The sequence below is a fragment of the Candidatus Methylomirabilota bacterium genome, from assembly GCA_035709005.1.
In the GTDB taxonomy this organism is placed as follows: domain Bacteria; phylum Methylomirabilota; class Methylomirabilia; order Rokubacteriales; family CSP1-6; genus 40CM-4-69-5.
Map to the genome: position 1 here is coordinate 1 of DASTFB010000104.1, position 90689 is coordinate 90689.

Sequence of the window (90689 nt, forward strand, 5' to 3'; positions counted from 1 at the left end):
CGCCCTCGCGTTCGTGGAAGTGCTCGCGCGAGAAATCCAACGGGGGCTGTCGGTTCGAGGCGTGCCCACCTCGGAGGGGACGGCGCGACGCGCGCGCGAGCTGGGGATCCCGCTCGTCGAACTCGGCGAGGCCGAGCTGGACGTCACGATGGACGGCGCCGACGAGGTGGACCCCGACCTCAACCTGCTGAAAGGAGCCGGCGGCGCGCTCGCGCGCGAGCGGATCGTCGCCGCCGCCTCACGCCGTCAGATCATTCTGGTCGGCGCGGACAAGCTGGTGCCCGCTCTTGGCACGAGGGCCCGGTTGCCGGTCGAGGTCATCCCGTTCGCCGCCGCGCCGTCCCGCCGGCGCCTCCGGGAGCTGGGCTACAAGCCCGAGCTCCGGCGCCGTGGCGCGGCGCCGTTCGTCACCGACAATGGCAACGTCATCCTCGACTGCGAGACCGGGCCGCTGACCGACCCGGCGGCGGTGGAGCGAGCCATCCGTGCCATTCCCGGTGTCGTCGATACGGGTCTCTTCCTCGGCACTGCCGAGACCGTCCTCGTTGCGGATGGCGACACCGTGCGGGTGCTGTCGCGAAAAGGCAAATCGTGATCGCCCAGCGCCCGTGCTACGGCACTGAGGATTCCGGCGGATGGACGATGCGCGGCGTGACCAGGATCAGCAGCTCCCGGCGTGAGGTCCGCTCCTCCCTGGTCCGGAACAGCCGGCCCAAGATCGGCACGTCCTTGAGGAGTGGAACCCCGCGCTCCGCGACGTCTCTCAGCTCCCGCACCAGACCGCCCAGCACGAGGGTCTGAGTATCGCGGAGCACGACCGAGCTCTCGAGCTCCCGCTTGATGATCTGGCGCGAGCCGGTGGACGGCTCCCGCTCACCGAGCTCGTTGACTTCCTGGCGGACGTCTAGCGCGATCGCCCCGTCTTGGCCGATCCTCGGCTGCACGCTGAGCACGACGCCGGCATCCCGGTACTCCACGACCTGAGTGACGATACCCAACAGCGCGTCGGCGGGCAGCCCCGGGGACGGCGAGGCCGTGACGACCGGGATCGAGTCCGAGACCTTCAGCACGGCCCGCTTGCCTTCGGCGGCCAGGATCTGGGGTCTCGCGGTCACCCGGGCGACCTTCGTGACCGCCAACGTGCGGAGCAGGATGAGCGCCGCATCGGTCTCGGCGACCAGGCCGGTCAGCCCCTCGCTCGCCAGGGCGAGGGGCGGGAGCCCCAGAGCCGCCTCGACCGGCGGCACGGGACCGGTGAGGGCAACCGCCGTGAGCGAGCCGATCACGGCCGCCCAGTCGATGCCCAGCCGCTGCTCGTCGATCAGATCGACTTCGGCCGCGATCACCTCGATCTGCACCTGCCGCGGTCGCCGATCGAGCTGCCGCAGCGTCGCCTCGATGGCGGTGCGGACGTTGGGCGAGGTCACGACGAAGAGTGTGTTGGTCGCAGCGTCGGGCACGAACCGCGCGTGCGGGTCGACCTCCACGTACGACGCCCGGAGTGTGGCGGCGAGCTCGACCGCGTCGGCGTGCTCGGCCCGGTAGACCAGGAGCCGCCGTCTCGGGCCGAGGTCGGCATCGAGTTGCGCGACGAGCCGGCGGATGGCCTCCAGCTCGTCCGGTCGCGCGTGCACGATCAGCGCATTCGCCCGTCGTTCCCCGACGATCAGGGGAGGGCCATCAGCCCGGCCCTCGGGACCGCGGGGCGCGGGCGGCGCCGCCGGGAGACCGGCAGCCGCGCCAACCCCCTTGGCGAAGATTCGATTGAGCGTCGCAGCGAGGCTCGGGGCATCGGCGAAGCGAAGGGGAAACACCTCGAGCCCCTCGAGCGCGCGCTCGACGTCGAGGATGCGGACGACCGCGAGCAGGCGAGCCACGTTCGAGGCCGCGTCCGTCAGGAGCAGACTGTTGGTCTCGCTGTGCGTGCCGATGTGACCTCGCGTCGACATCAGTGGCCTGAGCTGGGAGGCCAGGTCGGTCGCCGCCGTGAACCGGAGAGGGACGATGTGCGTCACGACCTCGTCCCCGCGGATGCCCGGTCGGGGCGTCGGGCCACGACCGGTCGTAACGGCGCGCTCCCGGGCCCCCTCGCCGCGGATGATCTTGTGGATCGGCCCCGCCCGGACAGCGGTGAACCCGTGGGTCTCCAGCGCCGCGAGCAGGAGACTGACGACCTGGTCCTCGGGGATCGGAACCTGCGTGACCACCGTCACCCGGCCGCTCACGTCCGGCGCCAGGACGTAGTTGATGCCGGCGGCCTCGGCGATGGCCCGCACGACGGACTCGATGGGTGTGTCGAGGAAGCGGAGCGTCACGCGGCGCCCCGGTGCCGAGGGGCGGGCCTCGGCACCGGGCGCCGGCCGCAGCGGATCCCCCGAGGCCGATTGCGCCAGGGTCACCCGTGGGCTGATCCAGGCCGGCAGGAGAAGCCCAAGGAGCAGGACGAAGATGATCGCGGCCCCCGACCTCCCTTCTCCGTTGTGGGAGCTTCGCCACCAGCCTGGTCGAGCCCCTCTGATGACCGACCGGCGCCGGTGTCCCCGGTGAACTGATCTGTTGAACTCATCATAGACGAGGATCACGTCCGGCCCTAGGGATCGTCTGCCGGGGCTAGCCGCCGCGGGCGAACTCCGGGTAGAGCGTCAGGCCGCGCTCTAGCCTTGGACGGGACCCTGGCCGCGCTCCCGGATCAGCTCCTCGAAGAACTCACGAAGCGCCGGGACGTTCGTGAACAGGGCATCGAAGGCCTCCCGGTCCAACGTCAGCACGTCGAGCGGGGTGGCGCTGTGCACGGTGGCATTTCGGGGAGCATGGCTGATGAGGGCCATTTCGCCGAACCACTGGCCGGGGCCGAGCCTGGCCAGGATCTCCGGCTTTCCCCCGGGGCTCTCGCGGGTCACCTCTACTTCGCCCTTCGCGATGGCATAGACCAGGTCGCCGATGTCCCCTTGCCTGAAGACGACCTGCCCCGGCTCGAAGTGCTGCCGGCTGATCGTGGCGGGGCGGTCCGTCTTCATCTGCACGATGTCGGGCGAGAGCAGGAGGTCGACAAACCACCCCATCGCCACCCGCACCTTCCTGTCGGTCCCGGGCAGCTTCAGGAGGTAAGCGAGGCGAGCCAGGAGCCACGCCGAGAATCCGGAGAGCTTGACCCCACGGATGTTGGCCACGGCGTTGCGCCCGCCGAGGCTGCACATCGCGCCCAGGGTGACAAAGGCGAAGCGACGCTTCTGACCTCCCCCGATTGCCGCGGCGATGTTGTCGGCCACACACTTGCCCTGTCGCAACGCGTGCTGGGCCGTCGGGGGATAGGGCCTGCCGGTGGCTGGATCGAGGATCGTCGCGTTGTCGCCGACCGCCCAGACACCCGGATAGCCTCGAACCTCGAGGAACTCGTCGACGACGATTCGCCCCCTCTCGTTGGTGCAGGGAAGCGTCGCCACCAGGGGGTTCGGCGCGGCCGGCACGGTGCTGACCAGCGTCCTGGTCGGGAGGTGCTCACCCGTGTCGAGCACGGCGCTGTCCACCGTGGCTCCCGCCAGCCCCACCTTGAGACGGATCTCGACGCCGCGCCGCGTGAGGATCTTGAGGGCGAAGTCGGCGAGATCCTGGGGCAGCTCCGGGAGGATGCGGGCCCCGAGCTCCAGGATGATCACCCGGATCTCGTCGGGCCGCAGATTTCGATAACTCCTGGCGGCCTTTCGGACGAGCTCGTTGAGCTCGGCCGCCACCTCCACGCCGGAGTATCCGGCGCCGCCCACCACGAAGGTGAGCAGCCGACGCCGCACCGCCGGGTCATCCTCGACCGCGGCCTCCTCCAGGGCGTGGAGGACGTGATTGCGCAGCACGAGGGCGTCGCCCAGGTACTTGAACGGCAGGGCGTGCTCCTGAAGACCGGGCATCCCGGCCAGACGCGTGATGTTGCCGAGCGCCAGGACCAGGTGGTCGTATTCGAGCACCGCGGCCTTGTGGTCCACGCCTGGCGAGATGACCACCCGGCGCGAGCGCAGGTCAATCTCCTCGACCTCGCGGGTATAGAGCTTGACCCGGGGGCAGAGCCGGCGGATCGGGATGATGGGATCGAGCACGCCGATCGTGCCCGAGATCACCTCGGGCAGCATCGGCTGGTACACGAGGTAGTTGTTGCGGTTGACGAGGGTGATCTCGACCTTCGCGTCGCGCGCCAGGAGTTTCTCGAGGGTCATCGCCGTGTATACGCCCCCGAAACCCCCGCCGAGAATGAGGATGCGGATCGGGTTCCCCGCCATTGATCGTTCTCCGCGGTCCAGAGCGATGCTGCGCGCGTAATCTAGGCGCCCCGCCCGGGGCTGTCAATCGGAAATCCGGCACCTGCTGGTGCTACATGAAAATGTCATGGGGTAACTGCTCTGTGAAAGTGTCGGCCTGCCATGGAGACCTTCACGATGAGCAGGAAGGAGCGGGTCCGGCCGGGTGTTATCAAGGCTACTGTGGCTGCCACGTCGAACTCCGCGACAACCTCCCAGGCGACTTCGTCCTCAAGCCACGCCGCGCGCCGAGCGGGGACCGGCGCCCCCGGCCTCCCCGCCCGGCCCCATCCGCCGCTCGCCCCCTCTCGACGCCCCCCACGCTGCGGACCCATACCGGCCGGCAGCCGCTGCCGACTCACCCCTGGATGCGGGCCTGGGACCCGATCATGCGCGCCAAGCACCGCCGCGAGCTTCGTCGGCGGGCCGCCAGCGACAGCGGAAATCCGGCACCTGCTGAGGAACAAGTGGTCAGAGTCTTGGGGCGTGCTAGAACGCGGCGACGGTCAGCTGCAGATGGACGCCGTGATCCTGGAGCTCGGAGCCCTGCCTGTCGCGTTCGAGAAGCCGATAGCCCCAGTAGACCTCGAACTGGGGTCTCAGCCGAAACGGTCCCGGGCCGGGCGTCGTGACCGCCCACCGCAGCCCCATACCGATGCTGGCCAACCGGATGTCGTCGTCGCCGTTGGCCGACTTCACATTCGTGGCGTCGGCGAAGTCGACGAACGGGGCGATCTCGATGTAATCGGCCCAGCGGCGCTGGCTGATCAGTGGCACCCGCGACTCGAGTGACGCGATCACCGTGCTGTCTCGCAAGGCCGTAACCTCTCGGTACCCGCGTACGCTGTAGCGGCCTCCCACGGCGGCCTGCTCGAGCGCCAACAGAGCATCGTCGGCCCGCTGAATGTCGGCGCGGAAGATGAGCTGGCTATCCCAGAACGGCAGTCGCTGCACCCACTGAAACTGCCCCAACCACGCGAAGTAACGCCCGTCGGGGCCCTGCGAGCTGTTGTGAATCGTGGCACCGAGCGCGTCCACGCCCAAGGAGAACCGGGACCGCGCGGCCAGGACGAACTTCCGGGTGCGGTAGAGCCAGTCCGCGCTGATCCGCAGCGCCGTGACGATCATCTCGCCGTCCTCGGCGCCTGGAAAGAGCGAAAAACGTTCCCCCAGGACGAAGGTGGTGTTGGAGAGTCGCTCGCCCGTCAGCTCGAGGCCGAATTCTTGCCGGATCGTTCGATACACCGGATGCCTGAGCGTGAAACCGAAGATCTCGGATTCGCTCGTGATATCCAGGTCCTGGAAGGTCTCCGTCACGATCACGAAGTCGTTCTTTCGATACTGAAATCCGAACGTCGTATCACGGGCCGTCAGCGGAATCGAATATCGGAAATCGAGTTGGGGATTGACGCCTTCCGTCCGCCCGTACCCCAGGCTCAGAACATCGCCGTGGCCGGTGAGGTTCTGGTGCTGGAGGGTGATCGAACCGCCTATCTCTCCCACCGCCGGGTTGTGATAATTGTTGACATCGAGCAGTAGCCGGTAGGGCCGGACTTCCTCGACCCGCAGCGCCAGCACGCTCTCCCCCAGGCGCAACCCCGGTTTCAGCTCCGAGTCGATGCGTTTGATCCGGGGATCCTGCTGGAGAAGCTGCAGCTGATGCCGAAGCTCGTTCACGTTCAGGGGCGTTCGGGCTCCGGGCTCGACGCGACGGCGGAGATGCGACTCGCGAAACCAACGGTTGTCCGTCACTTCGATCCGACTCAGCTCGCCCTCGATGATCTGTATGGTCACCACGCCGTCGCTGACGGTCTGGTCCGGAAGGATGGCCCCCGAATTCACGTAGCCCCGATCGACGTAGAGTCGGGTGAGCGCGAGCCGCGCCTCTTCGAAATCCTCGACCGCCAGCTCTCGACCTTCGTATGGCGCCACGACCTTCGACAGATCCTCGGCGGTGAAGACCGTGCTGCCGACGACGCGGATCTCTCGGACGAACAGGCGGTCGCGAGACAACTCCTCTGGTTGCGATGGCGCGGGGGGCAGCGGCGGCAACGGCGGCGTTAGTGGAGGCTCCGGCCAAGCCGGGTCGCTCGGCAGGGGCTCCTGGATCAGCGTCGGCGGGCTACCGGAGCGCTGGGTGGGATCGAGCCCCGGAGGGGCCTGAGCGTGGGCCACCGACCCGACAAGGGCCACGGCGAGCGTGACCAGAGCCACTGCACCGCTCGCCGCGCCGCCACAGCCTACTTCGAGCACCCCAGGCGTGGCGTCTGGCGAACACGGCTGGGCGCCGGCTGGCTGTCCTCCTCGGCGACGGGACCAGAGACGAGGCCCGGGTCGAGCGGACTCGGCAAGAGCCCGCCGGGCTCGGCGGGTATTCCGTCCCGCCCGCCGAGCACGAAGGTGCTGAACCGGCGTTCGCTCGCCCGCACCGCGCAGTGCTCGGCGAGGAGGGCCGTACCGGTGCCGAACTCCTTGGGCAACGGGGCCACCTGGGTCTCCGCCGGGCTCACTGCCGTCTGGATCGTGACCGTTCCGGGGAAGCCCAGCGCCGAAGACGCGCTGATGACGCTTTCCGAGGTGAGGAACACGTCGGCCACGATCAGCACGTTTCCGCCCGGCCCGCCGAACGCGTCGGCCCGAACCTCGCTGCCATTGAGCACGACGGCTTGAGGATCGATCGTGATGTTCCCGCCGCGGCCCTGCCCGGTACCCACACTGGTCGTGACCTGGCTGTCGAGCAAGTGCACGAGTGAGCTGACCTGAAACGTGATGCTGCCGCCGTCGGAGCTGAGGGCTTCGGTGGTCACCCGGCTCCCGCGGCTGGCAAACTGGTCACCGACGACCAGGATATTCCCGGCCGTGCCCGTCGCGGCACTCCTCGCCGTGATCGCGGCGTCGCCGGAGAGATCAACGCGTGCGGCGTCGATCTCGATGTCTCCTCCGGCGCCGCTCCCCCGGGTGGCGGTCGAAATTGTGCCACCGTCGGTGAGTGTCAGTTTCGGCGTCGAGATGCTGATGCGGCCGGCGCTGCCGGTCACCGGCCCGAAGACATCGACCGTATCGCTGAACAGACCGGACTGGACCCCGCCAGCGTCCGACCCGGAGATCGTGACCGACTCGCTCGCTGTGATCGTCAGCCTCCCGCTCGAACCGGCGCCGGCGGTCCGGCTGATGATGCGCGAGCCCCCAGCCACGGTCAGCTGTCCGACGTTCAGCTCGATGTCACCCGCCTGCCCGCTCTCGACTGTGATGCCCGAAATCCCGCCGCCATCCGTGACTACCAGAGTCGGTGCCGACACCGTCACGTGACCGGCAGCGCCGCTGCCGCTCGCCTCACTCGCGATCGCGCTCCCGATACCTTCGGTTGTTTCGCCAGAGATCGTCACGGACTCCGAGGCTCTCACCGTGACGGTCCCACCGGGCCCGGCGCCAAGCGTGTTGCTGGCAATTCGACCGCCACCGAGCAGCGTGAGCCTCCCGACTTCCAGCTCGATCGTCCCTGCCCGACCGCTACCGAGCGTGGAAGTGCCGATTTCCGCGCCATCATTCACCGTCACGACTGGCGCGGAAATGTTGATCTGGCCCGCGTCGCCGGTACCGTCCAGCCGTGTCTCGCTGAGAATGGCGCTCGCGAACGGGCCGCGTCCCGAGACCGTCACGGACTCGGTCGCGCTCACGGTCACGGCGCCGCCTGAGCCGGCGCCGAAGGACTGGCTCTCGATGCGCGCGCCACTGTCCGCCGTGAGGCGCCCCACCTGGATCTCGATGTCGCCCGCCCGCCCGTCACCGAGGCTCGTCGCCGAGATGAGACCGTCGGCAGCGATGCTCAGGACCGGGGTCCTCACCGTGATCGTGCCGGCGTCCCCCGTGTCGCCCGCCCCGCTGAAGAGGCCGGCGAAGAGGCCGGCGGGACTGCGCCCCGAGATCGCAACGGCCTCCGTTGCGTTCACCGTGAGGCTCCCGCCCTGTCCGGCTCCGAAGGTGGTGGTCTCGAGCCGACCTCCGTCCAGTGTAAGATGGCCGACCTGCACCTCGATCTCGCCGGCGCGGCCCGTTCCAGCAGCCGCCGTCGCGATCTGACCACCCGCGGTCAGATTCACGGTCGGAGCCGAGACAGTGATCCGTCCCGCGTCCCCACGTTCAACCGCGAAGCTCGAGATCTGACTCTGAAGGCCGTCGCTCCGGCTCCCCGAGATTGCGACGGACTCGCTCGCCGTCACCCTGATGTCGCCCGCCGACCCGGGTTGTTCCCCCGTGTTGCTGCTGATCGATGTCCCCCCGGTGACCGTGAGCCGTGCCGCTTGTAACTCGATGTCGGCCGCACGACCGGTGAACGCACCTAGACCCGTTGCGATCTGGGAGCTGTTCGAGGCGGTGACGTCGTCTCTGACCCGGATGTCGATGCCGGGTGATGGACCATTGGCGCTGCCGAACGCAGCGACGAAGCCGGAGTCGACGACGAGCCTTCCGCCGCGGATGACGACGGTGCCGGTGGAAGCTCCGCTGGCGTCGAGAAAGGCGCGGTCAGACAGCTCGATCGCGCCGAGCCTTGCGAACGAGTCGAGCGCAACCTCGGCGCCTGGACTTGCGATATCCAGAGGGACGTTCCCGGCCGAGCCGACACTCACGACGTTGAGTCGGCCGCCGGAGGCCTGCACAAAGGCCACGTTCTGCCCGTCTGCACGCGGGCGACCCTCGATCTTGACGTCGCCGCCGACGACGGACAGCGTCTGGCCTTCGCTCACCCGCAGTTCGCTGCCGGAGATCGTGATGGACGCCGGGTTCGGCCCAAGGAATCCAAACGCCGCGGGCGGTGCCGTGGTCAAGACGCTCGCGGCGTTGGGGTTGGCGACGAAGGCGCCGCCGTCCGCGAGCCGGAGCACATCCGCGGTGCTGACGTGAAACGCCCCGCTCACGTCGAGCGACGCGTTCGGCCCGAACAGGACACCGCTCGGGTTGAGCAAAAAGAGGTTGGCGCCGCTGATCTCGGACCGCAACTGGCCGTCGATCGTGGAGCGCTCGCCACCCGTCACGCGGGCCAGGATATTGGCGATCGTGGAGGGGCCCGAAAATGCCGCAGTCTCGCCGGTGCCGACGTTGAAGCGCCCGAAGCTGTGGAACAGGTTGGGGCCCCGGATTTGGCCCAGGTCGGGCGTGATCTGGTAATTCGGCCCCGTCAGGGGGCCCACGGGGCCCAGGCTGCCGTCGAGGGTGATCTGCGCGAGGCTCGGAGCGGGCCACAGCGCCACGCACCCAAGGAGGACCGCCACCAGACAGCGAAGCCTCCGAGCCACCAGAGCAGGCATGCGGGAGCGGAGTATAGGTGAGGATCCCCCAGCCAACAAGTGGGGAACCGACTGGTCAGCGTGCTGGCGAGGTCAGTAGCGGCGTGATAGGTTACACCGCCGTGAGGGCGCTGGTCATCACGCTGCTGGCTTTCACCCTGATCGCCCTGACCGCCGCCTGGGGCCAAGCAACTCCTCCGGCGCGGGCGCTCAGGGGGGACGACATGGCGGCCTCCATCGACCGCGCCACGCGCGCGCAGGAGCGGGGCGCATTCGATGTGGCGGCCGAGAGGTGGCTCGAAGTGGCCGGGCGTTACGACCGCGAGCAGAACACCGGGGGCCACATCCACGCGCTCGCGCAGCTCGCGCACGCCTACCAGTCGCTGGGCCACTACGTCAAGGCGCGGGACAGTCTCGAGCGGGCCCTCACGCTCGCTCGGCCGTCCTCGGATCAGCGCCAGATCGCCTCGATCCTGCGCCAGCTCGGGAGCGCGACAATGGCGATGGGGCTTCTGGAGCGCGCTGGTGACGCGCTCACCGAGGCCCAGGCCCTGGCGCAGGCAGCCGGCGATCCCGCCCTGGAGGCCAGCGTTCTAAATGACCTCGGGAATCTTCTGTCGCGTCGAAAACAGTACGCGGAAGCGCTGCAGCGCTACGAGGCCAGTGGCGGGCTCGCTCAGCGGGCGCGTCGCCCCTCGCTCGCCGCCCGCGCCCTGACCAACGCGGCCGCCGCCGCCCGTCAGGCGGGACGACTCCAGACCGCACGGGCGCGCCTCGACGCCGCTGATCTCGAGGTCCGCGGCGTCCCCGATTCGTACGACAAGGCTTACGAACTGGTGAGTATCGGCCTCGGGTATCTGGACCTTCGCCGATCACCGGCGGATCGCGACCTGACGTTACGGGCGGCCCGGCTGTTCCGGAACGCGATCGACGTGAGCAATCGGATCGGCGCGCCCCGGCTGGGAGCCTACGCCTGGGGTTCGCTCGGGAAGCTCTACGAGGACGACCGCCGGTACGAGGAGTCGCTGCAGGCCACGCGGCAAGCCGCCCTGGCCGCCCAGCAGGTGAACGCGCCCGAGTCACTCTACCGCTGGCAGTGGCAGACGGGACGACTCTTCGCCCGGCTGGGCCGCCAGGACGCCGCGATCTCCGCGTACCGCCGCGCGGTCTCGACACTCCAGTCGATCCGGAGCGAGATCACCGTCAGTCACGGGAACGACGGGGCCTCCTTCCGCGACTCGGTCGGCGCGCTCTACTTCGAGCTGGTCGATCTCCTCCTCCAGCGCTCGGCCACGGCCGCGGCGGGGGACCAGCAGGCCTATCTCATCGAGGCGCGTGATCGGGTCGAATCACTCAAGGTGGCCGAGCTGCGCGATTACTTCGGGGATGACTGCGTGGAGGCCGCGATTTCGAAAGTCACGCGCCTCGACGTGGTCTCCCCCACGGCCGCGGTCCTCTACCCCATCCCGCTGCCCGATCGTCTCGAGCTCCTGCTCCATCTCCCGTCCGGCCTCATGCGCGTCTCCGTTCCCGTGACGAACACGGCGCTCACCGAGGAGACCCGGCAGTTCCGGCGGAGGCTGGAGAAGCGGACGACACGCGAGTACCTGCCGCACGCCCGGCAACTCTACGACTGGCTCATCCGACCGCTGGAGACGGAGCTCGGCCGCTTCGCCATCGATACCCTGATCGTGGTGCCGGACGGTCCGCTCCGGACGATCCCGATGGCCGCGCTCCACGACGGCCGCAGCTTTCTCATCAGTCGATTCGCGCTGGCCACCACCCCCGGCCTCACGTTGACGGATCCGCGACCGCTCAAACGGGACAACCCGAGAGTGCTGGTGGCCGGGCTGACCCAGAGCGCGCAAGGCTTCCCGCCGCTGCCCAACGTCGGGACGGAGATCGAGGCCCTCCGCCAGCTCTACCGGGCCACGGCGCTCCTGAACGAGGAGTTCCGGCTGGGGCCCTTCGAGAAGCAGCTCCGGGAGGAGCCGGTCTCGATCGTCCACATCGCCTCCCATGCTCAGTTCACTGGCGACGTCCGGGCCACGTTCCTGCTGGCCTTCGACGACAAGCTGACGCTCGATCGGCTCGACCAGTTCATCGGGCTCTTCCGCTTCCGTGACGAGCCGCTCGAGCTCCTGACCTTGAGCGCATGTGAGACGGCGGCCGGCGACGACCGGGCGGCGCTCGGGTTGGCCGGCATCGCCGTCAAGGCCGGCGCGCGAAGCGCCCTGGCCACGCTCTGGCACATCAACGACGAGGCCTCGTCGGCGTTGGTCGCCGAGTTCTATCGCCAGCTTCAGACGCCGGCCACCTCGCGGGCGGCGGCCCTGCAGCGCGCCCAGCTCAAGCTCCTCGACGATCCGCAATACCGGCACCCGAGCTACTGGTCCCCCTTCCTCTTGATCAGCAACTGGCTGTAAGCGATGCGGGCCGCGCGCCGGATCCGGGACGCGCTCCGATCGCCGATCGCGATCGCGCTTCTGATCAGCAGCCTCGTCGTGCTGGGAATCATCGCGCTGCGGACCGGCGGCGCCCTCGAATCACTCGAGCTGACAGCCTACGACTGGTACTTGCGCGCGCAGCCGGCGACGTCGATGGACCGTCGGATCGTGCTCGTCACCATCACCGAAGAGGACATCCAACGCCTCGGGCACTGGCCGCTGACCGACGCGACAGTGGCCGACGCCCTCACGCGGCTCCTCGCCTACCGTCCCCGGGCGATCGGCCTGGACCTTTACCGCGACCTGCCGGTGCCGCCCGGCCGCTCAGACCTCGACGCCGTGCTGAAGGCCGATCGCCGTGTCGTGGTCGTGACCAAGATCGGCGAGGGCACATCAGACGGCATCCCGCCGCCGTCCGCGCTGGCCAACAGCGATCAGGTCGGCTTCAGCGACGTGGTCGTGGATCGCGGAGGCATCGTCCGCCGCGGTTTGCTGTTCCTCGATCGTCGCGACACCATCGCCTACTCGTTCGCCCTGCGTCTCGCGCTGCTCTACCTGCAGGCCGAGAACATCGGCCCGCAATCTGACTCGCGCAACCCCGAACATCTTCGCCTCGGGCGCACGACGATCCGCCCGCTCGAGGCCCACGAAGGACCCTACGCGCGCGCCGACACCGGTGGGTATCAGTTCTTGCTCGATTTCCATGGCCTGCAAAGGGGATTCCCCAGCTTCTCGTTCCGACATCTTCTGGAGGATCGGATCGAGCCGGCCGCCTTGCGTGACGCGATCGTCATCCTCGGAGTCGCAGCCGAAGGCAGCAAGGACTTCTTTTATACGCCCTACAGCCGCGGCCGCGATGCCGATCAGCAGATTTCCGGCATTGCCCTACACGGTCACATCGCGAGCCAGCTCTTGCGCATGGCCCTCGAAGGGGCTTCGCCGCTCCGCGCCGTCGAGGCCGGGCACGCCGCGTTGTGGATCGCGCTCTGGAGCCTGCTGGGTGGAGTGGCCGGTCTGGCCTCCCGCTCGGCCTGGCGCTTTGCCCTGATCGCCGGCGGTGGGCTGTTGGCGCTCGGCGGCCTCGTGTATGTCGGCTTCCGGTTGGGATGGTGGGTTCCTTTGATTCCACCGGCGCTGGGCTGGTTCGGCGCGGCGACCCTGGTGACCGCGTACACCTCGTATTGGGAAAAGGCGCAGCGAGCCCAGCTCATGGGGCTGTTCTCGCGGCACCTGTCGCCGGAGATCGCCGACGCGGTCTGGAGGCAGCGTCATGAATTTCTCGACGGGGGGCGCCCTCGTCCCCAGCGCCTGACCGCCACCGTGCTGTTCACCGATCTCGTCGGCTACACGTCTCTGTCGGAGGACCGCTCTCCCCAGAGCCTCGTCGAATGGCTCAACGTCTACATGGAGGCGATGGCCCAGCCCGTGATCGAGAACGATGGCTTGATCAACCAGTACATCGGTGACTCCATCATGGCCCTCTTCGGCGCTCCGTTTCCCCGAGCGACGGCCGCCGAGGTCAGCCGGGACGCGGTCAACGCGGTCGAGTGCGCGCTCGGCATGGAACGGAACCTTCAGGCGCTCAACCGACGCTGGCAAAGTGAGGGGCTGCCGACGGCCGCGATGCGGATCGGGATTTTCACCGGGCCCGTGGTCGGAGGCAGCGTCGGGAGTGCCCAGCGGCTCGCGTACACCGTGATCGGCGATACGGTCAACACAGCCTCGCGGCTCGAAAGCTACGCCAAGGATCTCTTCTTCGACGATCCGCTCGGCCACCCCTGCCGAATCTTGATCGGGGCGACCACCGCCAGCCACCTGGGCGAGCGGTTCGAGCTGGAGGCGGTCGGGGAGGTCGAGCTGAAGGGCAAGCAGCGGAAGGTCGCGATCTATCGCGTCGTCGGACACCGGCGAATCCAAGAATGAGACCGACGGTGGCCTCATAACGCGACCATGACTCCGGCTCCGGCGAGCTGCAGGGCCATGAGAGAGAGGCCGAGAATCGCACGACGCTCCACCAGGCGGTTGGCGAGCGCCGCTGACTAAGACACGGAGGACAGGAGGAGCACCGTGAAGACAACCGCAGTCCTCACATTGTCGGTCTGGGTCGTAGCCGGACCGCTCGATCTCGGCCTCGTTGGCATTCCCGCCCCGGTCACGCCGCTCTCCGCGCAGCCGACGACGGCCAGTCAGCCCGTGTACAAGCCCCCACGTCGCGGCGCGCCGGGCGGACGAGTCGGCGGCGCCACGCGGGGGCACGGTGCCGGCACCACCACGGTGGCCGTCCTCGTGCCCGACCACACGGGCTTGACGGTTCAGGAACAACCGACGCTGTACTGGTTCCTCTCTACGCCTACCACGCTACCCATCGAAGTCACCCTCATCGAGGCCAATGCGGTCAGGCCGATGCTCGAGACCCGGCTGCCTGCGCCGGAGCGGCCCGGAGTGCAACGCATCAGCCTGGCCGATCACGGCGTGCGGCTCGTGCCCGGCTCCACCTACAAGTGGTACGTCGCCCTGGTGGTGGACCCGAACTATCGCTCGAAGGATATCCTGGCCGGGGGTCTCATCGAGCGCGTGGAGCAGAGCGCCGTCCGGCTGGAGGCGATGCCGGGCGACCCGCTCACCGCCCCCCGCATCTTTGCCGATGCGGGGGTGTGGTACGACGCCATCGCGTCGATCTCAGCCTTGATCGAACACAGCCCCGGCGATCCCCTGCTGCGATCCCAAAGGGCGGCGCTGCTCGAGCAGGTGGGGCTACGTGAGATTGCCGAGTTTGACCGCAGGCCGGGTAGGCAACAGGGTGTTCGGTAGAAGGCCAGTCGAGCACTCACTCAGCACATCCAGGCGGCCACCGACTGGCTGAGACGCGTCGTTCGTGAGCGGAGGTTTGCCCTCCTAATCCAACCAATCCCTCTCCTTGAGCTTGCGGGGCAGGTACTTCTTGGTGAGGTACTGGAAGTCCTTGTTGGCCAGGGCGTCCAGCTCGTACTTGAGCCCGCTGGACAGCATCCGCTTGATCTCCTCCTGCCAGCTCTTCTTCTGGAACCACGTGTAGCTGAGCAGCTCGCGCGCCCGGGCGATGTCCTTGTCGTTCAGCTTGATGCCCACGTTGCGCGGCAGCCCGTACGATTCGGGATCCGCGCTCGACAGCCCGATGAACTTGGCCTTGGGGATGGCCATGCGCTGGCTCTCGAAGGCCAGGTTGATGGAGCCCTGCTTGACCACCGAGTAGATGTAGTAGCCCCAGGGGTCGTTGTCCACGAGGACGTAGACCGGCAGCCGGTACTCCTCGTGCAGCCGGCGGGCCAGCCGTCGGACACCGCGCGGCGGCTGGCCGTTGCCGGTCAGGAGCACGCAGTTGTACCGGCGCCAGAACTTGTCCTCGGAGAGCCGGTTCCACTGGGTGCCCTTCTCGACCAGGAGGACGAACTCCGCGGTGCATCGCCGGATCTGCAGATACTCCGGCTCGACGATGGAGGGCACGGAATAGCCGCCCTTGCCCAGGCGCGCGCAGTCCACGCGGTCGCCGTCGTCGACCAGCACCAGCGGCCCCACGACGGAGCCGGCGTTCTCGGCCCGCACGTGAAGCTCCTCGCGCAGAGCGGCCAGCGTCACCTCCAGGTCCTCGATGAGGGGATCGGACTCGTCCTGGGTGTCGAGGGTGTTCTCGTGCGAATCCTTGATGGTGTGCTTGGTCCGGTAGTAGATCTCGCGGAGCGACGTGGTGAGGTTGGATCGCTGCAGCTCGGAGAGGGCGTCGGCCACGAGGACCGTCTGCATGAACTTCTTGGCCATTCCCACGTTGAAGAACGACCGGGCCTGCTTGCGCTTGCCCAGCTCGATCAGGCCCTTGCGCTCGTTGAAGGTGACGTTGGACAGCGAGCGGACCGGGATCGCCAGGGTGGGATCCTTGCGCCGTTCCGCCGCGCTGATCACCACGTCGGCCACGCCGACCAGCTTCTTCTCGACCGCGGTCATCCGCCGAGGCTTGGTGGCCATGGGCTCGCTCTCAGGCCTTCCCGGGCCGGCCGTCGCCGTTGAGCGCCGGCACCTCGCCCTCGACGCCCTCGGGCGTGACGATGATCGAATGCGGCAGCCCGGTCGGCCCGCTGCCGTTCTTGCCCAGCAGCTCGTCCGTCGCCGTGCCCCCCGTCCGCTTCAGGGCGATCTGCTTCAGCTGCTCCTTCAGCTTCGCCGTGGGCAACCGACCGCCCTTGAGGCGGTTGCAGGACTCGACGACCTCTTCGATGTAGAGCTCGAAGATGTTGCGCCGACGGAACTCGCTGTCCGCCCGCTGACGGCGCCGGACGAAGGCGCCGAGCCGCCGGCCGCACTCGCGGAGGGCCAGCGTGATCTCCTTGCGGATCTCGTCGTAGTCGGCGATCGCTTCCTTGGATTCGCTGGTGAAGGGCACCCATACCGAGGCCATGTGGACGAAGATCACCATGGGGCCGGCGGGCAGCGCCCCGCGAGACTGGGGCACTCCGTAGTTACGCCAGGTCGTGTCGAGCACGGCCTTGTAGATCACGCAGGCCGACTGCTGATAGAGCAGCGGCACCCGGTTGGCGTACCGGATGACCCGGGCCAGCTCGGTGCCGTCCTGTTGGGCCTCCCCTTCGGCGAGCGGCACGGCCGGCTTGTCCTCCCCCCTGCCGTTCGCCGAGGGCCCCCGCCCGTACGCCAGACCCGCCTCGATCACGAAGGGGTTGCCGCGATACACGGCCGGCGGCCGACTCACCGCCGTGTAGAAGTCTCCCTTGATCTGCTGATACAGGCCGGACAGGATCGCCTTCTCGCCGATCGGCGACAGGCAGTTGGTCGGGGGGGCCATGATCCTGGTGGACTGGATCGTCTTGTAGAGGGCCTCGGCGGCCTCGCCGTGGATGTCCCGGGGCCGCGCGCGGGGGGACAGGCCCGCCGCCTTGCAGATCTCGGCGGCCAGGGCCGGCGACACCCGGCTGAAGTCACCGGCCAGGAACCCGGCCAGCGAGTGGCTGGTGGTGTCCTGCAGCAGCTTGAGCAGCATCCCGAGCTCGATGCCGTAGGGATGCGGCTTGATCTCGCGTGGCGAGGGTGGCAGCTCGGCGTAGGTGCGGGGATGCTCTCGGGTCTCGTCCTCCGGCGTCAGGTAGGTCAGCTTGACGTGGGGATTGGCGATGATCGTCTGCTCGATGTACTCGTCGACGGAGGCGCGGCCCTTCTGGTACCGGCCCTCGACCTCCATGGTCACCCGGGTGCCCCGGGGGCACTCCCAGTCGATCTGCTTCTTCTCCAAGATCAGCGGCTCGTTCTTCTTGGTATCGATCTGGACCTCGAAGTAGTGCGCCGGGGCCTTGGGGCCGGTGCGGGAGATGATCTGCACCGGCTTGCCGGTGGTGAGCTGGCCGTACATGCCGGCGGCCGAGATCCCGATGCCCTGCTGGCCTCGGCTCATGCGCAGGCGGTGGAACTTGGAGCCGTAGAGGAGCTTCGCGAAGATCCGGGGAATCTGCTGGCGGACGATGCCGGGGCCGTTGTCGCTGACGGTGATCCGGAAGCGGCTGGCCTGGCTCGCCGGGGGCGGCGGCCCCCCGTTGGCGACGGCCTCCACCTTGACGACGACATCGGGGAGGATTCCGCCCTCCTCGCAGGCGTCCAGCGCGTTGTCGACAGCTTCCTTGACGCAGGTGAGCAGGGCCTTGCGCGGATTGTCGAACCCCAGCAGATGGCGGTTCTTGGTGAAGAACTCGGAGACGGAGATCTCCCGCTGCCGGGCTCCCATCTCCACGGCCGAGACCGCGGGCGTGGGCTTGGGCTGCGGGGCGGGCTTCGCGGGCTTCCGGGGCTTCCGCTTCGGCATATACCCTCAATACCACGAGGGCTTGACTCCGGCGCTAAGGAACAGGTACACAGGAATCGTCCCTGCGCTGTTGGTGATGCCGGTAACGTTTCGACCTCATTTTGCCAAACGGGCGCTGTGATCGAGGGCCGGTGCGCAAGCCCTGAGGTCAAGGGAAGCCTGAAGGCCTTCTAACGGGGCCCACCTGGTCTAGCCAGGTCCGAAACACCTCGGCACACGGCAGAGGCGGGGATTACGTTCCTGCGCGCCCGGTCGCCCGGTCCAGGAGGCTCTGGATCGCGTCCAGTCGGGCCCCCGCGTCGGCCGTCTCGCGGGAGCGCTCCTCCCGAGCCCGGAACAGCTCATCCGTGATCTCCAGGGCCGCCAGCAGCAGCGACTTGATGTGGTCCGGCACACCCGCGCGCCGGACCGCCTCCACCCGCTGCTCGAGGTGGCGGGCCAGCGTGCGCACGTATTCGGTATTCGCCTCCGTGCGCACCACCAGGGTCTGACCGAGGAGCGTGAGCTCGACCCGCTTGACCTCGCTCATCGTGACCTCCGCGTCCTCACAGGTCCAGCTTGTTGATGTCGGACAGGATGGCGTCGATCTGGGCCACGGTCTGCTTGCGCTCGGCCGCCACCCGGGCCAACTCGCGGCGCAGCCCCTCGTTCTCCTCCCGCAAGCGGTCCAGGGTCGCGACCGCCCGCCGCACGGCGTCCTCCAGCTGACCCAGGCGGTCGAGGAGCGTGTCGGCCATCAGGCGCCCCGCCACGTGATCTTGAACTGCTCGGCCACCCGCTGGGCCACCGCCTCCTGGATCCGATTGGCCTCCTCGTCGGTGAGAGTACGGTCCTCCGCCTGCAGCGTGAGGCGCCAGGCCAGGTTGCGCCGGCCTTCCTCGAAGGTGAACACGTCGAAGAGCGTCAGTTGCCGGAGCAGCGGACCGGCCTCGGCGCGGATCACGGCCTCGATCTCGGCGGCGGTGACGGTGCGCAGGGCGCCGACCAGGAAGGCCACGTCGCGCTGCACCGCCGGATAGCGCGGCAGGGCCTGGTAGCGGATCTCCGGCGGCGTGAGCCGCAGGATCTCGTCCAGCGGCAGCAGCGCGGCGAACACCGGGATGCCGATGTCGAACAGGGCTCGCACATCGGCCGCGACCTCGCCGAACTCGGCGACGGTCACGCCGTCGGCCACGAGCACGCCCCGGCGGTCCGGCTCGAACCCCTTGACCCCGGCGGCCAGATGCGCCCGCGAGGCCGGCGCGGGCACCCGCAGCGCCTCCAGCACGTGCTCGGCCAGCCCCTTGGCGTCGTAGATGTCGACCGGCTCGACACGTCCCTCGCCCGCCGGCCGGACCCACCATGCCGGCGGCTCCCGGGCGCCGGCCAGGGCGATGGCCAGCCAGCGGGACTCGCGGGGCAGTCCGGGGGCCGGCTCGAAGATCTTGCCGATCTCGAAGACGCGCACATTGGGCTGCTGTCGGCGCAGGTTGGTCGCCACCACACCCAGGACCCCCTCCAGCGGGTTGTAGCGCAGGAGCGAGGCGTCCCGGCTGAGCGGGTTGAGCAGCGCGAGCGGGCGCGGCGCCGCCGGCGTGCGCAAGACCTCGTCGTAAGCGGGGTCGCTGAAAGTATAGGTCACCGCCTCGTGGAGGCCCGCCCCCACCAGCGCCCGCCGCACCGTTTCGGCCTGGCGCAGGCTCATCGGGAGCTGGACCGGCCGCAAGGGCACGGGGACCAGCGCCGAGGGGATCTTGTCGTAGCCCCACACGCGGATGACTTCCTCCACGAGGTCGTCCTCGATGCTGAGGTCGCGGCGGAAGCTGGGCACCTCGACCTCGAGGGCGTCGGCCTGCGCGCGCACGCCCAGCCCCAGCCCCGTGAAGATGCGCGCGGCCTCGGCCTGCGGGGGCGCCACGCCGAGCACCCGGCCGAGCCGCGCCATGCGCAGGGTGATCCGCGGCCGGGCCTGGGGCCGCGGATACGCGTCGACCATGCCGCGGGCCACCGTGCCGCCGGCCACCTCGGCGATGAGCTGAGCGGCCCGATCGCTGGCGTCGACGAGGGCCTCGATATCGGCCCCGCGCTCGAAGCGGTAGGCGGCGTCGGTGAGGAGGCCCAGCGCTCGGGACGTCCGTCTGATCGAGGCCGCCGCGAAGCAGGCGCTCTCCAGCAGCACGCGGGTCGTGGCCGGCGTGACTTCGGTCTCGGCGCCACCCATCACCCCGGCGATGCCGATGGCACGCTCGGGATCGGCGATCACCAGCATGGCGCCGTTCAGCGTGCGGGTCTGGCCGTCGAGCGTGGTGAAGCGCTCGCCGTCACGGGCGCGGCGGACGACGATCGTCCCCTCCGTCACGGTGGCGTGATCGAACGCGTGAAGCGGGTGGCCGAGCTCCCACATGACGTAGTTGGTGACGTCGACGACATTGCTGATGGGCCGCAGCCCCGCCGCCCGGAGGCGGGCGGCCAGCCACGCCGGAGACGGCCCTACCCGGACCCCGCTGATCACGCGGGCCGTGAACCGCGGACAGAGGTCGGGGGCCTCGATGCGGACCCGCGCCAGGCTCTCCACCGCGTCGTCGGACTCCTTGACGACGACCGCGGGCGCCCGGAACGGCGCCCCGGTCAGCGCGGCCAGCTCGCGGGCGATGCCCACCACCGACAGGCAGTCGGGACGGTTGGGCGTGACCTCGACTTCCAGCACCCGGTCGTCCAGTCCGAGGTGGGCGACCAGGTCGGCGCCGAGCGGGGCGTCGGCGCCGACCAGCAGGACGCCGGCCTCGTGCTCCGCGCCCAGACCCAGCTCGCGTTCCGAGCACAGCATGCCCTGGGACTCGACGCCGCGGATCTTCGTGGCGGTGATGCGACGTCCCCCGGGCAGCGTGGCGCCCGGCGCCGCGAAGGCGGCCCGGACACCCGGCCCCGCGTTGGGCGCCCCGCACACCACGCTGAAGCGCTCGTGCCCGGTGCTGACGCGGCAGAGGACCAGCCGGTGCCCCTGGCTCTCGCCCAGCTCGCGCTCGATGGCCTCGATCTCGGCCACGACGACGCCGGCCAGATCGGGAGGGGCCAGCGGCGTGATCCCGGCGATCTCCACGCCGGCGTTCACGAGGCGGTCGGCCGCCTGCTCGGCCGTGAGGTCGAGGTCGACGAATTCGCGGACCCAGCGGTACGGAATCTTCATGCGAACTGCCGCAGCATCCGCACGTCGTCCTCGAAGAAGAGCCGGATGTCGTCCACTCCGTACTTCAGCATGGCGATGCGCTCGATGCCCATGCCGAAGGCCCAACCCGTGACCTCCTCCGGATCGTAGCCCACGTTGCGCAGCACCTGCGGGTGAACCATGCCCGAGCCGAGGATCTCCAGCCAGCCCGATTGCTTGCACACCCGGCAGCCGCTGCCCCCGCAGCGGAAGCACAGGACGTCGACCTCGGCCGAGGGCTCCGTGAACGGGAAGAACGACGGCCGGAAGCGGATCTTCGAGCGCGGCCCGAACATCTCGCGGGCGAAGAGCTCCAGCGTGCCCTTGAGGTCGGCCATGGACACGTTCCGATCGACGGCCAGCCCTTCGACCTGATGGAACATCGGGGAGTGGGTGATGTCGGCGTCGCGCCGGTACACGCGTCCCGGGCAGATGATGCGGACGGGTGGCCGCTGGGTCTGCATGATGCGGATCTGCACCGGGGAGGTGTGGGTCCGCAGCAGGGTGTCCTCGGACAAGTAGAAGGTGTCCTGCATGTCCCGGGCCGGATGGTCCCGGGGGATGTTGAGGGCCTCGAAGTTGTGGTAGTCGTCTTCGACCTCGGGGCCCTCGGCGACCGCGAAACCGAGGCCGAGAAAGATGGCGACGCTCTCGTCCTGGACCCTGGTCAGGGGATGGCGCGCGCCCAGGGGCGGCCGGCGGCCGGGCAGCGTGAGGTCCAGACGCTGGCGCGCGCGCTCCTGGCGGCGCTCGGCCTCCCGCGTCTCGCCCAGCCGCAGCTCGAGCAGCGCTTCCAGCTCGCGCTTGGCCTCGTTGGCGGCGGCGCCCACCAGCGGGCGCTCGCGAGCCGGCAGCGTGCCCAGCGAGCGCAACAGCAGCGTGAGCCGGCCCTGCCGGCCCAGGTAGCGCACGCGCAGCTGCTCGAGGTCCGCCGAGGCGCTGGCCCGCGCGATGGCCGCGCGCGCTTCCTCGGCGAGGGGATCGACGCGAGGGTGCCCCATTCAGGCACGCGTCTTCACTGTGTCGGCCAGCTTGGCGAAGGCGGCAGGATCCTTGACCGCCAGCTCGGCCAGCACCTTGCGGTCGAGGCCGATGCCGGCCTTCTTGAGGCCGGCCATGAAGCGTGAGTACGACACCCCGAGCGTCCGGCAGGCGGCGTTGATCCGCACGATCCACAGTCCTCGCGCCGCGCGCTTCTTCTGCCGGCGGTCCCGGTAGGCGAAGGCGCCCGCCCGGAGCACCGTCTCGGCCGCCGTCCGGTACAGCCGACGGCGGCCCCCCACATACCCCTTGGCCTGCTTGAGGACCTTCTTGCGCCGCTGGCGCGTCTTGCTTCCACCCTTTGCCCGTGGCATCCCTGCTCCTTTGCGTCGGGCCTGGCCGGCCCGACGATCGGCGACGGTCGGCTACAGATACGGCACGAGCACCCGCATCCGGCGCTCGTCGGCCGGGCTGATCGGCCGTACCTTCCGCAGCCGGCGCCGCCGGTGCGGAGACTTGGCCTCCAGCAAGTGGCTCTTCCACCCCTTGTGGCGCATGAGCTTGCCGGTGCCGGACTTCTTCAGGCGCTTGGCCGCGCCCCGCTTCGTCTTCATCTTGGGCATGCGCGCTCCCTCACGTTCCTCAGTGCTGAGCCCGGGGGGACAGCATGATGTGCAGCATCCGCCCCTCCATCCGCGGATTGTTCTCCACGGAGGCGATGTCCTGCACGGCCTCCACCATCTTCTGCAGCATCTTCCAGCCCAGCTCGGTGTGAGCCATCTCCCGGCCCTTGAAGCGGACCGTCACCTTCGCCTTGTGCCCCTCCTCCAGGAAGCGCCGGACGTGGCGCACCTTGAACTCAAAGTCGTGCTTCTCCGTCTTGGGCCCCATCTTCACTTCTTTGATCTGAATCGTCGTCTGCTTCTTGCGCGCTTCCTTCAGGCGACGGGACTGCGTGTACTTGTATTTTCCGAAGTCCATGATGCGGCAGACCGGCGGCTGCGCATCCGGCGCCACCTCCACGAGGTCCAGCTCCCGCTGGCGGGCGACCTCCAGCGCCTGTTGAATCGGCATGATGCCCAGCTGCTCGCCTTCGGCGCTGACCACCCGAACTTCGCGGACGCGGATGCCCTCGTTGATGCGGATCTCTTTGGTTTGGCTGATGGCGTCGCTCCTGATTACGAGGTCGTGAAGACCGCGCGCGCGAGGCGCGCGTGGCCGCGCCGCCGCCGGGCGGCGCTGGACAGGGGACGCTCGCTCACGAGCGACCCACGGTGAGGTCGGGATCCCGGGCGCTGATCTCGCGGGCGAGGTCGGCGAGGAGGCGATCCACGGGAACGTCCTTGATCTCTTCGCCGGAGCGGCGACGCAGGCTGGCGGTGCCGCTCGTCCGCTCGCGCTCGCCCACGATGACCATGTAGGGCACCTTGCGCAGCTGGGCATCGCGGATGCGATAGCCGAGCTTCTCGTTGCGGTCGTCCAGCTCGGCCCGGACCCGGGCCGCCTGGAGCCGCCCGTGCACGGTCCGGGCGTAGTCCAGGTGCTTCTCGCTGATGGGCAGCACGCGGGCCTGCACGGGGGCCAGCCAGGTGGGGAACGCCCCCGCGTAGTGCTCGGTGAGGATGCCGACAAAGCGCTCGAACGATCCCAGAATCGCCCGGTGGATCGCCACCGGGCGCTTGGCCTGACCGTCGGCGTCGATGTAGGTCAGCTCGAAGCGCTCGGGCAGCATGGTGAGATCCACCTGGATCGTGGCGATCGTCCACTTCCGGCCGAGCACGTCCTCGACGTCCACGTCGATCTTGGGACCGTAGAAGGCCCCGTCGCCGGGGTTGAGATCGTAGGCCAGCCCGTTGGCCTTGAGGGCCTCGTGCAGCGCCCGCTCCGCCGTCTCCCACTGCTCCTCGGTGCCCAGCGAGTCGGCGGGCCGGGTGGCCAGCTTGAAGGACGGCTCCAGCGAGAACGTCTTGTGCCAGGTCCGCATCAGCCCCAGCAGCTGCGTGACCTCGTCCTGGAGCTGATCGGGCCGGCAGTAGATGTGGGCGTCGTCCTGGGTGAACTGGCGCACCCGAAAGAGGCCGGTCAGCGTGCCGGACCGCTCGTTGCGATGCAGCCGCCCCATGTCGGCGAAGCGCAGGGGCAGGTCGCGGTAGGAGCGCAGGGCGTGGCGATAGACGATGGTCGACTCCGGGCAATTCATGGGCTTGAGCGCGAACATCTGCTCTTCCGCCTCGAGCTTGAACATGTTGTCGGCGTAATGCTCCCAGTGCCCGGACTGCTCCCACAGCTTCTTGTTGACGAGGATCGGCGTGGAGACCTCCTGATAGCCGAGCGCGTCCAGATGCTCCCGCACGAACCGCTCCAGCTCCCGCACGATCGTCCAGCCGTGCGGCAGCCAGAACGGCGAGCCCGGGGACACCTCGTTGAAGATGAACAGGTCCAGCTCCCGCCCCAGCTTGCGGTGGTCGCGCTTCTTGGCTTCCTCCAGCCGCCAGAAGTGCCTGTCCAGCTCCTCCTGGGTGAGCCAGGCGGTTCCGTAGATCCGCTGCAGCATGGGGTTCCGCTCGCTGCCGCGCCAGTAGGCACCCGAGGACGACAGCAGCTTGAAGAACTTCACCTGGCCCGTCGAGGCCACATGGGGGCCGCGGCAGAGATCGATGAACTCACCCTGCTGATAGAGCGAGACCCGGGGGGCGCCGAGGCCCTCGAGGATCTCCACCTTGAACGGCTCGTCCCGGCCGCCGAAGAAGCGGACGGCTTCCGGCCGGGCCATCTCGCGGCGCTCGAACGGATAGTCGGCCGCGGTGATCGCCCGCATCTCCGCCTCGATGCGCTCGAGGTCGGCGGTGGTGAACGGCTCGGCCTTGAGGAAATCGTAATAGAAGCCGTCCTCGATGGCCGGGCCGATCGCCAGCTTCACTCCGGGGAACAGGCGCTTCACGGCCTGGGCCATGACGTGCGCGGTGGAGTGGCGGAGCGTAGAAAGCGGCGACGGGTCGCAGTCGAACTCGCCGGTCAGCGTGAGGTGGCGGTCTTGTTCAGCCTCGGCCATACACTCCTGGAGAAAGGGTGGTTGGTAGGCTCGGGCGGTTTCGAACCGCCGACCTCCTCTGCGTCAGAGAGGCGCTCTCCCACTGAGCTACGAGCCTACTCAAAAAGTACCGCTCATGCTACACGGCGCCCCGGCGCGCTGTCAAGCGAACCGCACGAGATTTCAAGCATTTACCGGAGGAGGTTGGTCAGCGAGGTATCCACGACGTAGTTGAAGCGCGCCGTGATGGCGATACCCGCGCTCCCGCGCCTCATGGAGACCAGCATCTGCGGCGGCACGACCGGAAACGGCGAGCCCAGCTTGATGGCGTTGACCGCGTAGTCGTCGTAGATCGGCAGCCCCGACGACTGGACCACGTCGACGAACTGCAGCCGGCCGTCCTTCAGGATGCCGAACTCCACGACGAGGGACGCCGTGCTGTACTCGCACTCCCGCGTCCGGTCGTTCTTGACACAGGGAAATCCCCAGTTGGCCTTGATCCGGCGGCGCAGGCGATCGAGGTAGTCGTTGTACCTGGTGTCGGTGGAGTCCAGGGGAATCGGCTCCCCCTCGATGCCTCCGCGGCCGCCGCCCCGGCCCCCGGCGCCGCCCCCGCGCAGGGCCGAGCGAATGTCGATGGGCGGCGGCTCGGGCGCGGGCGTGGGGGTCGGAGCCAGGGCCACCCGAGGCTCCACGCTCGGCGGCGGCTCGGGTGCAGCCGGCGCCGTCGGGGCCGGCGGCGGCTCCGGAGCTGGAGGCGTCGCGACCACGGGCGGCTCGGGCGCGGGCGGCGGCTCTTCGACGGGCGCCGGCTCTTTGACAGGCGGCAGCTCCTCGACAGGCAGTGGCTTCGGAATGGGTGTCTCGGCCACAGGGGGCGGCGGTGGCGGCTCCACCGCTTTTGGAACGGATGGCGCTGGTGGCTCGGGAGCGGGCGCGGGCGCCGGCTGACTGGCGATAGGGGGAGGCTGCGGCGTTGGTTCGGGCCTGGGCTTGACCACCGCTGCCACACGCGGCGGCGGAGCCGCTTTCTGCGGAACAGTCCTGGGCGGCGTGGGCCGAGCCGGACGCGCCGCCGGGCCTGCGGTCTTCGCGGCAGGGTTGCCGCTGGGGGCCGGCTCGCCGAGATCAGGAAGCTCGACGATGAGCGGCTCGCCCCGCTTGATCGGAGGCGGGCTGGACGGGACGCCCAGCAGGAAGACGAGGGTCGCGGCCACGCCGTGAAGCGCGAGCGAGGCCACGACGCCACGCACCGGCCGCCGCCGAAGCGCCTGCCACACCGAGAGCATCCTACGATTATAGGCTAGATGTCACGCCCCACCGCGCGCGCCACCCGACCCACGCGCTCCATCAGCTCGGCGAAGCGCTCCGGTTTGAGGGACTGCGGGCCGTCGGACAGGGCCTCGGCCGGGCGAGGATGCACCTCGATCAGAAGGCCGTCGGCGCCCGCCGCCACCCCGGCGCGGGCCATCGCTTCCACATATTCCCAGTGGCCGGTGCCGTGGCTGGGATCCACCACCACCGGCAGATGGGTCAGCTTCTTGATCACCGGGATGGCGTTGAGGTCCAGGGTGAAGCGGGTCGTCGTCTCGAACGTGCGGATGCCACGCTCGCACAGGATGACGTCGGGATTCCCGCCGGCCAGGATGTACTCGGCCGACAGGAGCCACTCCTGAATGGAGGTCGCCATGCCCCGCTTGAGCATCACAGGCTTGCGCACCTCGGCGACACGCTTGAGCAGCGAGAAGTTCTGGACGTTCCGGGCCCCGATCTGGATCACGTCGGCGTACTCGGCGACCAGGCCGACTTTGTCGGGCTCCATCACCTCGGTCACCACCGGCAAGCCGGTCTCCCGCTTGGCCTCGGCCAGCAGCTTGAGCCCCTGCTCTTCCAGGCCCTGGAACGCGTAGGGCGAGGTCCGGGGCTTGAACGCCCCGCCCCGGAGCAGAGCCGCCCCCGCCCGCTTGACCTTGCCGGCCACGTCCAGCACCTGGTCCCGCGATTCCACCGAGCAGGGACCGGCCATCACCACCACGCGGGGACCACCGATCAGCACGCCGTCCACGCGGATGACCGTCGGCTCGGCCTTGCACTCCCGGCTGGCGAGCTTGAAGGGGTGAAGGATGCGCTGGACGGTCTCCACGCATTCCAGATTTTGCAGCGAGAGCAGATCGTCCTTGCCCCGCTCGTCGCCGACCGCGCCCACCACGGTGCGCAGCTCCCCCCGGATCGTGTGTGGGACATAGCCCAGCTCCCGCACCCGGCGGACGACGTCGGCGATCTCGCTCTCGGACGCTCCGGCCTTCAGCACGATGATCATCGGTGGCCTCCATTGAACAGGGCATGGGCACCCGGGCTTCGCCACGCCCATGCCCCGCCGCGACCACCCGCGGCGGACGTTCTGTCACGTTGCGTGAGTCCCGCTCTCCGGGACGGATCCGCACCCTGACGTGGAGAAAACAAAAGGCCGCGGGGGGCCCGCGGCCTCGAGGTGGCTCGGCGCCGCGGGCGTCCGGTCCGCCCGCGGCTCCCTGATCAGCTCATGTCAGGGCGCTCGGGCAGACCCCGGCGAAGAAAAAGTAGCCCGCGAAGCGACGCCAGGAGGTGCCCATAACGTGGCCGGTAGCTTAGGCCGAGCCGAGCGGGCTCGTCAAGCGTTTTGCTGCCCGCGCTTTCTAGTGTTGGCGCCGCCGGGGCCGATGGGGAGCCAGGCGCCGGAGGATCGCCTCACGATAGTAATAGATCGGCAGGATCAGGGCCACCACGACGGCCAGGAAGGCGATGGCGTAGATGTACTGCTGCTCGGCGACGTTCGCGCCGAAGTAGGAGGAGATCAAGGTGCCGGGCAGCCGCCCCAGCGTCGAGACGAGCGCGAAGATCCAGAAGGGCAAGAAGCTGATACCGAACAGGTAGGAGATGATGTCCTTGGGGAAGCCGGGGATGAGATAGAGCAGGAAGCAGATGATGGCGCCCTCGGCTTCGATCACGAAATTGAGCCGGTTCCAGTTGTGCTCGCTGAGCCACGGCCGAACGAACGGCTCTCCCCATTTCCGTCCGATGCCGAAGCAGATGAGGGTGCCGGTGGTGAGCCCGATCGTCGAGTAGACGAGCCCCCCCCAGGTGCCGAAGAGGGCGCCGCCCACCGGGCCGGTGATCTCTCCGGGTATCGGCGACAACACGACCTGCAGAGCCTGGATCACGATGAAGACGAGGGGGGCCAGCCAGCCCCACGACGCCACGGTGTCCTTCAAGAAGTGCTTGTCGCGGTAGAGGCGCACGATGAAGCCGACGAGCGGCGACTCCGTCACCACCAGCCACACCACCAGGATCAGCAGGACGGCCAGGGCGAGGGACAGCACCGCCCACCGCGCAGTCGGAGTGAAGCGGAGCGGGCGCGGGCGGTCGAGCGCCTTCACACGGGCGGGCGGCGGTGCGCCCACGGACACGCCGCCTCGTACGCCGCGGAGGCGGCCAGCACTGCTCGATCGGCGCGACGGCGGCCGATGACCTGCAGCCCCACGGGACGGCCGTCGTCAGTGAGCCCGGCCGGCAGGCTGGCCGCCGGCTGTCCGGTGAGGTTGAACGGATAGGTGAAGGGCATCCACCCCAGCGCCGACACGTGCTGATCGCAGATGTCCCGGGGCGTCGGCGTTCCGGCCGGGAACGGCGCCACCGCGACGGTCGGCGTGAGCAGCAGGTCGAAGCGCTCCAGAAAGGCGTGCACCTCGCTCCAGTACGCTCTCACCCGCTCGCCGGCCAGCACGTAGTCCCGCGCGGGGATCGCGCCGCCGCGGCGGATGAGCTTTACGAGCGTAGGGTCCAGGACGGCCTCGGCCGCCGGCAGCTGATCGGACCAGTGCGCGTAGAACTGAGTGGCCACCAGGGTGCTGAACGCCTCCTCCGGATTCTCCCAGCCCGGGCTGACCACCTCCACGTGGCAGCCGAGCGACTCGAACTCGGCGGCTGCGTTCTCGCACAGGCGCTGCACCGCCGGCTCGACGACGGCGTAGCCCAGGTCCGGCGTCCACGCGACGTGCAGTCCCTTGATCGGCTCGTCGCAGGCGGCGACGTACGAGCCAACCTCGCGCGGCAGCGAGTGGCGGTCGCGGTCGTCGGCCCCCACGATCACGTCGAGAGTCAGGGCGGCGTCGCGCACGGAGCGGGCGAGGGGCCCCGTGCAGCTCAGATGCTGCCAGCCGGGAAAGACGGGGTGCTCGGGGACGCGCCCCCACGACGGCTTGAAGCCGTACACGTCGCAGAACGCGGCAGGGATTCGGATCGAGCCCCCGCCGTCGGTGCCGAGCGCGATGGGGCCCAGTCCGCTGGCCACCGCTGCTCCCGCGCCTCCGCTCGAGCCCCCCGGCGTGAGCGCGGGGTCCCAGGGGTTGCGGCTGACCCCGAACATCGGATTCTCGGTGATCCCCTTGTGCCCGAACTCCGAGGTGTTGGTCTTGCCGAGCAGGACAGCCCCGGCGGCGCGCAGCCGCGCCACGGCCACGGCGTCCTCCTCCGGCACCGCCTCGGCGAACAGCCGCGAGCCCCCGGTGGTGCGCAGGCCGCGGGTGAAGATGACGTCCTTGACCGAGACGGGGACACCGTGCAGGGCGCCCACCGGCTCGCCCTTCATCACGGCGATCTCGGCTTCGCGGGCCGCCCGGCGGGCGACGTCGGGGGCGACCAGGCAGAAGGCGTTCAGGCGCGGGTTGAGCGCCTCGATGCGCGCCAGGACCGCTTCGGTGACTTCCACGGGAGAGACCTGCTTGGTCCGCACAAGGGCGGTGAGCTCGAGCGCCGAGAGCCAGACGAGCTCGGAAGTCATGAGGGCCGAGAGGACACCGCGACCATCCTCAAACTTCGCACATTGTATCATCCGCGCTGTGGAGGATGGGGGCCCCCCCTGCGCAGCTGCCGTCGGCACGACGGTGGCCTACGCGCCGGCCGCCGACGGCGTCTGGCGCCGCGTCTTCGAGCTCGACCGCCGGGGCGCGCCGCTGGCGGCGCTGCGCTGGGCGTCCGGCGCCCTGAGCGCGGCGTGGGTCCGGATTCCCGACGGCGGCTGGCTGGCCATCGAGCCGCGCGCCGCCGAGCAGCCCCCGTGGGGGCCGGTCGACCGGGTCGCCGTGGCCGAGCGGGTCGGAGAGGTCGGCATGCCCATCACGGTCTTCGAGGCGCTCGACTGGGCACGCGTCGACAGAATTCCGACCCTGGCCGAGCCCGGGAAGCTGCCGCCCGGCGGCGGGGCCGCGATCCTCAACCTCATTGCCGCCCTCGCGCTCGACCAGCGCTCCCCGCCCCTGGCCTATCGCGGGCCGTACCCGTCGGAGCAGCTGTTCCTCGCCCTTCTCGAGTCGTTTCGCTACGACACCGCACCCGTCGATCCGCTGGCCGCCTTCACATCCGGCCAGCTCGGCTGGATGCCGTCGCCCCACGAGCGGGTCTTCGAGCCAGGCGGGATCTACGTGCAGCTGCGCGGGCGCGTCGAGAAAGTCGTCTGGCGCGGCCGCGCGTACCACCGGCCGGACTGGCAGGGCGTCGTCCGTCATGCGACCCGCCGGGTGTGGGAGGCCGGTGGGGAGGTGCGGTGCTCCGTGTGGGCGCTGGGCGGCGCGCTCGAAGATCATCTCCGGCTGACCCCGGCCGGTGAGGTGACGGCCGTCCTGGAGCCCGCGGTCTCCTCGGCCGGCGGCCGGCGTCTGGATCCCGCCGTGGCGGCCGGGATCGGCGCCATCGTGGCCGCCCAGAGCGCGGCCCCGCTGGCCCCCCTGCTTCGAGAGCGGGCGGCCCGGCTCGCCTTCGCGTGGGGCGCCGTCGATGGGGATCTGGTCGAGGTGGGCCCCACGGGCGCGCGGGTGTCGATCCTGCTGCGCGCTCGCCTGGCGGCGGCGCTGGCGCCGCTCGACACTCCGGCTGCCCGCGCGGCCGCCGCGCTGGCTGTCCTCACCGAGATCGCCCTGGCCATGGGCGACGCGCTGCGCGCCGCAGCGCAGGGTCAGCTGGCCACGCTGCCGGAGGCGGAGCAGCGGCGCTGGCTCACCGCCGGGCCGGCGGCCGCGCCGGGCACCGACGCCTCCATCATCATGGCGGCGGTGCATGCCCTCCTCGGCGAGCTCGCCGACTGACCGGCGTCACGTCGCCGCCTGGACGATGAGCAGGACGTTGAAGGCGATGAAGGCGGCCAGCGACATGGCGGACACGACGACGTAGCCGATCCACAGTGCCGCCTGCCCGCCCCAGCGGGCCACCGGCGCTCCCCGCAAGAGGGATCCCACGTAGGCGACGGCATCGTGGCGCAGCGTCGGCAGGCCCAGCAGGTCGACCATGATGTGGTAGCCGTCCATCTCGATGAAGCAGCAGGGGTAGAGCGCGATGAAGAAGGCCTGGACCTGGATCAGTCCCGACGTGGCGGCGAATGCCTGCAGGAATCCGGGGGGCGAGGCGACGGCCACCAGGAACCACAGCGCGCCCAGCACGAGGTGGACCAGGGTGCCCGAGAGCGCCGTGATGATGCGGGCCCGCCGGCTGGCCATGAAGATGTCGGTCACGTCGACGTAGAAGCTGGGCACGAAGCCGTGGAGAAACGTGAAGCCGAACTCGCGCACCCGGCGTCCGTAGTGCACGAGAGCGAGCCCGTGGACGAGCTGGTGGAGGATGAGGGTCGCGAAGAAGAGCAGCTTGACGGCCAGCAGCGCGGCCACGGGATTGGCGCCCAGGCCGCGCGCCACCTGGTCGGCCTGGCCCCACAGCCGGACCCCGGCGACCGCGCCGACGATCGCCAGGGCCAGGCAGGCCAGCAAGGCCGCCCGGGTGAACAGCACGAAGCCGCCCCACCGGTAGAGCCGCTCGAAGAGCGGCTGCACCCGCCGGCTCGACACGTTGATGCGCTCCAGCGCGGTCAGCGCCTGCTCGATGCCGTGGACCAGACGCCGCTGCCGGTTGCGGGCCAGCACCCGCCGCAGGGCCGAGACGGGCTCCAGCGTGAGCAGCCGGGCCCGCTGCAGCTTGTCGATGAGCGTGGGAATCACGTCGAAATCGAAGGCGCCGTACCGGAGCACGTAGGCCGTGGCCATGTCCTGCACGGACGTGGTGCCGTCCATCTGCTCCCACAGGAAGCGCTCGTGCTCCGACACCATCACGTAACGGTCGCTCTGCGTGTTCTTGAGGACGAAGCGACGTTGACCGTCCACGCGCGAGCCGACCTCGGCGAGCTCCCACTGCTCGGAAGGCAGGCGCCGGGGTCGCAGGCCCAGCCAGCCGGCCGCGCTGCTGACCTCCCGGACGTCGAAGCTCTCGTCGCCCCGCCGGACGAGGAGCTCGAGCTTGGCGCGTGACGCCGGCCGGCCGGTGCTCATCGCGACTCGACGTCGAGCCCGGTCGCCTCCAGGCCCCAGCGGGTGACCTCGGCCACCAGGTTGCCGGAAGCCCGGAGCCGGTCGATGAACACGTGGACGAGGGCCTGGAAGAACGCGGCGGCCGCGCGGGGGTTGATCTCGGTGAGGACCTTGAGGTTGTCGCGATCCAGCACGAGCAGCATCGTATCCGCCTCGGCCTGCACGGTGGCCGAGCGGGGGGCGCGGTCGACGAGGCTCATCTCACCGAAGAAGCTCCCGCTGCCCTCACGCCCCAGCACCTGCTCGACGCGCCCGGTGACCGCCTTGGAGATGATCACGGAGCCGCTGCGCACGACGAACATCTCCTCCCCCCGGTCCCCCTCTCGGAACAGCACCTGACCCTTCCGGAGAGGACGCTCGTGGAGGCGCGAGGCCAGGGCCAGCAGCTCCGGCTCGGCGAACTCTTGGAACAGGCGGACGGTCTTGAGAAAGGCGCCGGTCTCGGCCGGGCTCGGCACCCTCCCGCGCCCGTCAGGTGGCCAGGCGGCGGAGGAGCGCGGACCGCAGCGCCTGCTCCCGCTGCAGCGGCGGTGTCCGCGTCAGTCGCACGACGGCGTTCAGGATCGCCTGCCGCTCGTCGTCGCTCAGCTCGTAGCGGGCGAGGACCGTCTCGGGCGTCTGCTGGAGCTCGGCCACGAAGTCGGCATCGACCATCGCGCGTCCGACGAGCTCCCGGATCCGTGAGGCCATGGCGCTGTCGATGATAGCACGCTGGCCAACAGTCGTCAGCCGCGCCGCCCGACGCTACAATGACCGCCGCCATGGCCCCGGGCTTCGACCAGTCGCTCGCGCCCGAGCTGGCCACGTACGGCCGGGAGCTCTGCTGGATCCTGGAGCAGACCGCGACGTGCGTGCAGGGGCTCACCGCCGCGCAGCTCAACTGGCGCCCGGCCACGGGCTCGGCCAACAGCGCCTGCGCCATCGTCAGCCACGTCCTCGGCAGTACGCGGGTCTACGCGCTGGGGTTCGGCTGCGGCCAGCCGGTCCGTCGCGATCGGGACGCCGAGTTCGCCGCGGCGGGGACCGACGCCCGACCGCTCGTGGCCGCGCTGCGCCAGCTGGCCGCGGACATCACGAGGGCGCTGGCCGGGCTCGCGCCCGCCGACCTGGATGTGCGGTTCACGCCCCCGCGCGAGCTCTGGGGCACCGGAGAGCTCGTCGAGATCTCCCGGCGGGGCGCGCTCGTGGAGAGCATCCGGCACGCGAGCCTGCATTTGGGCGAGCTTCGCCTCACCCGCGACCTCGCGGTGGGCCAGGCTTGAGGACCGGCCTCAGTGCCGCAACAGGTAGGGCACGTCGGCCACGACGGTGTTCTTGCGGTACAGCAGGGCGCCCTTGATGAGCAGGGCGGACTGGTTGTGCAGGAAGTGCTGCCACCAGCGCCGGGGCAAGAACTCGGGCAGGACGATCGTCACCATCTGGTTGTCGCCGCGGGCCTGGATCTGATCGATGTAGTCGAGCAGTGGCCTGAGCAGCGATCGATAGGGAGAGGTCAGGACGACCAGTGGCAAGCCCAGGCCCCAGCTCGCCCATTTCTCCTCCATCCTGGCGGTCCGCAGGGGATCCGTCTCCACGTAGACCCCGCGGACGGTGGCCATCGGTGCGAGCGTCTTCGCATACTGCACGGCCCGCACCACGCCGCGGTGGACGTCGCCGGTGAGGATCAGCACCGTATGCTGGAACTGGGGCGGGCTCGTGTACCCCTCCAGGGACAGCTCGGCGGCGACATGCTCGTAGTGACGGTGGATGGTGAGGAAGAGCATCACCACACCGGGAATGACGAACACCACGATCCAGCCGCCCTCGCTGAACTTCGTCACGGCCAGCGTGACCAGGACGATGCCGGTGGCGATCGATCCCATGCCGCTCACCGCGAGGCCCCACCGCCAGCCCGGCTCCTTGAGCCTCAGCCAGCGGCGCACCATGGCCCCTTGAGACAGCGTGAACGAGGTGAAGACGCCGATCGCGTAGAGGGGCAGGAGCGCGTGGGTATCGCCCTCGAAGGCCACGATCAGCAGGATGGCGAACCCGCTCAGGATCAAGATGCCGTTGGAGTAGACCAGGCGATCGCCCTGGGCGGCGAACTGCCGCGGCATGAAGCGGTCGCGGGCCAGGAAATAGGAGAGGCGCGGGAAGTCGGCGAACGAGGTGTTGGCGGCCAGCAGGAGAATGAGCATGGTGACGATCTGGATCTCGTAGTACAGCACGCCGGTCCCGAACACCCGCCGGGCGATCTTGGACACGACGGTCTCGTTGCCGCCGGGCTGGATGCCGAAGTCGTAGGCCAGGTAGGTGATGCCGAGGAACATCGTCACCGAGATGGCGCCCAGCCAGGCCATCACGACGCGGGCGTTCTCGGCCTCGGGCGGCTTGAGGGCGGGAACGCCGTCGGACACCGCCTCGATGCCGGTGAGGGCCGTACAGCCGGCCGCGAAGGCCCGCAATAAGAGGAAGAGGCCAATCGCTTCGATCCCCGGCGGGTGCGGCTGGTAAGGCGCTTCCGGCAAGAGCCCCAGCTTGGCGCCGACCACGCCGTAGGCGACCATCCCGAGGACGCTGCCGATGAAGAGAAAGGTCGGCGCCGCGAAGATGCGGGCCGATTCACGGACCCCGCGCAGGTTGCCAACCGCCACCAGCGCGATCGTCCCCACGCAGAGCAGGGTCCGGTACGGGACCAACCACGGCAGCGCGGAGGTGAGGGCGGCGATCCCCGCCGCCACGGACACCGCCACCGTCAGCGTGTAATCGGTGAGGAGGGCCGCCGCCGCGGTCAGGCTGGGTAGGGTCCCCAGGTTGTCCTTGGTGACGATGTAGGCGCCGCCCCCTTGCGGGTACGCCTTGATCGTCTTTCGATACGACACCACAACCAGGATGATGAGCGTGGCGATGCCCACGCTGATCGGCAGGGAGTAGCTGAGGGCCATCGCCCCGGCCACGACGAGGACGTAAAGGATCTCCTCGGTGGCGTAGGCGACGGAGGACAACGGATCGGAGGCGAACACGGCCAGCGCTCCGGCCTTGCCGAGTCGCTCGTGGCGGGCCTGCGCCAGTGGCATCGGCTGGCCAACCAGGAGGCGCTTGAGCAGCGCTAGTCGCATGCGTCACATGACTGTACTCCAACTGCCCTCATGCGCCCGTATTTCTTACGCGGTGCGCCATACCCCGCCCGCGTCGGTGCGAGTCCGCTACCTCCCGTCCAGCGTCAGGTTCAGGGCGAGAACGTTCACGCGCGGTTCACCGAGGAATGCGAGCTGCCGGCCGCGTAACCATCGCCGGTCGCACATGAGTCGGCTTCGCCGGCGCAATCCGCCCTGCCCTGGGGAGGCCGACTAAAGGCCCAGGGCAACCAGAATCGTGTCGATCAGCTTGATGCCCGGGAACGGGATGATGATGCCGCCGATGCCGTAGATCCAGACGTGACGGCGGACAGGAATGGCAAGGCTTCGGGTGGCGATCCGCCATACGGCGGGCGCCTCGCACGAGGGCGGTGAGGCGACGTTCAAGGTGGGCGAGCTGCAGATCGATTTCGTGCGGCGGCGGGTGTTGCTGGGATCCCGTGAAATCCGGCTGACGCACTACGTCCGCGTCTTTATGGCCCACCTCAGGCACAAGCTCGAAGCCGAGCCGGCTCGGCCCCGTTATCTGCTCACCGAGCCAGGCGTGGGCTACCGGCTCGCCGCAGAGTGAGCGAGCCGCACCGCCGGGGTTTCAGCGCCTCCAGCGGACGACGCCGGTGATGCCGTCGACGGCGACGGTCGCCCCCTCGGGGATCTGTCGGGTGGCGCTCCGGACGCCCAGCACGGCCGGGATGCCGCGCTCGCGCGCCAGCGCGGCCAGGTGAGAGGTGCTGCCGCCCAGCTCGGCCACCACGCCCGCGGCCCGCGGTAGCACGGTGGCCAGCGCCGGCCCTCCGACCCGGGTGACGACGACGTTGCCCATCATGACGCGGTCGAGATCGCGCTCGTCCAGGACCAGACAGGCGGGACCGGTGCCCCAGCCGATCCCCGCCGGCTGCCCGGTCAAGGCGGGATGGCGAGTCCAGATCGGATCGGTCTCGGCGCGTGGCGCCAGGCGCAGTGGCCGCGCCTGCAGGATCCAGAAGCCTCGCCCGTCCTTCGCCCACTCGATCTCGACGGCGGACCCCAGCTCGGCTTCCACGCTCAAGACGAGCCGGGCCAGCGCGGCCGCCTCGGCATCGGTCAGGCACGGCGCCTCCACCTGCTCGCGCGGCACCGCATGCCAGTGCGGACCGGCCTCGGCCGCCGTCACCCGATGCTCCTTGCTTCCCGGCTCCACCGCCTGCAGCGAGGCATCCCGGCCGAGGAGGTAGCGATCGGGAACGATATCGCCCTGGGCGATGGCCGACCCCAGACCCCACGTCCCCGTCAGCACGATCTGCTCGTCGGGGTTGAGGCTGAACGCGCCCCCCGAGGCGTCGGCGTGGATCATGCGCTGGATGAGGATTGGCATGGCGGACTGGGCGGGATCGACGCCGCAGGCGCGCATGTACCGGAGCGCCCGCGTGGACCAGAGCGCCGCCCAGCAGCTGCGCACCGCCGTGGCCAGGTCGGCCGGCTCGGCGATCCCCAGGAACGTCTCGAACTGCCCGGCGAACGAGGTTCGGGCGCCGTCCTCGCCGAGCGCCGACGAGCGAACCGCCAGCGAAGCGCCGGCCCCGCCGCTCAGCCGCGCCCAGACAGCCTCCAGCGCCGCGGCCACCCCCGGATCGAACGCCTCGCGCGTGAACGCCAGCCTCACCTTCAGGGCGAGGCGACGCGCCTCGGATGGCTCGGCGGCGGCCACGCTTCGCGCGATCGCGGCGAGCCCGCCGAGCTCCAGCTGCCGGTGGTATGCCTCCGCGGTGAGGCAGACGGCGGCGGGCACGGGAAGGCCGGCGCGGTGGAGCCGGCCGAGCGTGAAGGCCTTCGCTCCGACCCGCTCGGCGGTGGCCGCCGCGCCGTCCGTGAGGGCGGCCAGGAAGCCGTCAGGCATCGGGGGTGATGACGATGCGGAGGACGCGGTCGGGATCGCGCTCGTACTCCTCGAAGGCGCTGCCCACCCGGGGCAGCGGATACCGGGCCGTGACGAAGCCGTCCAGGTCTACGGCGCCGCTGGCCACCAGGCGGATGCAAGGCTCGAAGTCCGCCGCGGTCAGGCCCCGCGAGCCGTAGACCGTCAGCTCCTTGTAGTAGAACGGGAACGTCGTGAGCCCCTCGACGGGATCGTGGCCGATCCCGTAGACGAGCAGCTTGCCGCCGGGCCGCAGCATGGCGATGGCCGGGCCGATCACGGACGCGACGCCCGTCGACTCGATGACGACGTCGGCGCCCGCGCCGCGGGTGATGCTCAGCACCTCGTCGACGACATCCTGCCCCGAGCCGCGGACGACGTGGGTGGCGCCCCAGCGGCGGGCCAGGTCGAGCTTCCAGGGGCTGCGCGAGACGGCCAGCAGCGGGTCGGCCCCGGAGAGCCGGGCCAGCTGGGTGTGCAGCAACCCGGTGGCGCCTTGCCCGAGCACGACTACCGCATCGCCTGGCGAGATGCCCACGCGCTCCTGGGCGTGTCGGACGGTGGCCAGGGTCTCGATCAGCGTGGCCGCTTCCAGCGAGAGCCCGTCGGGCAGCGGATGCAGGTACCGCTCGGGCAGCACCACGTGCTCGGCCAGCGAGCCCTCGACCTCGCGGCCGAACAGGCCGGCCCGCCGGCAGAGGTTGGGCCGTCCCCGCTCGCAGGAGTCACATGTGCCACACGTGATGATGGGATCGATGATGACACGCTGCCCGACCGTCACCCGGCTGGTCCCGGGGCCGAGGGAGTCGACGACGCCGGTCGACTCGTGGCCCACCACCACCGGGTAGCGCACGCCGGGATGCTGGCCCGTGAAGATGGCCAGATCGGTGTGACAGACGGCCGTCGCCGCCGTCCGCACCATCGCTTCCCCGCGCCCCGGCGTCGGCACCGGGCGCTCCTGCAGCGTGAAGCGCCGGGGCGCCGTCAGGACGGCCGCGCGGCTCATTACCGGTTCGCCCGGGAGCTCACCACCGTCGCAGTCTCCTCACGAATCAACCTCACGAATCAACCTAGTCGACGAAGGTGATCTCCTCCACGGGGAAGTTGGAGATGATCTCAGTGCGGTCGGGGTGGACGATCAGCATCTCCTCGATCCGCACGCCCCACTCGAATTTCTTGCCGTGCTGGGTCTCCAGCGCGAAGACCATCCCCGGCTTGATCTCCAGCGGGTGATCCAGCGACCAGATGCGCGAGATCACCGGCTGATCGTACTGGGCCAGGCCCAGGCCGTGGCCCCAGAGGTTGGCCGCGGCCTGATCCTCCTCGTCGTAGCCCCACGCCTCCTTGGCCGACGGCCACTTCAGCGCGATGTCGCGGGTGGTGGCGCCCGGGCGCACGGCGTGGATGGAGTCGTAGAGCCACTTCAGCGCGGTGGCGTAGTAGTCCTTCATCTCCTTCGTCGGCGGCTTGCCCACGCAGTACGTGCGGTAGTAGCAGGACTTGTAGCCGTTCCAGGTCAGCGCGGCCAGGTCCATGAACACGATCTCGCCGGGCTTGATGATGCGATCGGAGAAGTTGCGCCAGTTCGGCCACGTGTTCGGGCCGGAAGAGACGATGACGTCCTCCACGTCCTCCATGCCCGGGATGTCGTAGAGGAACTCCATGATGTGGGCAGTCACCTGGTTCTCGGTGAGCCCGGGCTTGAGGAACTTCATCGTCTCCCAGTGGGCGGCGTCTCCGATAGCCCCCACGACGCGCAGGCACTCCTGCTCGTCCACGTTCTTGATGGCCCGGGCCTCCATCATGGGCGTCATGCCGTCGGCCCACTTGAGCTTGGCCTCCTGGAAGGCCTGCAGCATGTTGATGTCGATGAAGTCCACGCCCAGCGTCTGGTCGGCCACGCCGTAGCGCTTGAGCTCCTTCACGATGGCGTCGGTGAACTTCTTCACCTGTTGCTTGGAGGCCGGCCCCGCCGCACCCTTGATCCAGGCGTAGGAGTAGCGGATGTTCTCTTCGGGGATCCACGGCGCGTGGCGCTGGATCTGAAAGCCGATGTCGCCCTGCTCGAAGAGCACGGGCGGGCCGTCGCCGCAGAGCAGCGCGTAGCGGAGACCCGGCTTGAGCCGGTTCCAGCCCGGGGTCAGCGTGCTGGTCACGTAGCGGACGTTCTCGTCGTACATGAGGAGCATCGCGCCCAGGTTGTGGGCCTTCATCCGCTCGCGGGCCCGCTCCAGGCGGTACTTCCGGAGGCGGTCCCAGTTGACGCGCTGCTGCCAGTCGACGCCGACACTGCCGAAGTTCGCCATGCATGACCTCCGCTCGGGGCGTTGGGATTCCAGCGTGGGCGGAAACGCGGGAGATTTAAGCACACAACGCGGCTCGCAGCAATCGGCGGCGTGCCGTAGAATCGGGCCCAGGAGGACGGCAATGAGCGTTCCGCGCGCAACGAAACCCATCGGCCTGGCCATCGTGGGCGCGGGCCGGATCGGCCTCATCCGGGGGGAGATGGCCGCCCGGCATCCCAGTGTGGGCTGGATCGGCGTCGCCGAGACGCGGGCCGAGCACGGCAAACAGGTGGCCGACCGTCTCGGCGCCGAGTTCGTCACCACGGATTTTCGGGAGCTGTTGCGACGGCCCGAGGTGACGGCCGCCATCATCGCCACCGACGAGCACCTGCACGTGGAGCCCATCCTGGCCGCGGTCGACCGGGGGCTCAGCCTGATGATCGAAAAGCCGCTGGCCACGGAGCTGGCCGATTCCGCCCGGGTCCTGGCCGCCATCGAACGCTCCGGCGTCGACGCGGTCGTAGGCTACACCCAGCGTTTCCGGCGGCGCTTCCTGGTGGCCAAGGAGAAGGTGCGCACCGGGCAGCTCGGGGACGTCACCCTGGTCACCTCCCGGGCGTTCATGAACCGCCTGGTGGCCCTCGACAATTACCGGCGTACCGACCGTCCCGAGACGATTTCCCCCATGGTGATCTCGGGCACGCACGCGCTGGACGTGGTGATGTGGCTGATGGACGCCAAGACCCCGGTCGAGGCCTACGCGCGGTCCATCGACCGCGTCCTCGGGCCCACCCACAAAGGGATCGATGCCACCGCCGGGCTCATCAGCATGAGCGACGGATCGCTCTACCATCTGAACATCTCGTGGGCCCTGCCGGTGGTGTGGCCGGGCTCGGTCTACAGCCTGGAGATCGGCATCGTGGGCACGGAGGGCGTGCTCACCATCGACGACACGCACCGCGACGTCGTCATGGCGAGCACCCTCCCCCAGCAGGCCGGCTACACGCCGGATGTCACGCGCAACGTCGATTTCCTCGAGAGCTATCCGCCCGGCAACATCGCGCTGGGTGAGCTGTGGGGGCCCATGCGCGAGGAAACGACCTCGTGGCTTGGCCGCCTGGCCCTCGGCCATCCCACTCCGCACGCGACCGCCGCCGAGGCCCACAACCGCCTCATGCTGACCAAGGCCCTCGACCTCTCGGCGCGCCGGCGGCGACCGGTCCCGCTGCCCATCACGCCCGAGGAGGAGCGGGCCTGAGGCCTATGGCCCCCAAGGCCAAGGTGGTGCTCACCGACTACGTCTGGGAGTCCCTGGACGTGGAGAAAAAGACGCTCGAAGGCCTGGCCGACCTGGTGGCCCTGCAGACCAAGAAGCCCGAAGACTTCCTGGCCGAGGCGGCGGACTGCGACGCCCTGCTCAATACCTACGCCGGGCCCATCACCGCCGAGGTCATGAGCGGGATGCCGCGGTGCAAGATCATCGCCCGCTACGGCATCGGCGTGGACACGATCGACGTGGCGGCGGCGACGGCGGCGGGCATCATCGTGACGAACAACCCGAGCTACTGCATCGAGGAAGTCGCCGAGCACACGATGGCCCTGCTGCTGGCCTGCGCCCGCAAGGTCGCGCTCTACGATCGGCTCGTGCGCGAGGGGCGCTGGGAGGTGCCGCCCGGCAAGCCGCTGTTCCGCCTGGCCGGGCGCACGCTGGGCCTGGTCGGCTTCGGCAACATCGCCCGGGCCGTGGCGGTCCGGGCCGCCGCCTTCGGCATGCGCGTGCTCTACGTCGACCCGTTCGTCACGGCCGGCCAGCACGCGGTCCCCGGCGACAAGCGGGAGCTCGGCGCGGTGCTGCGGGAGGCGGACTTCCTGTCCCTGCACCCGCCGCTGCTGCCGGAGACCCGGGGGATGATCGGCGACGAGGCCTTCGCCCGGATGAAGCCGACGGCCTTCGTCATCAACTGTTCGCGCGGGCCCATCCTCGACACCGCGGCCCTGGTGCGGGCGCTGGACGCCGGCCGGATCGCCGGGTGCGCGCTGGACACCACCGACCCCGAGCCGCTGCCCGACCCCCATCCCCTGCGCGGCCGCGACAACGTGATCATCACGCCGCACGTGGCCTGGTACAGCGAGCAGGCGCTGGTGGGGCTCCAGGCCGGCGCCCCCAGCGAGGTGCGTCGCGTGTTGACGGGCGAGTTCCCCGTCAACGTCGTCAACCGGGCGGTCAAGGGCCGGAACCGCGCCGGTCTCTAGGGACCCTCCGCGGTCCCCTACTGCGCCTTGAGCTTCATGTCCTCGTAGGACGGGTAGAACACCATGGGGATCGTGTTGATCTGGTGATCGGCCACGCGCGGCCCTACCCCCATCAAGGCGCGCAGGTCCATGATGGGCGCGAACATGGCCCGATCGATCGTGAGCTGCTGGATGCGGTGGAGCAGGGCTTCGCGCTTCTTGACGTCCCGCTCCTTGGCCTGCTGGTGGAACAGCTCGTCGATGTCGGGATAGCCGCCGTAGGCGTAGCCCCCTTTGGAGTACATGAACTCGGCCACCCGGCTGGCCGCGTTACCCGAGTTCCCCACCGCGGTGAGGAAGATCCCGCGCAGCTTCTTCTCGCGCCAGTTGGCATAGAAGGTGGCCCGCTCCGTCGGCCGCATCTTCACCCGGATCCCCACCGCGTTCAGATAGTTCACGGCGGCCTCCGACACCGAGAAGAACGGCGGAATCGGCACGAAATCGCCGGCGTCGAGCCCGTTGGGATAGCCGGCCTCGGCGAGGAGCTTCTTGGCTTTGGCCGGGTCGTAGGGCGGGGGCTGAACTTGAAGCGCGAAGTCCATCACGCGGGGCACGATGACACCGGCCGGCGGGCAGAGGCCCACGCAGGCCGCCTCGCTGATCGCCTTGCGGTCCAGCGCGTAGTTCACCGCCTGCCGCAGCCGGATGTCGTGCCACGGCGACTTCGGGTCCCACTGGTCGGCGAACTCGATCCAGAAGATGGAGGCGTGCCGGGTCGCCACCAGCTGTAGCCGCGGGTCCCGCTTCACCTCCTCGGCGTCCTGCCCGTCGAAGGCGAAGGCGATGTCGGCCTCGCCCCGCTTGAGCATGGCCAGCCGGGTGGTCCCGTCGGGGACGCTCTTCATCACCAGGCGCTTGATGTTGGGCACCTTCCGCCAGTAGGCCGTGTTGGCCTCCAGCACGACCTCGACGCCCGGCGTGTAGCTCACGAACTTGAACGGCCCGGCGCCGATGGGATGCTTCCGGAAGCCCTCGTCGCCCACCTGCGTGACGTACTTCTTGGGGACGACGATGCCGGCGGCGCCTGCCGTCGTGCCGAAGAACGTCATGAAGTCGGGCCAGGGCTCGTTGAGATGGAAGCGCACCGTCAGGGCGTCGACCACCTCGACCTGGCGGACGCGCGTCTTGAACTCCCGGGCGGCCGCCCCCTTGTAGCGGTCGAAGCTGAACTTCACGTCCTCGGTGGTGACAGGGTCGCCGTTGTGGAATTTTAGATTCTTGCGCAGCTTGAACTCGTACACGAGCCCGTCCGGGCTCTCCTTCCACGATTCGGCCAGGCCGTTGCCCATCTTCTGCCCGGGCAGGGGACGGACCAGGGCATCGTGAATCGCGAACAGCAAGCCGAAGGGCGTGATCTGCGGTGGCGCCGTCGAGGGATCGAACCAGACCGGAGGGATGGTAACGTGCCAGGCCATGATCGCCTGACCGGCGGGGGCCGTCTGGCCGGAAACCTCCGCGCCCGCGCCCAGCGTGAGCAGGGCGGCGATGAGCAGCACCATGACTCGAAGGGACGCTGGGGCCATGTGGTGTCCTCCTTGTCGACAAGCGGGTGCGCGAGAGAATCTGTCCAAACCGGGTCCGCGTCAAGGGTTATGATGCCGCCGTGGATCCGATCCTCATCGGCAAGGGCGAACATCCCGTGTACGTGCTGCCCCGCTACGGCAACCGCCATGGCCTGGTGGCGGGCGCCACCGGCACCGGCAAGACCGTGTCCCTGATGGTGCTGGCCGAAGGCTTCTCGCGACTGGGCGTGCCGGTGTTCCTGGCCGACGTGAAGGGTGATGTGGCCGGCCTGGCCATGCCGGGCGTCGCCACCGAGAAGATCCAGCAGCGCGTCGCCCAGATCGGCATCGCGGGCTACGCCCCCGAGGCCAGTCCCGTGGTGTTCTGGGACCTCTACGGCAAGGCCGGCCACCCGGTGCGCGCCACCATCAGCGAGATCGGCCCGAGCCTGCTGGCGCGGATGCTCGAGCTCAACGACACCCAGACGGGAACGCTGGATGTCGCCTTCAAGCTGGCCGATGAGCGGGGCTTGCTGCTCCTCGACCTCGAGGATTTGCGCGCCCTGCTCAGCTTCGTGGCCGACAACCGCAAGCAGATTTCCACGCAATTCGGCCTGGTGAGCGCGCCCTCGCTGGCCGCCATCCAGCGCGCGCTGCTGTCGCTGGAACGGGAGGGCGGCAAAGCACTGTTCGGTGAGCCGGCCCTGGAGCTCGCCGACCTGCTACGCACCGACCTCAGCGGGCGCGGCATCGTCAGCATCCTCGCCGCCGATCAGCTCATCCTCAAGCCCCGGCTCTACTCGACCTTCCTGCTGTGGCTGCTGTCGGAGCTGTTCGAGAACCTGCCCGAGGTGGGCGATCTCGACAAGCCCAAGCTGGTCTTCTGCTTCGACGAGGCTCACCTGCTGTTCGACGACGCGCCGCCTGCCCTGCGCCAGCGGGTGGAGCAGGTGGTGCGGCTCATCCGCTCCAAGGGCGTGGGCGTGTACTTCTGCACCCAGTACCCGGACGACGTGCCCAACGAGATCCTCGGTCAGCTCGGCAACCGCATCCAGCACGCGCTGCGCGCCTACACCCCGCGGGACCAGAAGGCCGTGCGCACCGCCGCCGAGACCTTCGTGGCCAACCCCAAGCTCGACGTCGCCAAGGTCATCGGCCAGCTCGGGGTCGGCGAGGCCCTGGTCTCCAGTCTCCTCGACAAGGGCGTGCCCATGCCGGTGGAGCGCACGCTGATGGCCCCGCCCCGCTGTCGCATGGGGGCCATCACGCCGGAAGAGCGCGCCGCGGTGCGGGCGCGCAGCCCGGTCGGCGCGACGTACGACATGCCCGTGAACCGGGAGTCGGCGTACGAGATGCTGAGCCGCCGCGCCGAGACGGCTGACGCCTCTGCGCGAACGGGCTCGGCACAGAAAGACGGGCCAGCGGAATCCGGCGGGGGGTTGAGCGATCTGTTGTGGGGCACCAAGCGGCGGCAGGGCATGGTGGAAGCCATGGCCAAGCAAGCCGCGCGCACCGTGGGCAGCCAGATCGGCCGGCAGATCCTGCGCGGCGTGCTGGGTGGCATCCTGGGCGGCTCGCGCCGCCGGTAGGCGCGCGCCGGTCCGCTACTTGATGGCCTGCGGGTTGATCGGCGAGCCCGTGCCCCGGGTGATCACCAGCGGGGGCGCGCAGAAGAAGAACTCGTAGACGCCGTCGGCGGCGCAGTCCTCCGCCAGCTCCTTCACGTAGAAGATCTCGCCGTGCACGATCCCGATCGCCGGGATCGTGACCAGATGCCAGGGCTGGAAGACATCCTTCGGCGTGTCGTTGGGGCGGACCTCGATCCCCCAGGTGTCGCTGCAGATCGCCGCGATCTGCTTCGCATGGATCCAGTCCAGCGTCTCGAAGGCCAGGCCGGGGGCGTCGCCCCCCGCATAGCCGCCCCATTCCCCCTTCTGCAGGCGGTCCTCCATCTGCCCGGTGCGGATGATGACGAAGTCGGCTCGGCGGACTTCGACCTTCTGTTGCCGGGCCGTGGCCTCGAGATCGGCGACGGTGATCCCATAGCCGTCCTGCAGGCAGGCCACGCCCTTGACCCGCGCCACGTCGAGCAGGACGCCCCGGCCCACCATCTTGTTGGCGAACTTCTCGATGCCGTTCTTGTGGGCGCCCCGACTGTCCACGAGGGTCGCCGGGTACCCGTTCCACATCTTGTCGCCCAGGAAGACGTGGGCGAGCGCATCCCACTGGGTGGCCGCCTGGGTGGGCAGGTTGATGGCGTCATCCGCGTAGCGCAGGCCCGGGGTCACGTCGTGCTTGCCGGCCACGGCGTCGGTGCCGGTGGCCAGCATCTGATGGAGCGGGTTCCAGCGCCCGCCGAACAACCCGCGCTGGGGGCCGTTCTCGTCGAGATTGAGGCCGAGCCGGAAAACCTTGCCCTTCTTCACGAGCCGAGCCGCGTTCACGATGTCCTGAGGCGTGATGTAGTTGAGGACGCCCAGCTCGTCCTCGGGACCCCACTTGCCCCAGTTCTTGAGCTCCTCGGCCTTCTTCAACACGTCGGCTTTGCTCAGCTTGGCCATGGTCTCCTCACAGCTTCTCGGCCAGCCAGTCGAACATGACGCTGGTGCCGAGGGTCAGGTAGTCGCGCTGGCAGTGCTGGGAGCCTCCCTCCTCCGTGGTGAAGACCCGGAAGGTCTTGTCCGCGGAGCCGACCGCCTCGAACAGCGCCCGGGCGTCGGCCATGGGGATCTGCTCGTCGTCGGCCCCGTGGGTCAGCAAGAAGGCGCAGCGCATGCGTTGCACGACGCCGTCCAGACGGAACGGCTCCAGCTTCTTGAGGGCCTCCTCGACGCTGTTCACGCCGAGAATCCAGCAGATGTGGTGGCCGGGCACCGACATCGAGGCGCGGAAGCCCGCCTCGATGCGCCGCTTCCAGGTGGCGTGATAGTCCCAGATGGCGCCCCAGGCGATGCAGGCCTTGAAGCGGGGTTCCAGCGAGGCGCACCGGGGCGCGTAATAGCCGCCCAGGCTGACCGCCATCACCCCCAGGCGCTCGGGGTCGACGTCGGGTCGCTGCACCAGGTAGTCCACGGCGGCGCGGGCCGCCACCTCGTAGTCGTGACGCAGGTAGTGGCCGCGGAAGCGGATCGCCTCGCCCGTGCCCGGGCCGTCCACGATCAGGCAGGCGATCCCCCGACGGACCAGATCGGGAACGCCGCGGAGGTACTGTAGCTCCTTGGTGATGTCGAGCCCGTCGAAGAACACGACGCAAGGCCGGCGGGCCAGCTGGGTGTTCTCCGCGTGCACGAAGTACGCCGGTAAGCTTCCGCCTTCGTAGGGGACCTCGACCACCTCGATGCGTGGGCGCTCGGTCAGACCAGCGAAGCGCTTGAAGCACTCCACACCCTGCCGGTACGCCTGCAGCGCCGCCTCGTCTTTCGGCGTGCGGAAGCGCTCGCCCATCTGGTAGTAGTCGCAGGCGCGGAGATACGCGCTGGCTGCCGTGATCTTCCGGCCACGCTGCTCGGCCTCCCGGGCCAGAGCCGCCACGCGGTCGGCCTCGGCGCGCCAGGCCTCGAACCACGCCGTGTCGTCGCCCACGTGCTTGCGCAGGCCTCGGCAGGCCCGGTCGACTTCGCCGATGTCGCTTCCCCCCCAGGGCGCGCTGCTCAGAATCCCACACACGGCCGACGACCATCGGTAGTCCTCGGGGAAGTACGTGAACCAGGTGGCGGTCTGCGGCAGCACTGTAGGCATGGCGTCCTCCGTTCGAGCGGTATACAGCGCCGACGAAGGGGCCGTCAAGAGCGCCGACGGCGGGGCACCCGCACTTGTGGTATGAGAGGGGGCACCACACGCGACCACCGATCACGGGGGTGGCCCATGAAACAGCTCACGGCCAACGTCCACGTGGAGACCGGGTTGCGCGGGTCGAACCACGGCTTCGTCACCACGTCTGATGGTCTGGTCCTCATCGACGGCCCGTTCAAGCCGAGCGACGCCCTGCGCTTGCGCGCCGAGATCGAGCGGCGCGGCCGGCTCCGCTACATCCTCAACACCGAGCCCCACGGCGATCACTGGACGGCCAACGCGTTCTTCCAGGTGCCGGTGGTCGCTCACGAAGGCGTGCGGACCCGGATCCTGACCACGGACATGGCCGAGCACGTGGCCCGCGTGGCGTCTTTCGGTCCCGAGGAGCCGAAGCTGCTGGAGGGATATCGGCCCAATGCCCCCATCATCACGTTCCAGCGCGAGATGCGGCTGCACGTGGGCCAGCACACGTTTCGCATGGTCCACATGCCCGGGCACACGCCCTATCAGGCCGCCGTGATCGTGGAAGAGGAGGGCGTGGTCTTCACCAGCGACAACATCTTCTGCAAGGTCCAGACCTGGCTTCAGGAAGCCGATCCCGACCGCTGGCTCCAGGCCCTGGACGCCCTGCGGAGCCTGCGGGAAGAAGTCTTCGTTCCCGGCCACGGCCCCGTCTGCGACAAGCGGTATCTCGACGAGCAAGAGGCCTTCATCCGGGAATGGGTGGCCTACGTCGAGAGTGGCCTCGACCGCGGCCTGACCAGGGACGAGTGCGTGGCCACCCTCACCGCGATGACCGACCGTTACCCGATGGACGTGGAGCAGGACGGCATGGCCCCCCGGGTCATGCGGATGAACGTCGCCAATCTCTACGACTACCTGACCGGCGCCGGCATCCACCGGCGGAGCTGAGCGTCGAGATCCGCCCCGCCCGGCCGGAGGATCTCGCGGCCATCGACGCCGTGCACCGGGCGGCGTTCGGCGGCCGCAGAGGCGAGGCTCGCCTCGTCTTCATGGTCACCGAGCTGATCCGGGAGGCGGAGCTCTCTAGACGGGCGAGGCCGCCACGCGCACTTCAGAGCTGGAGGGGCCGCTAGTCAGCCTTCTCCCCGGACTCAGGGGGCGATGAGGGGAACTTCCCGAGAGCCCGTGGATGAAGGACGTCGATCGCCCAGCCGACATCAAGATGTTCCCCCAGCCAGCCTGGACACGACGTCCGTGGGTGGATGTTGAGGCCCTGCGCGGCGTGGTGTGAGCGAAGCGCGTGCGCGGGGTCGGTCGGCACTGCGGGCGGCGCCGGAACCTCTGCGAGGAGCCGCCCATCGGGCCGGCGGAATCTCAGCGCACCATCGGGTTCGCGATCGACCTGAAAGCCCTCCTCGTGGACCGCCCGGTGGTGCCGGCGACACAGCAGGGTGAGGTTCGAGAGTGTCGTTGGGCCACCTTGAGCCCAGTGGCGGATTTGATGCCCCTGGCCGAAGCGCACGCCGCAGCCGGGGAAGCGGCAGCCGCGGTCGCGGTGCTGGAGTGCCCGGCGTAACGCGGGCGGGATCGTCCGCGTTCGGGCGCCGACTTCCAGCAGGCGGCCGGCCTGGTCGTGGCGCATCACAACTCGCCGGGCATCGCACGCCAGGCGCCGGGACGTTTCCGCGGAACCCATCATGTGGCTGGCGCCACTCCCCGTCCCACTGAAACTTTATATGCTGTGACGCGGACGAGCGGAGGTCGTCGCGTTACTGGTGCCATAGAGCCCGTCGCGGAACCTGACCCGGGGCGTTTGGAGGTACCCCATCGTGTCGACACAGCGTGTGCGCTGTGATCACGCATCAGGAAATTCTTCACCCATGAACGCCCTGCTCCGTCCGGAAAGGCGACCGCCATGGAGATCGTGAACGCGCGGTGTGCGGGCCTCGACGTACACAAGGCGACCGTCGTGGCCGCTGTGCGGGTGCCGGGACCACAGTACGGTGAGCGCCACAGCGAGCGAAAGACCTTTGCCACCACGAAGCGGGGTCTCACCGAGCTGACCGACTGGCTGATTGCCCATAGCGCCACCACCGTGGCGATGGAGTCCACCGGGGTGTATTGGCGGCCGGTGTATGCGGCGCTCGAAGGCGTCGTGAACGTGATCCTCGTCAACGCGCGACATGTAAAAATGGTCCCGGGCCGCAAGACCGACATGAAGGACTGTGAATGGCTGGCCCAATTGCTCGAATGTGGTCTGCTCCGCAGCAGCTTCGTCCCGCCGGCGGCGGTGCGCGACCTCCGAGACCTGACCCGCCTGCGCAAGACGCTGATCCGGGAACGCGGTCACCACGTCAATCGCATCGAGAAGACACTCGAGTTGGCGCAGATCAAGATCGGCAGTGTCATCAGCGACCTCATGGGCAAGACGGGCCGCGCTATCCTCGAAGCCTTGATCGCGGGCGTTGACGATCCGGATCAGCTGGCCGAGCTCGCACAGGGCTTGCTTCGGAAGAAGCGGCTGGCCCTTCGCGAAGCGTTGGTGGGCGGCCTCAGTCCGCACTACGCTTTTCTGCTGCAACAGCATTTGTCGCTGATCGACGCGCTCGACGTCCACATCGCCACCCTGGATGCTCGGATCGAGACGGCCATCCTTCCATTTGCTGACGCCGTGGCACTCGCGCAGAGCATGCCGGGGGTGGCGACCCGCGCGGCGCAGGCGATTCTCGCCGAGACCGGTGTCGACATGGCCTCGTTCCCGTCCGCTGCACACTTCGCCTCGTGGGCGCGTTTGTGTCCCGGCAATCATGAAAGCGCCGGCAAGCGCCAGCCCGCCACGACCGGCAAAGGCGCGACCTGGTTGCGGGCGACGCTCCAGGAATCGGCGTGGGCCGCCGGCCACGTCAAGAAGAGCTACTACCGCGCGCTCTATTACCGCCTCAAAGGGCGGCGCGGACCCAAGAAGGCGATCGTCGCCGTGCAGCACGCCATGCTGGTCGCCCTCTGGCACATGCTCACTCATCGCGTGCGCCATCAGGATCTCGGGGCCGACTACTTCACTCGTCGCGACGCGGCACGCGTTCGACGCCACCACGTTCGCCATCTTCAAAGGCTCGGCTATGACGTCGTGCTCACGGAGAAGGCCGCCTGACTCGACCTAAGTTTCATAGGAAACGCGTGTGCCCTCCTCGAGGACGGACTGACCGGGTGCGTCCTGGTCCGCCCGGACCTCAGCGTCGACGTGGACCACCACCTGATAATGCTCGTCCGGGGTCCCGGGCTCGAGCCCGTGGTGCAGGGCCGTCTCGGCCAGCAGCGCCAGGGCGTCGGCCTGCTGCTGAGCCATCGTGGAGGTGTCCGGGTAAAAGGACGATGCTCCCGCAGGAACGTCGGCCGAGCCGGGGTCCATCTCGGCGGGGCGCTGCTGCTCCATGGCGCGCGCTTTCTGATACAGCGTCTCCCGGGCCGCCGTCAGCGCCTGCACGACCAGCGCGCCGACCTCGGGCTCCAGCCGCCCGCGCAGGACCACCATGCCGTCTTCATCTTGATACACGTGCAGCGCTCGGCTCTTGTGCCGCCGTGCGGCTTCCTGAGCTTCGGCCTGCCGGTCGACCTTGCGCCAGCCCCGCACGATCCGCTCGACGTGCTCGGCCGTGCCGGCCCGCCCGACCGCGAGCAGGCGTTCTTCGGTCTCGGCGGTGGCCACGCGGGTCAAAGCCCGCACCTTGGCGTACGAGAGCTCCCCGCGGGCCAACGCCTGGGCCAGCAACGGCAGTCCGCCCAGAGCCCGCGCCACGCGGACGCGCTCGCGCGCCGCACCCAGGTCCATCCCTACCCGCCACGACAGCCAGTGGGCACAGGACTTGAACCCGTTGCCCCAGCCGCCGCGCGCGTCAAACACGCGGATCAGATCCAGGAGGCGAGCAGTGGCGGCGTCCAGGTGAGCGGCCAGCTCGGCAATCTCGTCGCCCAGCCGGTCGAGCTCTGCGGTCCTGGCGTGATTTGCCGTGCAGTCGTCAATGGCAACACGAATCGGCGAGTGAATTTCCATGGCGCCCCCCTGCTTGAGGCGACTCTACACCCCGATTTCCGACGCCTCTGCAAGGCGTGACAAGCCGCGATCGTGGCCCAGTCGCAATTTTCTGTGGTGAGCCGCTCGATCGCCGTTCGTTTGCTCCGCAGCGGGCGCAGAACGGGCCTCTACGCAGCACCGCCGATGTGCCGCAGGAGCGCCCGCGAAAACCTGTCAAGCGAAAACGAAGGTCCGGACCGAAAAGATAGGTAACAGATTGGACGGCCGGTCTGCTGTGTCACCAATGTCGACGGTCGCACGGAACGTCTGCGAATTCAGACGCTCGCCCGAACCCGGCTACTTCCCCGCCATCGACGGAATCCGGCAATCGCCCTTGAGCGAGATCGGCTGCCCGCCCGACTCGGTCAACACCGACGCCAGCCGCGCGTACAGGGTCTCCGAGACGTCGACAACGAACGAGCGTTCCCTCGCATCGGGATCGTGAAATGTCACCGTCGTAGGCGTGGTGCGGTAGTAGAGCTTCCACCGCTGGCCCGAGACCAGATCCAGGCGCAGCTCGTTCGTATAGCTGGTGAGGATCATCGTCAATCCCCGGGGTGGGGCGGGGTGCAGTACTCGATCTCGAGAGCCTTCCACGGACTCCCCACGAGATCGGGCACGTCGGGGCCGCAAGCGCCCGTCAGACAGCCCGGGATCGGCAGCGCCGCGACCGCGCCGCGCCGCCGCACTACTGGATCCGATACGCTTCGTCGGCCGGGCGGAAGGCCCTGGGCAGCCACAGCGGGCGGCGCAGGTTGCCCGGGCCCGGTGCCGGACGGGTGAGGCTCAGCCACTCCCGATAGACCTCGTGGGCCTTGTTGGTGTCGACCACGATGTCGCCGTAGCGGTCGTCGGGGTCGGGCCGGGACACGCGAACTTTCTGATGCCAGCAGTGCTGGCCGCTGACCGGGTCGGGCTGCACGGGGAACGTCAGGTTCTGGTTGACGCCGGCCTCCGTCCACCAGACGCGCCGCGAGTCGGGATCGTCGCTGTCGAACGGCTCGATGCCGTGGATCTGCCGCATGCGCCACCGGCCGGGCTCGAGCTGCTTGAGGTCCACCAGCGCGGTGGACCAGCGCTCGCCTCCACTGTCCTCCTGAAGCCGCCAGCGTCCCAGGTGGTGGGAGCAGGCGATGACGCCCGGGCGAAGGCCTTCGGTGACCCATACCCGATCGACGAAATGGCCGATGGCCGTGCTGACCTTCAGCAGGTCGCCGGTCCGGGCCCCGACCCGCGCGGCGTCCTCGGGATGGATCCAGATCGGGTTGGTGTGAGAGATCTCGTAGAGCCACTTGGCGTTGCCCGAGCGGGTGTGGATCAGCGTGGGCAGGCGAAAGGTCGGGAGCAGGACCATCTCGCCACGGTCACGATCCAGGCGCGACCAGTGGACGTGACTGCGCAGGTAGTCGGGCACGGCCTGCTCCGGCCACTTCCAGTCGCTGAGCGTCGAGGAGAAGAATTCCAGCTTCCGGGACGGCGTGGGAAAGCCCGCCCGCACCGTTCCATCCACCTCGCAGCCGACCACCCGGCCATCTTTCGAGGCGAGCTTCGTGCGCGGATCGATCGAGGCGCCGGCCAGCGCGGCGGGCGCCAGCGCCTGCTCGTGAGGCCGGTACGGGCCCTCGTCGACGAGGAAGGAGCCGTACCGCCGCATGTAGCCCAGCGGGGTCAACCCCTCGGCCCGGGCGGCCTCCGGCAGCCCGGGCACGCTGTGCTCGAAGATCCAGCGATAGAACTCCTCGATGCGGAGCTTTTCCCCGGGGCGGTAGGGCGACTCGAAGTAACGGCGGATGCCCAGGGCGCCGTCGGGGTCGATGCGCCAGGACAGCTCGATCCAGAACTCGTCCTCCTCCCACACCTGACCGAGGCCCGCCGCCTCGTGGGCCTGCCAGGTCCAGTCGAACGTGCGGCCCTGGCGCTCCAGGGCCACGCGAAGCACGGGTTGCCGGAATCCGATCCAGCGCGCGGCGTGGGTCTCCTGGGACATCAGGTCGTGGCGCTCGGAGGCGACTCCCATCGGCAATACGAAATCGGAGAACCATGCCGTCTCGCTCCACACGGGAGTCAGACAGGCATGCCGCTCGATCTTGGCCTCGTCGGTCAGCATCTCGATCCACGACATGCCGTCGGGGTTCGTCCAGACCGGGTTGTACACGCGGGTGAAGTACATGGCGAGCTTGCCGCGGCCCTCACGCAGGAAATGCGGCAAGAGATAGCTCATCTCGAAGAAGGCGAGCGGGTACTCGCGGGGCATGAGCAGCTCGCTCCACACCTGAGCCGGCGGTGGCATGAGTGGCGGGGCGGGGATGAACTTGTTCCAGGCGTTCGGGGCCGTGCCGCCCTCCGCCCCCACCGCCCCCATGAGCACGACCAGCAGCTGCAGAGCCCGGGCGACCTGCCAGCCGCCCAGGTTGCCCGCCGCCGTGTTGCGCCAGATGTGGGTGGCCAGCGCCGGGCCGGCGTCGGCGATGGCCCGGGAGACCTCGACGATGGTGGCGGCGTCCACGCCGCTCTCCTGCTGGGCGAACTCGGGGGTGAACTGGGCATACCGTTCGTCGAGCGCTCGCTCGAAGGCCTCGAAGGTCACGGGCAGATCGGTTCGCTCGGCGCGCAGGTATTCTTCCCAGTTCACCCACCGCCGCACGAACTCACGGTCGTAGCGGCGCTCCCGGATGAGCACGTGGGCCATGGCCAGCAGCACCGCCCCTTCCGTGCCCGGCCAGGGAGCCAGCCACCAGTCGGCCATGGCGGCGGTGTTGCTCAGGCGGGTGTCCATGACGCACACCCTGGCGCCCCGCATCTTGCCCTCGATGATCCGCTGGGCGTGCGGGTTGAAGTAGTGACCGGTTTCCAGGTGGGAGGAGAGCAGGAGCATGAACCGGCTGTGGGCGTGGTCGGGCGACGGGCGATCCATCCCCATCCAGAAGGCGTAGCCGGCCCGCGCGCTCGCCGAGCAGACGTTGGTGTGGCTGTTGTGGCCGTCGATCCCCCAGGCGTGCAGCACCCGCTGCAAGTAGACGAGCTCGTGGCCGGGCCGGCCCAGGTGGTACATGACCTCCTGCGGGCGGCGCGCGACAAGCGCCTGGCGGATGCGGGCGGCGATGTCGTCGAGGGCCTCGTCCCACGTGACCCGTTCCCAGCGGCCCCCCCCGCGGGGACCGACGCGCCGGAGCGGGTAGCGGATCCGTTCCGGATCGTTCACCTGGTTCAGCGTGGCCGGACCCTTGGCGCAGGTGCGTCCGCGGCTGCCCGGATGCGCCGGATTGCCCTCGAACTTCTGAATCTGGAGCCGGTCACGGTCGACGTACGCGAGCAGGCCGCAAGCCGCCTCGCAGTTGAAGCAGATGGTCGGGATGAGGGAGTAGCGCCGCTTGACCTTGCGGGGCCACGCGGCGGGATCGTATTCCTCCCAATCGTCCCAGCGCTCCCGCGGCGGAAAGCTCATGAGCCCGCTGGCGGGCGGCGGCAGGTCGCGAGCGGTCGGGTTGAGCGGCTGCATCAGCTGAGCGGCACGGACTGACCGGCCCGGATCCAGAGATCCTCGTAGAGCCACAGGCCGCCGAGGGCCAGGAGCGCGGCGACGACGTTCAGCGGCGCCGACTCCCACTCGGTGGCGGCGATCCCAGCCGCGATCGGGGCCAGCACGCCGGCCGCGATGACGCCGCCCCACAACGGCAGGCGTAGCGGCCCCCGCCTGAGCAGCCGGGCCGCCAGGCCCGCGTCCTGGCTGGCGTGGCGGCTCAGGAGCTCGACCATCACCAGGCAGGCGTGAGCGGCGAGCGAGAGCACCAGCAGCGGCACCAGAAGACCGGCCTGGGGGCCGGCGTAATCGATGATCGTCGTCACGCCGCCCTCGGAGGTGACGGATGCCGGCGGGCGCTCCCACCCGGGCGCCGCGAGCAGGAGGACCGCGCTACCGGCGACCACGGCGGCGACGATGAGATGCACCAGCTTCAGCGGGCTCTGCCAGAAGTCGCGGCCTTCGGCTTGCCCGAACAGGAAGGCGCTGTAGCCCGCGGTCGCCAGCGCCAGCAGCATCGCGGCGACAGCGAGCGGGCCGGCGATGACCGTTCCGGCCAGCGAAGTCAGGGCCCCGATGCCAACGACGGCGCCGAAGGCCATCAGGATCCAGGCGCCCCACACCAGCCAGGACCGCCAGTTCGGCATGAGCAACAGGTAGTGGAAACGGTCCGGGCGCTTGAGGTCGGCGATGAGGAGTCCCGCGGTCAGGGCCAGGAGCACCAGGCTGATGAGCGCGGCGACGAGTGTGGAGCGGGCGTCCGAGATCAGCGGCACGCCGACCAGGATGGCCCCGGCCGCAATGGATTTCGTCCACAGGTAGGTCGAGACCTTCCAGCCCCACGGGCGCGGCTGGTGAGGCACGTCGTACACCGTGCGCGCCCGGGCATGGTCGCCGGCGGCGTCTGCCTGCTGGCCCGAGAGCACCATGTCGACCAGGGAGAGCTCGTCCGCAGGGCGCTGGGCCCAGAGGTAGTGGGCCGTCGGGACCTGGAGCGACGGCGTCAGGGCCGCGGTGTCGGCGCCGATGTAGAAGACCTTGGGGCGTGTCCCCTGCTCCGGCTTCCGCACCTGCACCTGCTCGGTATCCACGAGCCGGGCGATCTGGCTCGTCGCATCGTCGAGGTCGCCGGCGATGATGGCCTGCTCGGGACAGACGATCACGCAGGCCGGCTCCAGCCCCAGCTCGGTGCGGTGGGCGCAGTAATGGCACTTGGCCGCCGTTCCGGTGGTCGGATCGATGTAGAGGGCGTCATAGGGGCAGGCCTGCATGCAGGACTTGCAGCCGATGCAGCGCTGGCCGTCGAAATCCACGATGCCGTCACCGCGGCGGTAGAGGGCCACGGTGGGGCAGATGGTGACGCAGGGCGCGTCGTCACAATGGTTGCACCGCAGCACCGCGAAGTACCGGCGGGTGTGGGGCAGCGTCCCCCGCTCGACGTACTTCACCCAGGTCCGCGATGCGCCGAGGGGGACTTGATTCTCCTCCTTGCAGGCGACAGTGCAGGCGTGACAGCCGATGCACCGGCGCTGATCGATCACGAAGCCGTATCGCACGGGTCGGGCGCTACCGCACGGCCACGTCCCACCAGACGCGGGCCGCGGTGAGCGTGATGAACATGAGCAGGATGAGGCGCAGCGGCCAGACGCCCAGGCGCCGGCTCACCGCCGCGCCGAGGGGGGCGCCCGGCAGAGCGCCCAGGGCCACGGCGGCCGCCGGCCCTGGCGGAACCTGACCGGTGATCAGCTTGCCGGCGACGCCCGCGATGGCCGCCACGGCGGTGATGGCCAGCGAGCTGCCGATGGTCACGCGGATGGGAACGCCGACAACCACGAGGAGGAGCGGCACGAGGAGGAAGGCTCCGCCCGCGCCCACGAAGCCGGCGGCAAGACCGACGGCGCCGGCCACGGCGACGATGCGCGCCGGGCTGTATCGCGTCCGCTCGCCTGCGTGAACGGGCTCGACAGAATCCAGCGGGATCAGCATGAGGACGATCGCCACGGTGACCATCAGCGCGAAGACCACGAGCAGCCATCGCTCGGGGGCGTACTTCGACAGCAGGGCGCCGAGGAACGACGCCACGGCCATGGCGGTACCTCCGATCCAGGCCAGGTCGACGTTCACGGCGTCGTACCGCCGGTGCGCCAGCATCCCCGTCAGCGACGCCACGAAAACCTGGACCATGGTGATGGCGGCGACCGTCTTGACGTCGAGGCTGCCGACTCCGAGCAGGGGCGGCACGTAGAGGAGCAGCGGGATCATGATGAGCGCGCCCCCGATGCCCAGCAGGCCGGCGGCGAAGGCTCCGGCTACGCCGAGACCGAAGAGCGTCGCCGCCATGATGGCCGACATTCAGCGCTGGCTTGAAAAGTACGCGGCCAGGTCGGCCAGCGTGTCGTCTGGGATCGTCTTCATCAACGTTTTGACGGGCTTGAGCCGCTCATCCCCGGGGCTGCGCCGGTCCTGTTTGAAGAGCAGCATCTGGTTGCGCAGGTAGCCGGGAGGTTGGCCGCGCAGATCGGGCACCAGCTTGGCCGCGTCGCCCTGGCCGCGGTCGCCGTGACAGATGGAGCACTGGGTGGCCGCGGCCCGGCCCCGCTCGGCGGCGGCCGCGTCGACCTTCACCGCGGTGGCCGTGCGCGGCTGGGCGGCGAAGTAGGCGGCGATGTCGTCGACGCCGAGGGTGAGCACCTGCTTGGCGTAAGGCTCCATCTCGGGCGACGGGCGCCGTCCCGCCGCATAGTCCTCGATGGCCTTCTTGAAGTAGGCGGCGGACATGCCGGCCAGGATGGGCATGCTGTCCGACGGGCTCTGCCCCTGAGGACCGTGGCAGACGACGCAATTGAGGGTCTTCAGCGCGCCCGGGCCGTCGAGCGGTCCGGCCCCGGCGACCCCGCCGGCGGCGAGCACGAGGAACACCGCGAGGATGATCTGCATCGTGCCTCCTTCAGGCCAGCATGTCTCGCCAGATGCTGGTGGCCCAACCAATCGCGTTCTGGGCGACGGCGGCGCTCTGGCCCGGCGTGAGCTTTTGCTCGATCTGCACGACCTTGCCCCCTTCGATCTTGTAGGCGTTGACCACGGCGATCGCCTCGCGGTCGTTGACCCAGCTGTAGCAGGTGTTGCCGGGGGGCAGGACCGGCGGCTGCTTGTCCTGGATCAGATGCGCGACGGCCACGGCGCAGATCTTCCCCATGGCATTGGCGATGTTGCCCGATTTGGGCACGGGCAGGCCGGTCGTGGAGTCGCCCACCACGTGGACGTTCGGGTGCTTGACCGATTCGTAGGTGACGTGGTTCACCTCGCACCAGCGCTTGTCGGCCCCGACCAGGTCGGCCTGCGCGGCGATGGCCCCGGCGCGCTGGGGCGGGATGAGATTGACGACGTCGTACGTGACCTTGTCGCCGAACTCCGTGGTGACTTCCCGCCGGCCGGGATCCACTTTGGCCACCTTGCTCGACCCGCGATACTCGAGGTTCGGATAGGCCTTCCAGGCCGCGCGGAAGAGGCCCGCCTTGGAGATGACGTTCGGGTTGGCGTCGAGCACGATCAGCTTGGCTTTCGGCTTGTGCGTCTTCAGATACCAGGCGACCTGGCACGCCCGCTCGTAGGGGCCGGGCGGGCAGCGGAAGGCGGCCGGCGGAATGGAGAGGACGAACACGCCGCCGTCGGGCATGGCGGCGAGCTGCCGGGCCAGCTCGACGGTCTGCGGCCCGGCCTTCCAGGCGTGCAGGACTTTGTCCCGGTTCTCGACCAGCCCCTCGACCTGACTCCACTGGAACTCGACTCCCGGCGACGCGATGAGGCGGTCGTACGCGAGGTACCCTTCGCCGACCCTAACGCGCCGGGCCGCGGGATCGATGGCGGTCACCGTCTCGTGGATCACGTCGACGCCGTGCTTCCGCAGCCCGCCATAATCGAAGGTCATGCTGTCGATGGTCCGCACCCCGCTCAGCACGAGGTTGCTGAACGGGCACGACACGAACGTGCGATTGGGCTCGAACAGGATGACCTCGATCGAGGGATCGGCCAGGCGGGCGTACTTCGCCGCGGTGGCGCCGCCCCAGCCGCCGCCGACGATGACGACGCGCCGTCCCCTCTTGGGCCGGAAGTCCCCCTTCATCGGCCGGGCGCAGCCGGCGCCGAGGCCACCCGCGGCCAGCGCGGTCCCGCCCACCTGCAAGAATCGCCGACGTGTCATCAGCGCCATGATCCCTCCCGCCTGCGGTCAGCTCAGCGCCGACAGCTTGCCCGTCTGCTCGTTCCAGGTGGCGGCCAGGGCCCACGCCGCCGCCACGCCCAGGATCACCAGCAGGGCCGCGCCCCAGCCCAGGACGGCCGGGAGAAAGACGGCGACGCCCAGGGCGCCGCCGAGGCCGAGCTGGGTCAGGGCCAGCCGCGCCAGCGAGGCCCCCAGGGCGAAGCACGCGACGGCCACCCACAGCTTCACGTGCCCTTCCCCGGCACGCCAGATCGAGCCGGCTCCGCAGCCGCCGGCCAGCGTCATGCCGATGCCGAACAGCAGGCCACCCACCAGCGCGCCGGGCCCGGCGGCGGCGAAGACCCACTCCGACCGATCCTTGAGATCCGTGAACTTGAGGATGGCGAAACCGAGCGTGCTGATGCCCAGGGCCAGCGCGGTGGCCCGCGTGTGCGCGGCGTCGCCGGTCATGAAGGGCTCGCGGAAGGCCCGGACCAGGCAGAAGCGTGAGCGCTGGAAGATGATCCCGAACACGCCGCCGAAGAGCAGGAAGACGCCCTGGTTCGCGTACCCCGCTCCGCTGTACGCGAACGGCAGGGTGAGCAACGCCAGCAGCAGCAGCCCGCCCGCCAGCGGTTGGCGGCGTCCGCCGTGGGCCGCCGCGTAGACGCGCGCCGGCCCGGACGACCATGACGGCCGGTGGCCGATCTCCCAGATCAGATAGCGGATGGCCAGGAACGCGCCGGCGCCGAGCCCCAGCATCATGCCGAGGCCGGCCAGCGACAGGGCGCTCGTCGCCGAGAAGAATCCGCCGATGTTGCAGCCGAAGGCCAGGATGGCGCCTCCGCCCATGAGCAGCCCGCCGACCGCGCCCTTCACCAGCTCCCCGGCCGGCGGCACCCGGATGGCGAACTCTCGGCTGAGCAGGGCGGCGGCCAGCCCGCCGAGCAACACACCCAGATTCAGGAGCGAGCCCGAGTAGAACCACGGCGGCAACAGGTCGGGACGATGCAGCACGCCCAGCCCGACGAGCACCCAGTCGCCCCAGTTGCGCAGCCCGTCGGAGGCCGTCCACGGTCGGTCGAAGGCGAACAGGAACACGTTGACCGTGGCCACCAGGACAGCGGCGCCCCACACCGGCCAGGGGCGTCCGACCAACGCGTCGTACTGCCCGGCGAAGACGCCGCTCATGACGGGCGCAGAGTGTAGCATGCGCGAAGCCGCCGGCTCCCAGACCGCCCGGACGCCGGCGGCGTTCCGCTCGATCAGCGCAGCGCGGATTCTAGACTGGGCGCCTGGGTCACGTGCAGCTTCGCGACCATCTCGTTGATCGGCTGCACCATCTGGCTCATGTGATGAACGGCCCGGCCCAGCGCGTCGGTCACGGCCGCTTGCTCCGACTTGAGGAACTCGTACTGGCCGCGCAGCGTCTCCAGATCCGACTGCAGCGTCCCGAGCTCTCGGCGCAGCGCCGTCACCTCTTCCCGCGCGCGGTCGGACTCCTCCTGGGCCCCCGTGAGCTTGTCCCGCAGCCGCTGGTTGTCCTCCAGCACACTGGGGATAGTGCGGCCCAGCAGGAGTTGACTCTCTTCGATCCAGCGCTCGATCTGCTGCCGGGCTTCGGACGTCTCCACGATGCTCATCCTGATCTGTCCCCCCTTGTCCGGTTCGGACGACCCCGGGGTCGCCGACCCGGGGTGGTCGCCAATGATCACGTCGTGCGGCGACTCGGTGCGCGCGCCGCGCGTGGCCGCACGGCGGAACAGGAAGTTGCGCGGGAAAGTCCTCTTGAACACCGCGTCAGCGTGTCGAGAGACGAGCCGAAGAAGTACCCAACATCTTGCGTGCTGCGGAATCTATCACGCAGCATTTCGCGGGCGCAAGAGTTTCCTGCGCGCTCAGTGCTTCTCGGCCTTCTCCCGCTCCGCTTTGGCTTCCTTGATCACGCGCTCGGCCAGGAACGCCGGTAGCTCCTCGTAGTGGGAGAACTCCATCGAGTAGCCGCCACGGCCGCCGGTCATCGATCGCAGCGACGGCTCGTAGGTGAGCATCTCGGCCATGGGCACCTGGGCCCGCACCACGGCCGTCTCCCCGGCCGGCTCCATCCCCACGATCCGCCCCCGGCGGGAGTTGACGTCCCCGATGACGTCGCCCGCGACATCCGACGGGCACGTGATCTCCACGTTCATGACGGGCTCGAGCAGGATCGGACTGGCCTCCACGAACACCTTCTGCAGCCCCATGGACGCGGCGATCTGGAAGGCCATGTCCGAGGAGTCCACGTCGTGATAGGAGCCGTCGTAGAGCGTCACCTTGAGGTCCACCACCGGGTAGCCGGCGAGAATGCCGCGCTTCATGCAGTCCCGCACGCCCTTCTCGACGGACGGGATGTAGTTCCGGGGGATGGCCCCGCCGAAGATATCGTCGACGAACTCGAAGCCGCCCCCGCGGGGCAGCGGCTCCACCCGCAGCCAGGTGTCGCCGTACTGGCCGCGGCCTCCGGTCTGCTTCTTGTACTTGCCCTGCCCCTCGGCCCGGCCCTTGACGGTCTCCTTGTAGGGGATGCGCGGGGGCAGCAGGTTGACGTCCACGTTGTATTTGCGCTTCATGCGGTCGACGACCATCTCGACGTGGAGGTTGCCGACACCGGAGACCAGCAGCTGCTTGGTCTCGGCGTCGAAGTGGTAGTGGACGGTGGGGTCCTCCTCGGCGATGCGAGCCAGGGCGTTGGAGATCTTGTCCTCGTCCCCGCGGCTCTTGGGCTGGATGGCGAACGAGATGGCCGCCTCCGGAAAGACGATGCGCGGCAGCTCGAAGGGCTGGCCCTCGTCGGTCAGCGTGTCGCCGGTCAGCGTCTCCTTGAGCTTGGCCACCACCCCGATCTCGCCGGGGCCGAGCGTCTCCGCGTTTTTCGGCGTTTTGCCCATGAGCCAGGAGACGTGGCTCATCCGCTCCCGCGCGGTCCGAGCCGGATTGAGCAGCGTCGACTCGGATTTGAGCGTGCCGCTGAACACCCGGAAGAGGCTGAGCTTGCCAACATGGGGATCGCTGAGGGTCTTGAACACCAGGACGCTGACCGGCGCCTTGGGGTCCGGGGCCCGGGTGGCCGGCTGCTTGGTCTTGACGTCGGTGCCGCTCACCTCCCCGCCGTCGGCGGGCGAGGGGAAGGAGTCGACGAGGAGGTCCAGGAGCGCGGCCGCGCCTACCGTCCTGGTGGCGGCCGCCGCCAGCACGGGCACCAGCTTGCCCTCGGCGATGCCGGCCCGCAGCGCCTTGAGCATCTCCGCTTCGCCGAGCGAGCCCTCCTCGAGGTACTTGCTGAGCAGGTCGTCGTCGGTCTCCGCGGCCGCCTCCACCAGCTTCTCCCGATACTCTCGGGCCCGGTCCGCCGCCGCGGCGGGCACGTCGCCCTCCCGGAGCTTGCCGTCGGCCAAGGTGAATCCCTTCATCTTGACCAGGTCGACGAACCCCTGGAACCCGCTCTCCTCGCCGATGGGCACGTGGACCGGCACCAGCCGGCCCTTGAGCCGGCGCCCCAACGACTCCAGCGTGCGGAAGAAGTCCGCCCGCTCCCGATCGAGGCGGTTGATCACCACGGCCCGGGGCAGGTTGTACTCGGTGGCGAACTTCCACACCTTCTCCGTCTGCACCTGCACGCCGGCGACGGCATCGACCACGACGATCGCCGACTCGACCACGCGGAGCGCGGCGCGGGCGTCGGCGATGAAGTCGCCGTACCCGGGGGTATCGACGACGTTGATCCGGTGCCCCTTCCAGTCGCAATACGCGACGGCGGTGTTGATGGAGATCTGGCGCTTGATCTCGTCGGGGTCGAAGTCGCAGGTCGTGGTGCCGTCCTCGACCCGCCCCAGCCGCGTGACGGCGCCGGCGGTGAACAGCAGCGCCTCCACGAGCGATGTCTTACCGACGCCGCCGTGGCCGACGACGCCCACGTTGCGAATCTTGCCCATTTCGATGGCCATACCGAGACCTCCCAGGCGGCGAGCGCTGCGGCTGCGATGCTATCACAAACAGGGCATGGGCACCCGGGCTGTCGCCACGCCCATGCCCCGCCGGGACGTCGGAGGGGGCATACACTGGCGCGCCCTTAGGGGCGCGACGGCCCCCTCCGAAACTCCCCCCGAATAGGAGCGGCGGCAAAGCCGCCGCCCGAACGAAAGACGTTATCGCGCGAGCGCGGCTTGGACTTGGGCGGCGATTCCTTCTTCGGTTCCTGTCAAATGCAGCGGCGGGGGAAGCGGTGGTGGAGGGTTCTTCAGCCCAGAGCCGGTGAGGACCAATACGACGCGGGTGTCGGCGGAGACGGCGTGGCGGGTGGTCATCTCGATGAGGGCCGCCACGGTGGCGGCGGCCTCGGGCGCCGTCCAGAGGCCCTCGAGCCGGGCCAGCAAGCGCTGGGCCTCGTGGATCGCGTCGTCGCCGACCGCGATGGCCTCACCGCCGCTCGCGCGCAGCACGCCGAGCATCTGGCGGCCGGCGAACGGCGACGGCACGCGCAGGCCTGGCGCGGAGGTGATGGGGTTCGGCCACGCCGCCGTGGTCTCCGCGCCGTCGCGCCAGGCCTGGACCACGGGCGCGCACCCCTCGGCCTGGACGCAGACGAAGCGGGCCCGCGGCCCCGTGAGCCAGCCGAGCGCCGTGAGCTCCTCCCAGGCCTTGGCGATCCCTACCAGGCCGGTGCCGCCGCCCGTGGGGTAGACGAGCAGATCGGGCTCGGCCCACCCGAGCTGCTCGGCGAGCTCGAGGCCCATCGTCTTCTTGCCTTCCAGACGGTACGGCTCCTTCAAGGTGGAGAGGTCGAGCCAGCCCCGGCTCGCGGGCGCCACCCGAGCCGTGATCCGCCCCGCCGTCGCGATGGTGCCCTCGACGGTGAAGACGCGGGCTCCGGCGATGAGGGCCTCGGCGATGGCCGCCGCCGGAGTGTCACGAGGAACGATCACGGCGCAAGGCAGCCCGGCTCGCGCCGCATAGACCGCGGCGGCGCCACCGGCGTTGCCGGCCGAGGGGATGAGGAAACCGCGGGCGCCCAGCGTGCGGGCCCGCGTGATCGCCATGCCCAGGCCCCGGGCCTTGAACGTGCCGGTGGGATTCTGGCCTTCGTCCTTGGCCAGAACCTGCGTCAAGCCGAGATGGCGGGCCAGGCGCGGCATGACGAGCAAGGGCGTGCCCCCCTCCCCCAGCGTCACGGCCTCCTCGCCCTCGTCCAGCGGGGTGAGCTCCCGGAAGCGGTGCATCCCGGGCGGACGGGACCGCAGCGCGTCCTTCGTGAGCCGGGCGCCCACCCGCTCGAGGTCGTAGCGGGCCACCAGCATCTGCCCGCACCGCTCGCAGACGGTGAGCAGGCGCTTGCAATCGTGCCGCTGCCCACACACGGAGCACTCGACGTGCGAGAGGAAACTCATGCGTTCAATATCTCAGGAGATCGCGACTCCGATCGCGTCGGAAATATACCGCGCCGGGTGATTCCGGCGGGGCACGGGCGTGGCGAAGCCCGGGTGCCCGTGCCCTGTTAAATGCTCTGCCGCATGATCGCGCGCGACGGCAGGGTGATGCCGCGCTCGTGGGCCATCTGCTCGAGCTCGGCCGGCAGCGCGAAACGGACGTTCTCGTCGACCACCTGAACCTCGCGCACGTCGGCGCCGTCGCGCCGGAGCGCATCGACGGCCTCGGTGACGAGCACCTCGGGGGCCGACGCCCCCGCGGTGACGCCCACGCGCCGCGCGCCCTCCAGCCACTCCGGCTTGATGTCGCGGACGTCGTTGATCAGGTACGCGCGGGTGCCGGTGGACAACGACACCTCGACGAGCCGCAGGGAGTTGGAACTGTTGGCGGCGCCGATCACGAGCAGCACGTCGACATCGCCGGCAACCGTCTTGACGGCGGCCTGCCGGTTCTGGGTGGCGTAGCAGATATCGTCGCGCGAGGGCCCCACGATCGTGGGGAACCGGCGCCGCAGGGCGTCGATGACGTCGCGCGTGTCGTCGACGGACAGCGTGGTCTGGGTCAGGTAGGCCACCTTGTCGGGGTCGGGGACGTCCAGGGCCTCGACCTCGGCCCCGTTGGCGATCACGATGATCCGGTCGGGCGCCTCGCCGAGGGTCCCGATGACCTCGTCGTGGTCCTCGTGCCCGATCAGGATGATCGAATAGCCCTCCCGGGCGTAGCGGATCGCCTCCAGGTGCACCTTCGTCACGAGGGGGCACGTGGCGTCGATGATCCGCAGGCCCCGCTGCAAGGATTCCTGCCGCACCGCCGGCGACACCCCGTGAGCGCTGAAGATGGCCGTCGCGCCCTCGGGGACCTCGCTCAGCTCGTCCACGAAGACGGCGCCCTTGGCCCGGAGCTGGTCCACCACGTGCCCGTTGTGCACGATCTCCCGTCGCACGTAGACGGGCGGACCGCAGACCTCCAGAGCCAGCTCCACGATATCGATGGCCCGCTCGACGCCCGCGCAGAATCCCCGCGGACCGGCGAGCACGATCTCGGCGATGGACCGCCCCATGACGCCCCCTTACCGGTCGAAGTAGAAGGCCACGCCGGCCATGCCGGTGTGCGCCTCGAACCCCTTGTTGGGAGTATCGATGTTGCCGTTGGATACGTGGACGAGCCGGTAGCCGGCGTAGATCGCGGCCCGATCGGTCACGAAGACCGAAGCGCCGGCGCCCGCGGCCAGCCAGAAGGCGACGTCCGAGTCGATCTCCCGCACACGGAGGTCCGTACCCCCGAACGCTCCCGCCGCCTCGACGTACGGCACCAGCCGGCCCAATGAGACGAAGTGGTAGCGCAGCACCGCGGCGAGCCCGGCGTAATAGGCATTCACAGGCTCAGTGTACCTCTGGAAGACCGGCCCGATGCCGACCTCGAAGGCTCCCCGGAACGGGCCCGGGCCGGCCGTGCCGAACGGCAGCAGCCCCAGCCGCGCCGACGCGTACCACAGCGACAAGCCGGTTTGCGTTCCGCCGCTCAGGTTCGACTGGGAGCCGCCGCCGCCTTCCCCGGACACCACCAGGGTGCCTTTCCGGAACACCTGCCCCGCCTCGAAGCCGGCGGCGGACCCCGCCAGCGCCGCGGTGAGCCCGAGCGCCAGCAGGAGCGCCCCGAGGACTCGGCTCATGGCTCGATGAGCACCTTCATGGCCTCGCCTCGGGCCATCAGGTCGAGGGCGTCGCCCACGTCCTCGAGCCGCATGCGATGCGTCAGCAGGCCGTCCGGGTTCAGCGCATTGGTCTCGAGCAATTCCACCGCCCGCCGGATCAGATCGGGCGTATGGTGAAACGCGCCGATCAGGGTTAGCTCTTCGTAGTGTACACGTCGCGTGTCGAGCGCCACCGTCGTGCCCGGCGCGCACCCTCCGAAGAATACCACGCTGCCTCCGCGGCCCACCGTCGCGACCGCCTGCTCCCACACCTCTGGCCGTCCGGTGGCGTCGATGGCCACGTCGGCCCCGCGCCCGTCCGCCAACGCCCTGAGGGCCGGAGCCGGATCGGCCATCGCCGTGATGTCGACACACTCGCCCAGCTTCAACCGCTTCACCTGCTCGAGCCGCCAGCCGGCTTTTCCGACGATGATGACCCGCGCGCCCCGGCCGGCGGCCACCATGCCGAGCAGGCAGCCCAGCGGGCCGTGACCGAAGATCACGACCGTCTGGCCGGATTCCAGGCTCGCCCGTTCGATGCCACCGAGCGCGCAGGCCAGGGGTTCCGCGAAGGCGGCCCGAGCCGCCCGGGTCCGGCCGTCCAGGCGGACCACGTTGCTGCGCACCAGACGGGCCGGCAGCGCGATCGCCTCGGCGTAGGCCCCGTTCACGAACAGCAGGTCCTCGCACAGGTTCGGACGGCCCTGCAGGCAGTACCGGCACGCGCCGCAGGGGGCGGAGTTGGCAGCCGTGACCCGATCGCCCTCCCGGAAGCTCGTGACCCCGGTGCCGACGGCGCTCACGACCCCCGCGAGCTCGTGGCCGAACACGGTCGGCACGCGCGGAATCATCACCGGGTGCCCGCGGCGCAGCGTCTTGACGTCCGTGCCACAGGTCAGGGCGGCCTCGATGCCGACCACGATCTCCCCAGGGCCGGGGCGAGGGTACGCCACGTCCTGGTAGCGCAGGTCACCCGGGCCGTGGAAGACGACCGCCCTCATGGCGTCACGTAGACCTTGAGGGCGTCGCGGGAACGCATCAGAGCCACCCCCTCGCGCAACCGCTCCAGCGGCACGCGATGCGTGTAGAGCCCGTCGACCGTGATCGTGCCGCTGGCTACGAGCCGGAAGGCCTCGGCCAGATCGGCGGGCGACGATGAGTACGTGGCCGTCACCGTCAGCTCCCGGTGATAGAGAGCGTCCAGACCCACGGGCAGGACGGGTTCCTCGCCACCCGCGAAGCAGTGGAGGCTTCCGCCGTCTCGTACCACCCCGGCGCCCCAGCTGAGGCCGCGGCCCGCCCCGCCCGTCAGGATCACGTGATCGGCCCCCCGGCCCTGGGACAGCCCGGCGATCGCCGCCGCGGCCGCCTCGGGGGCGAGCGCTTCCACACCCAGGCGACGGGCCAGATCCCGCCGATCAGCGCCCTCGTCCACGCCGACCACGGCCGCGCCGGCGCGGCGGAGCAGTCGCACGAAGAGGTGTCCGATGGAGCCGAGCCCCACGACGGCCACCGTATCGTCGGGCTGTGCGCCGGCCCGGCGCACGGCGCGCTGGCAGCAGGCCAGGGGCTCCACGAACGAGGCCTCCTCGTCGCTGAGGTGCGCGGGCAGCGTGAACGTCGCGTGGGCCACGTTGGGCGCCGGTACCCGCACGTACTCGGCGAAGCCGCCGGGATCCAGGTGGCTGGCCTTGAACGCCCGGCACATCGAGTGGCTGCCCCGGCGGCAGTAGTGGCACGTCCCGCAGGGGACGTGGTGGGCGACGACCACGCGATCGCCCACCGCCGGGGCGACGATGCCGGGCCCCGCTTCGATGACGTCGCCGACGACCTCGTGACCGAGGACGGCCGGGCTGGCGGTGGCCGGGGCCAGGATCTTCGCGATGTCCGAACCGCACAGCCCGCAGCCCCGTACCCTCAACAGCACCTCGCCGGGCCCGACCTCCGGGCGCGGCCACTCTTCGGTGGCCAGGCGTCCCCCGCCCCGAAAGACGGCAGCCTTCACGCGGCGCTCGGCTCCGGGCGCAGGCGGGCCGAGAGCCAGCAGCGCAGCGCGATCCCCAGCTTCCGGCGCGCGGGCACGGTGATCCGCGGGCCGAAGACCCGAAATTGCCGTGCCTCGATGGCCTGGAGCAACGCGAAATAGATCGAGCCCATGACCTCCGCCGCCACCAGGGTTCGGGCGTCCGACCGCGGGCGCGTGGAGCGCGCGCGACGGTAGAAATGATGGGCCCGGCCGGCCTGCCGCTCCATGAGCTGCACGAACGCCGGTGTGTAGCGACCCTGCCGGAGATCGTCCTCGCTCACGCCGAACGCGTGCAGGTCGGCCTGGGGCAGATAGACGCGCCCGGTCTGGGCGTCGCTGCCGACGTCGCGGAGAATGTTGGTGAGCTGCAGGGCAATCCCCAGGTTCACCGCGTAGTCGCGCGCCCGGGGGTCCGAGTAGCCGAAGATCTCGATGGCGGCCAGCCCCACCGCGGAGGCGACGCGGTAGCAATAGAGATAGAGGTCCTCGGCGCGCTCGTAGCGCACGCCGTCCAGGTCCATCTCGACGCCGTCGACGATCGCCTCCAGGGCCTCGCGCGGGATCGGAAAAGCCCCGACGGCCGCGGCCAGCTGCTGGGCAATGGGATGCTCCGGGCGGCCGTCCCTGCTGTAGCAGCGGGCGACCTCGCGTCGCCAGACCTGCAGCTCTTCCCGCAGCCGCGCGGGATCGGCTCCCCGCTGCGGGCCCAGGTCGGCGACGTCGTCGATGGTGCGGCAAAAGGCATAGACGGCGTAGAGCGCGTTGCGGCGCGCCCGGGGCAGCGTCAGGAACGCGTAGTAGAAGTTCGAGCGGCTGCGCCGGGTCAGCCGGGAGACGAGGTGCGTGGTGCTCATGGCACGTAGCCGTAACGGGTGAACCACTCCACGGCCTCTTTCAGGGCTTCGCGAGGATCGTTCTGGGGCAGCCCCAGCTCGCGCACGGCCTTGCCCGGGCTGAAGTACATTCGCTTGCGTGCCATCCGGACAGCGGTGAGCGACACCGCCGGCGTGCCCCGCCCCAGGCGCGCCGCGCTCTCCATGCCGGCGGCGGCGAGCCAGGCCAGCGCATAGGGGATGCGGAAGCGCGGCGGGCGCCGGCCGGTGATGTCGGCGAGCAGCTGAAAGATCTCGCTGAGCGACAGGTTGACGTGCCCCAGGATGTACTTCTCGCCCACCCGCCCCCGTTCCGCCGCCAGCAGGTGGCCGCGAGCGACGTCGCGGACATGCACGATGTTGAGCCCCGTGTCGAGCGAGGCGTACATTCGGCCGCACAGGAAATCCACCAGCATCTGGCCCGTGGGCGTGGGCTTGACGTCCCACGGTCCGACCGGCGCCGACGGGTTGACGACGACCACGGGCGCGCCGCTCCGCGCGAACTCGAGCGCGACCTGCTCGGCGAGGAACTTGGAGGCTTTGTAGGGGCCGACCATGTCGGCCAGCGACACCGGCGTGTCCTCGGTCCCGGGGCCGCCGTCCCGCGGGATGCCCAGAGCCCCGACCGTGGAGGTGTACACGATCCGGCGGGCACCCGCCTCGACGGCGGCGGCGAGCATGGCCCGCGTGCCCTCGACGTTGGTCTGGTACAGCTCGCGGGGATCGCGGGTCCACAGGCGGTAGTCGGCGGCCACGTGAAATACCGTCGCCACGCCGGCGGCGGCCCGGCGCAGGGAGACCGGGTCGCGGAGGTCGCCCTCGACGATCTCGACCGCGAGGCCGGCCAGGCTCCGGCGATCGGCCTGCCGGCGGGCCAGCACGCGCACGGTGGCGCCCGCCCCGAGCAGCTCGCGCACGACGTTGGCCCCGACGAATCCGGTGCCGCCGGTGACGAGGGCGTCAGGCATGGATCATTGAACAGGGCACGGGCACCCGGGCTGTCGCCACGCCCGTGCCCCGCCGGAACTGTCCGTGGCGATCATTCGCTTGGCCGATCTGAGTCGCGGCTCATGCAGGGCACGGGCACCCGGCCGGGGGAGTCCCGAGGGGGGCGTAGCCCCCTTCGGTTGAAAGTCGCCACGCCCGTGCCCCGCCGGAACCGTCCCTGGCGATCATTCGTTTGGCCGATCTGAGTCGCGGCTCATGCGCGCCAGGGTACCGAGCGCAGCGGCCACCGTCCGGAGCGCGGCGTCGGCGCCGCGCCCCAGGGCCAGGGCGTCGGCGATGGCGCGAGGACGGGCCAGCGCGGCGCGCAAGGCCTGGCCCGGGCGCACCCGGCCCCCGGCGTCGACGAGGGCCGCGACGTCGGCGGGGATCGCCTGTTGCGCCGTGTCCGAGACTGCCCGGACGACGGCCACGCGGCGCCCGGCGCCACGCGCCCACTCCACGATCGGCGCCGATTCCATGTCCACCGCCACGGCGCCCGTCTCCATCCACAGACGGGTCTTGATTGCCGCGGTCTGCGCCACCTCGGCCACCGTGAGCAGCGCGCCGCGCCCGTGAAGCGCGGGGATGGTATCGACCTCGTGGCGAACGCCCGCCGGGCCGATGACGACCCGGGGGATCACGAGATCGCCACGCCGGAGCCCGGGATCCAGCGCGCCGCAGGCCCCGGCAGAGACGACCAGCGCGGACGCCGCCAGACAGGCGTCCGCCGCCCGTGTGGCCAGCAGGTCGGCGCGGAGCCCGACGCACATGACCTCGATGGCTCCGCTGCGGTAGTGCGGCCAGGTGGCGTCGGCGGCGGGGGCCAGGCGCAGGTGATGGGCGAGACGGTGGGCCTCGACCTCGACAGCGGTGAGGACCAGCACGGGCATCACGCCGGTTGGGATTTCCCCTTCCGCTGCCGCCACGCTTCGTACGAGGCTCCGGCGGCCGTGTCGCGTCCGGTGAAGCGGATCGTCCGGACGTCGGCGTAGCGCACGGTATGCGAGGCGCCGCCAGGATCGAACACCATCAGATACGGGTCGGCCGCGTCCCGATCGCGGTTGTAGACGTAGCCGGTCAGGGAGCGGCCGTCGGCCAAGACGATGGTGACGTCGCCCCGGTAGTCGAAGGCGAGGTCGATCACCTGGGCCAGCGTGACCTCGCCACCGACGCGGGGAGCCCAGCCCTCCAGCGACCGCTCTTCGGGCATCGACTCAGAGACGCCCGGTGACGGTCGCCACGACGGCCTGCCGGAAGCCCCGCCAGGAGGCGAACGTGTAATCGACCGCCGTGGGCTCGTGGCCGCAGTGCACCATGCAGTCCCGGCACTTGGGATTGCCGCTGCGTCGTCCATACTGCTCCCACTGCGTCGTCTCCATCAGCTCGCGAAAGCTCGCCGCATAGCCTTCCTGCAGGAGGTAACAGGGACGCTGCCAGCCGAAGAGGTTGTAGGTGGGATTGCCCCACGGGGTGCACTCGAAGTCCAGCTTGCCCATGAGGAATTTCAGGAACAGGGGCGACTGGTTGAAGCGCCAGCCGCGGCGGGGGCGCTCGAGGATGGCCGAGAACAGCGCGTGGGCTCGTTGCCGGGCCAGAAAATGCTCCTGATCGGGCGCCTTGGTGTAGCTGTAGCCCGGCGAGATCATCATGCCCTCCACGCCCAGGTCCATCATGGCGTCGAAGAATTGACGGACGCGCGCGGGATCGGCCCCGTCGAAGAGCGTCGTGTTGGTAGTGACCCGGAAGCCGCGCTGCAGTGCCGCCCGGATGGCGGCCAGGGCCGTCTCGTACACGCCCTCGCGGCAGACCGCGTCGTCGTGCTCGGGACCCAGCCCGTCGAGGTGGACGCTGAACGAGAAGTACCTGGCCGGCTCGAACACGCCCTCCCGCAGCCGCTGCTCGAGGAGGAGCGCGTTGGTGCAGAGGTACACGTATTTCTTGCGCCGGATCAGCTCGCGGACCAGCGTCCCGATCTCGGGATACATCAGCGGCTCGCCACCCGGGATAGAGACCATCGGGGCGCCGCACTCGTCCACGGCGCGGAGGCACTCGTCCACCGTCAGGTGGCGCCGCAGGATGTGGGCCGGATACTGGATCTTGCCGCAGCCGGCGCAGGCCAGATTGCAACGGAACAATGGCTCCAGCATCAACACCAGCGGATAGCGGGTGCGCCCCGCCAGTTTCTGCCGAAGCACGTAGCTTCCCACGGTCCACATCTGGGAGAGGGGAACGCTCATGTCATCCTCGGGCCCGCCGTAGTATACCGCCGCCCCCCCACGCGTGTTACCATCCCGTTCGTGACGGGCCTCGATCGCGCCATCGCCCGCGCCCAGGAACATCTGCTCGCCCGTCAAGCCGACGATGGTCACTGGGTCGGTGAGCTCGAAGCAGACACCACCATCACCGCCGAGTATCTGCTGTTCTGTCACCTCTTCGACCGGGTGAACCGCGAGCGGGAGGCCAAGGCCGTGCGCTATCTGCGGCGCCGGCAGCGTCCCGACGGCGGCTTCGACCTGTTCGAAGGCGGGCCCACGAACCTGTCGGCCACGATCAAGGCCTACTTCGCCATGAAGATGGCCGGGGTTCCCGTCGACGATCCGGCCATGGCGAAGGCCCGCGGACAAATCCTGGCGATGGGGGGTCCCACCCGGGCCAACGTGTTCACCAAGATCCAGCTGGCGCTCTTCGGCGAGTACGACTGGAACGGCGTGCCGGCGATGCCGGTGGAGATCATGCTCTTGCCCCCGCCGTTCTTCCTCTTCAACATCTACGAGGTCTCGTACTGGTCGCGCACGGTCATCGTCCCCCTGCTCATCATCATGGACCGCAAGCCGGTGCGCTGGCTGCCGCCCGAGCTGAGCCTGGACGAGCTGTGGCCGGTGCCACGCGAGCGGGCCAGCCTGCGCTTTCCCCGCGTGCCCCGTCCCTTCGCGTGGCGCGATCTGTTCTGGAAGAACTTCTTCATCGCCGTCGACGATGGCCTCAAGATCTGGGAGCGCTTCTCGCCCCGGCCGTTCCGGCGGCGAGCCGTCGACGCTGCGCGCCGGTGGCTGGAAGAACGCATGGCCGTGCCGGGTGGCCTGGGCGGCATCTATCCGGCCATGGCGAACTCCGTCCTGGCGCTGCGGGTGCTGGGGTACCCGGACGACCACCCGCTGGTGCGCGGCCAGCTCAAGGAGATCGAGGCCTGGGCGGTGGAGACGGCCGACGAGCTGCATTTTCAGCCGTGCGTGAGCCCGGTCTGGGACACCGGGCTGAGCATCTACACGCTGGTCGAGAGCGGGCTGGCCCCCGATCATCCCGCCCTGCGCCGGGCGGTCGAGTGGCTGCTGGATCGGCAGATCCTGGTCCCGGGAGACTGGCAGGTGAAGCGTCCCTACGTGCGGCCGGGCGGCTGGCCGTTCCAGTACCACAACGATTTCTACCCGGACCTCGACGACACCGCCGTGGTGCTGATGGCCCTGGAGAAGCTGTCCGGGCTGGACGACGATCGGGTCCGGGCCGCCAAGGAGCGCGGACTGGGCTGGTTCCTGGGCATGCAGGGCCAGGACGGAGGCTGGGCCTCCTTCGACGCCGACAACGACCGGCTCTATCTGAACAACATCCCGTTCGCCGATCACGGCGCCTTGCTGGATCCCTCCACGGAGGACCTCACGGGTCGCGGCCTGGAGCTGCTCGGCACCTACGGCTACGGCCGCGACTTCGAGCCGGCCACCCGCGCGCTGGAATTCCTCAAGCGCCGGCAGCGCCACGACGGCGGCTGGTTCGGCCGCTGGGGCGTCAACTACGTCTACGGGACGTGGTCGGTGCTGCGCGGGCTGCGCGCCATCGGCGAGGACCTGGGCCAGGATTACGTGCAGCGCGCCGTCCGGTGGCTGGAGCGCTGCCAGAACTCCGACGGCGGGTGGGGCGAGACCTGCGAGAGCTACGACCGTCCCGAGCTGGCCGGACGGGGCGAGTCGCTCCCGTCGCAGACGGCGTGGGCCTTGCTGGCCCTGCTGGCGGCGGGCCGGACCCGCGGGCCCGTCGTGGAGCGCGGCATCGCTTACCTCCTGGCCACTCAGCGCGACGACGGCTCCTGGGAGGACCGATTCTGGAACGGCACCGGCTTCCCGCGCGTCTTCATGCTCAAGTACCACCTGTACGCCAAGTACTTCCCGCTCTGGGCACTGGGGGTCTATCGCGCCCACCTCGATGACTGATCCCCGGGTGTCGGTAGTGCTGCGTCCGCTCGACCGTCTGGGCGCCGCCGTCATCGCCGTCGTCGACTCCCTCGGCCGTTTCGGCACCTTCCTGGCGATGGCGCTGATCACCCTGCTGAGCCCCCCGTTCAAGGTCGGGGCGCTCATCGGCCGCCTGCACTACATCGGGTATCGCTCGCTGTTGATCATCGTCCTCACCGGCGCCTTCACCGGAATGGTCCTGGGCCTGCAACTGCACCTGACCCTGAGCCGGTTCGGGTCCGAGGCCTTCCTGGGTCCGGCCGTCGCCCTGGCCCTGATCCGCGAGCTGGGGCCGGTGCTGGCCGCGCTGATGATCACCGGCCGGGCCGGCTCCGCGCTCACCGCCGAGATCGGCATCATGCGGATCACCGAGCAGATCGACGCGTTGACGGTGATGGCGCTGAGCCCCTTCCGCTACCTGGTCGCGCCCTCTCTCCTGGCCGGGTTACTGAGCTTCCCCCTCCTGACCGTCATCTTCGACGTGGTCGGACTCTTCGGGGGCTACCTGGTCGGCGTGGAGCTGCTCGGGTTGTCGGCGGGAACCTACTTCGGAGAGATGCAGTCCTTCGTGCGGATGGACGACATCATGACGGGATTCTGGAAGTCGGTGGCGTTCGGGATCGTGGTGACCTGGGTCTGCACCTACAAGGGCTACTACGTCGGGCACGGCGCCGAGGGCGTGGCGCGGGCCACCACCCAGGCCGTGGTCCTGTCCTCGGTGCTCATTCTGCTGTGGGACTACTTCATGGGCTCGGTGCTGCCCTGACGTGATCACCGTCGAGAACCTCACCAAGAGCTTCGCCGGGCAGCCTGTTCTGAAAGGCCTCGACCTCGAGGTCCCCACCGGCTCCATCACCATCGTGATCGGTCGCAGCGGCGGCGGCAAATCGGTGTTCCTCAAGCACCTGCTGGGCCTGATGCGTCCGGACGCCGGCCGCGTTCTCGTCGACGGCGTGGACCTCACTGCGCTGTCGGCGCGGGCCCTGGACCGGATCCGGGCCCGCTACGGCGTGGTGTTCCAGGGCGGCGCGCTCTTCGATTCCATGACGTGCGGGGAGAACGTGGCCTTCCCCCTGCGCGAGAAGCTGCGGCTGTCCCGGGCCGACCTGGCGGCCCGGGTGGAAGCGGCGCTGGGCCAGGTCGGGCTGGAAGGCGTGGGGGGCAAGTATCCGGGCGAGGTTTCGGGCGGGATGCGCAAGCGGGTGGCCATCGCGCGCGCGCTGGTGACCGAGCCCGAGATCATCTTCTTCGACGAGCCGACCACGGGGCTGGACCCCGTCCTGGTCAACAACATTCACCGCCTGATCCTGGCCCTGCACCGGCAGTTCAAGTTCACCGCCGTGATGGTGAGCCACGAGATCCCCGAGATCTTCGAGATCGCCGACACCGTGGCCATGCTGCACGAGGGGCGTATCGTAGAGGTGGGACCGCCCCGGGCCATCCAGGAATCGGCCAACCCGGTGGTGAACCAGTTCATCCGCGGCGAAGGCAGCGGTCTCTAGGAGGACGTGACGATGGAGCGACGGGGCGTGAACATCGCGGTCGGGCTGTTCGTCGTCCTCGGCTTGTTGGCGATGGCCTACCTTTCGATTAAACTCGGCAGAGTCACGCTCCTGCCGGGCGGCGGCTACGAAGTGTTCGCGGACTTCCCGTCCGTGGGTGGCCTTCGTCACGGGGCCTCGGTGGAGATCGCCGGCGTCGAAGTGGGGCGGGTGGAGTCAATCGGGTTGGCCGAAGACTACCAGGCGCGCGTGGTCCTCCGCATGAACGCCGGTGTCCAGCTTCAGGAGGACGCCATCGCCTCGATCAAGACCAAGGGGCTGATCGGCGAGAAGTTCATCCGCATCAGTCCGGGAGCGTCCGACAAGCTCGTCCCCGCGAACGGCCGGCTCCGGGAGGTCGAGTCTCCCGTCGATCTCGAGGAGCTCATTTCCAAGTATGTCTTCGGCAAGGTGTAGCCAGGCAAGATAGGAGGCTCATGGCATGACATCCGTGGCCAATCGACTCGTCCTGGCGCTCGCGCTCGCCCTGGCGCTGGCCTCTCCGGCGCTGGCCGGCCCGCCGACCGACCAGCTCCGGAGCCACGTCGATCGAGTGATCAAGACGCTGGAAGATCCCCAGCTCAAGCAGGAGAGCAAGGCCCTGGAGCGGCGAACGACGGTCCGCCGCATCGCGGACGAGATCTTCGACTTCGGGGAGACGGCCAAGCGCTCGCTGGGTCGCCACTGGCAGGCCCGGACGCCGGCCGAGCGTGAGGAGTTCGTCCAGCTCTTCGCCGATCTCCTCGAGCGCTCCTACATCTCCAAGATCGAGCTGTTCAACGGCGAGCGCGTGACCTACACCGGCGAGACCATCGACGGCGATGTAGCCACGGTCCGCACGCGCCTCATCACCAAGCAGTCTACCGAGATTCCGGTCGACTACCGGATGCTCAAGCGGGGTGACCGCTGGCTCGTGTACGACGTCATCATCGAGGGCGTGAGCCTGGTAGGGAACTACCGTACGCAGTTCAACAAGATCATCCAGACCTCCTCCTATCCGGAGCTCATCAAGAAGATGAAGGGCCGGCAGGAGGAGCTCAAGGGACAGGAGAAAAAGAAGACATGAGCAAGGCCGCTCATCTGCGCGCGCTCCTCGCGCGCCCCGGGCTGGTATCGGCCGTGGGGGCCCACGATGCCCTCAGCGCCAGGCTGATCGAGGCCGCGGGGTTCCCCATCGTGTGGTCCTCCAGCTTTACGGTGTCGGCCGCCCAGCGGGCCATGCCCGACGTGAATCTCCTGACCATGACCGAGACGCTGGAAGCGGCCCGGCATCTGAACAACGCCGTGGCCGTGCCCGTCATCGCCGACTGCGACAACGGCTACGGCAACGCCGTCAACGTGGTGCGGACGGTGGAGGAGTACGAGCGGGCTGGGATCGCCGGGCTCTGTCTGGAGGACAACATCTTTCCCAAGACGTGCAGCCTCTACCCGGGCGTCCGGCGCGAGCTGGCCTCGGTGGAGGAGCACGCCGGCAAGATCCGGGCCGCCAAGCGGGCCCAGCGGGACCCGGCCACGCTCGTCATCGCCCGCACCGAGGCCTTGATCGCCGGGTGGGGCCAGCAGGAAGCGCAGCGGCGGGCGCGTGCGTACGCCGAGGCCGGCGCCGACATGATCCTCGTCCACTCCAAGGCCCCCACCGCGGCCGAGGTGCTGGAGTTCATGCGCCACTGGGACCGCCCCACGCCCATCGTGGTCGTGCCGACCCTGTACCCGACGGTGCGGTGGGAGGAGCTGGAGCAGGCCGGCGTCAAGCTCGTCATCTGGGCCAACCAGGTGCTCCGCGCCTCCGTCAAGGGCATGCAGGACACGCTCACGGTGCTGGGCCGCGAGCGGCGGCTCGACGCCCTCGCCCCGCACATCGTCACGCTCGAGGAGATCTATCGCCACGTGGGCGTGGAGGACTTCAAGCGGATCGAGAACGAGTTCCTGCCCCGCGGCGTGTCCGACGTCCACGCCGTGATCATTGCCGCCGGCTCCGGCAAGTCGCTGCTCCCGCTCACCGAGGATCGCCCCAAGTGCATGCTGGACATCAAGGGGCGCACGATCCTGGAGCGCCAGCTGGAGACCCTCCGGGCCAGCGGCGTCCACGACATCGCCGTCGTCCGCGGCTATCGCAAGGAAACGGTGGTGGCCCCAGGGGTCCGCTTCTACGACAACGACCGCTTCGAGGAGACCGGCGAGCTGGCCTCCCTGCTGGCCGCCGAGCCCGAGCTGCACGGCCGCCTGCTCTTCCTGTACGCCGACGTGCTCTTCGAGCGGGCCCTGCTCGAGCGCCTGCTCCGCGCCGAGGGCGACATCGTCATCGCCGTGGATCGGACCTGGGTGGACCAGCGGGACCGGCTGCTGCCGCTGGCCAAGCCCATCGATCTCGTGGTCACCAGCGATCCGCCCCGCCCCGGGCACCGGTCGCTCGGTGACGACGCGCAGGACTCGCTCGTACGGATCGGCCAGCGCGTGCCGCCCGAGGCGGCCACGGGCGAGTTCGTGGGGCTGGCTGCGTTCTCGCCTCGGGGGGTGGAGGCGATGCGGGAGGCGTACCGGCAGGCGCTTGCCACGGGCGGCGGCCGTGTTCACGAAGCGGAGAGCCTGGGTCAGGCCGCCTTCACGGACCTGCTGCAGATCCTGGTCGAGGGCGACCACCGGGTCACCTGCGTGAGCACGTGGAAGGGCTGGCTGGAGATCGATACCTTCGAAGACTACCAGCGCGCCTGGGCGGAGATCCGCGCGTAGTGACGGGCGACGACTTCGCGGCGCTGCTGGACGGCCGGGGCTTCGACTTCTTCGCGGGCGTCCCCTGCTCGCTCATCGCCGACGTCATCGCCGCGCTCGAGCGTCACCCTCGGCTTCCCTACCTGGCGGCCGTCCGTGAGGACGTGGCGGTCGGCGTGGCGGGCGGCGCCTGGCTGGGGGGCCGCCGCCCGGCCGTCCTCATGCAGAACTCCGGGCTGGGCACGAGCCTCAACGCCCTGGCGTCCCTGTCCCTCATGTATGGCTTCCCGGCGCTGCTGCTGGTCACCTGGCGGGGCTGGCGTGGAGAGGATGCGCCCGAACATCTCTTGATGGGCGAGATCTCGCCCCGACTGCTGGAGTTACTCGGCATTCCCCACCGCGTGCCCTCGGCCGCGTCGCTGACGGCCGACGTCGACTGGGCACGCCGTGAGATGGACGCTCGGAGCCGGCCCGTCGCGCTCCTCGTTCCCCCGGGAATCTTCGCGGGAGACTCCCACGGTCGTCACACCCCGCGCGAACGGGGAGGTCTGGAGGGGGCGGTCCCCGCCCCCTCCAGTAATAAGCCAACCACTGGAGCAGGCCTCCAACCGTATGCCGAAGGCGCCAAGGCGCTCACGCCCAAAATCTCCCGCATGCAGGCGATCGCGGCGGCCGTCAAGGAGTTGGGCAACGAGCCGGTCGTGCACGCCAACGGTTATCCCTCCCGCGAGTCCTGCGCCGTGGCGGATCGCCCGCAGAACTTCTACATGATCGGCTCCATGGGTCTGGCCGCGCCGATCGGTCTGGGGTTGGCGCTGGCCCGGCCCGACCGTCGTGTCGTCGTCTTCGACGGCGACGGCAATCTGCTCATGGCGCTGGGCGTCCTGGCCAACGTGGCGGCCGTGGCTCCGACGAACCTCGTGCACTGCGTGTTCGACAACCAGATCTATGGCTCGACCGGCAATCAGCAGTCCGTCTCGGGACAGGTGAGGCTGGACGCGCTCGCCGCCGCCGCCGGTTACCGGCGCGTGGCGGCCGTGGCCGAGGCCGAAGCGGTGAGCCGGGCCATCCGCGACATGCTGGGCGCCAACGGCCCCCACTTCCTGCTCGTGAAGGTCACCGACGAACAGGCCAAGGTGCCGCGGATCCCGCATTCGCCGGAAGAGATCCGTGACCGCTTCCGGGCCAGCGTGCTGCGCCCGTGAAGGCCATCATCCTGGCCGCGGGAGTGGCCCGCCGCCTGGCGCCCCTGACCGACCGCACCCACAAATGTGTGCTCCCCGTGGGCGAGCGGCCCCTGCTCACCCGGATGCTCGTGGCCCTGGAGTCGGTCGGCGTCGAGGAGACGGTCCTGATCGTCGGGCACTGCGCGGACCAGGTGCGGGAGGTCGCGGGTCGCCGGACCGGGCGCATGCCCGTCCGCTACGTCGACAATCCCCTGTACACGAAGGGCTCGGCCCTGTCTCTTCAGACGGCCCGCGCGCACCTGCTGGAGCCGGCCCTGGTGATGGACGCCGACGTCCTGTTCCCCCGCGAGTTCCTCCGGCGCTTGCTGGCGGCGCCGGCACCGAGCGCGTTCCTCATCGATCGCGGGTTCCGGGACACGGGCGAGGAGGTCAAGCTTTACACGCGCGGAGACCGCGTGATCGCCCTGGGGAAGAAGGTGGTGCCCGACGCCTGGGACGTGGTGGGTGAGGGCGTGGGCTTCTTCAAGTGTGGCGCCGAGGCCGGCCCCGACCTCGTCTGCCTGCTCGACCGCGTCATCGCCGAGTCCGATGGCCTGGCGGAATACGAGGACGCCCTGAACCTGCTGGTGCAGCGCCGTCACATCGGCTGGGCCGACGTCACCGGGCTGCCGTGGACGGAGATCGACTTCGCCGAGGACCTGCGGCGGGCGCGGGACGAGGTGTTGTCGAAGATCCTGCGTCTCGACAGCGCGTGACGCCGAGCGCGGCCCTCTATCTCGCCGATTCCCGTGACGTGGGACCCGCGCTGGCCGATGTGGCCGGCCGTCCCCTGGCGTTTCGCGCCGTCGTGGGAGCGGTCCGGACCGGGTGCCAGCGCGTGTTCGTGCCGGCGCAGCTCCGCCAGCGCCCTTTGGCCCAGGCCGTGGCGGCCTCTCCCTCGGCGCGGGCGGCGGTCGTGTGGCTGGAGCCGGGAGTGGCGCCACCCGTGGGACCGCTGCTCCTGCTCCCCGCGACCGCGTTGATCCCGAGCGATGGCCTGCAGGCGCTGCTGGCCGCGGCGCCGACCGCCGTCCTGGCGGCGTCCCGCGACAGCGGCGTCCCGGCCATCGCGGCCCGCTCGACGCTGGTCCCGGCGCTGTGGGCCTCCATCGTGGCCGCCCGGCCGCTGGCCGACACGCTGCTGCGAGCGCTGAAGGACGAGCCGCGCCTGACGGTCGTGGAGGCGGGGTGGTGCACGCGTGTCACGTCGAGCCAGGGCCGGGCGGAAGCCGAGGCGCGCCTGGACGCCGAGCTGCTCACGCCGATCGATACGCCCCTCGACGTCCTGTTTCACCGCCGGCTGTCGCGCCCGCTGAGCCGGCTCGCCGTGCGCTGGCAGATGACCCCCAATCAGGTCACCCTGCTCAGCCTCATCGTGGGCCTGGGGGCCGCCTGGTGCTTCGGGCAGGCGGACCTGGCGCTGGCGCTGCTCGGGTTCGCCCTCTACGCCGTCGCCGTGGTCCTCGACCACGTCGATGGCGAGATCGCCCGCGTGACCCTCACCGAGTCATCGTTCGGAGCCAAGCTCGACGTCGCCGTGGACACGGCCATCCACGCGCTGCTGGTGATGGCGATGGGCGGGGCGGCCCAGCGGGTCGCCGGCGGAGGCGCGGCGCTGTCCGGCAGCGCGGCCGCGCTCGGCGTGATCGCCAGCGCCCTGATGACCCGGGCGGCGCCCCCGGCCGCGGGAGGGATCGGCGCGCTGCTGAACGCGCTGAGCAATCGTGGCGGCTTCTACACGATGCTCGTGCTCTTCGTGACCGGGCTGGCCCTGCTGCCGTCGGCGTTGCCGGCCTTCATGGTGGCCGTGGCCGCCGGCTGCCACGCCTTCTGGCTCGGCCGCCTGGCCTATGGGCTGACTCAGCGCCGCCGGCCGAAGACGGAGCGGAAGCCGAAGTAGGCGACGGCATCCTTCATATCGGACACGAAGCGCCCGAGCCAGCTCATGGACGGGTCGGTCACGTACTCCAGCGTGAGACTCACGCGCTCCTCGCCCTCGCCGAGCGGGGTGATGGCGTGCCACAGCGTGTCACCGTTGAAGAGGACCACGGTGCCCGGATCCGTGGCCAGGCGAAGCTCGTGCGGCTCGCGCTCGGGCTGTCCGCGGAAGGGCTGGCAGACCAGCCGGCTGGACGAGCGGTCGAGCAGGCCCACCAGCACCGTGTAGCGGGCGCCACGGTAATACGACGTATCGTAGTGGAATCCGATGTGATCGCCGGGCTCCGTGTAGAAATAGAGCGCGCAGGCGTGGGGGTCGCGGGGCGGGCAGCAGGCCAGTGGCTGCCCGGTGATCCGGCGCAGGAGATCGAGCAAGGCCGGTGAGCGATACAGGGCGACGATGGCCGGCGCCTGCCGGACGAGGGTGAAGGCGCTGACGCTGCCCCCTTTCTTGACGCGGGGGACGTAGTTGCGATGCACGGCCGGCCGCACCCGCTCGACCTCGGCGGCGAAGGCCTCGATGAGCAAGGGCGGCAAGCACCGTTCGAGGTGGACGAACTGGTTCTGGCGCCAGTACTCGGCGCGGATGGCCTCCGCGTCCAGGGCGCTCACGGCGCGCGCCACCTCCGCCTCGACCTGATCCGGCTCCACTCTGCGTTCTAGCACTGGCGCCTCCGACCCGCGCCTATGTTACACTGGCCAGTGCACCCGCTCTTTTGCAGCAGGTCAGCGTCGACGGTCTCCAGGAGGGCACCCGTGGCGGCGGTTCGAGTGGCGATCATCGGCGTGGGGAACTGCGCGTCGTCCCTCGTCCAGGGAGTTGAGTTCTATCGCAACGCCCCCGAGAACGGCTTCGTGCCCGGTCTCATGCATCCTCGACTGGGCGACTACCACGTCGGCGACATCGAGTTCTCGGCCGCCTTCGACATCGACGAGCGAAAGGTCGGGCGCGATCTGGCCCAGGCCATCTTCGAGGCGCCCAACAACACCGTGCGCTTCGCCGAGGTGAGCCCGCTCGGCGTGCCGGTCCACCGCGGCATGACGCATGACGGCCTGGGGACCTACCTCGGCCAGGTGATCCGCAAGGCGCCGGGCGCGACCGCCGACATCGTGGGGATCTTGCGCGACACGCGCACCCACGTGGTGGTGAACTTCCTGCCGGTGGGCAGCGAGATGGCCACCAAGTGGTACGTGGAGCAGGTGCTGGAGGCGGGCTGCGCCTTCGTCAACTGCATCCCCGTCTTCATCGCCCGCGAGGCCTACTGGCGACGCCGCTTCGAGGAGCGCGGGCTGCCCGTGGTGGGCGACGACATCAAGTCCCAGCTGGGCGCGACCATCGTGCACCGGGTCCTGGCCCGCCTGTTCATGGACCGGGGCGTGCGTCTGGAGCGGACCAGCCAGCTCAACTTCGGAGGCAACACCGACTTCTACAACATGCTGGAGCGCGAGCGCCTGACCTCCAAGAAGGTCTCCAAGACGGACGCCGTGCGCTCGCAGTTCACGCACGAGGTCCCGGCCGACGACGTCCACATCGGTCCCAGCGACTATGTGCCCTGGCTCCAGGACCGGAAGTGGGCGCACATCCGCCTGGAGGGCCGGAGCTTCGGCGACCAGCCCATCAGTGTCGAGCTCAAGCTGGAAGTCTGGGACTCGCCGAACTCGGCCGGCGTCGCCATCGACGCCATCCGCTGCGCCAAGCTGGCCCTGGATCGCGGGCTCAAAGGCGCGTTGCTGGCGCCCTCCGCGTACCTGATGAAGTCCCCGCCCGAGCAGTGGGCTGACGACATCGCCCACCAGCGGCTGGAGCGATTCATCGGAGGCGAAGAGTAGCGCCGTTGGCAGTGAAGGACCCCACCGGTCGCCTCCTGGGCTCCCTCGTCCGGGTCGCCTGCGCCGTTCCCACCTTCACCGTCGCGCTGGCCTGGCTCCTGGCCGCGGCCTCCGTCTGGTACGCCGTCAACAACCTGGGGCTGGCCACCTCCACGCGGGCCCTGCTGCCCCAGGGCCTCTCCTACGTCGAGCGCTTCGTCGAGTACGACCGCGAGTTCGGCGAGCTGGACGACCTGGTCATCGTCGTGGAAGCCCGCTCGCTGCCCGAGACCACCGCGTACGCCACCCGGCTGGTGCGAGAGCTGCGCATGCGCGAGGTCCCCCTGAACCGCGTCGCCTACCGGATCGACCCCAAGCAGTTCGAGGGTCGGGCCCTCCTGTACCTGGGCAAGGACAAGCTGACCGAGATCCGCGACCGGATCTTCGACTACCAGGAGTTCATGGAGGCCTTCGCGAGCCGCCCGACCCTGGACCGGCTCATCGAGGGACTGGCCACCCAGGTCGCCGGGGCCTTCGTCACCGGCTTCCTGGACCTCGGGCTCGGTCCCACCGCCGGCCCCAGCGACTTCCGGTTCATCGAGGACCTCGTCACCCAGGTCTCGACCCGAATCGACAAGCCGGCCCCCTATCGTTCGCCCTGGGGGGCGCTCTTCTCGGCCGAGGAGGATCCGAGCGCCGGCTACTTCCTCTCCGACGACCAGCGGCTGCTCTTCATCCTGGCCGAGCCGGCGACCGCGACGGGCAGCTTCACCGGGAACCGGCAGGCCATCGAGGCGACCCGGGGGGTCATCGCGTCCCTGCGACCGCAGTTCCCGTCCGTCAACGTGGGGGTGACCGGCAAGCCGGCCCTGTCCAACGACGAGATGACCACGGCGTTCGACGACAGCCAGAAGGCGACGATCCTGGCGTTCGCCCTCACCCTGTTGCTGCTGCTCCTCGGCTTCCGTCGGCTGGGCAAGCCGATCCTCATGCTGGGCGTGCTGGCCGTCAGCCTGGCCTGGTCGATCGGCGTGGTCACCGTGGTCATCGGGCACCTCTCGCTGTTCTCCGTCATGTTCATCTCGATCGTCATCGGCATCGGCATCGACTACGGGATCTACTTCCTGTTCCGCTACGAGGAGGAGCTCTTCCTGGGACGGGGCCTGGCCGAGGCGCTCGAGATCACCGCGGTCCGCAGCGGGCCGGGCATGCTGCTGGGCGCGGTGACGGCGGCGGGCAGCTTCTACGTGCTGGCCCTCACCGACTTCCGCGGGCTCCAGGAGCTGGGCATCGTCTCCGGCACCGCCATTCTCCTGTCCTGGCTGGCCATGATGACCGTCTTTCCCGCCGCCCTCATGGTGGTGGACCGGCGCCGCGCGAGCGCGTCCCTCCGCTCGATGCCCCGGGCGCTGGAGCTCGAGCGCGCCGGGGTGCCCCTGCTCGACGTGGTGGCGGCCCATCCCCGGACGGTTCTGGCGCTGACGGTGATCGTCAGCGTCGTCTCGGTGTGGGGGCTCTCCGGCCTGCGCTTCGACTACAACCTGCTCAACCTGCAGGCCAAGGGCACGGAGTCGGTGACCTGGGAAAAAAGGGTCCTGGGGGCGGCCCATCGGTCGGGGTTCGCGGCGCTGGCCAGCGCGGATACGCTGGACGAGGTGCGGCGCAAGCAGGCCGCCTTCACCCGCCTCGGGAGCGTTTCCGAGGTGGATTCGGTGCTGCTGCTGATCCCCGAGGACCAGGACGAGAAGCGCAAGATCATTTCCGACTTCGCGCCTCTGGTGGCGCCGGTCCGGGTGAGCCGGCCGCTTCCCCTGGACCTCGAGCGCCTGACCCGCTCGCTCCAGACGCTGCGCCGGCGACTCGGCATCGCCGCCAACGAGGCGCCCCCCGGCGAGGCCAAGGAGCGTCTCGGCCGGCTCAACACCCGTCTCGATGAGCTCCTGCGCCGCTTGCGCCAGGGGGATCGCGAGACCCTGGAGCCGGCCCTCACCCATCTGCAGCAGCAGCTGTACGGCGACTTCCTCCGCAACTTCCAGCGCCTGCAGGCCAACCTGGCGCCCCGGCAGGTGGGCCTGGACGACCTGCCCGTCGAGATCCGCAAGAAGTTCGTCAGCGACCGCGGACGGTTCTTGCTCCAGATCCACCCGGCGGTGGACATCTGGGACCGTGAAGGGGCCCGGCGCTTCGTCGAAGAGCTCCGGACGGTCGACGCCGACATCACCGGAACGCCGATCATCACCTTCGAGGCCATCCGCCTGATGGAGCGCGCCTGCAAGCAGGGCACGGTGTACGCGATCGGCCTGGTGGCCCTGATGACCGCGATCACGATCCGGCGCTGGCGAGAGACGCCACTGGCCCTGTTGCCGCTGGGGCTGGGGCTGTTGTGGACGTTCGGCCTGATGTCCTTCCTCCATCTCAAGGTGAACCTGGGCAACATCTTCGCCATCCCCCTCATCCTGGGCGCGTCCACCGAGTTCGGCACCAACATCGTGATGCGCTTCATGGAAGGCAAGCGGGACTACGAGGGGCCCCTGGTGGCGCGGAGCACGGTGATGGCGGTCCTCTTCAACGGTCTCACCACGATCGTGGGCTTCGGCAGCCTGATGCTGGCCCACCACCGCGGGATCTTCGGCCTGGGCCTCCTGCTCACCCTGGGAATGGTCGCCAGCCTGGTGGCGGCCCTGGTCGTGCTCCCGGTGCTCCTGCGGATGGTTCGGCAGATCCGCATCGCGCGTCACCTCCGCCGGTTGGCTCTCGCGGTGGTGAGGCAGGCCGCCGCCTCGGAGGAGGCGACGGCACGCAGCGAGAACCAGCGCGTCCGCTAGTCGAGCGCCGTCGTCGACGAGGCGCCGTCGACGAAGGCCGCCAGCATCCCGTCGGCGCAGATGCGGCGCGCCGTGATAGCCCGGCGCAGGGCCAGCCGCCCGCGGGCCTGCTCCTCATCGGTCACGGCCAGGCGCTCGAGCAACCGCACGGCACGGGCCGCGTGGTCGCCCTCGACCTCCATGTGGACGGTGTAGAACTCCAGCGCCGCGCGGTCGACCCCGTAATGCTTTTCCAGGGCCTGCGCCATGCGCTCCATGTGCACCGGGTTGATGGACTCGGTGGCGATGTTGCCGCCGCAGAGCGCCTCCAGCGGGGACGTGCGCTGGAGCAGGAACAACTCGTTCTTCTCGATGATGGTGGTGGGCAGGTACTCCGTCGCGAAGATCTCCTCGCGGGTGATCCCCAGGCCCTCGGCCAGACGGATGTAGAGATAGGCGTGGGCCGTGGTCTTGCCGCCGACCGTGTCCTCTCCGCCCTCCTCCACCACCAGGGGGATCAGGGCGCGCTGGCGCTCGAGATCCTCCAGGGTCGGCATGTACCCGCCGACCGAGATGATCTTCCACGCCGCATGGCGGAGGGTGTCCAGGAAGAAACATCCCTGCTGACGGATGACCTGTTGCACTTGCGATCGACTGAGGCGGCCTTCCCAGATCAGCTGGAACAGCCGGTGATGCAGCCATGGATGGGTGTCCCGCGCCTCTTGCAGCAAACTCCTCGCGAACTCCGCCGACGCCACCGCCATGGGACACCTCCTCTTTCGAGCGCCGGCTCCACCGACGCCAACCGTGTCGGGGCGCGTCTCGTGCCCCCGCCAGGCTAAGAAAGGGGGCCGTCGAGGCCCCCTCCGACCCCCTAGCCGGGCGTTACTCCGGCGGCTATCCGCGACGACGGCGCGGGACCGGCTCCCGCTATCCCGCCTTGTGGCGCTGGCCGCATCGCCGACGGCTTCACCCGCGCCCGATGGCGCGCGGAAGGCGCGGTCATGATACCGCTTCGAGCCGGGCGACCTCCACCAGATTGGAGTGGAACGCCGGGCCGTCGCCCAGGTCGGTGACGCGGTCGCTGGTGAGCACGTTGACGCCCTGCCCGCCCGGGTGGAAGCGGTGCCACCAGATGCCCTCGATCACCACGACCCCGGGGCGCGTATCGCCCGTCACCCGCGCGGTGAAGCGCGCCGCGCCCCGGCCGTTGAAGACATGCACCGTGGCGCCGTCGTCGATCGCCCGGGCGGCGGCGTCGGCGGGCGAGATGAGCACGGTCGGCGACTTCTGCCGATCTCGCAAGCGCTGCGACTGGCTGAACGACGAGTTCAGGAAGAAGCGGTTGGGAGGCACGATGCACTGCAGCGGATAACGCGCGCGCAGCTCCGCGTTGTCCGGGCCTTCGGCCAGCGGCAGGTACGTCGGCAAGGCCGGCCACCCGCGGGCAGCCAGGCTCGCCGAGGAGAACTCCACCTTGCCCGACGACGTGGGGGCGCCGTCGGCGAAGGGCATGTAGGGCCGCGGCAGGGTCAGGCGGATCGAGCCCTCCTGGCGCAGGCGCTCGTACGTGATCCCGGCGACAGTGGCGTCGCCGCCGGCCAGGAACTCCGCGATGAGCTGGGCCGGCGCCTTGGCGTAGTGCTCGCGGGCCACGCCCAGGGCCGCGGCCAGGAGGCCGAAGACCTCCCAGTTCGATTTCGCCTCGCCGGGCGGCGCCAGCACGGGCAGCGCGAGCTGCAGATGCAGGTGACCGTACGAGCGATAGAGGTCTTCGTGCTCGAGCGACATCGTGGCCGGCAGCACGAGGTCGGCCCGGTGCGCCGTGTCCGTCATCACCTGCTCGTGAACGACCGTGAACAGGTCCTCCCGGGCCAGACCGGCCAGGACCAGGCGCTGGTTCGGGCAGACCGCCGCCGGGTTGGAGTTGTAGACGTAGAGCGACTTGACCGGAGGCGCCAGGGCGGCGTCGGTGAGCACGCGTCCCAGATGGATCATGTTGACCGTGCGAGGCGGCGGCGGCGGCATGAGGTCGGGACGCTCGAGGACCGCGTAGTCGAAGCCGAACGCCCCGCCGGACGACAGCAGGGCGCCTCCGTGCGGATCGGCGTAGGCCCCGGTCAGCGCCGGCAGGCAGGCGATGGTCCGGCAGGTCATGCCGCCGTTGTCGTGGCGGCTGAGGCCGATGCCCAGCCGGATGAACGCGCGGGGCCCGGCCCCGTACCGGCGGGCGAAGCCCACGATCGCCTCGGTGGACAGCCCGACGATCGGGGCCACGCGCTCCGGCGCATAGGCCTGCACGTGGCGAGCCAGCTCCTCGTAGCCGTACGTGGCCCGGCCGATGTACTGCCGGTCGACGCGGCCTTCGCTGATCAGCACGTGCATGACGGCCAGGGCCAGGGCCGCATCGGTCCCCGGCCGCACCATCAGGTGCTCGTCGGCCTCCGCCGCGGTCGGGGTGCGGTAAGGATCGATCGCGATGATCCGGGCACCCCGCCGGCGGGCCTGTTTGACCAGGGTCATCACGTTGACGGTGGAGTAGGCGGCATTGATGCCCCACAGCACGACCAGATCGGCGCCCACCATTTGCTCGGAGTCGTTGCCCGTCACCGCCCCCACGGTGGCCCGCCAGCCCGCGTACGCCGTGGAGACACAGATCGTTCGGTCCAGCCGACTGGCTCCCAGGGCGTGAAAGAGCGGATGGCCGGCGTGGTACTGCACCTGGCCCATCGTTCCCGCGTACGAGAAGGGCAGGATGGCCTCGGCCCCGTGCTGGCGAATGATGGCCCGCCAGCGCTCGGCGATCTCGTCGATGGCGGCCGGCCACGAGATGGGCTCGAAGCGTCCCCCGCCCCTGGGCCCCACCCGGCGCAGCGGTCGCAGGACGCGCAGGGGGGAGTGCACGCGCTCGGCATAGGCACGCACCTTGCCGCAGATCACGCCCTGGGTGAACGGGTGAGCGGGGTTTCCCGTGACGTTGGTGAGCCGCCCGTCCTGCACCGTGACTTGCAGGCTGCACGCCGACGGGCAGTCGTGAGGGCAGACCGAACGCATCGCCGGGTACAGTATCATGGCCGGCAATGCTCGAACGCCTGCGCCGGCTGCACCCTTTTCAGACGGCCGACGCGCAGCGCCTCGCCTTGCTCTTTGGCATCGTGTACTTCGCGCAGGGCATGTACGACCTGCCCACCCAGACCCTCACGCTGGCGCTGAAGGAGCGTTTCGGGCTGTCGGCGGGCCAGGCGGCGACTTTCTTTCTCATCGCCACCATTCCCTGGTACGTCAAGCCCCTCTACGGATTGATCTCGGACTTCGTCCCGCTGGCCGGGCGGCGGCGGAAGAGCTATCTGCTTCTGAGCTCGGGGCTGGCCGCGCTGTCGGGCGCCACCCTGGCCCTGCTGGGGATCCATACGTACGTCGTGCTGGCGGTGTTCGTGACGTTGATGGGGCTGGGGCTGGCCTTCACCGACGTGATGGTCGACGCCTTGATGGTCGAGCACGGTCGGGCCCGGGGCTTGATCGGCGCCTTTCAGTCGGTCCAGTGGGCGGCCATCTACGGAGCTTCCATCATCGTGGGCTTGGTCGGCGGACAGCGGGCCGCGCGACGCAACCTGCACGCGGCCTTCGCGGTGGCCGCCTGTTTCCCCGTCGTCTCCTTCTTGATGGCCCTCATCTTCATCCGGGAGCCCCGCGCTCGGGCCGATCGGGCGGCGTTTCAGAAGACGCTCGGCTCCATCCGGGAGGCGCTGCGGGAGCGGGACGTCTGGGTGGTCGCCGGCTTCACGCTGTTCTGGACGTTCAGCCCGTCGTTCGGGCCGGCCTTCCTCTACTACCAGACCGACGTGCTGCAGTTCAGCCAGGAGTTCATCGGCCTGCTCCTCTCCCTGAACGCCGCCGGATTCGTGGTGGGCGCGCTGGTCTACGCGCCCCTGTCGCGCCGGGTGCCGCTGAAGCGGCTCATCGTGTGGTCCATCGGCGCGGCCGCCGTCGCGACGCTGGGCTATCTGCTCTACCGCAGCTGGGTGTCGGCCCTCTTCATCGACAGCATCTTCGGCGTGGTGGGCATGATCACCCAGCTGGCCTTCCTGGACCTGGCCGCCAAAGCCTGCCCGCCCCGCGTCGAGGCCAGCTTCTTCGCCCTGCTGATGTCCGTCTACAACCTGGGGGTCAAGGGCTCGCAGATCACCGGCGGCTACCTCTACGACGCGCTGGGCTTCACGCCGCTCGTGCTCATCTCGGCCGTCGTGACCGCGCTGGCCTGGCTCCTCGTCCCCCTGGTGAAGATCGACCAGATCGAGACCAAAGCCAAGGCCCAGGCG

Annotated in this window: 75 protein-coding genes, 1 tRNA gene and 1 other RNA gene; 25 read left to right on the top strand and 52 right to left on the bottom strand. The window is 69.6% G+C overall.

All coding sequences use genetic code 11. The features are described 5' to 3' along the window. Nucleotides 1–595 (top strand): ribose-5-phosphate isomerase RpiA (rpiA, locus tag VFR64_19270; GenBank protein ID HET9491876.1); only part of this gene is annotated, 595 nt, incomplete at its 5' end. A gap of 16 nt (nucleotides 596–611) precedes the next feature. On the opposite strand, the gene VFR64_19275 is transcribed toward rpiA, so the two are convergent. The 4 genes from VFR64_19275 to VFR64_19290 all read right to left on the bottom strand — a co-directional run bounded on the left by VFR64_19275 (nucleotide 612) and on the right by VFR64_19290 (nucleotide 9556). Beyond that, nucleotides 612–2315 carry a secretin N-terminal domain-containing protein gene (locus VFR64_19275; protein ID HET9491877.1) on the bottom strand — a complete coding sequence of 568 codons (1704 nt, stop codon included), beginning with the start codon at nucleotides 2313–2315 and terminating at the stop codon, nucleotides 612–614. Between the two features lie 339 nt (nucleotides 2316–2654). Continuing rightward, entirely contained in the window at nucleotides 2655–4268 is a 1614-nt protein-coding gene (locus VFR64_19280; GenBank protein HET9491878.1) for an FAD-dependent oxidoreductase, read from the bottom strand. Between the two features lie 507 nt (nucleotides 4269–4775). Next, nucleotides 4776–6299: a ShlB/FhaC/HecB family hemolysin secretion/activation protein gene (locus VFR64_19285; GenBank protein HET9491879.1), complete on the bottom strand. Its 1524-nt coding sequence runs from the start codon at nucleotides 6297–6299 to the stop codon at nucleotides 4776–4778. Nucleotides 6300–6526: 227 nt separating this feature from the next. Beyond that, nucleotides 6527–9556 (bottom strand): filamentous hemagglutinin N-terminal domain-containing protein, encoded by a 3030-nt coding sequence (locus VFR64_19290; protein HET9491880.1) that lies wholly within the window; start codon nucleotides 9554–9556, stop codon nucleotides 6527–6529. 137 nt (nucleotides 9557–9693) lie between these two features. Here VFR64_19290 and VFR64_19295 point away from each other — a divergent pair, with 137 nt between their 5' ends. From VFR64_19295 to VFR64_19305, 3 genes are all read left to right on the top strand, one after another. Further along, nucleotides 9694–11997, top strand: coding sequence for a CHAT domain-containing protein (locus tag VFR64_19295; protein HET9491881.1), 2304 nt, complete (start codon nucleotides 9694–9696; stop codon nucleotides 11995–11997). Nucleotides 11998–12000: 3 nt separating this feature from the next. Continuing rightward, a complete protein-coding gene (locus VFR64_19300; GenBank protein ID HET9491882.1) occupies nucleotides 12001–13941 on the top strand; it encodes an adenylate/guanylate cyclase domain-containing protein in 1941 nt (646 codons plus the stop codon). A gap of 144 nt (nucleotides 13942–14085) precedes the next feature. Next, the gene (locus VFR64_19305) at nucleotides 14086–14829 is read left to right on the top strand and encodes a DUF928 domain-containing protein (protein ID HET9491883.1); all 744 of its coding nucleotides are present in this window, start codon (nucleotides 14086–14088) and stop codon (nucleotides 14827–14829) included. Nucleotides 14830–14913: 84 nt separating this feature from the next. On the opposite strand, the gene VFR64_19310 is transcribed toward VFR64_19305, so the two are convergent. Together VFR64_19310 and VFR64_19315 are read right to left on the bottom strand one after the other, a co-directional pair. After that, complete coding sequence (locus VFR64_19310; GenBank protein ID HET9491884.1) at nucleotides 14914–16017, bottom strand: DNA topoisomerase IV subunit A; 1104 nt, start codon at nucleotides 16015–16017, stop codon at nucleotides 14914–14916. 10 nt (nucleotides 16018–16027) lie between these two features. After that, a complete protein-coding gene (locus tag VFR64_19315) occupies nucleotides 16028–17857 on the bottom strand; it encodes a DNA topoisomerase VI subunit B (protein HET9491885.1) in 1830 nt (609 codons plus the stop codon). Nucleotides 17858–17913: 56 nt separating this feature from the next. Here VFR64_19315 and ssrS point away from each other — a divergent pair. Next, nucleotides 17914–18093: non-coding RNA, 6S RNA (ssrS, locus tag VFR64_19320), on the top strand. On the opposite strand, the gene VFR64_19325 is transcribed toward ssrS, so the two are convergent. The 13 genes from VFR64_19325 to VFR64_19385 form a co-directional block, all read right to left on the bottom strand. Continuing rightward, complete coding sequence (locus VFR64_19325) at nucleotides 18090–18386, bottom strand: cell division protein ZapA (protein ID HET9491886.1); 297 nt, start codon at nucleotides 18384–18386, stop codon at nucleotides 18090–18092. The two genes, ssrS and VFR64_19325, sit on opposite strands and share 4 nt — an antisense overlap. Before the next feature lie 16 nt (nucleotides 18387–18402). Further along, nucleotides 18403–18594 (bottom strand): hypothetical protein, encoded by a 192-nt coding sequence (locus tag VFR64_19330; protein HET9491887.1) that lies wholly within the window; start codon nucleotides 18592–18594, stop codon nucleotides 18403–18405. Beyond that, nucleotides 18594–21023, bottom strand: a complete 2430-nt coding sequence (pheT, locus tag VFR64_19335; GenBank protein ID HET9491888.1) for a phenylalanine--tRNA ligase subunit beta — start codon at nucleotides 21021–21023, stop codon at nucleotides 18594–18596. The genes VFR64_19330 and pheT overlap by 1 nt, the downstream gene beginning before the upstream one ends. Then, nucleotides 21020–22042 carry a phenylalanine--tRNA ligase subunit alpha gene (gene pheS / locus VFR64_19340; protein ID HET9491889.1) on the bottom strand — a complete coding sequence of 341 codons (1023 nt, stop codon included), beginning with the start codon at nucleotides 22040–22042 and terminating at the stop codon, nucleotides 21020–21022. The genes pheT and pheS overlap by 4 nt, the downstream gene beginning before the upstream one ends. After that, the gene (gene rplT / locus VFR64_19345) at nucleotides 22043–22396 is read right to left on the bottom strand and encodes a 50S ribosomal protein L20 (GenBank protein HET9491890.1); all 354 of its coding nucleotides are present in this window, start codon (nucleotides 22394–22396) and stop codon (nucleotides 22043–22045) included. Between the two features lie 51 nt (nucleotides 22397–22447). Next, the gene (rpmI, locus tag VFR64_19350) at nucleotides 22448–22645 is read right to left on the bottom strand and encodes a 50S ribosomal protein L35 (protein HET9491891.1); all 198 of its coding nucleotides are present in this window, start codon (nucleotides 22643–22645) and stop codon (nucleotides 22448–22450) included. A 19-nt stretch (nucleotides 22646–22664) separates the two neighbouring features. Continuing rightward, the gene (infC, locus tag VFR64_19355; protein HET9491892.1) at nucleotides 22665–23168 is read right to left on the bottom strand and encodes a translation initiation factor IF-3; all 504 of its coding nucleotides are present in this window, start codon (nucleotides 23166–23168) and stop codon (nucleotides 22665–22667) included. A 112-nt stretch (nucleotides 23169–23280) separates the two neighbouring features. Continuing rightward, on the bottom strand, nucleotides 23281–25074 hold the full coding sequence (gene thrS / locus VFR64_19360; GenBank protein ID HET9491893.1) for a threonine--tRNA ligase: 1794 nt from the start codon (nucleotides 25072–25074) through the stop codon (nucleotides 23281–23283). 22 nt (nucleotides 25075–25096) lie between these two features. Next, nucleotides 25097–25171, bottom strand: a tRNA-Val gene (locus VFR64_19365). A 73-nt stretch (nucleotides 25172–25244) separates the two neighbouring features. Then, nucleotides 25245–25736 (bottom strand): TonB family protein, encoded by a 492-nt coding sequence (locus VFR64_19370; protein ID HET9491894.1) that lies wholly within the window; start codon nucleotides 25734–25736, stop codon nucleotides 25245–25247. Between the two features lie 620 nt (nucleotides 25737–26356). Next, a complete protein-coding gene (aroF, locus tag VFR64_19375) occupies nucleotides 26357–27373 on the bottom strand; it encodes a 3-deoxy-7-phosphoheptulonate synthase (GenBank protein HET9491895.1) in 1017 nt (338 codons plus the stop codon). A gap of 355 nt (nucleotides 27374–27728) precedes the next feature. Beyond that, complete coding sequence (locus tag VFR64_19380) at nucleotides 27729–28493, bottom strand: TVP38/TMEM64 family protein (GenBank protein ID HET9491896.1); 765 nt, start codon at nucleotides 28491–28493, stop codon at nucleotides 27729–27731. After that, nucleotides 28466–29872 carry an amidase gene (locus tag VFR64_19385; GenBank protein HET9491897.1) on the bottom strand — a complete coding sequence of 469 codons (1407 nt, stop codon included), beginning with the start codon at nucleotides 29870–29872 and terminating at the stop codon, nucleotides 28466–28468. Before VFR64_19385 ends, VFR64_19380 begins: the two co-directional genes overlap by 28 nt. 103 nt (nucleotides 29873–29975) lie before the next feature. Here VFR64_19385 and VFR64_19390 point away from each other — a divergent pair, with 103 nt between their 5' ends. Beyond that, nucleotides 29976–31172 carry a hypothetical protein gene (locus VFR64_19390; GenBank protein ID HET9491898.1) on the top strand — a complete coding sequence of 399 codons (1197 nt, stop codon included), beginning with the start codon at nucleotides 29976–29978 and terminating at the stop codon, nucleotides 31170–31172. Nucleotides 31173–31178: 6 nt separating this feature from the next. Here the strand turns inward: VFR64_19390 and VFR64_19395 are convergent, their stop codons facing one another. The 3 genes from VFR64_19395 to VFR64_19405 are packed head-to-tail and all read right to left on the bottom strand — an operon-like array spanning nucleotide 31179 to nucleotide 33131. Next, nucleotides 31179–32402 (bottom strand): hypothetical protein, encoded by a 1224-nt coding sequence (locus VFR64_19395; protein HET9491899.1) that lies wholly within the window; start codon nucleotides 32400–32402, stop codon nucleotides 31179–31181. After that, the gene (locus VFR64_19400; GenBank protein ID HET9491900.1) at nucleotides 32399–32899 is read right to left on the bottom strand and encodes a cyclic nucleotide-binding domain-containing protein; all 501 of its coding nucleotides are present in this window, start codon (nucleotides 32897–32899) and stop codon (nucleotides 32399–32401) included. Before VFR64_19400 ends, VFR64_19395 begins: the two co-directional genes overlap by 4 nt. Nucleotides 32900–32912: 13 nt before the next feature. Beyond that, the gene (locus VFR64_19405) at nucleotides 32913–33131 is read right to left on the bottom strand and encodes a hypothetical protein (protein HET9491901.1); all 219 of its coding nucleotides are present in this window, start codon (nucleotides 33129–33131) and stop codon (nucleotides 32913–32915) included. 71 nt (nucleotides 33132–33202) lie between these two features. On the opposite strand from VFR64_19405, the gene VFR64_19410 reads away from it, so the two are divergent. Beyond that, on the top strand, nucleotides 33203–33703 hold the full coding sequence (locus VFR64_19410) for a DinB family protein (GenBank protein ID HET9491902.1): 501 nt from the start codon (nucleotides 33203–33205) through the stop codon (nucleotides 33701–33703). A gap of 9 nt (nucleotides 33704–33712) precedes the next feature. Here VFR64_19410 and VFR64_19415 read toward each other — a convergent pair whose 3' ends face one another. Then, nucleotides 33713–35539, bottom strand: coding sequence for an APC family permease (locus VFR64_19415; GenBank protein ID HET9491903.1), 1827 nt, complete (start codon nucleotides 35537–35539; stop codon nucleotides 33713–33715). Between the two features lie 349 nt (nucleotides 35540–35888). On the opposite strand from VFR64_19415, the gene VFR64_19420 reads away from it, so the two are divergent. Continuing rightward, the gene (locus VFR64_19420; GenBank protein HET9491904.1) at nucleotides 35889–36128 is read left to right on the top strand and encodes a winged helix-turn-helix domain-containing protein; all 240 of its coding nucleotides are present in this window, start codon (nucleotides 35889–35891) and stop codon (nucleotides 36126–36128) included. 21 nt (nucleotides 36129–36149) lie between these two features. On the opposite strand, the gene VFR64_19425 is transcribed toward VFR64_19420, so the two are convergent. The 3 genes from VFR64_19425 to VFR64_19435 all read right to left on the bottom strand — a co-directional run bounded on the left by VFR64_19425 (nucleotide 36150) and on the right by VFR64_19435 (nucleotide 39757). Then, complete coding sequence (locus VFR64_19425; protein HET9491905.1) at nucleotides 36150–37433, bottom strand: PEP/pyruvate-binding domain-containing protein; 1284 nt, start codon at nucleotides 37431–37433, stop codon at nucleotides 36150–36152. Continuing rightward, on the bottom strand, nucleotides 37426–38457 hold the full coding sequence (locus VFR64_19430; GenBank protein ID HET9491906.1) for an alcohol dehydrogenase catalytic domain-containing protein: 1032 nt from the start codon (nucleotides 38455–38457) through the stop codon (nucleotides 37426–37428). Before VFR64_19430 ends, VFR64_19425 begins: the two co-directional genes overlap by 8 nt. Nucleotides 38458–38521: 64 nt before the next feature. Beyond that, a complete protein-coding gene (locus VFR64_19435; protein ID HET9491907.1) occupies nucleotides 38522–39757 on the bottom strand; it encodes a Xaa-Pro peptidase family protein in 1236 nt (411 codons plus the stop codon). Nucleotides 39758–39878: 121 nt separating this feature from the next. On the opposite strand from VFR64_19435, the gene VFR64_19440 reads away from it, so the two are divergent. Then, the gene (locus tag VFR64_19440) at nucleotides 39879–40994 is read left to right on the top strand and encodes a Gfo/Idh/MocA family oxidoreductase (protein HET9491908.1); all 1116 of its coding nucleotides are present in this window, start codon (nucleotides 39879–39881) and stop codon (nucleotides 40992–40994) included. 5 nt (nucleotides 40995–40999) lie between these two features. Further along, nucleotides 41000–41989, top strand: a complete 990-nt coding sequence (locus VFR64_19445; protein ID HET9491909.1) for a C-terminal binding protein — start codon at nucleotides 41000–41002, stop codon at nucleotides 41987–41989. A 17-nt stretch (nucleotides 41990–42006) separates the two neighbouring features. Here the strand turns inward: VFR64_19445 and VFR64_19450 are convergent, their stop codons facing one another. Further along, nucleotides 42007–43551, bottom strand: a complete 1545-nt coding sequence (locus VFR64_19450; GenBank protein HET9491910.1) for an ABC transporter substrate-binding protein — start codon at nucleotides 43549–43551, stop codon at nucleotides 42007–42009. An 80-nt stretch (nucleotides 43552–43631) separates the two neighbouring features. Here VFR64_19450 and VFR64_19455 point away from each other — a divergent pair, with 80 nt between their 5' ends. Further along, the gene (locus VFR64_19455; protein HET9491911.1) at nucleotides 43632–45119 is read left to right on the top strand and encodes a helicase HerA-like domain-containing protein; all 1488 of its coding nucleotides are present in this window, start codon (nucleotides 43632–43634) and stop codon (nucleotides 45117–45119) included. A gap of 15 nt (nucleotides 45120–45134) precedes the next feature. Here VFR64_19455 and VFR64_19460 read toward each other — a convergent pair whose 3' ends face one another. Then, nucleotides 45135–46091 (bottom strand): cyclase family protein, encoded by a 957-nt coding sequence (locus VFR64_19460; protein HET9491912.1) that lies wholly within the window; start codon nucleotides 46089–46091, stop codon nucleotides 45135–45137. Nucleotides 46092–46098: 7 nt separating this feature from the next. Continuing rightward, nucleotides 46099–47268 carry an alpha/beta hydrolase gene (locus VFR64_19465; protein ID HET9491913.1) on the bottom strand — a complete coding sequence of 390 codons (1170 nt, stop codon included), beginning with the start codon at nucleotides 47266–47268 and terminating at the stop codon, nucleotides 46099–46101. A 126-nt stretch (nucleotides 47269–47394) separates the two neighbouring features. On the opposite strand from VFR64_19465, the gene VFR64_19470 reads away from it, so the two are divergent. Both VFR64_19470 and VFR64_19475 read left to right on the top strand, forming a co-directional pair. Then, nucleotides 47395–48234 carry an MBL fold metallo-hydrolase gene (locus VFR64_19470; protein ID HET9491914.1) on the top strand — a complete coding sequence of 280 codons (840 nt, stop codon included), beginning with the start codon at nucleotides 47395–47397 and terminating at the stop codon, nucleotides 48232–48234. A 967-nt stretch (nucleotides 48235–49201) separates the two neighbouring features. Continuing rightward, entirely contained in the window at nucleotides 49202–50437 is a 1236-nt protein-coding gene (locus VFR64_19475; GenBank protein ID HET9491915.1) for an IS110 family transposase, read from the top strand. A 6-nt stretch (nucleotides 50438–50443) separates the two neighbouring features. Here VFR64_19475 and VFR64_19480 read toward each other — a convergent pair whose 3' ends face one another. The 20 genes from VFR64_19480 to hpnH form a co-directional block, all read right to left on the bottom strand. Beyond that, nucleotides 50444–51337: a DUF222 domain-containing protein gene (locus VFR64_19480; protein HET9491916.1), complete on the bottom strand. Its 894-nt coding sequence runs from the start codon at nucleotides 51335–51337 to the stop codon at nucleotides 50444–50446. Between the two features lie 318 nt (nucleotides 51338–51655). Beyond that, nucleotides 51656–51901 (bottom strand): hypothetical protein, encoded by a 246-nt coding sequence (locus VFR64_19485; protein HET9491917.1) that lies wholly within the window; start codon nucleotides 51899–51901, stop codon nucleotides 51656–51658. A 145-nt stretch (nucleotides 51902–52046) separates the two neighbouring features. Beyond that, complete coding sequence (locus tag VFR64_19490) at nucleotides 52047–54857, bottom strand: molybdopterin-dependent oxidoreductase (protein HET9491918.1); 2811 nt, start codon at nucleotides 54855–54857, stop codon at nucleotides 52047–52049. Beyond that, nucleotides 54857–56434: a 4Fe-4S dicluster domain-containing protein gene (locus tag VFR64_19495; GenBank protein ID HET9491919.1), complete on the bottom strand. Its 1578-nt coding sequence runs from the start codon at nucleotides 56432–56434 to the stop codon at nucleotides 54857–54859. The genes VFR64_19490 and VFR64_19495 overlap by 1 nt, the downstream gene beginning before the upstream one ends. 10 nt (nucleotides 56435–56444) lie before the next feature. Continuing rightward, nucleotides 56445–57218 carry a sulfite exporter TauE/SafE family protein gene (locus VFR64_19500; protein HET9491920.1) on the bottom strand — a complete coding sequence of 258 codons (774 nt, stop codon included), beginning with the start codon at nucleotides 57216–57218 and terminating at the stop codon, nucleotides 56445–56447. 12 nt (nucleotides 57219–57230) lie between these two features. Then, nucleotides 57231–57815: a c-type cytochrome gene (locus VFR64_19505; GenBank protein HET9491921.1), complete on the bottom strand. Its 585-nt coding sequence runs from the start codon at nucleotides 57813–57815 to the stop codon at nucleotides 57231–57233. A gap of 10 nt (nucleotides 57816–57825) precedes the next feature. Next, the gene (locus VFR64_19510; GenBank protein ID HET9491922.1) at nucleotides 57826–59079 is read right to left on the bottom strand and encodes an FAD/NAD(P)-binding oxidoreductase; all 1254 of its coding nucleotides are present in this window, start codon (nucleotides 59077–59079) and stop codon (nucleotides 57826–57828) included. 27 nt (nucleotides 59080–59106) lie between these two features. Next, a complete protein-coding gene (locus tag VFR64_19515; protein HET9491923.1) occupies nucleotides 59107–60360 on the bottom strand; it encodes a YeeE/YedE thiosulfate transporter family protein in 1254 nt (417 codons plus the stop codon). Further along, nucleotides 60345–60875 carry a hypothetical protein gene (locus tag VFR64_19520; GenBank protein HET9491924.1) on the bottom strand — a complete coding sequence of 177 codons (531 nt, stop codon included), beginning with the start codon at nucleotides 60873–60875 and terminating at the stop codon, nucleotides 60345–60347. Before VFR64_19520 ends, VFR64_19515 begins: the two co-directional genes overlap by 16 nt. 102 nt (nucleotides 60876–60977) lie before the next feature. Beyond that, entirely contained in the window at nucleotides 60978–63062 is a 2085-nt protein-coding gene (gene fusA / locus VFR64_19525; protein ID HET9491925.1) for an elongation factor G, read from the bottom strand. A gap of 201 nt (nucleotides 63063–63263) precedes the next feature. Then, nucleotides 63264–64502: a threonine synthase gene (locus VFR64_19530; protein ID HET9491926.1), complete on the bottom strand. Its 1239-nt coding sequence runs from the start codon at nucleotides 64500–64502 to the stop codon at nucleotides 63264–63266. A 107-nt stretch (nucleotides 64503–64609) separates the two neighbouring features. Then, nucleotides 64610–65602 carry a 4-hydroxy-3-methylbut-2-enyl diphosphate reductase gene (gene ispH, locus VFR64_19535; GenBank protein ID HET9491927.1) on the bottom strand — a complete coding sequence of 331 codons (993 nt, stop codon included), beginning with the start codon at nucleotides 65600–65602 and terminating at the stop codon, nucleotides 64610–64612. A 9-nt stretch (nucleotides 65603–65611) separates the two neighbouring features. After that, nucleotides 65612–66214: an acyloxyacyl hydrolase gene (locus VFR64_19540; protein ID HET9491928.1), complete on the bottom strand. Its 603-nt coding sequence runs from the start codon at nucleotides 66212–66214 to the stop codon at nucleotides 65612–65614. Continuing rightward, a complete protein-coding gene (locus VFR64_19545; protein HET9491929.1) occupies nucleotides 66211–67236 on the bottom strand; it encodes an alcohol dehydrogenase catalytic domain-containing protein in 1026 nt (341 codons plus the stop codon). Before VFR64_19545 ends, VFR64_19540 begins: the two co-directional genes overlap by 4 nt. After that, a complete protein-coding gene (locus VFR64_19550) occupies nucleotides 67233–68240 on the bottom strand; it encodes an alcohol dehydrogenase catalytic domain-containing protein (GenBank protein HET9491930.1) in 1008 nt (335 codons plus the stop codon). The genes VFR64_19545 and VFR64_19550 overlap by 4 nt, the downstream gene beginning before the upstream one ends. After that, nucleotides 68237–69115 (bottom strand): presqualene diphosphate synthase HpnD, encoded by an 879-nt coding sequence (gene hpnD / locus VFR64_19555; GenBank protein HET9491931.1) that lies wholly within the window; start codon nucleotides 69113–69115, stop codon nucleotides 68237–68239. The genes VFR64_19550 and hpnD overlap by 4 nt, the downstream gene beginning before the upstream one ends. Beyond that, nucleotides 69112–70101: a hopanoid-associated sugar epimerase gene (gene hpnA, locus VFR64_19560; GenBank protein ID HET9491932.1), complete on the bottom strand. Its 990-nt coding sequence runs from the start codon at nucleotides 70099–70101 to the stop codon at nucleotides 69112–69114. Before hpnA ends, hpnD begins: the two co-directional genes overlap by 4 nt. 204 nt (nucleotides 70102–70305) lie before the next feature. Beyond that, nucleotides 70306–71010: a hypothetical protein gene (locus VFR64_19565; protein ID HET9491933.1), complete on the bottom strand. Its 705-nt coding sequence runs from the start codon at nucleotides 71008–71010 to the stop codon at nucleotides 70306–70308. After that, nucleotides 71010–71330: a hypothetical protein gene (locus tag VFR64_19570; GenBank protein HET9491934.1), complete on the bottom strand. Its 321-nt coding sequence runs from the start codon at nucleotides 71328–71330 to the stop codon at nucleotides 71010–71012. Before VFR64_19570 ends, VFR64_19565 begins: the two co-directional genes overlap by 1 nt. Nucleotides 71331–71334: 4 nt before the next feature. Next, nucleotides 71335–72357: an adenosyl-hopene transferase HpnH gene (hpnH, locus tag VFR64_19575; protein ID HET9491935.1), complete on the bottom strand. Its 1023-nt coding sequence runs from the start codon at nucleotides 72355–72357 to the stop codon at nucleotides 71335–71337. Between the two features lie 51 nt (nucleotides 72358–72408). Between hpnH and shc the strand changes: the two genes are divergently transcribed. The 9 genes from shc to VFR64_19620 are packed head-to-tail and all read left to right on the top strand — an operon-like array spanning nucleotide 72409 to nucleotide 81719. Further along, a complete protein-coding gene (shc, locus tag VFR64_19580; GenBank protein HET9491936.1) occupies nucleotides 72409–74322 on the top strand; it encodes a squalene--hopene cyclase in 1914 nt (637 codons plus the stop codon). Further along, on the top strand, nucleotides 74315–75109 hold the full coding sequence (locus tag VFR64_19585) for an MlaE family lipid ABC transporter permease subunit (protein HET9491937.1): 795 nt from the start codon (nucleotides 74315–74317) through the stop codon (nucleotides 75107–75109). Before shc ends, VFR64_19585 begins: the two co-directional genes overlap by 8 nt. Nucleotide 75110: 1 nt before the next feature. Beyond that, a complete protein-coding gene (locus VFR64_19590) occupies nucleotides 75111–75845 on the top strand; it encodes an ABC transporter ATP-binding protein (GenBank protein ID HET9491938.1) in 735 nt (244 codons plus the stop codon). Nucleotides 75846–75857: 12 nt separating this feature from the next. Beyond that, complete coding sequence (mlaD, locus tag VFR64_19595) at nucleotides 75858–76301, top strand: outer membrane lipid asymmetry maintenance protein MlaD (protein ID HET9491939.1); 444 nt, start codon at nucleotides 75858–75860, stop codon at nucleotides 76299–76301. Nucleotides 76302–76326: 25 nt separating this feature from the next. Next, nucleotides 76327–76950, top strand: coding sequence for an ABC transporter substrate-binding protein (locus VFR64_19600; protein HET9491940.1), 624 nt, complete (start codon nucleotides 76327–76329; stop codon nucleotides 76948–76950). Beyond that, a complete protein-coding gene (locus tag VFR64_19605) occupies nucleotides 76947–78614 on the top strand; it encodes an isocitrate lyase/phosphoenolpyruvate mutase family protein (GenBank protein ID HET9491941.1) in 1668 nt (555 codons plus the stop codon). Before VFR64_19600 ends, VFR64_19605 begins: the two co-directional genes overlap by 4 nt. Further along, a complete protein-coding gene (gene aepY / locus VFR64_19610) occupies nucleotides 78614–79798 on the top strand; it encodes a phosphonopyruvate decarboxylase (protein HET9491942.1) in 1185 nt (394 codons plus the stop codon). Before VFR64_19605 ends, aepY begins: the two co-directional genes overlap by 1 nt. Next, nucleotides 79795–80535, top strand: coding sequence for a phosphocholine cytidylyltransferase family protein (locus tag VFR64_19615; GenBank protein ID HET9491943.1), 741 nt, complete (start codon nucleotides 79795–79797; stop codon nucleotides 80533–80535). The genes aepY and VFR64_19615 overlap by 4 nt, the downstream gene beginning before the upstream one ends. After that, a complete protein-coding gene (locus tag VFR64_19620; GenBank protein HET9491944.1) occupies nucleotides 80532–81719 on the top strand; it encodes a CDP-alcohol phosphatidyltransferase family protein in 1188 nt (395 codons plus the stop codon). Before VFR64_19615 ends, VFR64_19620 begins: the two co-directional genes overlap by 4 nt. Here the strand turns inward: VFR64_19620 and VFR64_19625 are convergent. Then, on the bottom strand, nucleotides 81680–82423 hold the full coding sequence (locus VFR64_19625) for a 2OG-Fe(II) oxygenase (GenBank protein HET9491945.1): 744 nt from the start codon (nucleotides 82421–82423) through the stop codon (nucleotides 81680–81682). The genes VFR64_19620 and VFR64_19625 overlap by 40 nt on opposite strands. Nucleotides 82424–82513: 90 nt before the next feature. Between VFR64_19625 and VFR64_19630 the strand changes: the two genes are divergently transcribed. Beyond that, nucleotides 82514–83587, top strand: a complete 1074-nt coding sequence (locus VFR64_19630) for an inositol-3-phosphate synthase (protein HET9491946.1) — start codon at nucleotides 82514–82516, stop codon at nucleotides 83585–83587. A gap of 11 nt (nucleotides 83588–83598) precedes the next feature. Continuing rightward, a complete protein-coding gene (locus VFR64_19635; protein HET9491947.1) occupies nucleotides 83599–86391 on the top strand; it encodes an MMPL family transporter in 2793 nt (930 codons plus the stop codon). On the opposite strand, the gene VFR64_19640 is transcribed toward VFR64_19635, so the two are convergent. Both VFR64_19640 and VFR64_19645 read right to left on the bottom strand, forming a co-directional pair. Beyond that, nucleotides 86388–87134 (bottom strand): iron-containing redox enzyme family protein, encoded by a 747-nt coding sequence (locus tag VFR64_19640; protein ID HET9491948.1) that lies wholly within the window; start codon nucleotides 87132–87134, stop codon nucleotides 86388–86390. The two genes, VFR64_19635 and VFR64_19640, sit on opposite strands and share 4 nt — an antisense overlap. A gap of 238 nt (nucleotides 87135–87372) precedes the next feature. Further along, a complete protein-coding gene (locus VFR64_19645; GenBank protein ID HET9491949.1) occupies nucleotides 87373–89424 on the bottom strand; it encodes a molybdopterin-dependent oxidoreductase in 2052 nt (683 codons plus the stop codon). 26 nt (nucleotides 89425–89450) lie between these two features. Here VFR64_19645 and VFR64_19650 point away from each other — a divergent pair. Continuing rightward, on the top strand, nucleotides 89451–90689 hold a 1239-nt coding region (locus tag VFR64_19650), incomplete at its 3' end, for an MFS transporter (GenBank protein HET9491950.1).

Excerpts from the sequence above, each read along its gene's own strand:
- VFR64_19280 (HET9491878.1), bottom strand. The coding sequence starts at position 4,268 with ATGGCGGGGAACCCGATCCGCATCCTCATTCTCGGCGGGGGTTTCGGG.
- VFR64_19300 (HET9491882.1), top strand. The coding sequence starts at position 12,001 with ATGCGGGCCGCGCGCCGGATCCGGGACGCGCTCCGATCGCCGATCGCG.
- VFR64_19310 (HET9491884.1), bottom strand. The coding sequence starts at position 16,017 with ATGGCCACCAAGCCTCGGCGGATGACCGCGGTCGAGAAGAAGCTGGTC.
- VFR64_19315 (HET9491885.1), bottom strand. The coding sequence starts at position 17,857 with ATGCCGAAGCGGAAGCCCCGGAAGCCCGCGAAGCCCGCCCCGCAGCCC.
- VFR64_19325 (HET9491886.1), bottom strand. The coding sequence starts at position 18,386 with ATGAGCGAGGTCAAGCGGGTCGAGCTCACGCTCCTCGGTCAGACCCTG.
- VFR64_19330 (HET9491887.1), bottom strand. The coding sequence starts at position 18,594 with ATGGCCGACACGCTCCTCGACCGCCTGGGTCAGCTGGAGGACGCCGTG.
- pheT (HET9491888.1), bottom strand. The coding sequence starts at position 21,023 with ATGAAGATTCCGTACCGCTGGGTCCGCGAATTCGTCGACCTCGACCTC.
- pheS (HET9491889.1), bottom strand. The coding sequence starts at position 22,042 with ATGGGGCACCCTCGCGTCGATCCCCTCGCCGAGGAAGCGCGCGCGGCC.
- rplT (HET9491890.1), bottom strand. The coding sequence starts at position 22,396 with ATGCCACGGGCAAAGGGTGGAAGCAAGACGCGCCAGCGGCGCAAGAAG.
- rpmI (HET9491891.1), bottom strand. The coding sequence starts at position 22,645 with ATGCCCAAGATGAAGACGAAGCGGGGCGCGGCCAAGCGCCTGAAGAAG.
- thrS (HET9491893.1), bottom strand. The coding sequence starts at position 25,074 with ATGGCCGAGGCTGAACAAGACCGCCACCTCACGCTGACCGGCGAGTTC.
- aroF (HET9491895.1), bottom strand. The coding sequence starts at position 27,373 with ATGATCATCGTGCTGAAGGCCGGAGCGTCCGAGAGCGAGATCGCCGAC.
- VFR64_19385 (HET9491897.1), bottom strand. The coding sequence starts at position 29,872 with ATGACTTCCGAGCTCGTCTGGCTCTCGGCGCTCGAGCTCACCGCCCTT.
- VFR64_19395 (HET9491899.1), bottom strand. The coding sequence starts at position 32,402 with ATGAGCACCGGCCGGCCGGCGTCACGCGCCAAGCTCGAGCTCCTCGTC.
- VFR64_19405 (HET9491901.1), bottom strand. The coding sequence starts at position 33,131 with ATGGCCTCACGGATCCGGGAGCTCGTCGGACGCGCGATGGTCGATGCC.
- VFR64_19410 (HET9491902.1), top strand. The coding sequence starts at position 33,203 with ATGGCCCCGGGCTTCGACCAGTCGCTCGCGCCCGAGCTGGCCACGTAC.
- VFR64_19415 (HET9491903.1), bottom strand. The coding sequence starts at position 35,539 with ATGCGACTAGCGCTGCTCAAGCGCCTCCTGGTTGGCCAGCCGATGCCA.
- VFR64_19425 (HET9491905.1), bottom strand. The coding sequence starts at position 37,433 with ATGCCTGACGGCTTCCTGGCCGCCCTCACGGACGGCGCGGCGGCCACC.
- VFR64_19430 (HET9491906.1), bottom strand. The coding sequence starts at position 38,457 with ATGAGCCGCGCGGCCGTCCTGACGGCGCCCCGGCGCTTCACGCTGCAG.
- VFR64_19435 (HET9491907.1), bottom strand. The coding sequence starts at position 39,757 with ATGGCGAACTTCGGCAGTGTCGGCGTCGACTGGCAGCAGCGCGTCAAC.
- VFR64_19440 (HET9491908.1), top strand. The coding sequence starts at position 39,879 with ATGAGCGTTCCGCGCGCAACGAAACCCATCGGCCTGGCCATCGTGGGC.
- VFR64_19445 (HET9491909.1), top strand. The coding sequence starts at position 41,000 with ATGGCCCCCAAGGCCAAGGTGGTGCTCACCGACTACGTCTGGGAGTCC.
- VFR64_19450 (HET9491910.1), bottom strand. The coding sequence starts at position 43,551 with ATGGCCCCAGCGTCCCTTCGAGTCATGGTGCTGCTCATCGCCGCCCTG.
- VFR64_19460 (HET9491912.1), bottom strand. The coding sequence starts at position 46,091 with ATGGCCAAGCTGAGCAAAGCCGACGTGTTGAAGAAGGCCGAGGAGCTC.
- VFR64_19465 (HET9491913.1), bottom strand. The coding sequence starts at position 47,268 with ATGCCTACAGTGCTGCCGCAGACCGCCACCTGGTTCACGTACTTCCCC.
- VFR64_19470 (HET9491914.1), top strand. The coding sequence starts at position 47,395 with ATGAAACAGCTCACGGCCAACGTCCACGTGGAGACCGGGTTGCGCGGG.
- VFR64_19475 (HET9491915.1), top strand. The coding sequence starts at position 49,202 with ATGGAGATCGTGAACGCGCGGTGTGCGGGCCTCGACGTACACAAGGCG.
- VFR64_19480 (HET9491916.1), bottom strand. The coding sequence starts at position 51,337 with ATGGAAATTCACTCGCCGATTCGTGTTGCCATTGACGACTGCACGGCA.
- VFR64_19485 (HET9491917.1), bottom strand. The coding sequence starts at position 51,901 with ATGATCCTCACCAGCTATACGAACGAGCTGCGCCTGGATCTGGTCTCG.
- VFR64_19490 (HET9491918.1), bottom strand. The coding sequence starts at position 54,857 with ATGCAGCCGCTCAACCCGACCGCTCGCGACCTGCCGCCGCCCGCCAGC.
- VFR64_19500 (HET9491920.1), bottom strand. The coding sequence starts at position 57,218 with ATGGCGGCGACGCTCTTCGGTCTCGGCGTAGCCGGAGCCTTCGCCGCC.
- VFR64_19505 (HET9491921.1), bottom strand. The coding sequence starts at position 57,815 with ATGCAGATCATCCTCGCGGTGTTCCTCGTGCTCGCCGCCGGCGGGGTC.
- VFR64_19510 (HET9491922.1), bottom strand. The coding sequence starts at position 59,079 with ATGACACGTCGGCGATTCTTGCAGGTGGGCGGGACCGCGCTGGCCGCG.
- fusA (HET9491925.1), bottom strand. The coding sequence starts at position 63,062 with ATGGCCATCGAAATGGGCAAGATTCGCAACGTGGGCGTCGTCGGCCAC.
- VFR64_19530 (HET9491926.1), bottom strand. The coding sequence starts at position 64,502 with ATGAGTTTCCTCTCGCACGTCGAGTGCTCCGTGTGTGGGCAGCGGCAC.
- ispH (HET9491927.1), bottom strand. The coding sequence starts at position 65,602 with ATGGGGCGGTCCATCGCCGAGATCGTGCTCGCCGGTCCGCGGGGATTC.
- VFR64_19540 (HET9491928.1), bottom strand. The coding sequence starts at position 66,214 with ATGAGCCGAGTCCTCGGGGCGCTCCTGCTGGCGCTCGGGCTCACCGCG.
- VFR64_19545 (HET9491929.1), bottom strand. The coding sequence starts at position 67,236 with ATGAGGGCGGTCGTCTTCCACGGCCCGGGTGACCTGCGCTACCAGGAC.
- hpnD (HET9491931.1), bottom strand. The coding sequence starts at position 69,115 with ATGAGCACCACGCACCTCGTCTCCCGGCTGACCCGGCGCAGCCGCTCG.
- hpnA (HET9491932.1), bottom strand. The coding sequence starts at position 70,101 with ATGCCTGACGCCCTCGTCACCGGCGGCACCGGATTCGTCGGGGCCAAC.
- VFR64_19565 (HET9491933.1), bottom strand. The coding sequence starts at position 71,010 with ATGCCCGTGCTGGTCCTCACCGCTGTCGAGGTCGAGGCCCACCGTCTC.
- VFR64_19570 (HET9491934.1), bottom strand. The coding sequence starts at position 71,330 with ATGCCCGAAGAGCGGTCGCTGGAGGGCTGGGCTCCCCGCGTCGGTGGC.
- hpnH (HET9491935.1), bottom strand. The coding sequence starts at position 72,357 with ATGAGCGTTCCCCTCTCCCAGATGTGGACCGTGGGAAGCTACGTGCTT.
- VFR64_19585 (HET9491937.1), top strand. The coding sequence starts at position 74,315 with ATGACTGATCCCCGGGTGTCGGTAGTGCTGCGTCCGCTCGACCGTCTG.
- mlaD (HET9491939.1), top strand. The coding sequence starts at position 75,858 with ATGGAGCGACGGGGCGTGAACATCGCGGTCGGGCTGTTCGTCGTCCTC.
- VFR64_19600 (HET9491940.1), top strand. The coding sequence starts at position 76,327 with ATGACATCCGTGGCCAATCGACTCGTCCTGGCGCTCGCGCTCGCCCTG.
- VFR64_19605 (HET9491941.1), top strand. The coding sequence starts at position 76,947 with ATGAGCAAGGCCGCTCATCTGCGCGCGCTCCTCGCGCGCCCCGGGCTG.
- VFR64_19640 (HET9491948.1), bottom strand. The coding sequence starts at position 87,134 with ATGGCGGTGGCGTCGGCGGAGTTCGCGAGGAGTTTGCTGCAAGAGGCG.
- VFR64_19645 (HET9491949.1), bottom strand. The coding sequence starts at position 89,424 with ATGCGTTCGGTCTGCCCTCACGACTGCCCGTCGGCGTGCAGCCTGCAA.